Source organism: Caenimonas koreensis DSM 17982 (assembly GCF_009646335.1).
Classification (GTDB): domain Bacteria; phylum Pseudomonadota; class Gammaproteobacteria; order Burkholderiales; family Burkholderiaceae_C; genus Ramlibacter; species Ramlibacter koreensis.
The window spans coordinates 1-114,294 of sequence record NZ_WJBU01000003.1 but is presented as its reverse complement, the minus strand read 5'-3'; the positions used below and the strand labels follow the sequence as shown (position 1 = coordinate 114,294).

106 protein-coding genes and 3 tRNA genes are annotated in these 114,294 nt (G+C 64.3%); 60 read left to right on the top strand and 49 right to left on the bottom strand.

Annotation, left to right across the window (positions count from 1 at the left end):
• Positions 1-53: 53 nt before the first annotated feature.
• The 5 genes from GHT07_RS04210 to msrA are packed head-to-tail and all read right to left on the bottom strand — an operon-like array spanning position 54 to position 3,374.
• Positions 54-428, bottom strand: a complete 375-nt coding sequence (locus tag GHT07_RS04210; protein WP_153583807.1) for a hypothetical protein — start codon at positions 426-428, stop codon at positions 54-56.
• A gap of 4 nt (positions 429-432) precedes the next feature.
• Positions 433-927: a DUF3299 domain-containing protein gene (locus tag GHT07_RS04205; protein ID WP_153583806.1), complete on the bottom strand. Its 495-nt coding sequence runs from the start codon at positions 925-927 to the stop codon at positions 433-435.
• 32 nt (positions 928-959) lie between these two features.
• Complete coding sequence (locus GHT07_RS04200; protein WP_323740788.1) at positions 960-2,159, bottom strand: ABC transporter permease; 1,200 nt, start codon at positions 2,157-2,159, stop codon at positions 960-962.
• The gene (locus tag GHT07_RS04195; protein WP_395689001.1) at positions 2,156-2,827 is read right to left on the bottom strand and encodes an ATP-binding cassette domain-containing protein; all 672 of its coding nucleotides are present in this window, start codon (positions 2,825-2,827) and stop codon (positions 2,156-2,158) included. The genes GHT07_RS04200 and GHT07_RS04195 overlap by 4 nt, the downstream gene beginning before the upstream one ends.
• 7 nt (positions 2,828-2,834) lie before the next feature.
• The gene (gene msrA / locus GHT07_RS04190) at positions 2,835-3,374 is read right to left on the bottom strand and encodes a peptide-methionine (S)-S-oxide reductase MsrA (protein WP_153583805.1); all 540 of its coding nucleotides are present in this window, start codon (positions 3,372-3,374) and stop codon (positions 2,835-2,837) included.
• Between the two features lie 161 nt (positions 3,375-3,535).
• Here msrA and GHT07_RS04185 point away from each other — a divergent pair, with 161 nt between their 5' ends.
• From GHT07_RS04185 to GHT07_RS04160, 6 genes are read left to right on the top strand one after another with little or no spacing between them, the layout of a single operon-like run.
• Positions 3,536-4,273: a TetR/AcrR family transcriptional regulator gene (locus GHT07_RS04185; protein ID WP_153583804.1), complete on the top strand. Its 738-nt coding sequence runs from the start codon at positions 3,536-3,538 to the stop codon at positions 4,271-4,273.
• A complete protein-coding gene (locus GHT07_RS04180; protein WP_153583803.1) occupies positions 4,270-5,481 on the top strand; it encodes an efflux RND transporter periplasmic adaptor subunit in 1,212 nt (403 codons plus the stop codon). Before GHT07_RS04185 ends, GHT07_RS04180 begins: the two co-directional genes overlap by 4 nt.
• A 36-nt stretch (positions 5,482-5,517) precedes the next feature.
• The gene (locus tag GHT07_RS04175; RefSeq protein ID WP_153583802.1) at positions 5,518-8,745 is read left to right on the top strand and encodes an efflux RND transporter permease subunit; all 3,228 of its coding nucleotides are present in this window, start codon (positions 5,518-5,520) and stop codon (positions 8,743-8,745) included.
• Positions 8,746-8,766: 21 nt separating this feature from the next.
• The gene (locus GHT07_RS04170) at positions 8,767-9,456 is read left to right on the top strand and encodes a protein-L-isoaspartate O-methyltransferase family protein (RefSeq protein WP_153583801.1); all 690 of its coding nucleotides are present in this window, start codon (positions 8,767-8,769) and stop codon (positions 9,454-9,456) included.
• A 13-nt stretch (positions 9,457-9,469) separates the two neighbouring features.
• On the top strand, positions 9,470-9,805 hold the full coding sequence (locus GHT07_RS04165) for a rhodanese-like domain-containing protein (protein WP_153583800.1): 336 nt from the start codon (positions 9,470-9,472) through the stop codon (positions 9,803-9,805).
• A 59-nt stretch (positions 9,806-9,864) separates the two neighbouring features.
• Entirely contained in the window at positions 9,865-11,196 is a 1,332-nt protein-coding gene (locus GHT07_RS04160) for a TolC family outer membrane protein (RefSeq protein ID WP_153583799.1), read from the top strand.
• A gap of 151 nt (positions 11,197-11,347) precedes the next feature.
• Here the strand turns inward: GHT07_RS04160 and GHT07_RS04155 are convergent, their stop codons facing one another.
• From GHT07_RS04155 to GHT07_RS04130, 6 genes are all read right to left on the bottom strand, one after another.
• Positions 11,348-13,399, bottom strand: coding sequence for a M10 family metallopeptidase (locus GHT07_RS04155; RefSeq protein WP_153583798.1), 2,052 nt, complete (start codon positions 13,397-13,399; stop codon positions 11,348-11,350).
• The gene (locus tag GHT07_RS04150; RefSeq protein WP_153583797.1) at positions 13,396-14,748 is read right to left on the bottom strand and encodes a DUF1501 domain-containing protein; all 1,353 of its coding nucleotides are present in this window, start codon (positions 14,746-14,748) and stop codon (positions 13,396-13,398) included. Before GHT07_RS04150 ends, GHT07_RS04155 begins: the two co-directional genes overlap by 4 nt.
• Entirely contained in the window at positions 14,745-16,421 is a 1,677-nt protein-coding gene (locus GHT07_RS04145; protein WP_153583796.1) for a DUF1800 domain-containing protein, read from the bottom strand. The genes GHT07_RS04150 and GHT07_RS04145 overlap by 4 nt, the downstream gene beginning before the upstream one ends.
• A 436-nt stretch (positions 16,422-16,857) precedes the next feature.
• The gene (locus tag GHT07_RS04140) at positions 16,858-18,135 is read right to left on the bottom strand and encodes a 3-deoxy-D-manno-octulosonic acid transferase (RefSeq protein WP_153583834.1); all 1,278 of its coding nucleotides are present in this window, start codon (positions 18,133-18,135) and stop codon (positions 16,858-16,860) included.
• On the bottom strand, positions 18,132-19,160 hold the full coding sequence (gene waaC / locus GHT07_RS04135) for a lipopolysaccharide heptosyltransferase I (protein ID WP_153583795.1): 1,029 nt from the start codon (positions 19,158-19,160) through the stop codon (positions 18,132-18,134). Before waaC ends, GHT07_RS04140 begins: the two co-directional genes overlap by 4 nt.
• Complete coding sequence (locus tag GHT07_RS04130) at positions 19,157-20,542, bottom strand: phosphomannomutase/phosphoglucomutase (protein ID WP_153583794.1); 1,386 nt, start codon at positions 20,540-20,542, stop codon at positions 19,157-19,159. Before GHT07_RS04130 ends, waaC begins: the two co-directional genes overlap by 4 nt.
• 83 nt (positions 20,543-20,625) lie before the next feature.
• Between GHT07_RS04130 and GHT07_RS04125 the strand changes: the two genes are divergently transcribed.
• The 6 genes from GHT07_RS04125 (at position 20,626) to GHT07_RS04100 (ending at position 26,005) form a co-directional block, all read left to right on the top strand.
• The gene (locus GHT07_RS04125; protein WP_153583793.1) at positions 20,626-22,095 is read left to right on the top strand and encodes a DNA-3-methyladenine glycosylase 2 family protein; all 1,470 of its coding nucleotides are present in this window, start codon (positions 20,626-20,628) and stop codon (positions 22,093-22,095) included.
• Positions 22,096-22,125: 30 nt separating this feature from the next.
• On the top strand, positions 22,126-22,620 hold the full coding sequence (locus GHT07_RS04120) for a methylated-DNA--[protein]-cysteine S-methyltransferase (protein WP_153583792.1): 495 nt from the start codon (positions 22,126-22,128) through the stop codon (positions 22,618-22,620).
• Positions 22,617-23,516, top strand: coding sequence for a DMT family transporter (locus GHT07_RS04115; RefSeq protein WP_228488172.1), 900 nt, complete (start codon positions 22,617-22,619; stop codon positions 23,514-23,516). Before GHT07_RS04120 ends, GHT07_RS04115 begins: the two co-directional genes overlap by 4 nt.
• Positions 23,517-23,523: 7 nt before the next feature.
• A complete protein-coding gene (locus GHT07_RS04110) occupies positions 23,524-23,892 on the top strand; it encodes a hypothetical protein (protein ID WP_153583791.1) in 369 nt (122 codons plus the stop codon).
• Between the two features lie 722 nt (positions 23,893-24,614).
• The gene (locus GHT07_RS04105; protein WP_153583790.1) at positions 24,615-25,574 is read left to right on the top strand and encodes a GNAT family N-acetyltransferase; all 960 of its coding nucleotides are present in this window, start codon (positions 24,615-24,617) and stop codon (positions 25,572-25,574) included.
• Between the two features lie 29 nt (positions 25,575-25,603).
• Positions 25,604-26,005 carry a DUF1801 domain-containing protein gene (locus tag GHT07_RS04100; RefSeq protein WP_153583789.1) on the top strand — a complete coding sequence of 134 codons (402 nt, stop codon included), beginning with the start codon at positions 25,604-25,606 and terminating at the stop codon, positions 26,003-26,005.
• 13 nt (positions 26,006-26,018) lie between these two features.
• Here GHT07_RS04100 and GHT07_RS04095 read toward each other — a convergent pair whose 3' ends face one another.
• The gene (locus GHT07_RS04095) at positions 26,019-26,327 is read right to left on the bottom strand and encodes a hypothetical protein (RefSeq protein ID WP_153583788.1); all 309 of its coding nucleotides are present in this window, start codon (positions 26,325-26,327) and stop codon (positions 26,019-26,021) included.
• Positions 26,328-26,458: 131 nt separating this feature from the next.
• Between GHT07_RS04095 and GHT07_RS04090 the strand changes: the two genes are divergently transcribed.
• Entirely contained in the window at positions 26,459-27,247 is a 789-nt protein-coding gene (locus GHT07_RS04090) for a hypothetical protein (protein WP_153583787.1), read from the top strand.
• Here GHT07_RS04090 and GHT07_RS04085 read toward each other — a convergent pair whose 3' ends face one another.
• From GHT07_RS04085 to GHT07_RS04075, 3 genes are read right to left on the bottom strand one after another with little or no spacing between them, the layout of a single operon-like run.
• A complete protein-coding gene (locus GHT07_RS04085) occupies positions 27,248-27,424 on the bottom strand; it encodes a hypothetical protein (RefSeq protein WP_153583786.1) in 177 nt (58 codons plus the stop codon).
• Positions 27,425-27,437: 13 nt separating this feature from the next.
• Positions 27,438-27,590: a stereocilin gene (locus tag GHT07_RS04080; RefSeq protein ID WP_153583785.1), complete on the bottom strand. Its 153-nt coding sequence runs from the start codon at positions 27,588-27,590 to the stop codon at positions 27,438-27,440.
• Positions 27,591-27,592: 2 nt separating this feature from the next.
• Complete coding sequence (locus tag GHT07_RS04075) at positions 27,593-27,841, bottom strand: hypothetical protein (protein WP_153583784.1); 249 nt, start codon at positions 27,839-27,841, stop codon at positions 27,593-27,595.
• 106 nt (positions 27,842-27,947) lie between these two features.
• On the opposite strand from GHT07_RS04075, the gene GHT07_RS04070 reads away from it, so the two are divergent.
• The 3 genes from GHT07_RS04070 to GHT07_RS04060 all read left to right on the top strand — a co-directional run bounded on the left by GHT07_RS04070 (position 27,948) and on the right by GHT07_RS04060 (position 31,398).
• Entirely contained in the window at positions 27,948-29,993 is a 2,046-nt protein-coding gene (locus GHT07_RS04070; RefSeq protein WP_153583783.1) for a M3 family metallopeptidase, read from the top strand.
• Between the two features lie 5 nt (positions 29,994-29,998).
• Positions 29,999-30,469 (top strand): nickel-responsive transcriptional regulator NikR, encoded by a 471-nt coding sequence (gene nikR, locus GHT07_RS04065; RefSeq protein WP_153583782.1) that lies wholly within the window; start codon positions 29,999-30,001, stop codon positions 30,467-30,469.
• Between the two features lie 65 nt (positions 30,470-30,534).
• Positions 30,535-31,398, top strand: coding sequence for a hypothetical protein (locus GHT07_RS04060; RefSeq protein ID WP_153583781.1), 864 nt, complete (start codon positions 30,535-30,537; stop codon positions 31,396-31,398).
• A 15-nt stretch (positions 31,399-31,413) separates the two neighbouring features.
• On the opposite strand, the gene GHT07_RS04055 is transcribed toward GHT07_RS04060, so the two are convergent.
• The 3 genes from GHT07_RS04055 to GHT07_RS04045 all read right to left on the bottom strand — a co-directional run bounded on the left by GHT07_RS04055 (position 31,414) and on the right by GHT07_RS04045 (position 34,182).
• Entirely contained in the window at positions 31,414-31,761 is a 348-nt protein-coding gene (locus GHT07_RS04055) for an HVO_A0114 family putative DNA-binding protein (RefSeq protein WP_153583780.1), read from the bottom strand.
• Complete coding sequence (locus GHT07_RS04050; RefSeq protein WP_194792816.1) at positions 31,742-32,038, bottom strand: toxin-antitoxin system TumE family protein; 297 nt, start codon at positions 32,036-32,038, stop codon at positions 31,742-31,744. Before GHT07_RS04050 ends, GHT07_RS04055 begins: the two co-directional genes overlap by 20 nt.
• Positions 32,039-32,121: 83 nt before the next feature.
• Positions 32,122-34,182 (bottom strand): TonB-dependent receptor, encoded by a 2,061-nt coding sequence (locus GHT07_RS04045; RefSeq protein ID WP_194792815.1) that lies wholly within the window; start codon positions 34,180-34,182, stop codon positions 32,122-32,124.
• A gap of 142 nt (positions 34,183-34,324) precedes the next feature.
• Between GHT07_RS04045 and GHT07_RS04040 the strand changes: the two genes are divergently transcribed.
• From GHT07_RS04040 to GHT07_RS04030, 3 genes are read left to right on the top strand one after another with little or no spacing between them, the layout of a single operon-like run.
• Positions 34,325-35,551: an MFS transporter gene (locus GHT07_RS04040; RefSeq protein ID WP_153583778.1), complete on the top strand. Its 1,227-nt coding sequence runs from the start codon at positions 34,325-34,327 to the stop codon at positions 35,549-35,551.
• A gap of 12 nt (positions 35,552-35,563) precedes the next feature.
• On the top strand, positions 35,564-36,439 hold the full coding sequence (locus GHT07_RS04035) for an SH3 domain-containing protein (protein WP_153583777.1): 876 nt from the start codon (positions 35,564-35,566) through the stop codon (positions 36,437-36,439).
• A gap of 11 nt (positions 36,440-36,450) precedes the next feature.
• Complete coding sequence (locus GHT07_RS04030; protein ID WP_323740795.1) at positions 36,451-37,014, top strand: nucleotidyltransferase family protein; 564 nt, start codon at positions 36,451-36,453, stop codon at positions 37,012-37,014.
• Positions 37,015-37,018: 4 nt separating this feature from the next.
• Here the strand turns inward: GHT07_RS04030 and GHT07_RS04025 are convergent, their stop codons facing one another.
• On the bottom strand, positions 37,019-38,338 hold the full coding sequence (locus tag GHT07_RS04025; protein WP_153583775.1) for an MFS transporter: 1,320 nt from the start codon (positions 38,336-38,338) through the stop codon (positions 37,019-37,021).
• Positions 38,339-38,372: 34 nt separating this feature from the next.
• Positions 38,373-39,377: a MerR family transcriptional regulator gene (locus GHT07_RS04020; RefSeq protein ID WP_153583774.1), complete on the bottom strand. Its 1,005-nt coding sequence runs from the start codon at positions 39,375-39,377 to the stop codon at positions 38,373-38,375.
• Positions 39,378-39,416: 39 nt separating this feature from the next.
• Here GHT07_RS04020 and GHT07_RS04015 point away from each other — a divergent pair, with 39 nt between their 5' ends.
• Positions 39,417-43,265: a calcium-binding protein gene (locus tag GHT07_RS04015; RefSeq protein WP_194792814.1), complete on the top strand. Its 3,849-nt coding sequence runs from the start codon at positions 39,417-39,419 to the stop codon at positions 43,263-43,265.
• Positions 43,266-43,290: 25 nt separating this feature from the next.
• Here GHT07_RS04015 and selD read toward each other — a convergent pair whose 3' ends face one another.
• From selD to GHT07_RS21775, 7 genes are all read right to left on the bottom strand, one after another.
• Entirely contained in the window at positions 43,291-44,361 is a 1,071-nt protein-coding gene (gene selD, locus GHT07_RS04010) for a selenide, water dikinase SelD (RefSeq protein ID WP_153583772.1), read from the bottom strand.
• The gene (gene galE, locus GHT07_RS04005) at positions 44,358-45,368 is read right to left on the bottom strand and encodes a UDP-glucose 4-epimerase GalE (RefSeq protein ID WP_153583771.1); all 1,011 of its coding nucleotides are present in this window, start codon (positions 45,366-45,368) and stop codon (positions 44,358-44,360) included. Before galE ends, selD begins: the two co-directional genes overlap by 4 nt.
• Positions 45,365-47,710, bottom strand: a complete 2,346-nt coding sequence (locus tag GHT07_RS04000) for a xanthine dehydrogenase family protein molybdopterin-binding subunit (RefSeq protein ID WP_153583770.1) — start codon at positions 47,708-47,710, stop codon at positions 45,365-45,367. The genes galE and GHT07_RS04000 overlap by 4 nt, the downstream gene beginning before the upstream one ends.
• Entirely contained in the window at positions 47,707-48,195 is a 489-nt protein-coding gene (locus tag GHT07_RS03995; RefSeq protein ID WP_153583769.1) for a (2Fe-2S)-binding protein, read from the bottom strand. Before GHT07_RS03995 ends, GHT07_RS04000 begins: the two co-directional genes overlap by 4 nt.
• 32 nt (positions 48,196-48,227) lie before the next feature.
• A complete protein-coding gene (locus tag GHT07_RS03990; RefSeq protein ID WP_153583768.1) occupies positions 48,228-48,791 on the bottom strand; it encodes a CoxG family protein in 564 nt (187 codons plus the stop codon).
• Between the two features lie 30 nt (positions 48,792-48,821).
• Positions 48,822-49,613 carry an FAD binding domain-containing protein gene (locus GHT07_RS03985; RefSeq protein ID WP_153583767.1) on the bottom strand — a complete coding sequence of 264 codons (792 nt, stop codon included), beginning with the start codon at positions 49,611-49,613 and terminating at the stop codon, positions 48,822-48,824.
• 80 nt (positions 49,614-49,693) lie between these two features.
• Positions 49,694-51,139 (bottom strand): endo alpha-1,4 polygalactosaminidase, encoded by a 1,446-nt coding sequence (locus tag GHT07_RS21775; RefSeq protein WP_153583766.1) that lies wholly within the window; start codon positions 51,137-51,139, stop codon positions 49,694-49,696.
• 152 nt (positions 51,140-51,291) lie between these two features.
• Here GHT07_RS21775 and GHT07_RS03975 point away from each other — a divergent pair, with 152 nt between their 5' ends.
• The 12 genes from GHT07_RS03975 (at position 51,292) to GHT07_RS03920 (ending at position 62,860) form a co-directional block, all read left to right on the top strand.
• Positions 51,292-51,843, top strand: coding sequence for a DNA-3-methyladenine glycosylase I (locus GHT07_RS03975; RefSeq protein ID WP_153583765.1), 552 nt, complete (start codon positions 51,292-51,294; stop codon positions 51,841-51,843).
• A gap of 22 nt (positions 51,844-51,865) precedes the next feature.
• Entirely contained in the window at positions 51,866-53,488 is a 1,623-nt protein-coding gene (locus GHT07_RS03970; protein ID WP_153583764.1) for an alkaline phosphatase D family protein, read from the top strand.
• Between the two features lie 245 nt (positions 53,489-53,733).
• A complete protein-coding gene (gene soxC / locus GHT07_RS03965; RefSeq protein WP_153583831.1) occupies positions 53,734-55,029 on the top strand; it encodes a sulfite dehydrogenase in 1,296 nt (431 codons plus the stop codon).
• The gene (locus GHT07_RS03960) at positions 55,013-56,134 is read left to right on the top strand and encodes a c-type cytochrome (RefSeq protein WP_153583763.1); all 1,122 of its coding nucleotides are present in this window, start codon (positions 55,013-55,015) and stop codon (positions 56,132-56,134) included. Before soxC ends, GHT07_RS03960 begins: the two co-directional genes overlap by 17 nt.
• A gap of 61 nt (positions 56,135-56,195) precedes the next feature.
• Positions 56,196-56,654 (top strand): thiosulfate oxidation carrier protein SoxY, encoded by a 459-nt coding sequence (soxY, locus tag GHT07_RS03955; RefSeq protein WP_153583762.1) that lies wholly within the window; start codon positions 56,196-56,198, stop codon positions 56,652-56,654.
• A 25-nt stretch (positions 56,655-56,679) separates the two neighbouring features.
• A complete protein-coding gene (soxZ, locus tag GHT07_RS03950) occupies positions 56,680-56,991 on the top strand; it encodes a thiosulfate oxidation carrier complex protein SoxZ (protein ID WP_194792813.1) in 312 nt (103 codons plus the stop codon).
• Between the two features lie 18 nt (positions 56,992-57,009).
• On the top strand, positions 57,010-57,813 hold the full coding sequence (gene soxA, locus GHT07_RS03945; RefSeq protein ID WP_153583761.1) for a sulfur oxidation c-type cytochrome SoxA: 804 nt from the start codon (positions 57,010-57,012) through the stop codon (positions 57,811-57,813).
• Between the two features lie 19 nt (positions 57,814-57,832).
• A complete protein-coding gene (gene soxX, locus GHT07_RS03940) occupies positions 57,833-58,483 on the top strand; it encodes a sulfur oxidation c-type cytochrome SoxX (RefSeq protein ID WP_153583760.1) in 651 nt (216 codons plus the stop codon).
• Positions 58,484-58,551: 68 nt separating this feature from the next.
• Positions 58,552-60,291, top strand: coding sequence for a thiosulfohydrolase SoxB (gene soxB / locus GHT07_RS03935; protein WP_153583759.1), 1,740 nt, complete (start codon positions 58,552-58,554; stop codon positions 60,289-60,291).
• 18 nt (positions 60,292-60,309) lie between these two features.
• Entirely contained in the window at positions 60,310-61,425 is a 1,116-nt protein-coding gene (locus tag GHT07_RS03930; RefSeq protein WP_153583758.1) for a YeeE/YedE family protein, read from the top strand.
• Positions 61,426-61,444: 19 nt separating this feature from the next.
• Complete coding sequence (locus tag GHT07_RS03925) at positions 61,445-62,398, top strand: MBL fold metallo-hydrolase (protein ID WP_153583757.1); 954 nt, start codon at positions 61,445-61,447, stop codon at positions 62,396-62,398.
• Positions 62,399-62,503: 105 nt separating this feature from the next.
• Positions 62,504-62,860 carry an ArsR/SmtB family transcription factor gene (locus tag GHT07_RS03920; protein ID WP_323740787.1) on the top strand — a complete coding sequence of 119 codons (357 nt, stop codon included), beginning with the start codon at positions 62,504-62,506 and terminating at the stop codon, positions 62,858-62,860.
• 135 nt (positions 62,861-62,995) lie between these two features.
• On the opposite strand, the gene GHT07_RS03915 is transcribed toward GHT07_RS03920, so the two are convergent.
• From GHT07_RS03915 to folC, 8 genes are all read right to left on the bottom strand, one after another.
• Positions 62,996-63,072: transfer RNA gene (locus GHT07_RS03915), tRNA-Asp, on the bottom strand.
• A 91-nt stretch (positions 63,073-63,163) separates the two neighbouring features.
• A tRNA-Glu gene (locus GHT07_RS03910) sits at positions 63,164-63,239 on the bottom strand.
• 23 nt (positions 63,240-63,262) lie between these two features.
• Positions 63,263-63,338, bottom strand: a tRNA-Ala gene (locus GHT07_RS03905).
• Positions 63,339-63,403: 65 nt separating this feature from the next.
• Positions 63,404-64,816, bottom strand: coding sequence for a glutamate--tRNA ligase (gene gltX, locus GHT07_RS03900; protein WP_153583755.1), 1,413 nt, complete (start codon positions 64,814-64,816; stop codon positions 63,404-63,406).
• A gap of 5 nt (positions 64,817-64,821) precedes the next feature.
• Positions 64,822-66,330, bottom strand: coding sequence for an amidophosphoribosyltransferase (gene purF, locus GHT07_RS03895; RefSeq protein ID WP_153583754.1), 1,509 nt, complete (start codon positions 66,328-66,330; stop codon positions 64,822-64,824).
• Positions 66,331-66,352: 22 nt separating this feature from the next.
• Positions 66,353-66,841: a CvpA family protein gene (locus tag GHT07_RS03890; RefSeq protein ID WP_153583753.1), complete on the bottom strand. Its 489-nt coding sequence runs from the start codon at positions 66,839-66,841 to the stop codon at positions 66,353-66,355.
• Between the two features lie 14 nt (positions 66,842-66,855).
• Positions 66,856-67,668, bottom strand: coding sequence for an SPOR domain-containing protein (locus GHT07_RS03885; RefSeq protein ID WP_153583752.1), 813 nt, complete (start codon positions 67,666-67,668; stop codon positions 66,856-66,858).
• Entirely contained in the window at positions 67,668-68,966 is a 1,299-nt protein-coding gene (gene folC / locus GHT07_RS03880) for a bifunctional tetrahydrofolate synthase/dihydrofolate synthase (RefSeq protein WP_153583751.1), read from the bottom strand. The genes GHT07_RS03885 and folC overlap by 1 nt, the downstream gene beginning before the upstream one ends.
• Before the next feature lie 48 nt (positions 68,967-69,014).
• On the opposite strand from folC, the gene GHT07_RS03875 reads away from it, so the two are divergent.
• The 8 genes from GHT07_RS03875 to GHT07_RS03840 all read left to right on the top strand — a co-directional run bounded on the left by GHT07_RS03875 (position 69,015) and on the right by GHT07_RS03840 (position 76,901).
• Positions 69,015-69,374, top strand: a complete 360-nt coding sequence (locus tag GHT07_RS03875; RefSeq protein WP_153583750.1) for an ArsC family reductase — start codon at positions 69,015-69,017, stop codon at positions 69,372-69,374.
• A 96-nt stretch (positions 69,375-69,470) separates the two neighbouring features.
• Positions 69,471-70,181, top strand: a complete 711-nt coding sequence (locus tag GHT07_RS03870) for a glycine zipper 2TM domain-containing protein (protein WP_153583749.1) — start codon at positions 69,471-69,473, stop codon at positions 70,179-70,181.
• A gap of 184 nt (positions 70,182-70,365) precedes the next feature.
• Positions 70,366-72,366 carry a DUF1800 domain-containing protein gene (locus tag GHT07_RS03865; RefSeq protein ID WP_228488171.1) on the top strand — a complete coding sequence of 667 codons (2,001 nt, stop codon included), beginning with the start codon at positions 70,366-70,368 and terminating at the stop codon, positions 72,364-72,366.
• Between the two features lie 10 nt (positions 72,367-72,376).
• Positions 72,377-73,771, top strand: a complete 1,395-nt coding sequence (locus GHT07_RS03860) for a DUF1501 domain-containing protein (RefSeq protein ID WP_153583748.1) — start codon at positions 72,377-72,379, stop codon at positions 73,769-73,771.
• A 56-nt stretch (positions 73,772-73,827) separates the two neighbouring features.
• On the top strand, positions 73,828-74,145 hold the full coding sequence (gene ppnP, locus GHT07_RS03855; RefSeq protein ID WP_153583828.1) for a pyrimidine/purine nucleoside phosphorylase: 318 nt from the start codon (positions 73,828-73,830) through the stop codon (positions 74,143-74,145).
• Positions 74,146-74,160: 15 nt separating this feature from the next.
• Positions 74,161-75,516, top strand: a complete 1,356-nt coding sequence (argG, locus tag GHT07_RS03850; protein WP_153583747.1) for an argininosuccinate synthase — start codon at positions 74,161-74,163, stop codon at positions 75,514-75,516.
• A gap of 18 nt (positions 75,517-75,534) precedes the next feature.
• Complete coding sequence (locus tag GHT07_RS03845; protein ID WP_153583746.1) at positions 75,535-75,978, top strand: hypothetical protein; 444 nt, start codon at positions 75,535-75,537, stop codon at positions 75,976-75,978.
• Positions 75,960-76,901, top strand: coding sequence for a polysaccharide deacetylase family protein (locus GHT07_RS03840; protein ID WP_323740786.1), 942 nt, complete (start codon positions 75,960-75,962; stop codon positions 76,899-76,901). Before GHT07_RS03845 ends, GHT07_RS03840 begins: the two co-directional genes overlap by 19 nt.
• A 3-nt stretch (positions 76,902-76,904) precedes the next feature.
• Here GHT07_RS03840 and murB read toward each other — a convergent pair whose 3' ends face one another.
• Positions 76,905-77,945, bottom strand: a complete 1,041-nt coding sequence (murB, locus tag GHT07_RS03835; protein WP_153583745.1) for a UDP-N-acetylmuramate dehydrogenase — start codon at positions 77,943-77,945, stop codon at positions 76,905-76,907.
• A 42-nt stretch (positions 77,946-77,987) separates the two neighbouring features.
• Between murB and GHT07_RS03830 the strand changes: the two genes are divergently transcribed.
• From GHT07_RS03830 to GHT07_RS03815, 4 genes are read left to right on the top strand one after another with little or no spacing between them, the layout of a single operon-like run.
• Positions 77,988-78,473: a YajQ family cyclic di-GMP-binding protein gene (locus GHT07_RS03830; RefSeq protein WP_153583744.1), complete on the top strand. Its 486-nt coding sequence runs from the start codon at positions 77,988-77,990 to the stop codon at positions 78,471-78,473.
• Positions 78,473-79,126, top strand: a complete 654-nt coding sequence (locus GHT07_RS03825; protein ID WP_153583743.1) for a retropepsin-like aspartic protease family protein — start codon at positions 78,473-78,475, stop codon at positions 79,124-79,126. The genes GHT07_RS03830 and GHT07_RS03825 overlap by 1 nt, the downstream gene beginning before the upstream one ends.
• Before the next feature lie 5 nt (positions 79,127-79,131).
• A complete protein-coding gene (locus tag GHT07_RS03820) occupies positions 79,132-80,745 on the top strand; it encodes an MFS transporter (protein WP_153583742.1) in 1,614 nt (537 codons plus the stop codon).
• 53 nt (positions 80,746-80,798) lie between these two features.
• Complete coding sequence (locus GHT07_RS03815) at positions 80,799-81,398, top strand: ATP-dependent Clp protease proteolytic subunit (protein WP_153583741.1); 600 nt, start codon at positions 80,799-80,801, stop codon at positions 81,396-81,398.
• A gap of 85 nt (positions 81,399-81,483) precedes the next feature.
• Here GHT07_RS03815 and GHT07_RS03810 read toward each other — a convergent pair whose 3' ends face one another.
• From GHT07_RS03810 to GHT07_RS03800, 3 genes are all read right to left on the bottom strand, one after another.
• Positions 81,484-83,247, bottom strand: a complete 1,764-nt coding sequence (locus tag GHT07_RS03810) for an IlvD/Edd family dehydratase (RefSeq protein ID WP_153583740.1) — start codon at positions 83,245-83,247, stop codon at positions 81,484-81,486.
• An 82-nt stretch (positions 83,248-83,329) separates the two neighbouring features.
• Positions 83,330-84,277 carry a Bug family tripartite tricarboxylate transporter substrate binding protein gene (locus GHT07_RS03805; protein WP_153583739.1) on the bottom strand — a complete coding sequence of 316 codons (948 nt, stop codon included), beginning with the start codon at positions 84,275-84,277 and terminating at the stop codon, positions 83,330-83,332.
• The gene (locus GHT07_RS03800) at positions 84,274-85,185 is read right to left on the bottom strand and encodes a LysR family transcriptional regulator (protein ID WP_153583738.1); all 912 of its coding nucleotides are present in this window, start codon (positions 85,183-85,185) and stop codon (positions 84,274-84,276) included. The genes GHT07_RS03805 and GHT07_RS03800 overlap by 4 nt, the downstream gene beginning before the upstream one ends.
• Positions 85,186-85,303: 118 nt before the next feature.
• On the opposite strand from GHT07_RS03800, the gene GHT07_RS03795 reads away from it, so the two are divergent.
• Positions 85,304-86,692, top strand: a complete 1,389-nt coding sequence (locus tag GHT07_RS03795; RefSeq protein ID WP_323740794.1) for a dienelactone hydrolase family protein — start codon at positions 85,304-85,306, stop codon at positions 86,690-86,692.
• Positions 86,693-86,720: 28 nt separating this feature from the next.
• Positions 86,721-90,584 (top strand): Ig-like domain-containing protein, encoded by a 3,864-nt coding sequence (locus GHT07_RS03790; protein WP_153583737.1) that lies wholly within the window; start codon positions 86,721-86,723, stop codon positions 90,582-90,584.
• 17 nt (positions 90,585-90,601) lie between these two features.
• Here the strand turns inward: GHT07_RS03790 and GHT07_RS03785 are convergent, their stop codons facing one another.
• The 3 genes from GHT07_RS03785 to GHT07_RS03775 form a co-directional block, all read right to left on the bottom strand.
• Positions 90,602-90,898 carry a cell envelope biogenesis protein TolA gene (locus GHT07_RS03785; RefSeq protein WP_153583736.1) on the bottom strand — a complete coding sequence of 99 codons (297 nt, stop codon included), beginning with the start codon at positions 90,896-90,898 and terminating at the stop codon, positions 90,602-90,604.
• A 137-nt stretch (positions 90,899-91,035) separates the two neighbouring features.
• Positions 91,036-91,470, bottom strand: coding sequence for a helix-turn-helix transcriptional regulator (locus GHT07_RS03780; protein ID WP_153583735.1), 435 nt, complete (start codon positions 91,468-91,470; stop codon positions 91,036-91,038).
• Between the two features lie 177 nt (positions 91,471-91,647).
• Positions 91,648-92,136, bottom strand: coding sequence for a BON domain-containing protein (locus GHT07_RS03775; protein ID WP_153583734.1), 489 nt, complete (start codon positions 92,134-92,136; stop codon positions 91,648-91,650).
• A gap of 63 nt (positions 92,137-92,199) precedes the next feature.
• On the opposite strand from GHT07_RS03775, the gene GHT07_RS03770 reads away from it, so the two are divergent.
• Positions 92,200-92,589 (top strand): cupin domain-containing protein, encoded by a 390-nt coding sequence (locus GHT07_RS03770; protein ID WP_228488170.1) that lies wholly within the window; start codon positions 92,200-92,202, stop codon positions 92,587-92,589.
• Positions 92,590-92,688: 99 nt separating this feature from the next.
• Positions 92,689-93,837, top strand: a complete 1,149-nt coding sequence (locus GHT07_RS03765; protein ID WP_153583733.1) for a hypothetical protein — start codon at positions 92,689-92,691, stop codon at positions 93,835-93,837.
• A 73-nt stretch (positions 93,838-93,910) separates the two neighbouring features.
• On the opposite strand, the gene GHT07_RS03760 is transcribed toward GHT07_RS03765, so the two are convergent.
• Both GHT07_RS03760 and GHT07_RS03755 read right to left on the bottom strand, forming a co-directional pair.
• Positions 93,911-94,582 (bottom strand): OmpW/AlkL family protein, encoded by a 672-nt coding sequence (locus GHT07_RS03760; RefSeq protein ID WP_153583732.1) that lies wholly within the window; start codon positions 94,580-94,582, stop codon positions 93,911-93,913.
• A gap of 35 nt (positions 94,583-94,617) precedes the next feature.
• Positions 94,618-95,781 carry an SGNH/GDSL hydrolase family protein gene (locus GHT07_RS03755; protein ID WP_228488169.1) on the bottom strand — a complete coding sequence of 388 codons (1,164 nt, stop codon included), beginning with the start codon at positions 95,779-95,781 and terminating at the stop codon, positions 94,618-94,620.
• A 186-nt stretch (positions 95,782-95,967) separates the two neighbouring features.
• Between GHT07_RS03755 and GHT07_RS03750 the strand changes: the two genes are divergently transcribed.
• The 3 genes from GHT07_RS03750 (at position 95,968) to GHT07_RS03740 (ending at position 99,135) form a co-directional block, all read left to right on the top strand.
• Positions 95,968-96,579, top strand: a complete 612-nt coding sequence (locus GHT07_RS03750; protein WP_153583731.1) for a hypothetical protein — start codon at positions 95,968-95,970, stop codon at positions 96,577-96,579.
• A 371-nt stretch (positions 96,580-96,950) separates the two neighbouring features.
• Entirely contained in the window at positions 96,951-97,211 is a 261-nt protein-coding gene (locus GHT07_RS03745; protein ID WP_153583730.1) for a hypothetical protein, read from the top strand.
• A gap of 154 nt (positions 97,212-97,365) precedes the next feature.
• Entirely contained in the window at positions 97,366-99,135 is a 1,770-nt protein-coding gene (locus GHT07_RS03740) for a calcium-binding protein (protein WP_194792812.1), read from the top strand.
• Positions 99,136-99,146: 11 nt separating this feature from the next.
• Here GHT07_RS03740 and GHT07_RS03735 read toward each other — a convergent pair whose 3' ends face one another.
• Positions 99,147-99,971: a phytanoyl-CoA dioxygenase family protein gene (locus tag GHT07_RS03735; RefSeq protein WP_153583728.1), complete on the bottom strand. Its 825-nt coding sequence runs from the start codon at positions 99,969-99,971 to the stop codon at positions 99,147-99,149.
• A 53-nt stretch (positions 99,972-100,024) separates the two neighbouring features.
• Between GHT07_RS03735 and GHT07_RS03730 the strand changes: the two genes are divergently transcribed.
• The gene (locus tag GHT07_RS03730) at positions 100,025-100,576 is read left to right on the top strand and encodes a hypothetical protein (RefSeq protein WP_153583727.1); all 552 of its coding nucleotides are present in this window, start codon (positions 100,025-100,027) and stop codon (positions 100,574-100,576) included.
• 69 nt (positions 100,577-100,645) lie between these two features.
• Positions 100,646-101,395, top strand: coding sequence for a SpoIIAA family protein (locus GHT07_RS03725; protein WP_153583726.1), 750 nt, complete (start codon positions 100,646-100,648; stop codon positions 101,393-101,395).
• Positions 101,396-101,414: 19 nt separating this feature from the next.
• Here the strand turns inward: GHT07_RS03725 and plsY are convergent, their stop codons facing one another.
• Positions 101,415-102,050, bottom strand: coding sequence for a glycerol-3-phosphate 1-O-acyltransferase PlsY (gene plsY, locus GHT07_RS03720; RefSeq protein ID WP_323740785.1), 636 nt, complete (start codon positions 102,048-102,050; stop codon positions 101,415-101,417).
• Positions 102,051-102,087: 37 nt separating this feature from the next.
• Positions 102,088-102,579: an aminoacyl-tRNA deacylase gene (locus tag GHT07_RS03715; protein ID WP_153583724.1), complete on the bottom strand. Its 492-nt coding sequence runs from the start codon at positions 102,577-102,579 to the stop codon at positions 102,088-102,090.
• 172 nt (positions 102,580-102,751) lie between these two features.
• Between GHT07_RS03715 and GHT07_RS03710 the strand changes: the two genes are divergently transcribed.
• Complete coding sequence (locus GHT07_RS03710; protein WP_153583723.1) at positions 102,752-103,525, top strand: hypothetical protein; 774 nt, start codon at positions 102,752-102,754, stop codon at positions 103,523-103,525.
• A 35-nt stretch (positions 103,526-103,560) separates the two neighbouring features.
• Here the strand turns inward: GHT07_RS03710 and GHT07_RS03705 are convergent, their stop codons facing one another.
• A complete protein-coding gene (locus GHT07_RS03705) occupies positions 103,561-104,622 on the bottom strand; it encodes an aldo/keto reductase (RefSeq protein WP_153583722.1) in 1,062 nt (353 codons plus the stop codon).
• An 81-nt stretch (positions 104,623-104,703) separates the two neighbouring features.
• The gene (locus GHT07_RS03700) at positions 104,704-106,377 is read right to left on the bottom strand and encodes an acyl-CoA synthetase (protein WP_153583823.1); all 1,674 of its coding nucleotides are present in this window, start codon (positions 106,375-106,377) and stop codon (positions 104,704-104,706) included.
• Positions 106,378-106,439: 62 nt separating this feature from the next.
• On the opposite strand from GHT07_RS03700, the gene GHT07_RS03695 reads away from it, so the two are divergent.
• The 6 genes from GHT07_RS03695 to GHT07_RS03670 all read left to right on the top strand — a co-directional run bounded on the left by GHT07_RS03695 (position 106,440) and on the right by GHT07_RS03670 (position 114,214).
• A complete protein-coding gene (locus GHT07_RS03695; protein WP_153583721.1) occupies positions 106,440-107,366 on the top strand; it encodes an alpha/beta fold hydrolase in 927 nt (308 codons plus the stop codon).
• 116 nt (positions 107,367-107,482) lie between these two features.
• Complete coding sequence (locus tag GHT07_RS03690; RefSeq protein ID WP_194792811.1) at positions 107,483-108,379, top strand: DUF2927 domain-containing protein; 897 nt, start codon at positions 107,483-107,485, stop codon at positions 108,377-108,379.
• A 40-nt stretch (positions 108,380-108,419) separates the two neighbouring features.
• Positions 108,420-109,524, top strand: a protein-coding gene (gene prfB, locus GHT07_RS03685; RefSeq protein WP_153583719.1) for a peptide chain release factor 2 whose coding sequence is annotated in 2 segments (ribosomal slippage) — positions 108,420-108,500 and positions 108,502-109,524 — 1,104 coding nt in all. Because the reading frame shifts where the segments join, the coding sequence is not laid out codon by codon here.
• Entirely contained in the window at positions 109,521-110,267 is a 747-nt protein-coding gene (locus tag GHT07_RS03680) for an HAD family hydrolase (RefSeq protein WP_153583718.1), read from the top strand. The genes prfB and GHT07_RS03680 overlap by 4 nt, the downstream gene beginning before the upstream one ends.
• On the top strand, positions 110,260-112,941 hold the full coding sequence (pepN, locus tag GHT07_RS03675; RefSeq protein WP_153583717.1) for an aminopeptidase N: 2,682 nt from the start codon (positions 110,260-110,262) through the stop codon (positions 112,939-112,941). The genes GHT07_RS03680 and pepN overlap by 8 nt, the downstream gene beginning before the upstream one ends.
• Before the next feature lie 10 nt (positions 112,942-112,951).
• Positions 112,952-114,214: a 6-phosphofructokinase gene (locus GHT07_RS03670; RefSeq protein ID WP_153583716.1), complete on the top strand. Its 1,263-nt coding sequence runs from the start codon at positions 112,952-112,954 to the stop codon at positions 114,212-114,214.
• Positions 114,215-114,294: the final 80 nt, after the last annotated feature.

The following is a 114,294-nucleotide window of genomic DNA, read 5'->3' as shown; positions in this document are numbered from 1 at the left end:
AAACGACGACGCAGCAGCACCCTGGACGGGTGCGCGTGCGCAAGGCGTGGAGATCAACGCAAGGAAGGAGGCCCGCGTGCTTCGAATTGCGCCGCCCAGCGGGCGAGCGCCTCGCCTGTCGCGCGGGCGATCAGGGCTTCGGGATAGACGACTGCAGGCAGCAGCGCAGGCAATGCCAATGCGCACCCGCCCTGGCTGACCTGGTCGAACACGTGGCAGGTGACGTCGTCACCGTGGCCCGCGCGCAAGGCATCAGACCAGTTGCCGCCATGCGGCTGCGCTGTGGCCCTGGACAAGCTGGCAGCAGCCGCATCGCCGATGAAACCATCTTGTACAACACCGTGCGCAACCCGGTGCGCCAGCCCGAGCGTTTGCGCTGCGAGCAGCGCAAACAGCACGAACCAGAGCAACCGCTTGCGAATGAGCATCGGCTTACTTCACGCCCACGGCATCGGTGATGCGGTAGTACAGGCCATACGGGTCGTCGTCGAGCAGCGCAAACCTGCCTTCGACGGTGACGGGTTCCAGCGTGTACTTCACGGGTGTTTTCGTCTTGACTTCAACCATGCTCTCCGGCCCGCCCGGCGTGCAGAACGAGCAGGTGCTGGGCACGGAGGTGAGCAGGAAGTGCGTCTGCTTCTCGCCGGGCTCGAGCGGCATCATGAAGCCCTGCACGCGCTGCGTCTTCTGGTTGAGCGCCTGCAGCGGCTTGTCGAACGCGGGCAGCAGCCTGTTCTTCTCGGCGCGTGTCTTCACGGCTGTGAGCACTGACCAGGGCACGACATCAGCGCGCGCGGGCAGCGGCGCAAACGGGCTGTTCGGGTCATGGATGCCGGGGCCTGTTCCCATCGGCAACGGCGCTGCCGGCTGCGAGATGGCAGCGGCTGCAAAGCACAAGGCAGCGAACAGGACGAATGCGCGTTTCATGGCTGCATTCTGCATCGGTTCACGCCGCCTGTTCAACGGGCGTTGAGAAGCCGCGCAACGTCGACGCGATACGCCACAGCTGCCGGCACGAGCGCAGCGAGGGTCGCGACGAACAGCGCGGCAACAGGAATCCACCATTCGGCGGGCAACCAGTCAGCACCCGTGACCGGCAGCGAATTCTGCTGCGCGAGCAAATAGCCCGCGCCCGCCGTCAGCAGGTGGCCCGCAGCAAGACCGAGCACCGACGCCATCAACGCCAGCCACCACGCTTCACACAACAGCAGCGCAGCCACTTTACCGGGCGTCGCGCCCAGCATGCGCAGCATCGCGAGGTCGGCGCGGCGCTCGCGCACGGCACCCCACAACGCGATGAAGACGCTCAGCGCCGCAGTGAGCAACAGCACGGCACCTACGCCACGCAGCACTTCAGAGCCGACGCCCAGCAGGCGCAGCAGCCGCGTCACTTCAATGGCCGGCGATGCAGCTTGCATGCGCGTGGTGCTGTTGACCAGGCGCGGCAAGCTCACTGCCGCCATGGGGCTGCGGTATTTCACGAGGGCGATGGTCACTTCACGATCAGCGTCGTGGTCTTTGCCCGGCGCCTGCATCGCGCCGTGCTTTGTCTCATGCACTTCCCACACCGATTCGGTCGCTGTGACCACCAGCCGGTCCACCACGCAGCCGCAAGGCGACAGCACGCCTGACACGCGGTAGGTGGAATCGTCATGGTCCTGCCCGCCTGCCAGGCCGTGGCTGCCTTTGAAAGCCGCGCCCACGTCCATGCCCGTCGCGGCAGCCGCTTGCGCACCCAGCACGACTTCCATCGGCTTGGCCCATTCAGTGCCGCGAGCCAGCTTCATTGCGTAGTGACGCAAATAGTCAGGCGTCGTGCCCACGATGCGGTAGCCGCGAAATGCGTCGCCCAGGCTGAGTGGAATCACCTGCGCGACCAGCGGATTCTTCTCCAGCTTGCGCACTTCATCGAGCGCGATGTTGCCCGGAGGCACGTCGATGTGGAACACACCGGCCAGGATCAACTGCAGAGGGCTTCCCTTCGCGCCCACCACCAGGTCGATGCCCGCCAGGTCGCGCTGGAACGAGCGATCCACCTGCTCGCTCGTGAGCAACACGAACGTGATGGAGGCCAGGCCCAACGTGAGCAACAGCAGGTTGAGCAGCGCCGTGAGCGGGCGCGACCACAGGTAGCGAAACGCAAGTGCAGCCGTTTTCACGCAGCCACCTCGAGGCGATACGCGATCGCGTCCGGCATCGCAGCATGCAGCCGCTGGTCATGCGTGGCAATGACGAGCGTCGCGTTGCATTGCCGCGCGCAGTCTTGCAGCAGCGCGAGCGCCACGGCGGCTGCGTCGTCGTCGAGGGCGGCTGTCGGCTCATCGGCCAGGATCACGCGGGGCTGCATCAGCGTGGCGCGTGCCAGCGCTACGCGCTGCGCCTGCCCGCCCGAGAGCTGCGACGGCCTGCGATGCGCGAGGTGCGCCACGCCAAGGCTCGCAAGTGCCTTGTTGATGGCTGGCTGGTCGTGCGGCATACCCGCCGCAAAGAAGGCCAGCGCCAGATTGCCCGTGACGTCGAGCGAGTCGCTCAGGTGCAGCTTCTGCGGCAGGAAGCCGATGTGCCGGCCACGCCATGCGTCGCGCTGGGGCCGCGACAAAGCAGCGAGCGGTTGACCCGCCACCACCACTTCACCGGCAGTTGCCGTCAACAGCCCTGCCGCAAGCGCGAGCCAGGTGGACTTGCCCGCGCCCGACACGCCGCGCAGCAGCACCGTCGCGCCCTGCGGCGCATCGAGGTTGGGAAACGACAACGACGGCCCACCGCCGTCGTTGTTGCTGGCGCTGTGGGCGCCATAGTCGTAGCGCAGGCCGCGCGTACGGATCACGACTCGGTCAAGCCTTCACCAAGTCCGCAAACGTCTTGCGGAATTTCGCGACTTTGGGCGCAGCCACTGCCACGCAGTAACCCTGGAAGGGGTTCTTCTCGAAGTAGTCCTGGTGGTATTCCTCGGCGGCGAAGTAATGCTCCAGCGGCTTGATTTCCGTGACGATGGGGCTTGAATACACCTTGTCGGCAGTGAGCTGGGCAATGATCGCTTCGGCTTCGGCCTTTTGCTCAGGCGTCGTGTAGTAGATGCCGCTGCGGTATTGGGTGCCGGTGTCGTTGCCCTGGCGGTTCAACTGCGTCGCATCGTGCACGACGAAGAAGATCTCCAGGATCTGGCGCGTGCTGATCTGCGCGGGGTCGTACGTGAGCTTCACCACTTCGGCCGAGCCCGTGCGGCCCGTGCATACCTGCTCGTAAGAAGGCCGCGTTGTCTGGCCGTTCGAGTAGCCCGACTCCACATCCGTGATGCCTTTGACTTTGACGTACACCGCCTCGGTGCACCAGAAGCAGCCGCCGCCCAGGGCTATGGTTTGCGCATCGCTCATATTGATATGTCCTTTTGCTGTGAGGAATGTAGTCGCATCGCGGGGCCAAAACATTTCAACCCGCGCCATTTGCATTTCGTCGGCTCATCGGGCGGTTCGTCGCACGCGCATTGACTCTGGGGTGCCCGGAGGGTACATTACTAACCAGTCAGTCAGTAGCAATGTCCTCCACTTTCACCAAACTCATCCGCGGCAGCACGCCCGCTGCCGAGCTCCACGGCGGCGCCCACCACGATGCAACCGGCAAGCGCGAGCGCCGCAAGGAAGCACGCCCCGGTGAGCTGCTGGAAGCCGCCCTCGATCTCTTCGTTGAAAAAGGCTTTGCCGCTACCCGCGCTGAAGAAGTGGCCGCACGCGCCGGCGTCTCCAAAGGCACGCTTTTTCTCTACTTCCCGAGCAAGGAAGAGCTCTTCAAAGCCGTGGTGCGCGAGAACATTTCGGGCCGCTTTCGCGAATGGAACGACGAGTTCACCGCCTTCGAAGGCAGCACGGCCGACCTGGTGCGTTTTTGCATGAAGACCTGGTGGGACCGCGTGGGCGCGACGCGCGCCTCGGGCATCACCAAGCTGATCATCAGCGAGGCGCGCAACTTCCCCGACATCGCGGCCTTCTATCACGATGAAGTCATCAAGCCCGGCAACGACCTGATGCGCCGCATCCTGCAGCGCGGTGTGGACCGCGGCGAGTTCCAGGTGGCAGACATGGACTACGCCATCTTCGGCCTCACGGCACCGATGGTGTTCCTGATCATGATGAAGCACTCGCTCGGCGCCTGCGCGCCGAAAGACTTTCCGCTGGACCCCGAACGCTATATTGCCTCGCAGGCCGACCTGCTGATCAACGGCCTGCTGGTGCGCGCCGACACGCCGAAAAAATCGACCGGATCGCGCAAGTCATGACATTCAAACGCTCCCTGAAATGGATCATCCTGGCAGCCGTCGTGCTGCTCATCGGCTTTGGCGTGATGCGCGCCCTGTCTGCGCGCAAGGCGCAGCAAGAGGCGGTTGCACAAGCCAGCGCCGCCAAGGTGCAGACCGTCATTGAACTGGCGCCATCCGATGTGGTGAAGGCCGGCGTGATCGAGATCGCGCAGGGCCTGCCCGTGTCGGGATCGATCCGCGCGGTGGACTCTGCCGTGGTCAAGGCCCGCGTGGCCGGTGAGCTGCAGGGCCTGAAGGTGCGCGAAGGCGATGTCGTGAAGGCCGGCGAGGTCATTGCGCGCGTCGATCCAGCCGACTCGCTCGCCCGCGTCAAGCAGGCGCAGCAGCAGGCCGACGCCGCGAAGGCGCAGATCGATATCGCGCAGCGGCAGTGGGACAACAACAAGGCGCTGGTTGACCAGGGCTTTATTTCCAAGACAGCGCTTGACACATCGCTGAACAACTTCAACGCGGCTCAAGCAAATCACCAGGCGGCGCTCGCATCTGTTGACATGGCGCGCAAGGCGCTGGACGACACAACGCTGCGCGCGCCCATCTCGGGCGTGGTCGCACAGAGGCTCGCGCAGCCCGGCGAGCGCGTCGCCGTGGAGGCGAAGGTGGTGGAGATCGTCGATCTCTCGCGCCTGGAATTCGAAGCGACGCTCAGCGCTGCCGACTCCGTCGATGTACGTGTGGGTCAGGAAGCCACTCTGAACGTCGAAGGCAGCAACCGGCCCATCGTCGCCAAGGTCGCACGCATCAACCCGAGCGCGCAGGCAGGCAGCCGCAGCGTGCTGGCCTACCTGAACATCGTGGACCCGACCGGACTGCGCCACGGCCTGTTCGCCCAGGGCACGCTGGGCACCAAGCGCGTGTCTGCGCTGGCTGTGCCGCTCACATCGGTGAGAACCGACAAGCCTTCGCCGTATGTGCAAGTCGTCGAGGGCGACAAGGTGGTTCACAAGACCGTGCAGATGGGCGCGCGCGGCGAGTCAGGCAACGACACAATGGTCGCTGTCACAGGCGTTGCCGCGGGAAGCGTCGTGATCAAGGGCAACCTGGGGCCGCTGCGCGAAGGAACGGCAGTGAAATTTACCGGGGCCGGCATGCCCCCACCCCAACCCTCCCCCGGAGGGGGAGGGAGCAATGCAAATACGAACGCCCCGAGCAAGTCGCCGAGCCCGTAACGCGCTCAACGCCTAACGCCCAACGCCAACCCAAACATGTGGTTCACCCGCGTCAGCCTGAAAAACCCCGTCTTCGCGACGATGATCATGCTCGCCATCGTGGTGCTGGGCCTGTTCTCGCTGCAGCGGCTCAATGTCGACCAGTTCCCGAACATCGACTTCCCCGTCGTGGTCGTGCAGGCGGAGTATCCCGGCGCGGCGCCCGAGATCGTCGAGAGTGAAGTCACCAAGAAGATTGAAGAAGGCGTCAACTCGATCGCCGGCATCAACGCACTGACCTCGCGCAGCTACGAGGGCGTGTCGCTCGTCATCATCGAATTCCAGCTGCACATCGATGGCCGCAAAGCCGCTGAAGATGTGCGCGAGAAGGTCGCCAGCATCCGCCCGACCTTCCGCACTGAAGTCAAAGAGCCGCGCGTGCTGCGCTTTGACCCCGCCAGCCGCCCGATCTGGTCGGTGGCCGTGCTGCCCGACGCAAACAAGCTCTCCGCCGTGGAGCTCACCAACTGGGCCGACCAGGTGCTCAAGAAGCGGCTGGAGAACGTGCGCGGCGTGGGCTCCGTGTCGCTTGTGGGTGGCACCAAGCGCGAGATCAACATGTACCTCAACCCGGCGGCGATGGAAGCCTTCGGCATCACGGCTGACCAGGTCGTCGCTGCCGTGCGCAACGAGAACCAGGACTTGCCCGTCGGCTCGATCCGCTCGCTCGCGCAGGAGCGCGTGGTGCAGATCGACGCACGCATGCAGCGGCCGGAAGACTTCGGCAAGATCATCGTCACCCGCAAACCAGCAGCCACCGGTCAAGCCGGTGGGGGCGGCTCCCCGGTTCGCGTTGACCAGGTGGCGCGCATTTCCGACGGCGCACAGGAAGTCGACAGCCTGGCCCTTTACAGCGGCACACGCACGCTGCTGCTGTCGGTGCAGAAGTCGCAGGATGAAAACACCATCCAGGTCGTCGATGGCCTGAAGAAGACGCTCGACGAGATGAAGGCGCAGTTGCCGCCGGGTGTGCGGCTGGAGCCGGTGACTGATGGCTCGCGCGCGATTCGCGTCGCTGTCGAGAACGTGCGCCGCACGCTGATTGAAGGCGCACTGCTCACGATCCTGATCGTGTTCCTGTTCCTCAATTCATGGCGCTCGACGGTGATCACGGGGCTGACGCTGCCCATCTCGATCATCGGCACATTCCTGTTCATGAACGTCTTCGGCTTCACGGTGAACATGATCACGCTGATGGCGCTGTCGCTGTGCGTGGGCCTGCTGATCGACGACGCCATCGTCGTGCGCGAGAACATCGTGCGCCACGTGATGATGGGCAAGTCGCCCTACCAGGCGTCGCTCGACGGCACGCAGGAAATCGGCCTGGCCGTGCTGGCCACCACGTTCTCGATCGTGGCCGTGTTCCTGCCCATCGGCTTCATGGGCGGCATCATCGGCAAGTTCTTCCATGAGTTCGGCATCACCATCGTGGCGGCCGTGCTCATCTCGATGTTCGTGAGCTTCACGCTCGACCCGATGCTCTCGTCGATCTGGCATGACCCCGCCATCGAGTCGCATGGCAAGCCGCACGCGAAAAAGAGCTTCTATGACAAGACCATCGGCCGCGTGACCGGCTGGTTTGAAGACGCCACCAATTCAATGGGCGACGGCTACCAGTCGATCCTGCGCTGGTCGCTCGGCCACAAGCTGGTGACGGTGTTGATGGCCGTCGTGATCTTTGTGGTGAGCATCGTGATGGTGCCGCTGCTGGGCACCGAGTTCGTGCCAAAGGCCGACTTCTCGGAGACCTCGCTCAACTTCTACACGCCGATGGACTCGTCGATCGAAGTGACCGAAGCCAAGGCGAAGCAGGTTGAGGGAATCATCCGCGAATTCCCGGAAGTGAAATACACGCTCGCCACCATCAACACCGGCAACACGCTCGGCAAGATGTATTCGTCGATCTACGTGCGGCTGGTCGATCGCAAGGAGCGCACGCGCAGCGTGGACCAGATGTCCGCCGTATTGCGCGACAGGCTCAAACAGGTTCCCGGCATCACCGTCACGCACGTGGGCCTGCTCGACTCGGTGGGCGGCAACAAGCAGGTCGAGTTCTCGCTGCAAGGTGCGGACTTGAAGGAGCTGGAACGCCTGTCGAAGCTGGTCACCGAGAAGATTCGCAATGTGCCGGGGCTGGTCGATATTGATTCGAGCGTGAAGCCGAACAAGCCCGTGATCGACATCGCCGTCAAGCGCGATGCGGCGTCTGACCTCGGCTTGTCCGTCGCGCAGATCGCCGGGCCGCTGCGCACGCTGGTCGCCGGCCAGACGGTTGGCAACTGGCGCGCGCCCGACGACGAAACGTACGACGTGAACGTGCGCCTGTCGCCTGACGCACGCAATGCGCCGGAAGACCTCGAACGGCTGCCGTTCGCCACTGGCACCAATGCCGATGGCTCACCGCGCATCGTGCGGCTGAACCAGGTGGCCACCGTGACGCAGACGACCGGCCCCAACCAGATCAACCGGCGTGACCTCACGCGCGAAGTCGCCATCAACGGCAACGTGTTCAACCGCTCTGCCGGCGAGGTGTCTGACGACATTCGCAAGCAGCTCGACACCATCAGCTTCCCGCCCGGCTACCGCTACCAGTTCAGCGGCTCCACCAAGAACATGGCGGAGTCGTTCGGCTACGCCGTGTCGTCGCTTGCGATGGCGATCATCTTCATCTACATGATTCTGGCCAGCCAGTTCAAGAGCTTCCTGCAGCCGCTCGCGCTGATGACGGCACTGCCACTCACGCTCATTGGTGTGGTGCTGGCCCTGCTGCTGTTCCGCTCGACGCTGTCGATGTTCTCGATCATCGGCGTGGTGATGCTGATGGGGCTGGTGACCAAGAACGCGATTTTGCTGGTCGACTTCGCCATCCGCATGCGTGAAGAGGGCATGGAGCGCAGCGAAGCACTGCTGCACGCCGCACGCGTGCGCCTGCGCCCGATTCTGATGACGACGCTGGCGATGATCTTCGGCATGGTGCCGCTGGCCTTTGCGTTGACAGAAGGCTCCGAGCAGCGCGCGCCCATGGGCCAGGCCGTGATCGGCGGTGTGATCACCTCGTCGCTGCTCACACTCGTCGTGGTGCCTGTGGTGTATTGCTACCTCGATGACCTCGCCCAATGGGCGCGGCGCAAATTCACGCGCCAGGGCACGCCGGTGTCGAATGAACCGTCGGGCGGCTCGGGTGCACAGCCAGTGCCCGCCTCTAAAATTGATAGTTTGTCCTGAACCGCCTTGCTGGAAAACCACATGACCGCTCCCGCCAACCTCGAACACGCACGCTTCAACATGATCGAGCAGCAGATCCGCCCCTGGGATGTGCTCGATCTCGACATCCTCAGCCTGCTCGGCACGCTGCACCGCGAAGACTTCGTTCCTGCTGCGCACAAGGCGCTCGCGTTTGTCGACATGCAGATCCCGCTGCTCGGCTCGGGCGACGAAGCCATGCAGTCGGGCTGGTGCATGCTGGAGCCGAAGGTGGAAGCGCGCATCCTGCAGGACCTGCATGTCAAACGGACCGACAAGGTGCTTGAAGTAGGCACCGGTTCAGGCTACATGGCCGCGCTGCTGGCCGCGCGTGCGCAGCGCGTGATCTCGATGGAGATCAACCCCGACCTGGTCGCCCTGGCTCGCGCCAACCTGGAAAACGCAGGCATCACGAATGCGCAGGTGCGACAAGCCGATGGCTCGCAGGGCCTTGCGAGCGAAGGCGCCTTCGACGTGATCGTGCTGAGCGGCTCCGTGGCTGAGGTGCCCCACAACCTGCTCGCGCAGCTCAAGCTCGGCGGCCGGCTTGCGGCCATCGTCGGCAGCGAACCCATGATGCGCGCCACGTTCATCACGCGCGAGAGCGAATCCACCTACACCACGACGCAGCCCTGGGACACCGTGGCGCCGCGCCTGGCGCACTTTCCCGAACCGTCGCGCTTTTCATTCTGATTGACGCCGAACGATGATCGACCAAGTCCGCCCCGCCGATCTTGCTGCCTGGTTCCAGTCACAGGGCGGCACCGCCACCGTGCTTGACGTGCGCGAGCCGGGCGAGCTGCGCGCGGCGTCGATCACCGCTGATGGGTTCGAGTTGCGCGTCATCCCGATGATGGAAGTGCCCGCGCGGCTGGCCGAGCTCAATGCCGACGCCCCCATCGCCGTGATGTGCCACCACGGCGCGCGCAGCCAGCGCGTCGCGATGTTCCTGGCCGGCAACGGTTTTGACCGGGTCGCGAACATCGCTGGCGGTATCGACGCCTGGTCGCAACAGGTTGACGCCGGTGTTCCCCGCTACTGATGCCACTCGCTGCTGACACCCCATCCAGAACAAACAGACCCATGAGAGAAGGACGGACCATGAGATCGATGCGCCCGAATTTGAAGCTGCTGCCCTTCGCGCTGGCTGCGGCGTTCGCGCTGCCCGCCAGCGCCGAGAACCTGCAGCAGCTCTACGAAATGGCGCGTACCTACGACGCGTCCTGGCAATCGTCCAAGGCGCAGTACGACGCCAACCTGTACCGCTCAGAGCAGGCGCGTGCTGCCGTGCTGCCGACAGCCAACGCCTCTGCCGGCCTGTCGCGCTCGCAGTTCGAGAACACCTTGCCGGCGGTCGACCGCCCCATCACCACGCAGAACGCGACGATCAGCGCGTCTCAGCCGCTCTACCGTCCCGCGAACTTCGCAACATGGGAGCAGGCCAAGCGCCAGGTCGAGCTCGCACAGGCGCAGCTCAATGCCGCCAGCCAGGACCTGATCATTCGCGTGAGCCAGTCGTACTTCGACGTGCTCGCGGCGCAGGACACCCTGACTTTCGTGCGTGCGCAAAAAGCCGCCGTTGCCGAGCAGCTGTCGTCGGCCAAGCGCAACTTTGAGGTGGGCACCTCGACGATCACCGACACACGGGAAGCGCAGGCGCGGTACGACCTCGTCATCGCGCAGGAAATCCAGGCCGAGAACGACTTGCGCGTCAAACGCCTCGCGCTCGACTCGCTTGTCGGCAAGCCCGATGTGCAGCCCGCGCCTTTGCTGGTGCCGCTGAATATTCCCGGCCCGGTGCCGCCCGACGTGAATGTGTGGGTGCAGCAAGGCGAGGAGTACAGCCCGTCGATCCTGCAGGCGAAGTCCGCCGTCGAGATCGCGCAGCTCGAAACCGAAAAGGCCAAGGCCGGCCACAAGCCGACGCTCGACCTGACGGCCAGCTACAACGTCACGCGCAACCCCAGTGGCAACTCCAGCGTGCCGGCATCGACGCGTTCGAACACCGGCACCATCGGCCTCGCGTTCAACCTGCCGCTCTTCGCCGGCTTTTCCACGCAAAACCGCATTCGCGAAACCTTGTCGCTGGAAGAAAAGGCGCAGGCCGATCTTGAGAGCACGCGCCGCAACGTGGCGCAGGCCACGCGCACGGCGTACTTCGGTGTCGTGTCGGGCCAGGGCCAGGTGAAGGCGCTGGAAGCCGCCGAGGCGTCGAGCCAAAGCGCCCTCGAAGCCAACCGCCTGGGCTACCAGGTGGGCGTGCGGATCAACATCGATGTGCTCAACGCACAGAGCCAGCTCTTCCAGACCAAGCGCGATCTCGCACAGGCGCGCTACAACGTGCTGGTCGGCCAGCTCAAGCTCAAGCAGGCCAACGGTACGCTCACGCCGGATGATCTGGCGCGGTTGAATGCGTTGGTGACTGCGAAGTAATCTCGCGCTGCTGTTCGCTTGCCCGTTCGTTCGTTCGTTCGGGGTGGGCCACGGACGTCCGGTGGCCGATTCACTCCGTGTCATTCCGCCGCCCATCGATCGCAGCCCACCCCAACACGTTCACAGCCCAAACGCAAAAACAGCAAGCGCCTCAAACCTCGTACACCAGCCCGCTCTCAACAATCCCCGCATAACCAATGTGATCGAGATTGAGAGACACATCGGCCGCCAACAAAGTGAGCTGCTCCTTGGTCAGCGCGTGGCTGTCGATCATTCCGGAATACAGCGCGAGTGAACCCGCATCGGGCGCAAAGCCAACGAGGTTCGTGTAGAGCAACGTGACGACTTGCTGGTTTGAGGCGTTCGGCCCGAGCACCAGGTCCAGGCCCAGATCGATCAGCGTGTTGACCGAACCGCCGCCATCCAGGTAAGACAGCACGACGCCCCGGTAGTACGTGTTGGCAGCGATGGCCGGCAACAGGATGCCCAGCAGCTTCACGGCGAGACCTGCGTTGCCGCCATCCACGTCATACGCAATGCTCACATCCGAGAACTTGAGTCGCTCGATGCTCGACAACACATCGAAGCCGGAAGTGCCATCGTTCGCCGTCACATAGCGATAGCCGAACGACTCACTCAGCGCGTAGTCCGCGCGCGCACCCGCGAAAGCCGCCGTGTCGCGCCCGTCGCCGCCATTGATGTCGTCATTGCCAAGGCCGCCGGTGAGCGTGTTGTTGCCGGCGTTGCCGACGAGCACGTCGTCCTGGCTTGATCCGATGGCCGACTCGATCATCGTGCCCAGCGCAATGCCGAGGTTGTCCACGGCCACTTGCGCTTGCGCACTCAAGCCAACGCTGCTGCGATGGCCGGGCGTCAGGTCGAGCACCACGCCCACAGCCGATGACGACGCATCGAGCGTGTCCGTGCCGCCGTCATCGACGATCGTGCGTTCGGCTTGCGCATCCGCACCGCCAACCACGTAGGTGTTGCTCGTAGCGTTGATCGCTTTGGTGCCGTACAAGTAGCGCAGCGCGGCAACATCGAGCGGCCCCCAGTCGGCGCGGAACAGGCCGTCGCTCGACTGGGTCGATGTCATCACCGTGAGGCTGCTCACGTCATCGGTCTCGCGCCACTGCACGGACCACGCATCGCCCGCATCCACATTGCGCGGGTGCCGCAGGCCCAGCGCGTGCCCGATTTCATGCAGCAGTGCCTGCATGCCTTCGGAGCCCGCAGCCAGCGAGACCATCGACTCCACGTCCATCCACACGTCGCCCGCCGTGGCGTTGGCCGGCGATGCCGAGGGCGCGTACGACACGCCCTTCGTCGCGGCCTGCTGGCTCACGCCGAACCGCATCTGCCCGCCCGCACCGGTGTCGGCGACTTCGACGAACGAGAGGTTCGTGACGGCGCTCACGCTGGCAAGAATTTCGCGCACATGGTCACGCTCGGCGGTCGTGAATGCTCGAAAGCCCGTGGCGCCCGGCCCGGTCAATGGCGCCGATTGAACGAAGCTGAAAGACACCGTCGTCGCCGTGCCCATCGCTGCATTCGCATTCCAGCGCTGCGAAGCCGCTGCGGTCAGGCCCTGGTCGGCCATGTCGTTCGGGTCGATGAAAGACGCAATGTCGAGATACGGCGCGTCCCAGTTGACGGCGATGCGTTCCACATCCGTCAGTTCGAGATGCAGGTGCGTGTCGAACGCAGAGGTGATCGTCGCGTGACGCCCGTCCACCGACACGTCGATATTGAATTCGTCGATGGTGCCGGGGCCGTCACTGTGAAGCCAGGGCAGCACCACGTAGTCGATGCCGCCGCGCCCATCGATCGTGTCGTTGCCGCTGCCGCTGGAGAAGTGGTTGTCGGTGGCGCTGCCGTAGAGCGCGTCGTCGTTCCAGCCGCTGTAGGCGCTGTCCACGCCGATGAGCGTATCGACCGTGCCCCAGCCGTCCTGCGCCCAGCCGGCCTGCAGGTCCACCACGACACCCGCAGGTGCGTCCCAGTAGGCCACCGCCAGCTCGCGCCACCAGTCGGTGCTGGCGAGTTGCTCGATGCGGTCATTGCCCGGCCCGCCAATGGCCTGGCCCTGCCACATCTTGATGACGTCGTCGCCCTGCTCGCCGAAGTAATTCAGCCACTCGTCCTTCTCGGCCTCGCCCTGGATGTAGTTGTCGGCCCCGGCCGACCCGTGGACGTCGCTCATAGGAAGCCCAGCTTCTGCTGCGGGAAATTGGCGAGGTTCGGGAACACATCGAGCACGGACGACGGCGGCAGCCCCATCCACTGCATCACCGTGGAGCCGACCTGGTCGCTTGACGTGGTGGGCACCCAGCGCCCTTCGCCAGCACTGTCAAAGTCGTCCACGCCGCCGAGCACCAGCGAAGGAAACTGGCCATAAACCTGGCCACCCTTCACAGGCCCGCCCATCACCAGCCAGTTGTTGCCCCACGAATGGTCGCTGCCGCCGCCCGACGCCGGCTTGAGCGTGCGGCCGAAGTCCGACATGACCAGCGTCGTCACATCGCCTCCCACACCCGCGGCCACGTTCGATTGATCGAATGCCGACAACGCCGATGCCAGCTGCGCGAGCTGCGAATCCTGCGTGCTCGCAGCCGAGCCGCGCTGGCCCGTGTGCGTGTCGAACGAGCCCCATGACACCAGGAACACCTGCCGCTTGTAGCCCATCGACTTGAAAACAGGCAGCGCCGACGCAAGCGTGCGCAGGCGCACGCCCAGGTCGTTGTCCGCAAAATTGCCTGCGGGCGGTGAAGCCTGCAGCAGCGCGTTGGTGATGAGCGTCGAGTCACGCACCGCGCCGCCGAACGTGCGCGAATACTCGGCCTCGTACTCGTTGGCGAACTGCCATTGCGACATGCGATTGACCGTCTGCGTCCAGCCCTGCTGCGGCTGCGCCAGATCGGCCTGGCCCCAGTAACGCGAGCCGTAGGCGTTCATGAACGACACGGGCGACTGCTTGCCCATGACGAGTGTGCGATGGTCATCCATCGTCACGGCGCGCAGTTCGTTTTGCAAATTGGCAGGCAGCAGTTCGAGCGAACGGCCTGCCCAGCCGCTGGCATCTTCATCAAAGCCCCAGCCTTGCTGGATGGCGACCTGGTCGCTGTGCGACAGCAGGAACGGCGGCGTGGTGCGCGAATGCGCCTTCATCTGCGCGGCGGTCAGCGGCTCGACCAGCGGGCCGGCATTGGCGATGAACGCCAGCCGCTGCTGGTTGTAGAGCGCCGCCAGCGGCGACAGCGATGGATGCACGCCCAGCGTGTGGCCTGCGCTCGATCCATTCAACGCGACGAGGCTGTTCTTGGGCAGCGCCAGGTCGAGCCGGCCCGCGCTGTAGTCGTTGTAGGCGCCGTCGGTCGGCACGATCACGTTGTTGCCGTCGTTGCCGCCCATGAGGAAGACGCAGACGAGCGCCTTGTAGTCGGTGTTGGCAGCGTAGGTCGCAGAGCCCAGCGCGCCGAGCAAGCCCGCCGTCGACGCACCCGCGAGCAAGGGCGCGCTCGTGCCGAATTTGAGGAAGTCGCGGCGCTTCATTTCATGATCCCGTAAAAAGGCGTGGTCAGCGCGTATTGCGTGAGCACCAGTGCTGCCTGGTTGGCGTCGTTGCCGAATTGCTGCGTGGTCGCGAGCAGCTGCAAGTTCGTGCGCAGCGTGGGCGGCATCGCACCGCGGAACCATCGCGTGTTGATCTCGTCGATGAGCGCGCGTGGCGACTGGCTGTACGCCTGGCCGAGCGCATCGGTCTGGCAGCCCGCGCCGTTGGCCGCACCATCGGCAATGTTCCAGCCGATGCTGCCAAGCCGGCTAGTGAACTCCGCCGCGTTGACGATTTTTTGCTCCGGCGCCAGCAGGTTGCTGCCCGGCGCGCGGTCGGTCGGCAGGTAGAAGCCGAAGACACTTGCTGCATTGAATGGCCGCTGGCTGTTTGCTGCCAGCGGCCCCCATTGCGGCGACACAAGGTTCTTCGTGCAGCCCAGGCCGCGAAGCATGCCCGTGTACCAGAGCATCGGCTCGCGGAACTTGCCAAAGCGCGTGGTGTCAGCGCCCGGCACATCGCCGCGCCGCGCCTCCACATCGGTGAGGATCGCGCGGATCACCGCCTTCATGTCGCCAGCCACACCCGAGCCGTTGTTGCGAAAGACAGCGGCAACACGGCCCACGTAGGCGGGCGTCGGGTTGCTGGTGACCAGGTTCTGGATCAGCCGCTGGCTGACGAACGGGCCGATGTTCGGATGCGCCATCAAGAGCGTGACCACCGCATCGAGGTCTTGCGGCGCGCTGCGGTTGGCAGCAAATGGCGTCCCCAGAATCGTCTTGGCTTTGCGGTCATGCAGCGGCGCCCAGTCCTCCGGCACCATCGGCACCGCAGCGTTACTCCAATCGGTCGATGGCAGTGGTGTGGCGCTGGGCGCAAAACGCCAGCCCGTGAGCGCACCCGCGAGCTGCTCGACGTCTTCCTGCGAATAGGTTTCGATCGGCTTGTTCTGCGCATTGCGCTTGACGCTGCCGTCGGCATTGAGCTGCACGACACCCAGCGTGAACAGCTGCATCAGCTCGCGCGCGTAGTTCTCGTTCGGCGCGCAGCTCGGGCACTGGTCGGACGTGGGGCGGTTGGAGGCGTTGTCGAGGAACACGGCCATTGCCGGGTTGATCGTCAGTTCGCGAATGAAGGTGCCGTAGTTGCCGAAGGCGTTGCGTTGCAGCAGGTTGTAGTACTGCACCATCGCATACGGGTTGACCTTGCCGTTCACGGGAATGAACTGCAACAGCGACCACGTCACGCGCTGTCGCAGCTGGTCGTTGCCGGCCAGCGCCTTGTCAAGCAGATCGTTGGCCGGCCAGTTGTAGGCGGCGCTGGCTTGCTGCTGGTTGTTGGTGTCGTAGTCCCGCACGTAGGCCGGCGGATTCATCTGCGTGACGGGCAGCGCCATCTGCGCCGTGATCCATGCGTTCAAGCCTTGCTGTGCCAGTGCATCGACCAGCGCAGGCGTCGCGCCAAAGCTCACCTGGTCGGCCACACGGGCCGCGGCAAAGCGCGTCATGCCAGAGGCAGCCGGCGTGTTGTTGACCTGCCCGCTCGACGGAGACGGCAGCGCCGTGGATGCCGCGGGCGGCGCCGATGCGCCTGCGCCGCAGCCCGCCAGCACGCCCGCAACCAGCGCGGCAGCCAGTGCCGGCGCGGCCAGCGAATAAGACCGTTCCCTCATGCGAATCCCTCGGCTAGGGCCTGTTAACACTATTCATGGCTGCGCGAACGCGGCCAAAGCCGCGCCAATCAAGGCGCGGGACGACGGCAAGGCTTGTGCCTTGCCTAGGAGCGCAACGCGGAGTGGCGCGGCTGTGGCCACGTTCCCTCCGGGTTGTCACCAAAAGGGTCCATCCGCGTTGTTGCGAAACACGAACGGGGTTGACCCCTGTCCGTGTTTCGCGCCTAGCGGCTGAACCCTTTTGGTGGCAACGCGCAGTCATGAATAGTGTTAACAGGCCCTAGTTCCACTACGCTGAACTCTGCCGTACGGGGCCGATAAAGTCACGCGCCAAAGCAGGGCATTTGGTGACGAAGATGTGAAATGTGTTCGCGCGCGCTGCAATGCGCGAAGCGAACGCACGAGGCTCTCCAAAGGGTCACGAAAGGCTCGCTGGCTAGCGACGCATGAGCGCCAGCACGGCCTGCGCCGTCTTCAACGCGGCGCCCTGGTTGGCGGCGGCGAAGGCAAGCGCCGCGCTGGCTGATCGCTGTTGGGCAGGCACATCAGACACGAGGCGCACAGCCTCACCCATGCCCTCCTGCAGCGACGCAACGCGAAATGCCGCGCCTGCCTGCTGCGACAGCTGCGCGGCTTCGGTGAAGTTGAATGTGTGCGGCCCCATGACCACCGGGCAGCCGCAGGCCGCCGCTTCGATCAAATTCTGGCCGCCGAGCTTCTCGAAGCTGCCGCCCAGCAGCGCGCAGCGTGACATGCCGAAATAAAAGGCCATCTCGCCCAGCGAATCGCCCAGCCACACATCGGCCACAGCGGGCTGCGATGCCCACGCGCTGCGGCGCGACATCGTCAAGCCGGCCTGCCCGATCAGCGAGGCGACTTCATCGAAGCGCTGCGGATGGCGCGGCACGATGAGCCACTGCACGGCCTGCGCACCCTTCACCCACTGCGGATGCGCCTGCAGCACTCGAATCAACTCTGCCTCTTCGCCTTCGCGCGAACTCGCGAACATCACCACGGGGCGCGCTGTCATTTCGCGCCACAGGCGGCCGCGCTGCAGCAAAGACGCATCGGGCGTGGCGTCGAACTTCAGGTTGCCGAAAACGCCTTTGACGGTGGCGCCAGCCTGCGCCAGCCGCTTGGCATCGGCATCGGTCTGGGCCCACACGGCAGCCAGCGCGGCATAGGCGGGGCGCGAGAGGCTCGACAGGCGCAGCGTGCCCGCGAGTGATTTGGCGCTCAGCCTTGCATTGGCGAGCGCAAGCGCAACGCCCGCATCCCTGGCTGCAGCAACGAGGTTGGGCCACACCTCGGTCTCCATCAGCACACCGGCGCTCGGCTTGAAGTGATTGAAAAAGCGCCGCACAGCCTGTGGCGTGTCCCATGGCAGCCACGCCTGCGCGTCGCCTGCGCGAACCCAGCGCTCGCCTTCGGCACGGCCTGTCGCGGTGCCGTGCGTGAGCAGGATGCGAATGTCAGGCTGCAGGCTTCGCAGATGCTCGATGAGGATGCCTGCCGCGCGCGTTTCACCCAGCGACACCGCGTGAATCCACAACGCGCCAGCTTGCGCCGGCTGCTCATACGCCCCGAAGCGCTCACCCATGTGCTGCAGGTAACCTGGCTCCACACGGCCGCGGCGGCGCAGCTTGCTGCGCAAAAACGGCTGCACGGCCACGGCGAGCGCAGAGTAGGCCGACAGGACGAGCGAGCGCGTCATCGTGCGGCGCGCACTTGCGTCCAGGCTTGCCACACAGCATCGATCGAGGGAGCAGGCTGCGCAAAGACGCTGCGCTGCTTCGCGTGCGAAGCCGGTGGCCCTGTGCGCCACGCTGTGTCGAAGTTATAGATCTGCACATGCGGCAAATCGAGTGCGACGGCAATATGGCTCAGGCCGCTGTCGACGCCGATCACGCCTGCGCAGGCTGCAAGCCGGTCAGTGAGCGCGCCAAGGTCCATGCGCGGCCAGACTCGGGCACCCTCACTCTCACCTTGAGGCCCGCCTTGCCCCAGGGCGGATGCAATGCGCTCGCTGCGTGCCAGTTCCGCGTCGCTGCCGTGCGGCAGGCCGATGGAGAAACCCTCACCCATCAGGCGCTGGCCGAGCTTCACCCACAGCGCTTCGGGCCAGAGCTTGTCATCGCGCGACGTGCCATGCACGAAGGCTACGCAAGGCCTGCCCTGCGTGGCCTGTGCTGTGGCCTGTGCTGTGGCTTGTGGCGCGGCTTGTGCCTGCAGGCCGAATGTGACCGCAGGCGGCACGGCATAGCCCAGTGCGCGCGCGCACAGCTCGCGCGAGCGTTCCACTGCATGCACATGCGGCTCGATATGAATCGCCACATCAGCCACCCAGCGCGTGGGCGCTTCATAGCTGGAGCCTTCGGTCTGGTTCGCAAGCGCAAAGCGCTTTCCAGCGGCCGCCAGTCTCGCCGTGCGTGCGACCAGCGCCGACTTGGTCAGCCCCTGCACGTCGATCACCGCGTCATACGCCTGCTCGCGCAGCGCCTGGCGAAACGCGCGCCACTCGCTGCGCGTTTGCGCCGACAGGGGCGACTTGCGCCACCGCCGGATGTCGCACTCGATCACGCGGTGCACACCCTGGCAACGCCTGACCAGCGCGGCAAAACTGCCCTCGACCACCCAATCCACCCGCGCGCCCGGCACGCTCGCCAGCATGTCCTGCACGGCGGGCATGGCATGCACCACGTCACCGAGCGAAGACAGTTTGACGATGAGGATCTTCAATGCGCAGCCGCCTCGATCTTTGCATCGGGCTTCACGCGGCGCAGCAGCGCAAGCATGTCGCTCTCGATGCGGTGCAGGGCCTGCGCCGTATGCCCCTCGAACCGCAGGACGAGGACGGGCGTCGTGTTCGAGGCGCGTATCAGCCCGAAGCCATCGGGCCAGTCGACTCGCACACCGTCGATGGTGGAAATCTGCGCGGGCGACTCGAACCTCGCCATCGCAATCAGCTGCTCCACCAGAGCGTGCGGCTCTCCTTCAGCGCACTTGATGTTCAGCTCGGGTGTGGAAAAGCTCGTGGGCAATGCGTCGAGCAGCGCGCTCGGGTCATCCGTGCGCGACAGGATTTCGAGCATGCGTGCGCCGGCATAGGTGCCATCGTCAAAGCCGAACCAGCGCTCCTTGAAGAAGATGTGGCCGCTCATCTCGCCGCCCAGGGGCGAGTTCACCTCTTTCATCTTCGCCTTGATCAGGGAGTGACCTGTCTTGTACATGAGGGGCACGCCGCCTGCTTCGCGGATGGCGGGCGCCAGGCGCTGCGTGCACTTCACGTCGAAGATGATCGTGCCGCCGGGCACGCGCGACAGCACATCGCGCGCGAACAGCATCATCTGGCGATCCGGGTAAATATTGTTACCGCCGCGCGTGATGATGCCGAGCCGGTCCCCATCACCATCGAACGCCAGTCCCAGTTCCGCGCCGTGCCCGGCAATGGCCGCGATCAAGTCCTTCAGGTTCTCGGGCTTACTCGGGTCGGGGTGGTGGTTGGGGAAGTTGCCATCGACTTCGCTGAACAGCTCGATCACTTCGCAGCCCAGCGCACGGAAGATCGCAGGCGCCGACGCACCTGCAATGCCGTTGCCACAATCGACCACGATCTTCATCGGGCGCGCGAGCAAAACGTCCTGCAGGATCCGATCACGATACGGCGCGAGCAGGTTGACATTGCGGATGGTGCCCGTGCGCGCTGCCGGCTCGAAGCGGCGCGCCTCGATCAGGCGGCGCAGCTGCTGGATTTCTTCGCCGTAGATCGCGCGGCCTGCCAGCACCATCTTGAAGCCGTTGTAGTCGCGCGGGTTGTGGCTGCCCGTGACCTGGATGCCGCTGGTGCACAGCGTGTTGGCAGCGAAGTACACCATGGGGGTCGTCACCGCGCCGATGTCGATCACGTCAATGCCCGACTCGATGAGGCCGCGCACGAGCGCTGCACACAACAAGGGGCCACTGAGCCGGCCATCGCGGCCAACGGCCACGGTTGTCTCGCCCTCCTTGAGCGCCATCGCGCCGAAGGCGCGGCCCAGGGCATGCGCTATGTTGTCATTGAGTGTGGAAGGAACGATGCCACGTATGTCGTAGGCTTTGAAGATCGAGGGGTCGAGGTGCATCGGCAAATTGTAGGCGTGGCAGCGCAAAGGGACATGTCCGAAAACGGCGAGTCTTCACGTCAGCGCTGCGTATCATCTCTTCCATGGACACCGCCCTGCAAGACGACGCCTGCTACCTCGCGATGAAGACGCACGACGCGCGCTTTGACGGGCGGTTTTTCACAGGCGTGACTTCGACCGGCATCTATTGCCGCCCGGTGTGCCGGGTGCGGCTGCCCAAGCGCGAGAACTGCCGCTTCTTTCCGCATGCGGCGCAGGCTGAAAGCGCAGGGTTTCGCCCGTGCCTGCGATGCCGCCCCGAGCTCGCACCGCACTCGGTCACCTGGTCGATCCAGGATGCGAGTTACATCCTCGCGCACCAGGCCGCGCGCCTGCTCGACGACCCCGAAGCGTGGGGCGACGGCACGCCCAGCGCAGGCGAGCTGGCCGTGAAGATGGGCGTGAGCGACCGGCATGTACGCCGCATCTTTGAAATGCAGTTTGGCGTTTCACCTGTGCAATACCTGCAAACGCGCCGTTTGCTCACCGCCAAGCAACTGCTCGCAGACACCGGCTTGCCCATGACGCAGGTCGCGCTCATCAGCGGCTTTTCGAGCCTGCGCCGCTTCAATGCGGCGTTTGTCGAACACTATGGCCTGAACCCGACACAGCTGCGCCGCGAAGGCGCCGGCCAGCCGGCGAGCGGCATTGCAATACGCCTGGGTTATCGCCCGCCCTATGACGTGGACGCGATGCTGGCCTTCCTGCACAAGCGCGCGATGACGCACGTCGAGCTGATTTCGCCGACCGACAAGACCGTGTCTCGCACGCTGGCGGTTGAGTCCGGCGGCGAACGGTATACCGGATGGCTCACGGCGCAGTTCGACGAGCCGCGGTGCCAGGTCGTCCTGCGCGTGAGCGACTCGCTGCGGCAGGTATTGCCCATCGTGATCCACCGCGTGCGGGCCATGCTCGACCTCGACGCCGATCCGCAAGCCATCAATGCATTGCTGCACGCACGCTTTCCCGATGGCGACGGCCTTCGCGTGCCGGGCACCATGAGCGGCTACGAGCTGGCGGTGCGGGCGGTGCTCGGCCAGCAGATCACGGTGGCGGCAGCACGCACGCTGGCGCAGCGGCTGGTCGACACCTTCGGCGAGCCGATCGACACACCCATTGCGCCATTGCAGCGCCTGTTTCCCGAGCCCGCGGTTCTTGCCAAGGCATCGGGCGATGCGCTGGGCCAACTCGGCATCGTGCGGCAGCGGCAAGCTGCGATCGTGTCGATTGCGAAGGCGGTTGCGAGCCGGAAGTTGCAGTTGCATGGCGGCGCCGACGTGACCACGACGATAGAAGCATTGAAGGCGCTGCCTGGCATTGGCGACTGGACAGCGCAGTACATCGCGATGCGCGCCCTGCGCTGGCCCGATGCATTTCCCGCAGGCGACATCGCGCTGCACAAGGCGCTGGGCGTGCTCGATGCACCTAATCGCGCCAGAGCTGCCGAGGCCGCCTCGCAGGACTGGAAGCCGTGGCGCAGCTACGCCGTGATCCGCGCATGGGCGCAGCTGTAAGCGGCCCGGCCAACAAGGAGAGCCATTCCCATGAAATTCAACAACACCATCGTGCAGGCGCACTACGCAAGCCCGCTCGGCCCCATGATCGTTGCAGCGACTGACAAGGGCATTGCCGGCATCTGGTTCGAGGGCCAGCGGCACATGCCTGACGTTTCCGCCTGGCCCGTCGATGCCGGTCACCCCTTGCTCCAACGCGCGATGGAACAACTTGCCGGCTACTTCAGCGGCAGCCGAACGCACTTTGACCTGCCGCTCGACCTGCAAGCCGGCACGCCCTTCCAGCAGTCGGTGTGGCGCGCGCTGCTGGCGATTGCGCCAGGCGGCACAACCAGCTACGGATCGCTCAGCGAAGCGATAGGCAAGCCGGCCGCCGTGCGTGCCGTTGGCGCAGCGGTGGGCCGCAACCCGGTGAGCATCGTCGTGCCCTGCCATCGCGTGCTCGGCGCCGATGGCTCGCTCACGGGCTATGCGGGCGGGCTGGAGCGCAAGAGTGCGCTGCTGCGGCTGGAAGGTGCGGCTTGAAGCAGCCGTGGGTCACTGACTTCATCCTGCTGGCCGCCATCTGGGGCGCGTCGTTCCTGTTCATGCGCTGGGGCGTCGTGGAGTTCGGCGCGATTGCCGTGGCGTTCCTGCGTGTCACCGTTGCCACGGCTTTCCTGCTGCCGCTGGTGGTCCTGCGCGGGCACGGCTCGCTGCTGCGCGCGCACTGGAAGAAGATTTTCATCGTCGGCGTGATCAACTCGGGCATTCCCTTCGTCTGCTTCGCGTATGCGCTGCTGTCCATCACCACGGGCCTTTCGGCCATCCTCAATGCGACGGTGCCGCTCTTTGGCGCGCTCGTGGCGTGGGTGTGGCTGAAAGACAGGCCAACGGCCGCCCGCATCGCAGGGCTGGTCATCGGCTTCGTGGGTGTGGCGATGCTCGCCTGGGACGAGGCGTCGTTCAAGCCTGATGCGTCGGGCCTGGCGCCGGGCCTTGCTGTCATGGCCTGCCTGGTGGGAACGCTTTGCTACGGTATCGCGGCCAATGCGGCCAAGCGCTATCTCACTGGATTGCCCGCGCTGGTCACCGCCGCTGGCAGCCAGATGGGATCGACAGCCGCGCTCGCGCTGCCCGCCCTGCTCTACTGGCCCGCGAAGACACCGGGGATACATGCATGGTTGGCGACGGTGGCGCTCGGCGTGGTGTGTACCGGCATTGCGTACGTGCTGTACTTTCGAATCATCGAGCGGGCCGGGCCGGCCCGTGCCGTGAGCGTCACCTTCCTCGTGCCGGTGTTTGCCGTGTTGTATGGCGTCTTGTTCCTGCATGAAAGCGTCACGGCCTGGATGCTGGTTTGCGCCGCGGTAATCATCTGCGGCACGGCGTTGTCGGCAGGGTTGATCACGATGGCGCGGTGGCGTGGCAAGCAGCTATAACGGGTTCATGGACAAGCCTGCAGATGATTCATTGAACAGCCGTTCACGCATCGTTGACTGGTGCGCTGCGGGCGCGGTGTATGCGTGCCTGGTGGGAGCGGCCCTGTTTGTCGGCTCGCAAGACCTTGTATGGCTGTCCGGCCTGCTTGCCATTCCGATGCTGGCCGTGCTGTGGATCACGCCGGGCATGGCGCTTGTCGACAAACTGAAGCTGGCGAGCCCGATTGCCTATGCGATGCCCGCGCTTCTTTGCGTTGTCTGGGTGGTGCAGTTCCCGGACAAGACGCAAAATTTCCTGCTGGGTGGCGCCTGTGGCGTGGTGTACATGTTGTGCTTCGATATGGCTGCGAAGTTGCTGGCGGCGAAGCTGCGCTGAGTTGTTTGTTCGGGGCGCTCGCGTCAGGTGGACTCTGGCGGGGCCTCATGCTTTTGTGGTTTGCGCTTGTCGCGCAAACGTCGCTTCAAGAATTGGCTCGAAGCCGGCGCAAAAGAACTCCCTGCGAGTTTGCAAGCAAACTCTCCGGTCAAACAGCTTTTGCGAGTCAGATGACGTGTCGCGCTAAAGCGCGATCCGGCTTCGAGCCAATTCTTGAAGCCACAAAAGAAATCAGCCCCACCAGAGTCCACCTGCCGCGAGTTAACCAACTGGGGGTGTTTGACTCTAAGTCTCGGCTCGCTTCGCATTGCCTGGAATGACGGACAGTACGGTCGAGCTGGACGGTATTTGCGGCCAACCCGTCCGCGCGCTGGCTGAGGAGAGACGGAGCGGTCGGTATCTCGTCGATCAAGCAGAGCCGTTGTCTCGCGGTAGGCGGACTCTGGCGCGGCCGACTTTTGTGAGCGGCTTTGAAATTTTTCTTCGGGCCGGATCGCGCTTTAGCGCGACTCGTGCACTGACTTGCGAAAAGCTGTTTGACCGGAGAGTTTGCTTGCAAACTCGCAGGGAGTTTTTTTCGCACCGGTCCGAAGGAAAATTTCAAAGCGGAGTTTGCGCGACTAGCGCAAACCGTCACAGCAGGAGGCCGCGCCAGAGTCCGCCTGCCGCGAGCGCCCTGAACAAGAACCCTCCAAAATCCGGCAAAGCCAAACGAAAAACCGATGTACACCATTGCGCCCGCCACTGCCGCAGATGCAGCTGTCATTCACGCCATCCAGATGCGAGCCTTCCAACAGGAAGGACGCCTGAGCGAGAACATGCAAATCCCGCCGCTGGCAGAACACGTCGACGCGATCGCCCATCACATCAGCACACAGACCGTGTTGACCGCGCGCGACGGCGCGCAAATCGTGGGCTCCGCTCGTGGCCTTCTCGATGGGAACGTGTGCACGATCCGCGGCGTCAGCGTCGATCTTTCGTATCAGGGAAAAGGCATAGGCGGGCTGCTCCTCGACGCCGTTGAACGAGCGCATCCGCACGTGGCGCGCTTCGAGTTGACGACCAATACGCTGGTGCCCGGCAACGTCCAGTTCTACGAGCGCCGCGGCTATCGCGTGACCGAACTGACGCCGTACTCCGACAAGATCATCCTGGCCCAGATGGCGAGGCGCAACGATGCGGCAACAGGTCGATCCAGCTATTCGCTGCTGCGCCTGACACCTGGGCAAGTCGCCGACATAGCGGCTTCGCGCGTTCCTGCTGGCCTCACACAAGCCGTCGCGGTGGATGCACTGCCCCCGGCGCGCGTGGGCGAGCGCGCCATGCTGCGGCTTTCAAAAGGCGAGGCCGCCTTCTGGTCACAGGTGTTCCTCATCGTGCGAAATTCCGACCAGCTCGTCGCCGGCTCGTGCAGCTTCAAGGGCGAGCCGCACAACGGACGCGTCGAGATTGGCTATGGCGTCGCGCCTGCCTGCCGGCGCCAGGGCGCTGCAGGCTACGCCGTCTCATGCCTGCTCCAACTCGCTGGCGCGGCGGGAGCGACGGCCGTGCTTGCGCAAGTCGCGCCCGACAACACAGCATCCGCAAGCGTGGTACGTGGCTGCGGATTTGCCGATACTGGCATCCGCATCGACGAACAAGGCGAGACAGTGGTGCACTGGGTCGCGCACGTCGCTGCCTGAAAATCGCTGGAAGCCACCCGGAGACCGACATGCCAACTGCATCCGAACTCATCGACGAGAAAATTGCCAGCCTGGGCGACTGGCGCAGCAACACACTGGCGCGAATGCGCAAGCTCATCCAGCAGGCCGACCCTGCGGTTGTCGAAGAATGGAAATGGAAGGGCACGCCCGTCTGGTCGCACGACGGCATCATCTGCACAGGTGAGTCGTACAAAGGCAAAGTGAAGCTGACTTTTGCCAAGGGCGCTTTCATCAAGGACCCGTCCGGGCTCTTCAATTCGAGCCTCGACGGCAACATGCGGCGCGCCATCGATATCGGCGAAGGCGAAACAGTGGACGCAACGGCCTTCAAAGCCCTCGTCCGGGCCGCCATCGCCTTCAATGCATCTACAGCCGCAGCAAAGGCGAAAAAGCCGAAAACGCGTTCGTAGCGGCGCCGCTCGCTCAGTAAGTCGGCAAGTCGCGCAGGCTTCGGCCGGGCTGGTCTTCGGCCAGCGCGAGCGTCTCGCTGCTGTCGGCCAGCACGTCGACCTTGACTTCCGGCCCGCACGCGAGCCAGCCGCTTTCGTCGGCGAAAACGCTGATGACGCGGTCGCCCTCGACGAGTTTGTCGACAACGTCGTTGAGCCGGGCCGGCGCCGGAGGCAAGTCCCACTCGTGATCGACGGTATCCATCAGGCCCATCATGGCACCGACGATATGCGGACCTGCATATTGCAGGGCGGTAATGGCGTAGATGGCGTTTGCAAGCATGTGGGTGATTGTGTGGATTGCACCTTTGCGCAGAATCAGTTGACCGCCCAACAGCTCGTCAGACCACGCCTTGCGGCGATGTCCATTTGCGTCCGGCCACGCTAAACTGGATCGCTCCCGCTGCCGTGACCATGAGCCCGCTCTCGCCCCAGCCCATGACCGAGACCATGCCCGTCTCGCTGGGAAAAGCGCACGCGCGGCGCCTGCGCGAGATCTATCGCTCGGCGGGCTGGCCCACGCAGGACCCACTCGAAATCGAACTGCTGGCTGCGGGCATGGTGCACCGGGTGCACGCGCCCACCGGACACGAGTCGTTACGCGTGACAGACCTGGGCGTGAAGCTGCTCGCGGCAACCCTGGTGAACAACCGCGCCGCGTTTTCTGCGCATGAAGCATTGGTCGAGCGCGTGGCGCAAGCCATGACGCGCGCGGGCCGCATCACCTGGCGCGGCCTGAGCCTGCGCGCACAAGTGCCGCACGATGACGAGGCGAAGCCGCTGCGCTGGTGCATCGCCAGGCCCGATGTCTTTTCGATACGCAATACCTCGGTTGCGAACTACGTCGAGCCGATCGTTCATGAAGTGAAAGTGCGCCGCGCCGACCTGCTCGGCGACCTGAAGAACGAGTCCAAACGAGCCTCTTACCTCGACCTGGGCGAGTGCTGGTATGTGCTGGGCAATGACGCAAAGGGCCGCTGCATCGCCAGGCCCGAAGAGGTGCCCGCCGAATGCGGCGTGATGGTGGTCGAAGGTGAACGGCTGGTGGTCGCGCGAGCGGCCCCCAGGCGTCTTCGCAACGGGCTGCCTTTCGGTGTCTGGATGTCGCTCGCGAAGGCAACGCCGGTGGCAGGGCTCGACGAAGACGCGCAGGCCATGCTCGGTGATGCGGCGGGCGGTGAAAGCAGCGAAGACGCGCGCTGATCAAGCCGCGGGGTGATCCGGCTTGCCGGGCTCGGGCGCCGGCACGTGACCTTTTTCGGGATCACCCGGCGGGCGCAGGGGCTCGGGGTCGGGCGGCGTGGGCGGCGCAGGCGCAGGCGGGTGCGGCGCCGTGGGCAGGGGCGCACCCGGGAGTGGCGCTGCTGTCGGTCGAGACATCACCGCCACATTGTCATATCGCAGGCGGTTTGACACCAGCGTTTTCAGGCTCCGGCGGTGGCAGCTGCTTGCCGAACTCGGGCTCGACAGGCAACTGCGATGTGTTGGGCTCAGCCTCTTGATTGCCAGAGCCGGGGGCGGTCGGGTCAACCGGGTGAGTTGCCATCTTCATTCCTCCTGTTCATGCGCCAGGCGCACCACCTCGCGGCGCAAGACGGCGCTGGACTCATGGGTAAATGGCAAGTGCGGCAAACCGATCAACCGTTGCAGCTGCGCGTGGACACGATCCATGTCGGCGCCGATCATCGCGAGCGCCACTTCATGACCAGGTTCGGTGCGAGCCACTTCCAGGTATGCATTGCGATATCGCTGGTAGTCCGCCTCTGCGCGAGCGATTTCCTCTTGCAGATCATGCATTTTTGTCCCCATGGCCAAATGCTAGGCGGCGCGATTTTGTTTCGGTGTAGGACAAGCCAGACAGCCTGAGCAGGCACCCTGCGTGGCCGCTCCTTAGAATGAACCGATGACCGATGCCAACCCGCTCCTCGCACCCTGGACCACACCCTTCGGGTTGCCCCCATTCGACCAGGTGCTGCCCGCCCATTTCGAAGCCGCCTTCGACGCCGCGATGCGCGAACACCGCGCCGAACTTGACGCGATCGCCACGAATGCGCAGGAGCCGACTTTCGACAACACCATCGCCGCGTTCGATCGCGCGGGGCGCTCCTTGTTGCGCATCGACCTGCTGTTCTACAACCTGTGCGCCTCGGAAACATCGCCCGACCTGCAAGCGGTTCAGCGGCGCATGGCCGTGCCGCTGGCCGCGCATGAAAGCGCCGTGTTCATGCATGAAACTTTATTCATGCGCGTGCTAGCCCTGCACGAAAAGCGCCATCAGCTCGGCCTCACGCCAGAGCAGGCGCGCCTGCTTGAACGCCTGCACCTGCGCTTCGTTCGCGCGGGCGCATTGCTGCGCGGGCAGGCCAAGCAGCGCTACACCGAAGTGACGCAGCGCCTGGCCGAGCTGACAACGGCGTTCGGCCAGAACGTGCTGCACGACGAAGCAAGCTGGAGCCTCGTGCTACGCGATGAAGCTGACCTGGCGGGGCTTCCCGCGTTCGTGCGAGACGCCGCAAGCAACGCAGCAGTCGAACGCAAGGTCGATGGCCCCTATGCCATCACGCTGGCGCGCTCGTCGATCATGCCGTTCCTGACCTTCTCGGAGCGGCGTGACTTGCGCGAAGAAGCGTGGCGCGCATGGACCTCGCGCGGCGAGCATGCAGGCGAGCACGACAACCGGGCGCTCGTCGCTGAAATTCTGGCGTTGCGCCACGAACAGGCAAAGCTGCACGGCTGCGCCACCTATGCCGACTACGCGCTGGTGGACCGCATGGCGCGCGAGCCCGCTGCCGTCAACCGCCTGTTGAACGACGTGTGGAGCCGCGCCAAGCCAGTGGTCGAGCGCGAACGCGCGCAGCTCGTCGCCACGCAAGACGCGCTGGGCGGGCAAGGCCCGATCGAAGCGTGGGACTGGCGCTACTGGGCAGAGAAGGTGCGAGTGCAGCAGTACGCGATCGATGACGCGGAGGTCAAGCCGTACTTCGCGCTGGACGCCATGGTGGCTGCCGCGTTCGACTGCGCGACGCGCCTGTTCGGCATCCGCTTCACGCCCCGGCCGGACCTGCGGCTCTACCACCCCGATGTGAAGGCCTACGAAGTGCAGGACGCCCAGGGCGCGCAGGTCGGGCTCTTCCTGCACGACAACTTTGCCCGCCCCACCAAGCGCAGCGGCGCGTGGATGAGCAGCTACCGCAAGCAGGCGCGCAACGGCGGCACGGCGTTGCCCATCATCGTGAACAACAACAACTTCGCCAAGGGCAGCCCGACGCTGCTCAGCTTCGACGATGTGCGCACGCTGTTCCATGAGTTCGGCCACGGCCTGCACGGCTTGCTGTCTGACGTGACCTATCACCAGCTCTCGGGCACGGCAGTGCTGCGCGACTTTGTCGAACTGCCGTCGCAGCTGTTCGAACACTGGATGTCGGAGCCGGATGTCCTGCGGCGGCACGCCCGCCACGTCGAGACGGGGCAGCCCATTCCAGATGAACTGATCGAACGGCTGCAGAAGGCCAGGCGCTTCGGCCAGGGCTACGAGACCGTTCGCTACACCGCGAGCGCCATCGTTGACATGGCTGCGCACAGCCACCCCGACCCTGCCAGCATCAAAGACTGGCCTGCATTCGAAGCGCAGGTTCTGCGCGAGCGTGGCCTGCCCGACGCGACGGGCATCATGCATCGCATGGTGCACTTCCAGCACCTCTTCTCAGGCGACAGCTACGCTGCAGGCTACTACGTGTACCTCTGGGCTGAAGTGCTCGATGCGGATGCGTATGGCGCATTCAAGGAAGCCGGCGACCCCTTCGCACCCGACGTCGCGCAGCGGCTCAAACGCTGCATCTATTCATCGGGCAACAGCGTCGAGCCCGGCCAGGCATTCGAGGCGTTCCGCGGCCGGCCGCCGGTGCTCGATCCGCTGTTCGAGAAAAAGGGGCTGGCCGAACCGGCCTGAAGGCGATGCAGCGCTTCACCATCTCGCTGGACGACAAACTCGCGCAGCAGTTCGACGGGCTCATTGCCCACAGCGGCTACGACAACCGCTCGGAGGCCGTTCGCGACCTGATCCGCGAACGGCTGGACCGCAAAGATGTCGACGAGCTGGCCACGAGCCAGTGCAGCGCGATTGCGACCTACGTGTACGACCACCACGATCACACCGTGATGGAAAAGCTGCTGTCCGTGCAGCACGAGCATCACGACCTGGTGGTCACCAGCCAGCATGTACACCTTGATCACGACCATTGCCTGGAAACCGTCGTGCTGCGCGGCCCGACGAAGGCCGTGCGCGCCTGCGGCGAGCAGCTGGTGGCACTGCGCGGCGTGCACCACGGCCGCGTGCACTACATTCCGCTGGCCAGCGAAGGGCGCGGGCACAGGCACCCGCACGGCCCGGGCGCCAAGCACAAACACTTCACGCCTTCGAGCTGAAGCGCCGTTGCATCCAGCCGGCGGTTTGGCACGTAAGGCGAGGGAACTCACGATGGTTTTCGAACATGACCTCATCCAACCTGCCCCTGCTGTCCGGCTACCCGCTTGCCGTGCGCGCCGAACGCATAGACGCCGCCAACTGGCTCGATGACTTTGCAGGCGCACCAGCGCCTGTATCGGCAGCACTTGGGCTGGCCACTTATTGCGAGCGAGACCTTGTGATGGTTCGCAGCCACATTCCGTTTAGCCACTTCAACATGGTGCTGACGCTGGGCTGCCCTGCGGCCGTCGATAGCCGGGCATTCGAGGCGATCGACGCGTTCTATTCACAGGGCGGCGGCGGGCGGCATTGGGTGCTGGTCAACGACTACAGCCAACCAGCCGATCTGCGCGACCAGCTTGTCGCGCGTGGCTATGCGCCTGACGGCGCGTGGGATCGCGTCGTATTGCAAGGCGCAGCCGCCGACAAGTGGGCACCGCACGCGCACGGCTGCGAGCTCGTCACGCCAGCCAGCGCGCAGCAGTGGAGTGATTTCATCGTCCACTGTTACGGCATGCCTGAGGTGATTGGCGGCTGGCTGAATGCGCTGGTCGGCCGTCGAGGCTGGACGCACGCCATCCGGCGCGAGGGCGGCGCGGCGGGCGGCAAAATCGTGATGGCACGCAGCCTCTATTGCGATGACGAAGGCTGGGCATGGCTGGGCATCGACGCGCCGATACCAGGCGTCATGGCCCCTTGCTTTGAAGACGACCAGAGCGTCGTCGCCACGCTGCTTGCTTGCGCGGCAGCCCGTGGGGCGCGCGCGTTCGTCAGTGACATTGAAGTGCCGTCCGCCACGCGCGACAGCGAGGCGTACCGGCGATGGGGTGAACTGGGATTCTCGGCGGTGTATCGGCGCGAGTTGTATGTCAAGTCGCAACAAGGTTGAAGCGAAACCTGAAGGCTAGGCCGCTTCGAGCATGAACTCGACTTTGACGGAATCGAAAGGAAATACAACGCCTCCCTCAGCGGCACGTACAAGGACGCCTGCGTCCAGCAAGGCCACTACATCTGAATGCACGGCCTTCACATCTCGACCAACGCGTCGGGCCGCCTCGCGGATTGGCATGGCACCCGCCCCGCACATGGCTTTGAGCAATTCCCAACGCTTTGCCGTCAGGACCTGCCACAACAACTCGGGGGTAGCAAAGCCAATGCGAGCCTCACGCTCAGCGCGCCCGGACTTCATCGCCCGTGTTGCGTCTAAAAGCGTGTCCGCCAGGGTGCGAACCTCAAGAATGACCGTGTTCATGATTCCACCTCGTGATGTCAGCGTTGAAGTCAAGCATCAGCTGTTCCGGCGTTGAGAATGCGTAGTCAGTCTCCCGACCGCCGAAGTGCCGGTGATCGCCTTTGCCTCGTTCGTTGTCGTATCGCAGCACACACTCGCCACCAACAACATAGGCGAGACGATATTTGAAGGGGTGTTCCGATGGCGGAACCGGTGCGGGCACTCGCCAAATGGCGATCTCCACGAAGGCTTTGAGAGTCAGAACCAATCGACGTCGAACGAGCGGAACAGCCTTCATGTTGGACATTTTGACAACAGAAGATCACTGTTGTCAATGACTCCAACACGCTTCAGGCTCAAGAACAATGAAGTAAAGGCCAATCAAAAACTGTGCGTCAACGAAACGCGCACCGTACGCGGCTCCACCGGATGGAAGTGCCTGTCGCTCACGGGAGCGGCTTCGCCGCGCAGCTGCGAGTCATACAGGTAGTCGATATCGCTGGCTTTGCGGTTGAACACATTGAACACGTCCATTGCCACACGCGTCTTCGCGTTCACCTTGTAGCCGATGCGCAGGTTCGTGAGCACCGTGCTGGCTGATCGCACCGTGTTGTCTTCAATCAGCGGGCGCGGGCCGAAGTAGCGCAGCTGTACGCTGCCAGACCACGGGCCGTAGTCGGTCACCGTCGCGCCCAGTGACGCGACTTTTTCGATCGAGCCCGGTATGAAATTGCCGGCCGGGTCATCCTGCGAATAGCGCGAGCGTGACACCGCAAAGTCGGCATCGAACAGCAAACCGTTGCCCGCAACATAGTGGTTGTTCCACTCGATGCCGTGTCGCTTGCTTGGCCGGCTTGCTGACGTATCACCCGCATCACCCACAAACACAAGTTCGGATGCGATTCGCAAACGCCACAGCGCGAGCGAACTCTGCAAGCCAGGGATGATTTCCGTGCGCATGCCAATCTCGCTGCCGCGCGTCTTCACGAGCGGCGTGACCGGCGTGGTCGGCAGCAGGTCTTTCGGCGTGATGGTCTGCGTGGTGCCGCGCGCATCGTTGCTGTGAAAGCCTTCGCCCCAGTTGGCGAAATACTCCGTCCTGGCCCACGGCCCGACGATGAACGACAGTTTGGGTGACGCGATCGTGGCCGACGTGCTTCCCGAGTTCGCAGCGATGTTGCTGTTGATGTTGAACGTGTAGCGGTCCCAGCGGGCGCCGGCCACGGTGCGCAGCTTCGCAAGCCACTGCGTCGTGTTCTCGAAGAAAACGCCCGCACTGTTTTCCCTGACCTGGTCCTGCCGCACTGTGGCGAAGGGCACGCGTGCAGTCGTGAGGTACAGGCCGACGGGGGCTAGCCTGTCGAAGCGCGTTTGCACACCCAGCTTGTTCGCCGAGTCGAGCGGGCCGAGCTTCATGTTCCACGTCTGGCTCGCATTGGCGCCATAAACAGTGCGCCGCTCTTTTTGGTGGAACTGGTCGCCATTGACCGGGTCGTCCAGGAAGAAGGTGAAGTTGCTGAACAGGTCGAGGCCGGAGCGGATGGCAAATGCATTCGCTTCAAACAGGCCCCAGTCGTTGCGCTTGCGCAGGGCGGCAGACACGCTGTAGCGCGAGCTGCTGCCGCCATCAGAGGCGTCCACCGCGCCGAAGCGGTCGAGCACGCCGGCATTCACGGCGCGCACGGGGATCTGGTCGGTGGCGTTCCAGCGGGCGCTGTAACCCATGGCCGTGACGTTGAAGCCGTCGTCGCTCGTGCCCTGGCTGTAGCGAAGCATGCCGTTGAGCTTGCGCATCTTCTCCGGGTTGAGCCACGGCCCGTTGTTGTGGGCCACGTCGAGCGCCCAGAGCAATTGCCCGCTGCCCACCGGCATGGAATTCGCCACAAGCGTGCGGATAAATTGATGGCCACCAGCGGTGACCGACGCAATGCCTGCAGGCAGCTTGTTGACGAGCACGAGGCGCGCTGCACCGGCAGAGGCGAAGTCGCCTTCATCAGCGTAGTACGGCCCTTTTTTGTAGTCGATGCGCGAGACGAATTCGGGAATGAGGAAGTTCAGGTCCGTGTAGCCCTGGCCGTGCGCGTGCGAGCGCATGTTCACGGGCATGCCATCCACAAACGTGGCGAAGTCGGTGCCGTGGTCGAGGTTGAAGCCGCGCAGGTAGTACTGGTTGGCTTTGCCGTCGCCGCTGTGCTGGCTGACGATGAGGCCGGGCACGAATTCGAGGATCTCGCCCGTGCGCTCGGTGGGCCGGCTGGCAATCAGCGCGGCGTTGACGCTGCCCTGGCTGGCCGCATCCGAGCTGCCGACGGAATTTTCATAGTGGCCCTGCACTTGCACGGGCGCCAGCGTAGAGGGCGCCTGCTGCGCAAAGGCTGCGTACGGGCCGCAGACTGCCATGGCGGCGGCAGCGATGGCGCTGGGGGACAAAAGTGGCTTCATCAGGTGTTCCAGACGGGGCGGTGTGAACTTTTCAAATTATTTCATACGCCAGTGTGTACGTGCGGCGAGCCGAATTGGATTCACGCGTATGGATTCACCGGTGCGCGGCAAGTTCACCCGCCGATATGATCGGCCTCACTCCATGACAGCGCCCGCCGCCAGCCGCGAAAGCATTTCCGACTTCTTCGCGTACCGGCATTTCATCCGCCTGTGGGTCTCGCGCATCTTCGGCGGCGCAGCAGGCCAGATGGTGATGGTGGCCACCGCCTGGCAGATGTACGACCTGACGGGCAGCGCCTGGGACTTGGGGCTGGTCGGGCTTTACCAGTTTGCGCCGGTCGTGCTGCTCACCTTCTTCGCCGGGCATGTGGCCGACCGGTATCACCGCGCACGCGTCAGTGCCTTCGCAACAGCGCTGCAGCTCATCAACGCTGTCGTGCTGCTGGCTGCGACGTACAAGGGCTTTGTCTCGCGCGAGTTGCTGCTGGGTGTGTCAGTGATGCTCGGCGCGGCGCGCACGTTCCAGATGCCGGCCAACCAGTCGCTGGTGCCCAGCCTGGTGCCGCCGGCGATGCTGCCGCGCGCGATGGCGCTGAGTTCGGCTGGCTTCCAGGTGGCGGTGATCGGCGGGCCGGCGCTGGCCGGGCTTGTCTTTGCGGTCAGCCCCGTTTCGGTCTATGCCGTCGCGCTGCTCTGCCTGCTTGTCTCGCTGGTGCTCGTATCGCAGGTGCAGTACGACCATCGCACGGCAGGCCACTCGATGACGCTCGACTCGATGTTTGCCGGCCTGCGCTTCGTGTGGACACGCAAACAGTTGCTGGGCGCCGTGTCGCTCGACCTGATGGCCGTGCTGTTCGGCGGCGCAGTGGCACTGCTGCCGATCTACGCCAAGGACATCCTGCAGGTCGGGCCTGCCGGCCTGGGTGTGCTGCGCTCTGCGCCTGCTGTGGGCGCGCTTTGCATGTCGGTGCTGCTCGCGCACTTTCCGATCACGCGTCGCATCGGCCGCACGCTGCTGCTATCAGTTGCCGCGTATGGCGTTTGCATGCTCGCCTTCGGTATCTCGACGAATTTTTATCTGTCGCTCGCGGCGCTGGCGATCTCCGGCTCGTTCGATACGGTGAGCGTTGTGGTGCGCCAGACGCTCGTGCAGCTTGACACGCCTGACGACATGCGTGGGCGCGTGGGCGCCGTGAACTCCGTTTTCATCGGCGCGAGCAACCAGCTCGGCGAATTTGAATCGGGCGCGACGGCAGCGCTGCTCGGGCCAGTGGGCTCGGTGTTGCTGGGCGGTTGCGGCACGCTGGCCGTGGTCGCGTTGTGGTGGAAGCTTTTTCCTGCGCTGGCCCGCCGCGATTCGTTCCGCTGAGCTTTCGCGCGCGTGCGTGCCAGAGGTACGATGGTGCACGACAAGCTGGAGCACATGATGAACATCCTGAAAACCATACTCGCGGGCCTTGCCGTCGCTGCGGCGGCCGTGTTTCCGCTGGCGTCGTCGGCACAGTCGCTCGCCGTCACGGCGCCCTATCGTGTGAACGTGCATGCCGGCCCGGATGGCGTGTATCCCATCGTTGCCGTGCTGGCGCCCCGCATGGAAATCGATGTGTACGGATGCCTGGAAGGCTACAGCTGGTGCGACGTGGGGTTCGGCATCGACCGCGGCTGGATTCATTCATCCAACCTGCGTTACTACTACCAGAACCGCTACGTGCCCTTTGCCGGCGTTGCCACGATTGTGGGCATCGGCCTGACGGGATTCTTCTTCGACGACTACTGGCGCAGCTACTACCGCGAGCGCCCGTTCTATTCGGACCGCGACCGCTGGTATCACAGGCCGCCGCCGCGTTACTGGTACCACGGCCGCGAGCGTGACTATGACCGCGACCATCGCGCGGGCCGCTTCAACAATCGCGAGCACAACCAGGGCTTTGTGCCCCATCGCGGCCAGCCGCAGCAGCACAATTTCACGCAGCCCGCGCAGCCGATCCAGATTGCGCCCAACCGCCCCAACGGTGGCCAGCCTGGCCTGCATTCGCCGCAGCCACCCGGCCCCGGCGTGCAGCAGGTGCCGCAGATTGGCGTGCAACCGCAGCATCGCGGTGGCATGCAGCCGCAGTACCAGCAGCCGCAGCCCTTGCAGCAACAAGGCCAGCAGCCACAGGTGCATCAGCAGCAACAACAGCAACACCAGCAGCCGCGCGGACGCGGTGAAGGCCGCAACGAGCGCAGGCACGACGAGCGCGGCGACAAGCCCTGACGCAGCCAGCCATCGTTGTGCAACAACGCTTCATCGCTGACGTCCGCACGAACCCCGTCAACCGCGCGATCCTCGATCGCTGGGAGCAGCTCGCGCTGCCTGACGGCTGGCTGGTAGCAGGCTGCCTGTTCCAGACGGTGTGGAACCTGCACGCTGGCGCAGCGCCGCAGGCACAGATCAAGGACTACGACCTCTTCTACTTCGATGCCGCCGATCTGTCCGAGCAAGCCGAGATGCGTGTGCAGTCGCACGTTAACGGTGTGCTGCGCGACCTGGGCGTTGTAGTCGAAGCCAAGAACCAGGCGCGTGTGCACCTCTGGTATCCGGAGTACTTCGGCTTTGACTATCCGCAGCTGAAAAACTCATGCGACGGCATCGACCGCTACCTGGTGCTTTCCACCTGCGTCGGTGTGCGGCCTCACGGTGCGGACTTTGACACCTACGCGCCGTATGGCCTGGACATCCTCTATGACGGTGTGCTGTCACCCAACCCGCTGACGGACCATCGCGAGCTGTTCCTCGCGAAGGCCCGCTCTTACCAGCAGCGCTGGCCGTGGCTGCGGATCGACGGCTGAAGCCTCACGCGGCGGCCGTCATGCCCACCCTTCGCAGCGGCGACACGACAGCCGCAAGCAACGCCACCACCACCAGCAATCCGCCGCAGCCGGCAAACAGCTGAGTCAGCGTCACGACTTTGAGCACCCAGCCCGTGACGGCCGATGCAATCGGCACGAGCCCCATGAAGATGAACATGAAGAGCGCCATCGAGCGGCCCAGCATCTGCAGCGGCACGCGGCGCTGCAGCCACGTGAACACCGACACCTGCATGGACCCGCCGAGCGTGCCGATCACCAGCATCAGCACAGCGCCTTGCCATGTGGCCTGGATCAGGCCCATCGGCATGAACAGCAGGCCGATGACCACGTCGAACAGGATCATCGTCGCGCCCAGGCTGCGCAGCCGCAGGTTCGGGTTCATGCCCGAGGCAATCATGCCGATCAGCGTGCCCGCGCCGTGCGAGCCGGCCATGATGCCGAGTGCGGACGCACCCAGCTCCGGATGGCTGCTCGCCAGGACGGGAAGCGCGATTTGCAGCGGGCCTAGCACGAGGATGGCGACAGCCGTCCAGTACAGGTAGAGCGTGAGCAGCTGCGTGTCGCTGCCCACATGCTGCAGCCCCTGCTTGATCGACATCCACACCGGCATGGCGGGTGCCTTCTGTGCAGCAGGTGCGCCCTGCATAGCGGCTGTACCGGGCGCGGCGGCGATAGGGCGCAGCTGCACCTTCGACAGCGTCCAGGCCGACAGCGCGAAGCTCAGCGCGTCGAATGCAAATGCCAGTGCGAGCCCGTGCGCGCCTGACACATCGCCCTGCTTCACATCACCACCCAGCGCGACCATCAAGCCTGCCGCCAGCGGGCCGATGAACATGCTCAACTGGCGCATGCCCATCATCACGCTGTTGGCAGCCGGCAACTGCTCGGGCTGCATCACGCGCGGCATGATCGACGTGCCCGAGGGAATGCTGAAGGCGCTCGCCACGCCGATCCCCAGCGCCAGCACATAAATCATCGGCAGCGTCAACACGCCCGTGACAACGCCTGCAGCAAGCAAACCGAGCAGCACCGTGCTCACATGCTTGGTGAGCATCAGCACGCTCTTGGGCGAGTAGCGGTCAACGATGGCGCCGCCCACCAGGATGAACAGCGCGCGCGGCACGGCGATGAGCGCCAGCACGGCGCCCAGCGCAAGCGTGTCGCCCGTCATCTTCAGCACGAGCCAGGGCAGCGCGATCAGGGTGAACTGGTCACCCAGCAGCGAGATGGCGCCGCCATAGATCAGCCATTTGAAATTGCGGTCCTTGAACAGGGCCTTGCGGTCTGTGGTTTTGTTGTCCATGGAGCGGACTGTGCAGCCTCACGTTGCGTGAGGGTCAAGAAATTTTCAGCGCCTCCAGCAAATAGGCGCGCACTTCGGGCGAGATCGGCGACGCTGCCCGCGCAAGCGGCTCGTCGCGCTGCAACTCGAACAACTTGCGGCGCATATCCGCATCGCCGCTTACCAGCTGGTCGACCAGGCCCGACCAGTGGGCCGCGAGCGCACGCGCGGCCCGCCCTGTGGCCGGCTTGCCCTGCTGCATCAGCGCCTGTGCCCTGGCCTGCACGTCTCGCCACGCTTCTTCGGGCACATAGCGGATCTTGCCCAGCTCTTCCATGGTGTAGTGCCGCTTGAGAAAAGCCAGCCGCACATCCGCGGCCTTCTGCATGAACTCGAACACCTCGGTGGGTGGCCCGCCCTTGCGGCCGTGGGCTGAAGGCTCGTTTTTGTACATCTCGCCCCAGCGATGCATCAGCTCGAAGTCGCCGCCCATCCAGTGGTGCACCAGCGCCATCCAGCGCCGCGCCAGCGTTTGTGCCACGGGCGAGTCGGGCGCTGTACCGCGCTTCATCTCATGGCGCACTTCCTCAATCAACGCGGGCCACTGCACTTCGATCTTCTGCCAGTCTTGAAAAATCTTCTTGAGTTCCTGCGCGCTGAAATACTTGCCGTACGTCGCCATCAACGACAACGCGCCGAGCCAGTCGCCCATCACCGGAGGCGTGCCGCTCGTGATGTCGTCGCGAATGAGCGCGAGGCGGCCACGCAGCTCGTTGGCTTGTTCGATCTGGCGCTCCAGCGCGTTGATCTGCTGCGTGAGGATGGTCTGCGGCGCGGCCGCATCGCCATCGAGCAACTGCGCGATGTCGCTCAATGGCAGGCCCAGATGCCGCAGCGCCTGGATGCCATGCAGCCGGGCGACGTCTTGCTCTGAATAGAGCCGGTAGCCGGAGTCGGAGCGGCCCGAAGGTTTGAGCAACCCGATATCGTCGTAGTGATGCAGCGTGCGAACCGTGAGGCCGGAAGAGCGCGCGAGTTCACCGACTTTCAAGTGCTGCATGGCCGGGATTGTGAATTACATTCAGTTCGGGAGGCATACATGGCGGTTGTGAATACGGACTCCGATCAGATCAGGCACGGTACATCGGGCAACGACAGCCTCGCCGGCAGCGCGGGCGACGATTCACTGGATGGCCAGGCGGGGGCAGACACGCTCACGGGCGGCGCGGGGCGCGACTGGCTCTTCTCGGGGCCGGTGAGTCCGCTGCCCGGCTTTCCCACAGGCCTGGTCGCGGCCGTGCCACCCATCTTCGACACAGGCCTTGAGCACGACATCATCTCGGCGGGCACGAGCGACGACCATGTGTTTGCCGGCGCGGGCGACAGCGCGGATGCCGGCGACGGCGGCGAGTTGTTCGGCGACATTCTCTACATCAGCTACCGCTACGCGCCCCACGGCGTCACGGCGGACTTCAGGCCCATGGCGAGCGGCAACGCCGTCACCATCGACGGTGGCGTCATCGCGAATTTCGAGATCATCGGCTGGGTCGAGGGCAGCGAGTTCAACGACCTGATTGCGCCCGTCTCGAATGAGTACGACGCGATAGCGCCCATGTACGGCCTGGGCGGCAATGACACGATCATTGGCGCGACATTCACAGGCATGGCGTTTGGCGGCGCGGGCAATGACTTGATCGACTACTCGCTGAACGAATACGCCTTTGGCGTGCACGGCGACGAAGGCAACGACACGATCTTCGGCGGCCGTGGCAATGAGCTCTTTGGCGGTGATGGCGACGACAGCCTTGTCGGCAACACCGAGCGCGAGCGCCTGTTCGGCGAAGCGGGCAACGACGTGCTGCAAGGCGGCGCATGGGACGACACGCTCAATGGCGGCGCGGGCAACGACACGCTGTTCGGCGGCGCGGATGCCGACTTGCTGGTGGCGCAAGGCGGCGACGACGAACTGCATGGCGACCTCGGCGGATCGTCGCCCGGCACCGCGCTCACGACCAGCAGCAACGACACGCTCTACGCAGGCGGCGGCAACGACACACTGTGGGGCGACAAGGGCGACGACTCGCTTTTCGGCACTGGCGGATTCGACACCGCCGCCATGACGGGCACCGCTGCGAACTACAGCGTTGTGTATCACGCCGCCACGCGGACCTTCACGATCGAAGACAAGATCGCCGGGCGCGACGGGCAGGACACGTTGTCGGGCATCGAATACCTGCGCTTTTCCGACAAGACGGTGTCGCTGGCTGAACTCGCCGTGGGTGCGGGCGCGCTCGGCACCACGCAGGACGACTTGCTGCGCGGCAACGAGGCGAACGACTCACTGGCCGGCCTGCCGGGCAACGACATGCTGGCCGGCATGGGCGGCAACGACGTGCTCGATGGTGGCGACGGCAACGATGTGCTGCTGGGCGGCGAGGGCAGCGACACACTGGCCGCGTCGCCCGGCAACGACACGCTCGATGGCGGTGCGGGCATCGACAGTGCCGTGTTCGCAGGCCACTTCGCCGACTACACCGTGGTGTTCGACGGCACAGTATTCAAGGTGCACGCAAACGCGTCGCCGGCCTGGGAGGGCATCACCACGCTCACGGCCATCGAGTCGCTGCAGTTCGCTGATGTCACGCGTGCGGCGGGCTCATTCACGGCGAACAGCACCGTGCCGTCTGCAGGGCCTGACCGGCTGGCCGGTACTGCGGCAGCAGACACGCTCAGCGGCGGCGAGAGCGCCGACACTTTGCTGGGCGGTGCAGGCAGCGACAGCCTGTCGGGCGGCAACGGCAACGACCAGCTCACGGGCGGCGCGGGTAACGACACACTCGCGGGCGGCGCCGGCGACGACGTCGCGTTCTTTGCAGGGTCGGTGTTCGACTATTCCACCGCCGCAGCCGGCGCGGACACATGGCTGGTGACGTACCTTGGCTCAGGTGGCGATGGCGCGGACCGGGTCAGCGGCGTCGAGCAGTTCCGCTTTGCCGACGCCACGCTCGCGCCCGCTGAATTTCTGGCGGCGCCCGGCACACCAACGCCCGGCGACGACTGGCTCGTGCGCGGCGTGGTCAACGACAGCATCGACGCACTTGCCGGCAACGACGTGGTGAGCGGTGGTGATGGCGACGACTCGCTGGCCGGTGGCGCGGGCGCTGACGTGATCCGCGGCGGCTGGGGCCGCGACCAGCTCTTTACCGGCAGCGCCACCTTCATCCTCGTGGCGCCCGCAGGCATTGACCGCCCGCTGCCCGCACTCGACTCAGGCATCGAACACGACGCGATCGACGGCGGCGCGAGCGACGACATCCTGTTTGCCGGCTACGGCGACGACGTGTCGGGCGGCGCAGGCATGGACAAGCTCTTCGTGAGTTTTGCGGGCGCACCTGTGGGCGTGCATGCCGACTTCCGCGAGATCCTGACGCAAGGCTCCACGGTGATCGCCGGTGGCAACTACGAGTCGGTCGAGGCGGTGTCGTGGGTCGAAGGCAGTGCGCATGACGACTTCATCGCAGCGATCAGCAACGCCAACGCGCAGCTGGTGTTCTACAACGACATCTACGGCCGCGATGGCAACGACACGCTCATCGGCGCGTATCACACGCAGGTGATGGCCGGCGGCGATGGCAACGACGTGATCTACGGCACAGGCTCGGCCTACCTCTCGCACGCGACGGGCGACGCGGGCAACGACACGCTCTTCGGTGGCGGCGGCCTGAGCATCATGGAGGGCAACGACGGCGACGACCTGTTCGTCGGCTCCTCCGATGCGATCGACATTGCCTACGGCGGTGAGGGCAACGACATCCTGGACAGCGGCCCCCGCGACGACACGATGCACGGCGACGGCGGCAACGACTCGATTTACGGCGGCGGTGATGCAGACGTGCTTGAAGGCGGCGACGGCAACGACTTGCTGGTGGGGGACTACAGCTACCTGCCCAACTGGAACGGCCTGATTGGCGGCACCAACAACGACACACTGCGCGGCGGCGCAGGCGACGACACGCTGTCAGGCGACCTGGAGAACGACCTGCTCGACGGCGGCACAGGCACCGACACCGCATTCTTCTACGGCAAGTTCACCCACTACGACGTCGTGTACGACCCGCAGACGCAACGCGTCACCGTGACCGACCACGTGGCCGGCCGCGACGGCACCGACACGCTCGTCAGCATCGAAACCCTGTCGTTCGAAGACGGCAGCTACCCGGTGAGTACCTTCATGCCGCCCCCCATCGACGGCGGGCCCGGCAACGACAGCCTGACAGGCACGGCCAACGCGGACCACATTCGCAGCTTCGCGGGCAACGACACCATAAGCGGCGGCAACGGCAACGACTGGCTCGAAGCCGGCGACGGCAACGACCGCCTCACCGGCGACGATGGCGACGACACGCTCGACGGCGGCGCCGGCGTGGACACCGCCGTGTGGACGCTGCCCGCGCACTTCTACACGCTCGCCATGGGCGACGGATTCATGACGGCAACATCACCCGGCAACTCGCCGATGGTCGATACGCTGTATGGCATCGAGCGCCTGCAGTTCTATGACCACGGCATTGCGTTCGACATGGACGGCCATGCCGGTCTGACCGCTCGCATCCTGAATGCAAGCCTGGGCAGGGACGCGGGCGTGTTGAACTGGGGATACGCAGGTACAGGACTGCGCGTGTTCGACAACGGCTGGAGCGAGCTGGAAGTGTGCGACGCAGTCGTGGGGCTGGTGTTTGGTGGCGTGACCCACGCGGAGTTTGTCGCCATCGTCTGCGGCCACATTCACTACGACCCGACGCAGCCTGACAAGGACTACATCGTGGGCCTGCTGCAATCAGGCGCCGTGACGCGCGGGCAATTGCTGATGATCGCGGCTGACTCCGAGTTGAACGCCCTGGCTGTGAACCTCACCGGGCTTGCGGCCAGCGGGCTGTCGTACGAGTAACGCGGGGGCGTGCAGGTCGCAGCGTTCAGCGCACGACCAGCCGCGAGCCCCCTGCCGCGTCGATCGCGCGGCCGACCACGGCTGCATCTGCAAAGCCATGGCGACGAAAGATCGCCATCACTTCAGCGACTGACTGCTCGGTGCACGACACCAGCAGGCCACCACTGGTCTGCGGGTCAGTCAGCAACGCCTGGTCTGTATCGGCGAATGTGAGGGGCAGGTCAACCTGCGCACCGTAACCCGCCCAGTTGCGCGCAGACGCGCCGGTGATGAAGCCCTGCCCCGCCAACTCGCGCACGCCTTGCAGGAAGGGCACGAGCTTCCAGTCGATTTCCACAGAAAGCTTCGCGCCGCGCGCCAGTTCGAGCGCATGGCCCGCAAGGCCAAACCCGGTGACATCGGTGAGCGCATGCACGCCTTCGAGCGCGGCGAGTTCGGGGCCTGGTGTGTTCAGCCGTGTGGTGGTGTCGATCATGCGGGCATAGCCGGCAGCATCGAGCTTGTCTTTTTTCAGCGCGGCGGACAGCACGCCCACACCCAGCGGCTTGCCGAGCACGAGCACGTCGCCTGCTTGCGCATCGGCATTGCGCTTGACGCGGTCAGGGTGCACCAGGCCGAGCGCGACGAGTCCGTAGATGGCCTCGACCGAGTCAATCGTGTGCCCGCCTGCCACTGGAATGCCTGCAGCGCGGCACACCGATTCGCCGCCTTCAAGAATGCGGCCGATCGTCGTGGTGCTGAGCACATTGATCGGCATGCCCACGAGCGCCAGCGCCATGATCGGCGTGCCGCCCATCGCATAGACATCCGATATCGCGTTGGTGGCGGCGATGCGCCCGAAGTCGAACGGGTCGTCGACGATGGGCATGAAGAAATCGGTGGTGGCAATCAGCGCCTGCTGGTCGTTGAGTTTGTAGACCGCTGCGTCGTCGGCCGTCTCGATACCCACCATCAGCTCGGGCGGCATCGGCATGCGCGCGGTGCCTTTGAGAATTTCAGACAGCACACCCGGTGCAATCTTGCAGCCGCACCCGCCTCCGTGCGAGAGTGATGTGAGGCCAGGTTCAGCGTTAACCGGGTTCAGTGGCGCGTTCATGGCGCGATTGTGTCCTTGCCGCTTTGCCATCGCCAGGTATCAATGCACATTTCCTCAAGACTTCTGCTCGCGCGCCAGCCCAGCACGGCCTGTGCGAGCGAAGGGTCGGCGTAGCACTGCGCGATATCGCCTGGGCGGCGCGGTGCGATCGTGTACGCAATCTTGCGGCCGCTTGCCTGCTCGAAAGCACGCACGACTTCGAGCACGCTGTGGCCGCGGCCCGTGCCGAGGTTCAAGGTCAGGTTGCGCCCTTGCTGCAGCAGCGCGCCGAGTGCCGCCACATGCCCTTGGGCCAGGTCGCTCACGTGGATGTAGTCGCGCACGCCAGTGCCATCGGGCGTGGGGTAGTCGTCGCCGAAGATCTGCAAGGCGGCGCGCTGGCCCGTGGCCACCTGCGCGATGTAGGGCATCAGGTTGTTGGGCACGCCCTTCGGGTCTTCGCCGATGAGGCCACTCGGATGCGCACCCACAGGGTTGAAGTAGCGCAGCACAGCAACCCTCCAGTCGGGCCTCGCCGTTGCCTGCGCTGCAAGCATCTGCTCGATCACCAGCTTCGAGTGGCCGTACGGGTTGGTGTGCGAGAGCGCAAAGTCCTCACGAATGGGCACGCTTGCCGCCTCGCCATAGACCGTCGCGCTGCTCGAAAAGACAAACACGCCGCACCCCACCGACTCCATGGCCTGCATCAGGCTGACGGTGCCAGCCACGTTATTGCGGTAGTACTTCAGCGGATGGGCAACGCTTTCACCGACAGCCTTCGCCCCGGCCAGATGCACGACGGCACCGATGGCGTGTTTGCGCAGCACAACCTCGACAAATTCTGTGTCAAGCACATCACCGCGTTCGCAAGTCACGGCCTGCTTCGTGATCGCCTGCAAACGCCCGAGCACCGCGGGCTGGCTGTTCGAGAAGTTGTCGAGAATGACCGGCGTGTGCCCCGCTTCGACGAGCGCGATGCATGCGTGGCTGCCGATGTAGCCCGCACCGCCCGTCAACAGGACGTTCATGCCAGCGGCGCAGGCGGGTATTCGCCCTGCAATGCGCGCCACACCTGCTCGGCCACGAGCGGCATCTGCATCCGCTCGGCGGCGCGGCCCTGCCCTGCGCTGGCCACGGCGTCGATCACCGCCGTCACCACTGTGGGCGTCGCGCCGATCGTGCCCAACTCGCCCACGCCCTTCACACCCAGCGGGTTGGTCTTGCAGGGCACGCTGGTGTCGAAGTGCGTCTTGAACGCGCGGAAGATGTCAGCGCGCGGCATCGCGTAGTCCATGAAGCTCGCCGTGAGCAGCTGGCCCGACTCGTTGTCGTACACCACGCGCTCGCACAGAGCCTGGCCGATGCCCTGCATCGCGCCGCCATCGACCTGGCCTTGCACGATGGCCGGGCTCACCACGCGGCCAATGTCGCTGACCGAGGCGTACGCCACGATCTCGACCACGCCCGTGAGCGGATCGACTTCCACTTCTGCCACATGGCAGGCATTCGGCCAGCTTGGCGCGCTTGCACTGGCCGATGCTTCCACGGAGATGCGCGCATCGCCTTGCTTGCCTGCAAGCTCGAACAGGCCAATGCCCACGTCAGTGCCCTTCACGCTGAAGCGGCCTGCGCTGTATTCGATGTCCGCAGCGGGTGCTTCGAGCGCGTTGGCCGCCAGCGTCTTTGCGTGGTCAACTGTTTTCTCGGACGCAGCCTGCACAGCCGAGCCACCGGTGAAGAGCGAACGCGAACCCGCGCTGCCGAAACCATTGGCGCGATCAGTGTCGCCCTGCTTCACGCGGATGCGGTCGATCGACACGCCAAACACATCAACGGCGAGTTGCGCATAGCTGGTCGCAATGCCCTGCCCCATCGCCTGCGTTGCCGACGTGAGTTCGATAAAGCCGTCGGGCAACACGTTCACGGTGACGGACTCGGTGAGCACATTGCCGCCCGTCCATTCAAGAAAGGTGGAGACGCCGCGGCCACGCAGCTTGCCGCGCTTGGTTGATTCCGCCTTGCGCGCGTCGAAGCCTTTCCAGTCGGCCAGCGCCAGCGTCTGGTCCATGATCTTTTCAAACTCGCCGACGTCGTATTCCTGCGCCATCGGATTTTTGTACGGCATCTGCTCGGGGCGGATCATGTTGCGGCGGCGGACCTCGGACGGGTCCATCTTCATCTCGCGCGCGGCCGCATCCATCAGGCGCTCGGTGATGTAGATCGCCTCGGGCCGGCCTGCGCCGCGATACGCGCCCACGGGCATCGTGTTCGTCATCACTGCCGTGAATTGCAGGTCGATCACCTGGATGTCGTAGATGCTCGTCGTGACCCACGGCCCGATCAGCAGCGGGATCACTGTGCCTGTGACCGACGCATACGCGCCAACGTTCGCAACGCCGCGCACGCGCAGTGCAAGCACCTTGCCGTTCGCATCCAGCGCCATCTCGGCGTGCGACACCGCGTCGCGGCCGTGTGTGGAAGCCTGGAATTCTTCGATGCGCTGTGAGCACCACTTCACGGGCCGCTTCAGCGCGCGGGCTGCGAAGGCGCAGAACACGTCCTCGGGATAAGCGCCGGTCTTCATGCCGAAGCCACCACCCACATCGCCGACAAGCACGCGGACTTTGTCCGGGCCGATGCCCAGCGCGTTGCCCACGCCGTCGCGCACGGATGTCGGCATCTGGCTCGACAGGCGGATCACCACACGGTCAGTGCCCTCTTCGGGATAGGCCAGCACCACGCGCGGCTCGATCGATGTTGGCGCGAGGCGCTGGTTCACGATATCAACCGAGACGCGCACGGCCGCCTTGTCGAATGCCGCATTCGCCGCCGCTGCATCGCCATGGCGCATGGCTGATGCGATGTTGTCGGGCGCTTCCGGGCAGAGCACGGGCGCGCCGGGCTTCATGGCGAGCACGCCGTCGACCACGCTGGGCAGCTCTTCGTAGTCGATCATCAAGGCTTCGGCTGCGTTGATAGCGGCCTCGCGCGTGTCGGCGACCACAGCGGCAACCGCTTCGCCCACATAACGCACGCGTTCATGCGCGAGCACACGGCGCATCGCCGTGGCTCCCGGCTTGCCATCAGGCCTGGGGAAAGGCAGCGGCGCGCTCAGCGGCTTGACGCCGGCGGCAACCAGGTCAGCACCCTTGTACACACCGGCAACGCCGGGCACGGCCAGTGCAGCGCTCGTGTCGATTGACAGGATTTTTGCGTGCGCGTATTGCGAGCGCACGAAGGCAACATGCGACTGGTTCGGCAGTGTCACGTCGTCAGTGAACTGGCCGCGACCGGTGACAAGTGCCGGGTCTTCAATGCGGCGAACGGTCTTGCCGCTGCCAAAGCGCACGGCTTGGGCGGGGGCGTTCATTGCACACCTGCCTTGGCGCCGTTGGCCATCACATCAGCGGCTTGCTGCACGGCGGCAACGATGTTCACGTAACCGGTGCAGCGGCAGATGTTGCCGTCCAGCGCATGCACGATGTCTGCTTCAGACGGCTTGGGGTTCGTTGCCAGCAGGCCGGCAGCGGCCATCATCATGCCGGGGGTGCAAAAGCCGCATTGCAGGCCGTGGCACGCCATGAAAGCCTCCTGCAGGGGATGCATCTGGTCGCCCTTCGCAAGCCCTTCGACAGTGGTGACTGAGCGCCCCTGCACCTGCAGCGCGAGGATGCTGCAGCTTTTGACCGAGCGGCCATCGATGAGCACGGTGCATGCGCCGCATTGGGCCGTGTCGCAACCGGTGTGGGTGCCTGTGAGCGCGAGCGGGCCGCGCAGCAGGTCCACCAGGAGTGTTGTCGGCGCGATGTCGGATTCAACCGGCTTGCCATTGACTGTCAACTTGAGCATCGTCATTTGGAGTGTTTCCTCATTCGTCGGCGAGCGCTTCAGCGCATCGCGAAATACAGGGCTGCGAGCACCACGGCAGCGCCTGCAATCCAGACCCACGCCGGTATGCCGGCGCTGGCGGGTGCAGCGCTTGCGGGCGCGGCTTCACTGGCACCCGCTGTTGCGGGCCGCAGGTGTTCCTCGAACGCGCTGAAAAACTGCTCGGTGAGTTTTTGCGCGGTAGCGTCCACCAGCCGCGAGCCGATCTGCGCCATCTTGCCGCCCACTTGCGCCTTGGCAGCAAACGTCAGGCGCGTGCTGTCGCCTTCTGCTGCCAGGCTCACATCGGCAGAGCCTTTGCCGAAGCCGGCTGCCCCGCCTTGCCCGTCGAAGTTGATCGTGTAGGCGCGCGGCGCCTCGACGTTGGTCATCTCCAGCCGGCCCTTGAAGCGGGCGCTGACGGGGCCGATCTTCACGGCCACCACGGATTCAAACGTGTTGTCGCCGGTGCGCGTGACCGACTCGCATCCGGGGATGCAGGCCTTCAGTGTCTCGGGGTCGTTGAGTGCGTCCCAGGTGCGTTGCACGCTGGCGGGAATGAGGCGTTCGCCTTGCAGGTCCATCTTGATTCGCCTTGAGTGGTTCGAGTGTTGTTATGCGATGGCTTTTGCGACAGCGCGTTGCGCCATCACGGTGACCATGGCCGCGCGATACGCGGCGGTGCCGTGCATGTCGGTGTTGAGGTTGTCCGCAGCGATGGTGATGCCGTTGAGCGCATCGGGCGTGAACTGTTTGCCGAGGGCGGCTTCCAGCTCCTTCGCGCGGAACACGAACGGCCCCGCGCCGGTAACGGCGACTCGCACGCCACCCGCCCCCTCACTCACGAACACGCCGACCAGCGCGAAGTGCGAGGCGGGCTGGCGGTACTTCATGTAGGCCGCGCGTTTGGGAATGGGAAAGCTCACCGACACGACGAGCTCGCCTGCGTCCAGCGCTGTTTCATACAGGCCGGTAAAGAAGCTCGCGGCTGCAATCTGCCGCTTGTTCGTGTGGACGGTGGCGTCGAGTGCGAGCAAGGCAGACGGGTAGCAGGCAGCAGGGTCAGAGTTGGCGATGGAGCCGCCCAGCGTGCCCATGTTGCGCACCGACGGATCGCCGATGTTGCCGGCCAGCTCGGCCAGCGCAGGGATCGCGCGGCGCACATCGCCCGACGCTGCCACTGCAGCATGGGTGGTCATGGCGCCGATGGTCACCTGCTGGGCGTCGACTGTGATGCCTGCAAGGTCGGCAATGCCGCCCAGGTCAACCATTCGCTCGGTGGCAGAAAGCCGCAGGCGCATCGCCTGCACAAGGCTCTGGCCGCCGGCGAGAAAGCGCGCGTCGCCCTGCGCGGCAGCCAGCGCCGCCTCACGGCTCGCAGGCCGCTGGTAATCGAATGTATACATCGTGGAAGCCCTTGAACGCTAGACCGGACTCACGTTTGTACAACAGTTCCCGAAAGTGCGCGTTGCCTGCCGCGCTGTCCTCAGTCACAACTCCATCGCCTGGAATCGTCCAGCTCCAGCGGCAACACAAGTGTTCGCAAATTCGCCGCGCGACTCGATGCGCAAAGCTTTGCGCGTTCGGCAGGCTGCTTCACCCACTTGCTTGCGTATTCGGCATTGAACACGGGCTTGCCCTTCGACGTGAACACGCTGTAGCCGCCGCACTCGTCGTACTGGTGGCATTGCTCGTTGACGGCAAAGTCGAAGTCGGGCTCGAGATCGGCGAGCAGATCCACCGTGTTCTTCAGCGCCACGGCTAGGCCGCGCGCGCGCGCCTGGCGGGCAATGAACCGGTTGAAGTCGAGCTGCGTGACGGACGTGAGTGGAAAGCCCGGCTTGTTCAGGTAGCCGTCCATGTTGTCGGGCTCGACGCCGTCGCATCCCTTGGCGACCGCCAGGTCAAGCCGCGACTGCATGATCGCCCGCACATTGGCCGAGCGCGTGTCGAGCCAGCGCTCGCCGGGCCAGCCATCCAGATTGGCGCCCATGTCGCTCGCGTTGAACCGGGCAAAGTCGGGCCGGAAATTCTCCGAGCTGCCCGCCGAGAAATAGCACACCACACGGCGGCCGTTGGCCTTGAGCGAATTGATCGTGGACTGCGGCGCCTCGAACAGGTCGATGTCGTAGACGAGCACGTCGTAGCCCGTGTTGATCGTGCCCGTGAGTTGCCACTGCCAGGTATCGGCAACGCGCGGCGTCCAGGCGGCAGCGGGTGCGGGCGTGGGCGCAGGTGTCGGCGCTGGTGTCGGAGCAGGCGTGGGCGCGGGGGTTGGTGCGGGAGTTGGTGCGGGAGTTGGTGCGGGTGTGCCGGCGACCAGTTCGAAGAGTTGCGCAAGCCGCTTGGCGCTGGTGTCGCAGGCCTGCTGGGTCGCCGTGGTGCCGCGCGCTTCGAGGCACAACGCCGAGTGCTGCGCGACGAGTTGCACCCGCCCGCCGGCCACGGCGCGAAAGTCGAACTGCTGTTCTGCACCCGGGCCGCAAGCCGCCAGAACGAGCTTGGTACTGGCGGAGGTCTTCGCGTTTTTCACGCCGGCACACAGGGACGACCCCGACAGGCGCAGGCGCGCGATGCTGCTTGCGGGCGCGACGGGAAGCACGTCGAACAACTCGTTGGGCTGGTCACACGTCGTGTGACCGATCGTGGCACCCGCAACGGGCGAGCCCGACACGACGAAGCAGTGATCCTGCGACTGCTCCTGGATGCGCGCCGTGGTGGCAGCAACCGCCGGCGACGGCGCGGCTGCCAGGACCGGGCGTGCTTCCTGCGCAAGCGGCCGCGCGTCCTGCGCGAGGGGCCGCGCATCCTGCGCGAGTGGACTGCTGGCGTCTTCCGGCTCGCCGCCGCCACAGGCAGACAGCATCAGTGCCACTGATGCGGCAACAGCGTTCAGGGGCCAACGCCGTGCCGGCGCGCTTGTTCGTGACATAGGGCGAGTCCTTCATGAAATTGAACCGGTCGAGCGATCCAACTCCATCGCTGTGGCGGCGATGGTTCAGTGGCAAACTGAACGAAGACTGACAAAACATGTCTCGTTACAGCTGACACTTCTGCCCTGTGATCATGGTCACAATCGCTCGCATGACAACCATCCAACGCTGCGCCTGGGCAGGCAATGACCCGCTGATGCAGGCCTATCACGACGAGGAATGGGGCGTGCCGCAGCACGACTCGCGCATGCTCTGGGAAATGCTGATGCTCGAAGGCTTCCAGGCCGGGCTCGCGTGGATCACGGTGCTGAAAAAGCGCGAGGCCTTTCGCAAGGCATTCGCCGGGTTTGAGCCGAAGAAAGTGGCGCGCTTCGGCGAAGCAGACATCGAACGCCTGATGGCCAACCCCGGCATCATCCGCGCGCGCGCCAAGATCGAGGCAACGATTCGCGGCGCGCAGATCTACTGCGAGATGGAGCGAGCCGGCGAGAGCTTTGATGACTTCTGCTGGTCATTCACAGGTGGCAAAGTCATCAAGAGTGACGGCGGCAAAGTGCCCGCATCGACACCGCTGTCGGAAACGATTTCCAAAGAGCTGAAGCGGCGCGGCTTCAAGTTTGTCGGCCCGACGATCGTCTACGCATGGATGCAGGCCGTGGGAATCGTGAACGATCATTCCGCCGGGTGCGTGCGGCGACACTGACTGCCAACAAGGAGGCATCTCCATGGATTCCGACACGCCATCCCGATTCGCGCGGCGTTCTGCGCTGCGCCTGATCGGCGCAGGTGGACTCGCACTGGGCGGTGGCATGGGTGGCGGCTTGCGCGCGGTGCTGGCGCAAGGGCAGGCACCCGCGCTTGTCACGCCTGACAAGGCGCGGCCCCAGATGCCCTATGGCGTGATGAGCGGCGACGTGACGGGCAACCGCGCCGTCGTCTGGAGTCGCGCAGATCGCTCTGCGCGCATGGTGGTCGATTTGTCCACTACGCAGGGCATGGGCGATGCGCGCCGCATCATCGGGCCCGCCGCGCTCGAATCGAGCGACTTCACCGCGCACCTGGACGTGGGCGATCTCGCACCGGGGCAAACCTACTTCTACCGCGTGCAGTTCCAGGACCTGGCCGACCCGAAGATCTACAGCGTTCCATTGATCGGTCGCTTTCGTACGCCGCCCATCAAAGCACGCGACCTGGTGTTTGCTTTTTCCGGCGACGAGGCCGGTCAGGGCTGGGGCATCAATGAGGCGTGGGGTGGCTACCGCGTGTATGAGTCGATGCGCAAGTTCAACCCTGACTTCTTCATCCACTCAGGCGACCAGATTTACGCGGACGGCCCCTTGCAGCCGGAAGTGCGCCTCGACGACGGCAGCGTGTGGAAGAACCTTGTGACGCCAGCCAAGAGCAAGGTTGCTGAAACGCTGGACGAGTTTCGCGGCAACTTTGCGTACAACCTGCTCGATGAGAACAAGCGCCGCTTCTGCGCGGAAGTGCCGATGCTCGTGCAGTGGGACGATCACGAAATACGCAACAACTGGTTTCCCGACCAGCAGTTCGGCCCGCAAGACACGCGCTACCAGGAGCGCAGCGCTTCACTGCTTGCGGCACGCGCCAACCGCGCCATGTTCGAGTACAACGCGATGCGCCCTGACCCCGTCGATCCGGAGAGGGTCTATCGCGCATTCCGCATGGGGCCGCTGGCCGACGTGTTCATGCTCGACGAGCGCAGCTATCGCGGGCCGAACACGGCCAACCGCCAGGGTGCAGGCGATCGCAATGCAGACTTCCTGGGGCCGGGGCAAACGCGCTGGCTCAAGCAATCGCTGCTCGCATCGCGCGCTACCTGGAAGGTGATCGCGAGCGACATGCCGCTGTCGATCGTCGTGCGCGACTTGAACGCTGATGTGCCCAAGGGCACGTTCGAAGCGTGGGCGAATGCAGACGATGGCCCGCCATCAGGCCGCGAGCTGGAGGTGGCGGACCTGCTGGGCTTTATCAAGCAGCACAACATCAACAACGTGGTGTGGGTCACGGCCGATGTGCACTATGCGTCAGCCACGCACTACCGGCCGGACAACGCGCGCTTCACCAACTTCAAGCCGTTCTGGGAGTTTGTGGGCGGCCCGCTCAATGCCGGCACCTTCGGCCCTGGCGAGATCGACAGGACATTCGGGCCTGAAGTGAAGTTTGTGGGCCTGCCGCCGGGCATGAAGCAGAACCGCCCACCGAGTGATGGGCTGCAGTTCTTTGGCATTGGGCGCATCGACGCGCGCAGCCGCAGCCTCACGGTGTCGCTGCACGGCGGAGATGGGCAGACGCTCTTTGAAGTCGAACTGCCTGCAATGAGCTGAGGTGGGCGGGGCTGGCGGCGCCCTTGCGCCTCGACCGCAAGGGTATTCCCTACACATGGCTCAGTCTGTCGTCGTTAATATCCGTTTAGGCGAATATTAAGATAAACAAGTCTCACGCATCCGGGCTTGAGACTCTCATTCGGATCGACGTGCCAGGAGCCACAGTGAGTTCTCAAGAGCATCGTGCCGGGCGGCTCGTCAAAGCGCCTGAAAACTTCATCGACGCTGAGGGCGTGCGCACTGTCATGAGTGAAGCGATGGCGGGGCGCCGCGATTTCATTCGTGGTGCGTTTGCGGCGGCCATGGCGGGTGTGGCCGCGCCCGCGGCTCTGGCGCGGGCCAACCCGGTCGCAGCCGGTGGCGGCGACCCGAACATCCTGGAGCTGCCCGAGCACAGCAAGGGGCTGGGCCAACCGGTTGCCACAGACGGCTATGGCAGGCCTTCAAAGTACGAGTCCAATGTCCAGCGGCGCACCAGCCCCGGCTTGACCCAGACCACGCAGGCTTCGGTTTCGTTTGCGCCGCTGCAAAGCCTGTTCGGCATCGTGACACCCAGCGGCCTGCACTTCGAGCGCCACCATCAGGGCTGGTGGGACATCGACCCATCGAAGCACCGGCTGATGATCAACGGCAGCGACGACAAGATGCTGAAGAAGCCGCTGGTCTTCACCATGGATGAAATCATGCGGCTGCCTTCGGTGAGCCGCTTCCACTTCATCGAGTGCGGCGCCAACACGGGCATGGAATGGGGCAACGTGGCGGTGCCGACCTGCCAGTACAGCCACGGCATGCTCAGCTGCAGTGAGTTCACCGGCGTGCCGCTGAAGATCCTGCTCGACATGGCCGGCGTTGACTACAAGCGTGGCCGCTATGTGCTTGCCGAGGGCGCTGACGGCTCGAGCATGACGCGCACCGTGCCCATGGAGCTGATCGAAAGCGGGCAAGTGCTTGTCGCCTATGGGCAAAACGGCGAGATGCTGCGGCCTGAACAAGGCTACCCGCTGCGGCTGGTGGTGCCGGGCGTGCAAGGCGTGAGCTGGGTGAAGTACCTGCGCCGCATCGAGGTGGGCGACCAGCCCTACGGCACCAAGGACGAAGCCATTCACTACATCGACTTGCAGCCCGGCGGCCTGCACCGCCAGTACACGAGCACGCAGGAATGCAAGAGCGTGGTGACGACTCCCTCGGGTGGCCAGGTGCTGCTGGACAAGGGCTTCTACCAAATCAGCGGCCTGGCCTGGTCGGGACGCGGCAAAGTCAAACGCGTGGATGTGTCAGTGGATGGCGGGCGCAACTGGAAGACCGCACGCCTGCAAGAGCCGGTGATGAGCAAGTGCCTGACGCGCTTTTCGCTGGACTGGGTCTGGGACGGCAAGCCGGCCCTGCTGCAAAGCCGCGCGACGGATGAGACAAACTATGTGCAGCCCAGCTACAGGCAGCTGCGCGCCGTGCGCGGATCGCGCTCGATTTATCACAACAATTCGATCCAGACGTGGCTCGTGCAGGAAAGCGGCGAGGTCAAGAATGTCCAGCTGTCGTGAAACCTTCAGCCGGGTAGCCGCTGCGGTGGTGGTGGCGCTCGCCGGCCACAGCGCGATGGCGCAGACTGCTTTCGCCGGCATCGGTCGCGTTGCGACGCCGCAGGAAGTAGCGGCGTGGGACATCGACGTGCGGCCCGACTTCAAGGGATTGCCCAAGGGCTCAGGTTCTGTCGCGAAGGGGCAGGAAGTGTGGGAGGGCAAGTGCGCGTCGTGCCACGGCGTCTTCGGCGAGAGCAATGAGGTGTTCTCACCGCTGGTTGGCGGGACGACGAAAGACGACGTCAAGACAGGGCGTGTCGCGCGCCTGAATGACAGCAGCTTTCCCGGCCGCACGACGCTGATGAAGGTGGCGACAGTTTCAACACTGTGGGACTACATCAACCGCGCGATGCCGTGGAACGCGCCGAAGTCGCTCTCGCATGAAGAGGTGTATGCCGTCACTGCTTATCTGCTCAATATGGGCGGCGTGATTGCGGACGGCTTCACGCTGTCTGACGCGAACATTGCCGACGTGCAAAAGCTGCTGCCCAACCGCAACGGCATGACGACCAACCACGGCTTGTGGCCCGGCAAGGGCATGGGCAACGGCAGCAAGCCCGATGTGCACGCGTTGGCCTGCATGAAGGACTGCATTGCCGAGCCCAAGGTTGCTTCATTCATGCCGGACTTTGCACGCAACAACCACGGCGACTTGTCGCAGCAGCAACGCGGTGTAGGCCCGCAGCGCGGTGCAGACACGACGCGGCCACCGGCAGCAACGCCAGCAGCCGCTGCTGCCGCTGTAGCCGCTGTTGCAGCAGGCCCCGCGCCTGCTGCGGCCACAGCCAGGCCCGCTGGCGACAACGCAAGCGCGGCGGCGCTGGCTCTGGCGCAGAGGTACACCTGTACGGCCTGCCACGGCACAGACAAGAAGATCGTCGGGCCGGGCTTCAGGGAAATCGCTGCCAAGTACGCCAGCCGTAGCGATGCAGAGACTTACCTCGCGGCCAAGATCAAGTCGGGCGGGCAAGGTATCTGGGGGCCTATTCCAATGCCTGCGCAAACCTTGCCCGAAGCAGACGCAAAAACAATCGCGCAGTGGCTGGCCGCCGGCGCAAAAAAGTAGGGTTCGCCCGCTGCAGGCGGCGACCCGGATTCATTACCGTATATGCATGAAGGAGACAGTGATGCTGAACCGCAGAGAAATGCTTTCCCACTCGGCCAAGGTCGCCGCGCTGATGGCCACCGCCGGGCTGCTGCCGCAGGCGGCGCACGCGGCGTACAACACGCGCGCATTCGAGGTCAAGTCCATGGCTGAGCTGATGAAGACGCTCGGCGCTGGTACGCCTGCCGAGAGCAAAGACGTGACCATTACCGGGCCCGACATTGCAGAGAACGGCGCTGTCGTGCCGATCGGTGTGTCCACCGCCCTGCCCGGTGTGAAGAAGCTGCTGGTGCTGGTCGAAAAGAACCCCAGTGTGCTGTCGGCGATTTTCGATGTGACGGACGCGATCGACGCGAACATCTCCACCCGCGTGAAGATGGGCCAGTCGTCCAACGTCTATGCCGTGGCCATGATGGCTGACGGCAAGGTCCTGTTCGCGCAGAAAGAAGTCAAGGTCACGCTCGGCGGCTGCGGCGGCTGAGCCACTCACACTAGGAGAATCAAAAATGGCAGATCCGATGCGCATTCGCGCCCAAGTTGCAGGCGACAAAGCCACCGTCCGCGTGCTGATGGCCCATGAAATGGAAACCGGCCAGCGCAAGGACGCGGCGGGCAAGACGATTCCCGCGTGGTTCATCCAGGAAGTCAGCGCGCAGCTCAATGGCAAGCCCGTGCTCACCGCTGAGTGGGGGCCTTCGGTGTCGAAGAACCCGTTCCTGCAATTCAATGTCAAGGGCGCCAAGGCCGGCGACAAGATTGCCGTGACATGGAAAGACAACCGGGGCGACACACGCACCGACGAAGCCACCGTGTCCTGACACGCAGAAAGCGCAGACATGAAGCAATCCACCATGATCGCCGTGGCTCTCGCACTGGCGGCATCTGTCAGTGCAACGGCGCAGCAGAAGTCGGCAGCCGATGGCATCGCCGAGTACCGAAAGATGCTGGAAGACGGCAACCCCGCGGAGCTGTTCGAGGCGAAGGGCGAGGACTTGTGGAAGACGGCGCGCGGGCCGAAAAAAGCCAGCCTGCAACGCTGCGACCTGGGCCTGGGCCCGGGCGTAGTCAAAGGCGCGTGGGTGCAGTTGCCGCGCTGGTTTGCCGACACGCAGCGCGTGCAAGACCTGGAGTCGCGCCTTCTGACCTGCATGGAGAATCTGCAGGGTTTCAATGCCGCCGAGATCGCCAGCACCGGCTTCGACAAGGGTGAGCAAGCCACGATGGCAGCGCTGGCCGCATGGATCTCCAGCGAATCGCGCGGCCTGAAGATGGCGCTGCCCCAGGCCCATGTTGAAGAAAAGCGCTTCTATGAACTGGGCAAGCGCGCATTCTTCTATCGCGGCGGGCCGATGGACTTTTCATGCGCCAGCTGCCACGGCGAGCCAGGCAAGCGCATCCGCCTGCAAGACCTTCCGGACCTGACCAAGAACCCGGGCGACGGCATCGGCTTTGCCGCATGGCCGGCCTACCGCGTGTCCAGCGGCGAGATGTGGAGCATGCAGCGCAGGCTGAACGACTGCTACCGCCAGCAGCGCTTTCCGTACCCCGGCTTTGCGTCCGACGTGACGATTGCGCTGGGCGTGTACATGGGCTTCAACGCCCGGGGCGCGCAATCCATCGCACCTGCGCTCAAGCGCTGATTGGCAACGAGACCGCACCATGCAACGCAAACACACACTCATCCTCACAGGCGCATTGCTCGCCACCGGCCTCATCGCCGGTTGCGCCAGCCTGCCGTCGCCCGCCGAGCTCGACGCACAGGCGGCGGTGATGATCAAGTCGTCATTTCGCGACCAGGGCATCGCCAAAGTCGACCGCCTGAACCAGGACCTCGGCCAGGCCGCGTGCTCCAGCGACAAGCCGCCTGCGGACGACATGGCCAGGCGCGTCGAGGCCGAGGCGATGGCCACCATACGGCCACCCGCAGACGGCAAGTACCTGGGCGACTGGCGTGAAGGCGAGAAGCTCGCGCAAAACGGCCGCGGCATGACGTGGACGGACGCAAGCGCGGCACCGGCTGCCAATGGCGCCCAGTGCTACAACTGCCACCAGATCGGCAAGGAAGAAATCAGCTTCGGCACCATCGGCCCCAGCCTGTACAACTACGGCAAGCTGCGTGGCGTGAAGGATGTGGCTGACCCGGCATCTGCACCCATCGTGCAGTACACCTGGGGCAAGCTGTGGAACAGCAAGGCCTACTCGGCGTGTTCGAACATGCCGCGCTTTGGCCACGCCAAGCTGCTGGACGAGCAGCAACTCAAGCACCTCATGGCGCTGCTGCTCGACCCGAAGTCGCCGGTCAACCAGTAAGGCATTCACACCAGGCCCGCTGCCGAGCGGGCCTGTTTTCATCTGTGTATATCATTGATTACTGAATCATGAATCTTTCCAAGCGCGACTTCCTGCAGGTGATGGCTTCTGCCTCTGCCGCCGGCATGGCCCTGGGGCGCTATGCAGATGCCGACGCGGCGACCGCGCAGCAAGGTCTGTACGACCTGCCGGCCTTCGGCAATGTCTCGCTGCTGCACATGACCGACTGCCACGCGCAGCTCAAGCCCATCTACTTTCGCGAACCCAGCGTCAACCTGGGCCTGGGCACGATGCAGGGCCGACTGCCGCATCTGGTGGGTGAGCAACTGCTCAAAGCCGTTGGCGTGCGGCCCGGCACAGCGATGGCGCATGCATTCACTTACCTCGACTTCGACAAGGCATCGCGCCGCTACGGCAAGGTGGGCGGCTTCGCGCACCTGGCAACGCTGGTGAAGATGCTCAAGGCGAGCCGACCCGGTGCGCTGCTGCTCGATGGCGGCGACACGTGGCAAGGCTCCGCCACTTCGCTGTGGACCAACGCGCAGGACATGGTCGATGCCTGCAAGCTGCTCGGCGTGGATGTGATGACTGGCCACTGGGAATTCACGTACGGCATGGACCGCGTGAAGGAAATCATCGACAAGGATTTCAAAGGCAAGATTGACTTCGTCGCGCAGAACGTCAAGACCAACGACTTCGGCGATCCGGTGTTCAAGCCTTACACGATGCGCGAGATCAATGGCGTGCCAGTGGCGATCATCGGCCAGGCCTTTCCGTACACGCCCATCGCCAACCCGCGCTATCTGGTTGCTGACTGGGCCTTCGGCATCCAGGACGACAACATGCAAAAAGTTGTCGATGAAGCGCGCGGCAAGGGCGCTGTGCTGGTCGTCGTGCTGTCGCACAACGGCATGGATGTTGATTTGAAGATGGCCGGCCGCGTGCGCGGCATCGACGCGATCTTCGGCGGCCACACGCACGATGGCGTGCCGGTAGCGGTGCCCGTGAAAAACGCAGGCGGCACCACGCTCGTGACGAACGCTGGCAGCAACAGCAAGTTCCTCGGCGTGATGGATTTCGATGTGAAGGCGGGCAAGCTGGTGGACTACCGCTATCGGCTGCTGCCGGTCTTTGCCAATCAATTGCGCCCTGATGCGCAGATGGACGCGCTGATCACCAAGGTGCGTGCGCCCTATGAGGCCAGGCTCAACGAGAAGCTGGCCGTGACGGATGGCCTGCTGTACAGGCGCGGCAATTTCAACGGCAGCTGGGACCAGCTGATCTGCGACGCGATGATGGATGTGCAGGGCGCCGAGATCGCGTTCTCACCGGGCTTTCGCTGGGGCACGTCGCTGCTGCCAGGCGACACGATCACGCGCGAGCTGATGATGGACCAGCTCGCCATCACCTACCCCTACGCGACAGTCAACGAAGTAACTGGCGAGACCATCAAGACCATTCTGGAAGACGTGGCCGACAACCTCTTCAACCCCGACCCGTACTACCAGCAAGGTGGTGACATGGTGCGCGTCGGCGGCCTCAGCTACGCGCTGAACCCCGGTGAAAAAATGGGCGCCCGCATCTCCGACATGCGGCTGAAGGGCCAGCCCATCGAGGCCGGCAAGAAATACAAGGTGGCTGGCTGGGCACCTGTCGCGGAGGAAGCCAAGTCAGTGCCCGGCGTCAAGCCCGTGTGGGAGCATGTGGAGACGTGGCTGAAGTCGCAGGGCGGTCGCGTCAAGGCGCGCCGCATCAACACGCCCACGCTGGCGGGAGTCCAGGGCAACCCGGGCATCGCAAAGGGCTGAGCCACATCCGGAATTTGCATGCTGCTCGAATTGGTGATTGAACATCTGGGCGAGAACGGCACGCTGGCCACTGGCGCGGTGGTCATCGGCCTGGTGTTCGGCTTCATGGCCCAGCGGTCGCGCTTCTGTTTGCGTTCTGCCGTGATCGAATTCGCGCGCAACCAGATGGGCGGCAAGCTCACCGTGTGGCTCTTCGCATTCGCAACAGCGGTGGGCGCTACTCAAGCGCTCGCATGGGCGGGCCTGTTCGACGCGAGCAATGCGCGGCAGATCGCCGCGCGCGGAAGCATGTCGGGCGCTGCCATTGGCGGGGCACTGTTCGGCATCGGCATGATCCTGGCGCGGGGCTGTTCGAGCCGCCTGCTAGTGTTGGCAGCGCAGGGCAATCTGCGTTCGCTGCTGTCAGGCCTGATCTTCGCGGTCACGGCGCAGTCGGCGCTCACGGGCGCACTGTCGCCGGTGCGCGCTGTCATCTCGGAGTGGTGGACGATCGATGGCGGCGGTGCGCGCGACCTCATCGCACGCACGGGCATCGGGCATGGCGGTGCCTTTGCATTCGCCGCCCTGTGGATGGTCGCCGCTATCGTGTGGGCACGCCGCCAGCGCGTGCCGCCGTGGGGCTGGGCGGGTGCGATTGGCGTGGGGCTGTCGATTGCTGCTGCGTGGTGGCTCACGTACGCGGTCTCGACAGTCGCTTTCGATACGCACCCGATCCAGTCACTGAGCTTCACCGGGCCATCGGCGGAGGTGCTCAGCCGCGTCCTGTTCGTCACCGACAAGCCTGTCACGTTCGACCTTGGCCTGATCCCGGGCGTCTTCCTCGGCTCCTTCCTGGCCGCCGCGCTGTTCGGCGAGCTCAAGCTGGAGGGCTTTGAGGGCGGGCCCAGCATGCGCCGCTATATCGCAGGCGCCATGTGCATGGGCTTCGGCGGCATGCTCGCAGGGGGCTGCGCAGTGGGTGCAGGCTTATCGGGCGCTGCGGTGTTCACAGCAACCTCATGGGTGACACTCAGCGCCATATGGGCAGCTGCGGCCATCACCGATCGCCTCATCGATCAACGTCCCGCCGGGCCTCTCGACCAGGCCGTGCCCGGCGCTGCATCGTCCAGCGGCAAGGCCAGCGTGACCGCCTGAATTGGCGCTATAAGAATTCATGACAACTCACATCCTCAAACGGCTGGCCTGGGTGGCGGTCACTTGCACTGGGCTGCTATTTGCAGCGGCGGCTGCCGTTGCCCAGCCCCTGAAGGCGCAGCAGGTTGCCGACAACGCGTGGCTCGTCCAGGGACAGGCCGCGCTGGGATCGACAGCGAACCGCAACTTCATCTCCAATGCCGGCTTCATCGTCACACCCCAGGGCGTGGTGGTCATCGACGCGCTGGGCTCGCCGGCGCTGGCTGAAGAACTGGTGGCTGCCGTGCGTCAGGTCACGACGCAGCCGATTCGCTACGTTGTCGTGACCCACTATCACGCTGACCATATCTACGGCCTTCAGGTGCTCAAAGACCTGGGGGCCACGGTGATTGCCCAACGCGCAGGCCAGGAGTACCTGAGCTCGGAGACGGCCCAGCTGCGCCTGGCTGCCAGCCGCGTGGAACTCGCTCCGTGGATCGACGCACGCACGCGCCTGGTGCCGGCCGACAAGTGGCTGGACGCTGACACGGTGCTCGAGTTGGGCGGCGAGAAGATTCATATCCGGCATGTGGGGCCTGCGCACACACCGGAAGACCTGGTCGTGTACGCCGAGCGCGCTGGCGTGCTGTTCGCGGGCGACGTGGTCTTTCGCGGTCGCGTCCCCTACGTCGGCCAGGCTGATAGCCGCGCGTGGATAGACGCTCTCTCGGGGCTGATCGCGCTGCGCCCTCGCATCATCGTGCCGGGACACGGCCCAATGTCCACCGACCCGGTGGCCGACCTTGAGCTGACGCGTGACTACCTGGTGTTCCTGCGCAAGAGCATGGGTGAGGCTGCGGCCAACCTCGAGCCCTTCGAGGACGCCTACGCGCGCGCCGACTGGTCGCGGTTCGCCGGGCTACCCCTCTTTCGCGCGGCCAACCGGATCAACGCCTTCAACACCTACCTGCTGATGGAGCAGCAGGCCAAGTGAAGGCCTGCCGTCGTCGCGGCAGTATGGAGCTGAGGGGGAGCACGGGCTGCGATTATCGGCATGTGCTGATAGAGTGATGGCTTGGCAACCTCTTACGGGAAACACGTGGCAGACATCAGCGAAGAAGATCTGGTCTTCGAATCGGCAGCCGAGCTGTTCGGGTTGCTGTCAACGCCAGTGCGGCTGAAGATCATCAGTGCCGTGTGCAACGGGGAACGCAATGTGTCCGAGTTGCTCGAGCAGATCGACACCACCCAGCCCAATATGTCGCAGCACCTTGCAACGCTCTACCGCGCCGGTGTGCTGGGGCGCCGCCGGGAAGGCACTCAGATTTACTACAAGCTGCAAAGTGAGCGCGTGGCCACGCTGTGTCGGGCCGTATGCACACAAGTGGCCGTGGAATTGGACGGCGACGATGCCCTGGCGCCCGCAGACCGCCTGCTTCGGCCCGTGCATCGCTGAGGCAGCAGCAGCCGAATCGGGCAAGTCACTGCCGTGCACGAACGCGGCTTGCAGCGGCAGAAGTTGCCGGGAAGGTTTTTTCTTGGAAGCCAGAAACGAAACACGGGCCGCGAAGGCCCGTGTTTGCTTGAAGACTGGCGGAGTGGACGGGACTCGAACCCGCGACCCCCGGCGTGACAGGCCGGTATTCTAACCAACTGAACTACCACTCCTGGTAGATTGCTTTCACCCTTGCGGGCCAAGTGCAACCGGCTTGTGCCGCTTCACTGAGGCGCAGCCGCTTGGCGACTGCTGCAGTGAAACTGGCGACCCTACGGGGATTCGAACCCCGGTACTTACCGTGAAAGGGTAATGTCCTAGGCCTCTAGACGATAGGGTCAAAAACCTTGCTCAATTTTCGGTTGGTGGAGGTAAACGGGATCGAACCGATGACCTCTTGCATGCCATGCAAGCGCTCTCCCAGCTGAGCTATACCCCCAAATCGACAAGCTGCTTGTTACGGCACCCTGCTGATTTCCGAGCCTCGAATTATATCCCGATTTTTCAGCCCGCTGAGTTGAGCCTTTGCAAAACGACCTGCCTGTCGCAAAGCGACAGCACGGCATCGAGTGACGGCGTCTGCGACGTGCCCATCACCAGCACGCGAACAGGCATAGCCAATTGCGGCATCTTGATGCCCGAAGCACGCAAGACTTCCTTGATGCATTCAGAGATCGCTGCCTTCTCCCACTCGCAGGTTTCGAGCATCTTCGCGAGCATGCCCAGCGCTGGTCGCACGGCATCGGTCACGTGCTTGGCCACTTCCGCCGGGTCAGGCGTCACGGGGTGATAGAACTTCTCGATCCAGTCGGCCAGCACCAGCAGCGTCTCGCACCGGTCTTTCACAAGCGCAGAGATGCGCGCCAGATGCTCCGCATCACGGCCTTCGACGACGCCGGGGCGAATGGCCCTGAGCAGTTCCACCAGCTTTGCGTCGTCGGTCTGCTTGATGTGCTGCGCGTTGACCCAGCGCAGCTTCGTGTCGTCGAACTGCGCGGCGCTCTTGCCCAGGTGATCGAGGTTGAACCACTCGATGAACTGCTCGCGGCTGAACACTTCATCATCGCCATGCGACCAGCCCAGGCGGGCCAGGTAGTTCACGACACCATCAGCAAGAAAGCCCTCTTCACGATACTGCGTCACGGGCTTGGCACCATGGCGCTTGCTCATTTTCTCGACGCGCTTCGTGCCGTCCGGGTCAATCACTTCCTGCAGCACCGTGGGCAGGTGCGCATACACGGGCGGCTCCTTGCCGAGCGCACGGAAGATGTTGATCTGGCGCGGCGTGTTGTTCACGTGGTCGTCACCGCGGATCACGTGGGTGATGTCCATGTCGATATCGTCCACCACCACGCAGAAGTTGTAGGTGGGCGTGCCATCGGGCCGCGCGATCACCAGGTCATCGAGTTCATCGTTGCTGATTTCGATGCGGCCTTTGACCTTGTCTTCCCACACCACCGCGCCGCCGACCGGGTTCCTGAACCGCAGCACGGGTTGCACGCCTGGCGGCACGGACGGCAATGTCTTGCCGGGCTCGGGCCGCCACGTGCCGTCGTAACGGGGCTTCTGCTTGGCTGCCATCTGCTTTTCGCGCAGCGCATCGAGTTCGGCCACGCTCATGTAGCACGGATAGACGAGGCCCTGCGCCTTCATCTGCTCCAGCACTTCCTTGTAGCGCGGCATGCGCTGCATCTGGTAGAACGGACCTTCGTCATGCGTGAGGCCGAGCCAGGCCATGCCTTCCAGGATGACGTCAACGGCCTCCTGAGACGAGCGCTCGACATCCGTGTCTTCGATGCGAAGGATGAACACCCCCTTCTCGGCGCGGGCGAATGCCCACGGATACAAGGCCGAGCGGATGTTGCCGAGGTGGATGAAGCCGGTGGGCGATGGGGCAAAGCGGGTGCGAACTGTCATGCGTCTCAGGCGTCCTGCGCGTTGGGAAGCGCCAGGCGCGACGTGTCTTCTTCGAGTGCATCTTCCTGGCCGATCCGCGCTTCATTGATGCGCGCGATGTCGTCAGCGTTGATGTCGCCAGTCACGTACACGCCGTCGAAGCACGACGCATCGAAGCCATCGAGCTTGGAATTGAGCGAGCCGATCGCGCGCTTCATGCCTTCGACGTCCTGGTAGATCAGTGCGTCGCAGCCGATGATTTCGCGGATCTGCTCGACGGTGCGGTCGTGCGCCACAAGCTCTTCAGCGGTCGGCATGTCGATGCCATACACATTGGGGTAACGCACCGGCGGCGCGGCGCTGGCGAGGTACACCTTGCGTGCGCCCGCGTCGCGCGCCATCTGCACGATTTCGCGGCTGGTGGTGCCTCGCACGATGGAGTCATCCACGAGCAGCACATTGCGCCCCTTGAACTCGCTGGCGATCACGTTGAGCTTCTGGCGCACGGACTTCTTGCGCACGCCCTGCCCCGGCATGATGAAGGTGCGGCCCACGTAGCGGTTCTTCACGAAACCTTCTCGGTACGGAATGCCCAGCAGATGCGCGAGCTGCGTCGCGCTCGGCCGGCTCGACTCGGGGATGGGGATGATCACATCGATGTCATTGGGCGGCACGGTGGACACCACGCGCTTGGCGAGCGTCTCGCCCAGGTTCAGACGCGCCTGATAGACCGAAATGCCATCAAGCACGGAGTCGGGCCGCGCGAGGTACACGAACTCGAAAATGCACGGGAAGAGCTTCGGGTTCTCGGCGCATTGGCGCGAATGCACCTTGCCGTCCAGATCGATGAAGACTGCCTCGCCCGGCGCCACGTGCCGCTCGAACACGTGGCCCGTGCCTTCGAGCGATACCGTTTCACTCGCGACCATCACGGCGCCGTCTGCACCGCGCCCCATCGACAGCGGCCGGATGCCAAACGGGTCGCGGAACGCGAGCACGCCATGGCCCGCGATGAGCGCGATCACTGCGTAGGAGCCGCGCACGCGCTTGTGGACTTGCGCCACCGCATCGAACACGGCTTCGGGCGTCAAATGCTGGCCGCGGGTGGATTTGTCGAGCTCGTGCGCAAAAACATTGAGCAGCACTTCCGAGTCGCTCTCGGTGTTGATATGGCGGTGGTCCGTGTTGAACAGCTCCGCCTTCAGCACTTGCGCGTTGGTGAGGTTGCCGTTGTGCACAAGCACGATGCCGTAAGGGGCGTTGACGTAGAACGGCTGCGCTTCTTCTTCGCTGTAGGCGTTGCCCGCCGTCGGGTAGCGCACCTGGCCCAGACCCGCATTGCCCGGCAGCGCGCGCATGTTGCGCGTGCGAAAGACGTCGCGCACCATGCCCTTGGCCTTGTGCATGAAGAACTTGCGCTCCTGCTGGGTGACGATACCCGCTGCGTCCTGCCCGCGGTGCTGCAGCAGCAGCAAGGCGTCATAGATCAGCTGATTCACTGGGGCGCTGGAGACAACGCCGACGATTCCACACATACGTTTTCTTCCTGGCCGGGCCTTACCCCGGCAGATATTGCCCGAACCGCTCGGGCAACACCGGCTTCAAACCCTTCAGCGCCGCGTTCGAAATACCCGCGCCCGCCGACTCCGTCCACCACATGTCACGGCGCATCGGCGTGAGGTTGACCACCACCGCCAGTGCCAGCAACAACACCACACCGCGCACCAGGCCGAATGCCGCACCCAGCGTGCGATCCACGGGCCTCAGGCCGACGGCCTCGATCATCTTCTTGACCAGCCAGGCCAGCAGCGCCCCGGCAAACACAGCCAGGATGAACACCACACCAAAACCCGCCGCGTACCGCACAGGTTGCGACCAGCTCGTCATTGGCAGCCAGTTGGCGACTTCAGGCGCCAACCATTGCGCCAGCACGAACGCCGCGACCCAGCTCAACACCGACAGTACTTCGTACACAAAACCGCGCAACGCGCCGATCAGCAGTGACACCAGCAGCACTGCCACAAAAACCCAGTCGAGCGCCGCCATTGCCTGCACACAACCTACAAGGTGAGGATGGCTGCCGGTAAATCCAGCCCCTTGATCTTCTCGGCGGCTCGCACGGCTTCGTCGCGGGTGGCAAAGGGCCCGACCCGCACGCGAATGCGCTTGCCGTCTTTCGTCTCGGCGACGTTCGTATACGTTTTCAGGCCGGCTTTCTCGACCTTGCGCCGCGTCTCCTGCGCGAGCGCGGCATCGGCGAATGCACCAACCTGCACGACAAAGCGGCCGCTCTCTGCGGCGGCGGGAACGGCGGCAGCTGGTGTCTTGCCTTCCAGCAGCGCGCGCGCCTTGGCGCCGTCGTCCACCTTGGGCGCCGGTTTGGGCTCAGCGGCTTTAGCATCAGGCTTGGACTCTGGCTTGGGCTCGGCCTTGACGGGCGGCTTGGCTTCCGGCTTCGGCTCAGGTTTGGCTTCGGTTTTGGCCTCGACCTTCGCCGGTGGCGGCTCGACCTTGGCGACCTGCACGGGTGTGGAGGCAGGTGCCGGCGAAGGCGCAGCTGCAACAGCTGCTGGCGGCGCCTGCACCACAGCGGCAGGCACTGACGCGGCCGACGCAGCAACCACTGCCGGCTGCACCGGGGCAGGCAGCGGCTTGACCTTGTTGCGATCCGGAATTTCGATGGGAATGTCCACGGCGATGGGCCGCGGCTGCGTGTCGAACAGCAGCGGAAAGCCGACGACGCCGATCAATACGAGAACCGCCGCGCCAATGAGCCGGTGCCTTGCGCGCTTGCGCATGGCCTCGACGCTTTCGGCTGGGCGTTGTGTGGCTTGCGAATCGTCGCCACCTTTGCGGAACTTGAAAAAGGCCATCAGCTCGCGAGATGTTTGGCGTGAAGGCGAGGCACTCCGTCCCCGAGCACGCCTCCTACCGTGTAGAACGATCCGAACACGGCGATTCTATCAGCGGGGTCCGCGGCGGCGACCGCTGCATCGAGCGCCTGCATTGGCGATGTGTGAGTGGATGCATCGACATCGGTGCGCGTTTCCTGCTGGCGCCAGGTTGCGTACAGGTCGGCGGCTTTCGCGGCCCGCGCCGTGGGCAAGTCCGTGAAGTACCAGCGGTCGATGATAGGCCCGAGCTTCTTGAGCATCGGTGCCAGGTCCTTGTCGGCCATCGCACCGAAAACGGCGTGCGTCGTCGGAAAGAAACCCATCGCGTCGAGGTTGGCGGCAAGCGCTGCAATCGAGTGCGGGTTATGGGCAACGTCGAGCACGAGCGTCGGCTGGCCCGGCACGATCTGGAAGCGGCCGGGCAGCTCGACCATGGCCAGCCCGTTGCGCACAGCCTGCGCCGTGACCGGGATCTTCGATCGCAACGCTTCCAGCGCAGCCAGCACGCCCGAGGCATTGATCAACTGGTTGGCGCCACGCAGCGCCGGGTACGCAAGCCCCGCGTAGCGCCGGCCCCGCCCGGCCCACGACCATTGCTGCTTGTCGCCCGAAAAGTTGAAGTCGCGTCCCATCAGCCAGACGTCGGCACCGATTTCAGTGCCATAGTCGATGATGCTTTGCGTCGGCACCGGGTCGCTCACGACCACCGGCCGTCCCGTACGCATGATGCCGGCCTTCTCGCGGCCGATGGTCTCGCGGTCGTTTCCGAGAAACTCCATGTGGTCGAGATCGATGCTCGTGATCACGGCGCAATCGCTGTCAATGATGTTCACCGCATCGAGCCGACCACCCAGGCCCACTTCCAGAATGGCGACATCGAGCTTCGAAGACGCCATCAGGCAAAGGATCGCGAGCGTCGTGAATTCAAAGTAGGTCAGCGTCACACCCTCGCGCGCCGCTTCGACGCGCTCGAAAAATGGCACGAGTGCATCGGCGCCAACAATCTCACCATGAATACGGCAGCGCTCTTCGAAGTGCACAAGGTGAGGCGATGTGTACACGCCCGTGCGGTAACCCGCCTGCAGCGCAATCGCCTCCAGCATGGCGCAGGTCGAGCCCTTGCCATTGGTGCCGGCCACGGTGATCACGGGGCAGGTAAAGGCGAGCCCCATCCGCGTGGCAACAGCCCGGACACGGTCCAGGCCGAGCTCGATGGTTTTGGGATGCAGGCTGTCGCAATGTGCCAGCCAGTCGTGAAGCGTTTTCATGGCCTGCATTGTCCCAGCACACAGCCCGCCGCGAGCCGGGCCACTTAAGATTGCCCCATGAACCCCACCCTGTATGGCATTGCGAATTGCGACACCGTCAAGAAGGCACGCGCCTGGCTGACCGAGCAAGGCGTCGAACACACCTTCCACGACTTCAAGAAGCAGGGCGTGCCCGAAGACCATCTCGATGCATGGATCCAGGCCGTCGGCTGGGAAAAACTTGTCAATCGCAAAGGCACGATGTGGCGCAAGCTGGAACCTTCCGTGCAGGAGCAAGTCAGGGATTCGATGACAGCCAGGAAGTTGATGCTGGCGACCCCCAGCGTGATCAAGCGGCCGGTGGTCGAGTGGGACAAAAAGCACACGACCGTGGGTTTCGACACAGCAGTCTGGCAAACGTTGCTGCCAGGCCGCTGATGGATACCGCTTTGCCCAGGCTTTACTCAACAGAAACCACCTGGCACAGGTGTTTGCCTAAAATTGATTCATTCACGAGCAACTGAAGGAGCATCGATGAAAACAGCAGTAGTCGTTTCAACGATGGGCGCATTGGCCGCCATCTCGGGCGTCGCACAGGCACAGGCACAGGAAGTCGGCCGCGTCCTCTCGGCAACGCCGGTCATTCAACAAGTGCAGGTGCCGCGCCAGGTCTGCACCGTGCAGCCTGTGCAGCAGGTGCAGCAACAACCGTCAGGTGGCGGGGCATTGGTCGGCGCGATCGTCGGCGGCTTGCTCGGCAACCAGATCGGTCACGGCGGCGGACGTGCAGCAGCCACTGCGGTTGGCCTGGTGGGTGGTGCGGCCATCGGCAACAACATCGAGCAGAACAACCAGAACGGCCAATACGTACAAGGCCAGCAGTGCACCACGCAAGTGACGTACGAAAACCGCACGGTTTCCTACAACGTCACCTACGAATACGCAGGCAAGCAATACACGGTACAGATGCCGTATGACCCGGGTCCGACGATCCGGCTGCAAGTCTCGCCGATCAGCTCCAACAACATCGGGCCCTCGTCCGCGGTCACCTCTGAAGCAGGCGTGACGTACGGGCCGCAAGCTGTGATGGTTTCGCCGGCAGTGGTGTCCACGGCCACGGTGGGCTACCCCGTCTATTACCGCCCCGCCTATTACAGCCCCGCTTACTACAACCCGTATCCGGTGAGCCTGTCGATTGGCCTGGGCTATTACGGCGGCGGGTACGGCCACCGCCACTGGCGCTGATTGCGGGCGCCAAGGCAATCGCGCCCCCCGCTTCGAAACGCCGCGCACTGCGCGGCTTTTTTTTTGTTGCACCCGAACTGCTGTGTAAGCCGCGGCAAGATACTTTTACTCAGCACTTACCTCTGGTTCACCGCCGAGACAGCATCAGCCCGTTCCAATGGTGACTCGTTGTTCAGGGGTTGCCATGGAAGAATTGATCGCGCAGCAAGACCTTTCGCAGCTGCGGACATCGCTCGAAGGCGCAGGCGCCGTGCCGACGGGGGCTGTGGCAGCGGCGGCACTTGCCGCGATGGCCCTCTCCGCTTGTGGTGGCGGCTCGCCGGCACCGCCGGCGCCCATGCTCGACCTCGCCAGCGCCAAGCGCGACACCAGCCTGTTTCGCGCCAGCCCACTGGCCGCAGCGCAGTCGAATTCCACGGCAGCGTTCGACGCGACAGCCCTGATGAACTGGGCCGAGAACGCGTACCCCGGCTACTTCCCGAGCCACCAGCCCGACCTGGTCTACGCGCCCTACATCTATCGCTACTACCCCGAGAACGGCACCTACCTCGGCGTTGCGGGCAACGATGTGTATGTGATCGGCCCGATCACCAACGATGTGCTCCTGTGGGTCGGCACGCTTGCGAGCTTCAGCTGCTCGGCCCATCCGGCCAGCTGTGCAGCGGGCCCTGCGACGGCTTTGGATGCAGCACGCTTTCTGGCGCAGGCAACCCACGGGGCTTCAAAAGCCGACATCGCTGCCATGCAAGCGACAACCTATGCCGCGTGGGTTGACACGCAAATCGCGATGCCGCGCAGCCAGACACATTACGACTGGCTGGTTGAACACGGCTTCAGCGCCGAAGACTTCCGCAACAGCACCCAGGGGCTGGACAACACCATCTGGCACAAGCTCATCACTGCGCCCGACTCGCTGCGCCAGCGCGTGACGCTCGCGCTGTCTGAAATCCTGGTGGTCTCCGTCAGCGGCGTGAACACGGCGTGGCGCCAGTTCGCGGTGGCGAACTACCTCGACATCCTCGAAGCCAACGCTTTCGGCAACTACCGCACGCTGCTCGACCAGGTGAGCCTGAGCACGGCGATGGGCTACTACCTCACGTTTCGCGGCAACACGAAGGCGAACGTCAACACCGGCAGCCAGCCGGATGAGAATTACGCGCGTGAGTTGATGCAGCTGTTCACCGTGGGCCTGCTCAAGCTCAACAGCGACGGCACACCCAGCGGCGGCGAGACCTACGTGCCCGCGGATGTGAGTGGCCTGGCGCGCGTGTTCACCGGCTGGGACGTCGATACGTCGGGCTATGTGTCGCCCTTCCCGCCCGACATCCACAAGCGGCCCATGACGCAAGTGCCCAACCGCTACGAGACGGGCGCGAAGACATTCCTCGGTGTGACGATCGCCTCGGGCACGTCAGCGCGCGACAGCCTCACCCTTGCACTCGACACGCTCTTCAATCACCCCAACCTGCCGCCGTTTGTCTCACGCCAGTTGATCCAGCGCCTGGTCACGAGCAACCCCAGCCCGACTTACGTGGCGCGCGTCGCAGCCGTGTTCACCAACAATGGCGCCGGCGTGCGCGGCGATCTCGCAGCAGTGGTCAAGGCGATCCTGCTGGATACCGAAGCGCGCGACCCCGCGAATGCATCCAGCGCCGAATTCGGCAAGCTGCGCGAGCCCGTCGTGCGCTTTCTCAACTGGGCGCGCGGCTTCGGCGCGACGTCACCGGGCGACTTGTGGGCGATTGGCGATGTGTCCGACCCTGGCGCGCGCCTGGGCCAAAGCCCGATGCGTTCGCCATCAGTCTTCAACTTCTTCCGTCCCGGCTACGTGCCGCCGACCAGCTCCATCGCCGCGCAAGGCCTTGTCGCGCCCGAATTCCAGATCACGACCGAATCGTCTGTCGCGGGCTACATCAACTACATGCAACGCGCAGTCAATGGTGTGGGTATCGGCGATGTGCGCGCGGACTACACGGCGCTGGTGGCGCTGGCCACCGATTCGGCGGCGCTGCTCGCAGAAATCAACCTCGTGCTCGCGGCGGGACAAGTGCCAGCCGCCCGCCTGGCGACTCTGAAAACCGCGCTCGACACGATCAACCCGACAACGGACGCCGGCAAGCTCAATCGTGTGAAAGCGGCGCTGACGCTGGTGCTCGCTGCGCCTGAATACATCGCACAGAAGTGAGGACCACACGATGAAAAATCACTTCCCCCACATCCTTCCCGACAACGCGTCGCGCCGGGCCTTTCTCAAGCGAAGCGCCGCCTTGTCGGTTGCCGCCTCGGCCACACCATGGGCGATGAGCCTCGCAGCGATGGGCGAAGCCGCTGCGGCCACGGCCACCGACTACAAGGCGCTTGTCTGCGTGTTTCTCTACGGCGGCAACGACTACGCCAGCACACTCGTCGCGTATGACCAGCCAAGCTACGACGCCTACGCGAGCTTTCGCCCCAACCTGGCGATCAGCCGCACGTCGCTGGCCGGCACGGTGCTCAACCCGACGGTGCCACTGGCGAGCGGCCGGCAGTTCGCCCTCGCACCGGGCCTGGCACCGCTGGTGCCGATCTTCGACGCGCAACAGATGGCCGTGCTGCTGAACATCGGCACCCTCGTCGAGCCGACCACCAAGGCGCAATACACAGCCAAGTCAGTGCAACTGCCGCCCAAGCTGTTCTCGCACAACGACCAGCAGTCGTTCTGGCAATCGTCATCGCCCGAAGGCGCGGCTTCGGGCTGGGGCGGCCGCATGGGCGACCTCTACGCATCGGGCAACGGCAACGCAACATTCACGTGTATCAGCGCGGCGGGCAACGCGGTATATCTCGCTGGCAATACGGCCGTGCAATATCAAGTGACGACCAACGGCTCGGTGCCCGTCAACGGCATCCAGTCCGCATTGTTCGGATCGACCGCTTGCTCGGCAGCACTGGCCGACCTCATGACGCAGCCGCGTGCCCACTTGCTCGAAAATGAATATGCACGCGTGGCCAAGCGCTCCATCGATGCGAACGGCCAGCTCACCAGCGCACTGGCAGGCGTCACGCTCGCCACGCAATTCCCCACGCCCAACAGCCTCGCGGACCAGCTGAAGATCGTGGCGCGGATGATCGGCGCGCGCAGTGCGCTCGGCGCAAAACGGCAAGTGTTCTTCGTGTCACTGGGCGGCTTCGACACCCACGATGGCCTCGTCACCCAGCACCCCACGCTGATGACGAACCTGGGCAACGCACTCGCATCGTTCCAGCAGGCCATGCAAGAACTCGGCGTTGCCGACGCGGTGACCACCTTCACGGGCTCCGACTTCGGCCGCACGCTCGTGGGCAACAACGATGGCTCCGATCATGGCTGGGGCAACATGCAGTTTGTGCTGGGCGGCGCGGTGAAGGGCAAGTCGTTCGTCGGCACAGCGCCCGTGCTTGCCAACAACGGCCCGGACGACGTGGGCCAGGGGCGCCTGCTGCCTTCCACATCGGTGGACCAGTTCGCGGGCACGCTTGCCACCTGGTTCGGTGTTTCACAGACCGACCAGGACATGGTGCTGCCCCACCTGTCTCACTTCACGACGCGCAATCTGGGCTTCATGGCCTGACGGGTAAAATTGGCGGTTTCCAGCAGGGGCGCGCAATGCGCCCGTTTCTTCCGCACATGACATCCGCAAAAATCGACGGCGCCTCGATCGCCACCCAGGCCAATGTGTATTTCGACGGCAAGTGCGTCAGCCACAGCGTGACGCTGGCAGACGGCACGAAGAAATCGGTCGGCGTGATCCTTCCTTCGCAACTCACTTTCAACACAGGCGCTCCCGAAATCATGGAATGCGTCGCCGGCTCTTGTGAATACAAGCTGGCGGGCGAATCGCAGTGGCACACGAGCGGCCCCGGCGAGAAGTTCTCGATCGGCGCGAACACCAGCTTCGACATCCGGGTGGCGCAGGCCTACCACTACATCTGCCACTTCGGCTAAAGCGCAACCTAAGCCATGAGCACCATCCTCGAACACCTGCCCGCCGGCCAGAAAGTCGGCATCGCTTTTTCAGGCGGCCTGGACACCTCCGCTGCCCTGCACTGGATGCGCAAGAAGGGCGCAGTGCCCTACGCCTACACCGCCAACCTCGGCCAGCCCGACGAGCCTGACTACGAAGAGATTCCGCGCAAGGCCATGCAATACGGCGCCGAACAAGCGCGCCTGATCGACTGCCGCCTGCAGCTCGCGCATGAAGGCATCGCCGCCATGCAGGCCGGCGCATTCCATATCTCCACGGCGGGCGTCACGTACTTCAACACCACGCCGCTGGGCCGCGCCGTCACGGGCACCATGCTCGTGGCCGCGATGAAGGAAGACGACGTGAACATCTGGGGCGATGGCTCCACGTTCAAGGGCAATGACATCGAGCGCTTCTACCGCTACGGCCTGCTCACCAACCCTTCGCTGAAGATCTACAAGCCGTGGCTTGACCAGGCCTTCATCGACGAACTCGGTGGCCGCGCTGAAATGTCCGCGTTCATGACGCAAGCAGGCTTTGCGTACAAGATGTCCGCCGAGAAGGCGTACTCGACCGATTCGAACATGCTCGGCGCCACGCACGAGGCGAAGGATCTCGAAAGCCTGGCCACCGGCATGAAGATCGTGAATCCGATCATGGGCGTTGCATTCTGGAGGGACGACGTCGTCGTCAAGGCAGAGACCGTCACGGTGCGCTTCGAAGAAGGCCAGCCCGTCGCGTTGAACGGCAAGACATTCGACAGCCCCATCGACCTGATCCTCGAAGCCAATGCCATCGGCGGTCGCCACGGCCTGGGCATGAGCGACCAGATCGAAAACCGCATCATCGAAGCGAAGAGCCGCGGCATCTATGAAGCGCCGGGCCTCGCGCTGCTGTTCATCGCTTACGAGCGCCTGGTCACCGGCATCCACAACGAAGACACGATCGAGCAGTACCGCGACAACGGCCGCAAGCTCGGCCGCCTGCTCTATCAAGGCCGCTGGTTCGACCCGCAAGCCATCATGCTGCGCGAAACGGCGCAACGCTGGGTCGCACGCGCCATCACCGGTGAAGTGACGATCGAGCTGCGCCGCGGCAACGACTATTCGCTGCTGAACACCGAGTCGCTCAACCTCACCTACGCGCCCGAGCGCCTGTCGATGGAAAAGGTCGAGAACGCGCCCTTCTCGCCGAAGGACCGCATCGGCCAGCTCACGATGCGCAACCTGGACATCACCGACACGCGCGCCAAGCTGGGCGTGTACAGCCGCGCGGGCCTGCTGATCATGGGCAAGGACTCGCAGCTGCCCAACCTGGGGCACGACGGCAAAGACGGCAAGACCGGCGAGTAAACCGCGCGCCGCATAACGATGGAAATCCTCGCAGAGCTCCTGTTTGGCCTGCTGGGTTTCCTGTTTGAATTTTTCGGCGAGCTGCTGATCCAGCTGATCTTCCAGACGCTGTTCGAGCTGGGCGCCCACGCGTTCCAGCGCAAGGCGCCTTCCAGCCGCCGGGCACCCGTCAGCGCGCCGGTTGCAGCGCTGATGTACTTTGCCATTGGCGGCGGCATCGGCGTGCTGAGCGTGCTGCTGGTGCCGGGCACCGTGATCCCCACCTTCTTCGGCCGCATCGCCAACCTCTTGCTCATGCCGTTTGCCTCTGGTGCCTTCATGGCGCTGATAGGTGCGTGGCGGCGCCAGCGCGGCGAGGAAATCGTGCGCATCGACCGCTTCTGGTACGGCTTTCTCTTCGCTCTTGGCATGGGGCTGGTGCGCTTCGTCAATGCGCAGGGCTGGTGGGACCGGATCCTCTGATGCTGCCTGCGATGAATGTGCGTAGGGCTGTCATTGCACTGGCGCTGCTGCTTGCCGGCAGCGCAGGGGCGCAGTCGCTGAGCTTGACGTTCGACGACGGCCTCAACCCCGACAAAGAGCCGCAGGCCCGCGCGTGGAATTCGCAACTGCTCGAACACCTGCGTCGCGCTGACATCAAGGCGATGGTTTTCCCAGCGCTGGCTCGCACCGGCGATGGCGCGGGCCGCGCACTGATCGCTGACTGGGCCGCTGCAGGCCATGCCGTGGGCAACCACACCTCGCGCCATCGCAGCCTGGGGTCGCAGAAGGTGGCGCTCGAGGCGTTCATCGAAGACGTGCAGGAGGCCGACGCAGCCTTCAACGCATTGCCGACCTGGCAGCGGCGCCTGCGTTTCCCGTTCCTGAAAGAAGGCGACACGGTCGACAAGCGCGACGGCATGCGCGCGTGGATGTATGACCACGGTTACGAAAGCGCGCCCGTATCAATCGACACCAGCGACTGGTATTACAACGACGTATTCCTCACGCTCTCGAAGGCAGGTGGACAAGACGCAAAGCTGGAGGTGCTTCGCGCCCACTACATCCGCCACCTGCTTGACCGCGCCGCCTACTACGACAAGCTCGCGCTGCAGGTGACGGGCAAGCGCCCCATGCACGTGATGCTGCTGCACGTGAATGCGATCAACGCAACATGGTTGCCGCAAGTCGTCGAGGCATTCAAAGGCCAGGGCTGGGCGATCATCTCGCCGCGCAAGGCTTTCACTGATCCGCTGTACGCCACGCCACCTGACACGCTCCCCGCTGGCGAAAGCATCGTCTGGGCACTGGCAAAGGCCACAGGTGTGACGGGCCTGCGCTACCCCGCAGAAGACGGCGACTACGAGGCGCCTGCGCTTCGTGCGCTGGGCCTGCCGGCCGACTGAGCGTCAGACCACCACCGGCTCCGGCTCCAGCCGGATGCCAAAGCGCTCGTACACGCTCGTCTGGATCGCCTTCGCGAGCGTGACGACTTCGCCGCCCGTCGCGCCACCGCGATTGACCAGCACCAGCGCCTGCTTCTCGTAAACGCCTGCATTGCCCACCGACTTGCCCTTCCAGCCGCAGGCATCGATCAGCCAGCCGGCCGCCAGCTTCACGGAGCCATCGGGCATCGGGTAATGAACGATGTTCGGCTCGCGGGCGATGATGTCCTGGCACTGGTCGTTGGTGACCGTGGGGTTCTTGAAGAAGCTGCCCGCATTGCCGACCACCCGCGGGTCGGGCAACTTGGCGCTGCGCACAGCGCACACCCAGTCGTAAATCTGGCGCGGCGTGGGGTTGGTGATGCCCGTCTCGTGCATCTTGCGTTCGATGTCGGCATAGCCCAGCACGGCCTTCCACGGCTTGGGCAGCCTAAAGCGCACGCGCAGGATGAGCGCCCGCCCCGCCAGCCCGAAATCACCCTCTTCCCGGGCGACGTGCTTGAACACCGAGTCGCGATAGCCAAAGCCGCATTGCGCGGCTTCCAGCGTGAACAGCTTGCCGGTGACGAGATCGATCGCGTCGAGTGACTCGAACCGATCCTGCAGTTCCACGCCATACGCGCCGACGTTCTGCACCGGCGACGCGCCAACGGTGCCGGGGATCAGCGCCATGTTCTCCAGCCCGGGAAAGCCGTTATCGAGCGTCCAGGTGACGAAGTCGTGCCAGTTTTCGCCGGCGCCGGCCTCGACGATCCATGCCTTGGCAGTTTCATCGACCAGGCGTTTGCACGGCACCTCGACTTTGAGCACCAATGGCCTCACATCGCCCGTGATCACGATGTTGCTGCCGCCGCCCAGCACGAACTTGGGCACGTCGCGCTGGTCTGGCTGGGCCAGCACCTGCTGCACATCTGCTTCGCTTCGCACCCGCACCAGCGCCCTGGCTTTGGCCACAATGCCGAAGCTGTTGTGCGCCTGCAGGGGTACGTTTTGCTCCACGATCATGGGACAATTGTCGCATCTGACGTAGAGCGAAAAGGGGGGGCGATGCCTTCATTTGACACAGTGTGCGAGCCCAACATGGTCGAGGTAAAAAACGCAGTAGAAAACGCCTCCAAGGAAATCGCCACACGCTTCGACTTCAAGGGCACCTCCGCCGCGCTCGAACTCAAGGACAAGGAAATCACCCTCTTCGGCGACGCAGATTTCCAGCTCAGCCAGGTCGAAGACGTGCTGCTCGCCAAGCTCACCAAGCGCAGCGTCGATGTGCGCTTTCTCGACAAGGGCGACGTTCAGAAAATCGGCGGCGACAAGGTCAAGCAGGTCTTCAAGGTGCGCAACGGCATCGAGACGGAGCAGTCCAAGAAAATCCAGCGCCTCATCAAGGACAGCAAGCTGAAAGTCCAGGCGGCCATCCAGGGCGACGCGGTCCGCGTCAGCGGCGCCAAGCGCGATGACCTGCAGGCCGCCATGGCCCTCATCCGCAAAGAGATCACTGACGTGCCGCTGTCCTTCGACAACTTCAGGGATTGATGAAAGCGCTCCTCACAGCCGTCGTGCTGGCTGCTGCGTGCACGTGCGCCATCGCTCAGGAAGTCGCGCTCACGGGCATGCTCGGCGGCAAGGCGCTGCTGATCATCAACGGCGCAGCGCCGCGGGTGGTGGCGCCCGGCGAATCGCGCGATGGTGTCAAAGTGGTCTCCACCTCCGGTGAGCAGGCCGTCCTCGAAATCAACGGCAAGAAGCACACCCTGCGCGTGGGCGATGCGCCAGCGAGCGTGGGCTCGGGCAACGGCGCGGCAGCCGGTGGGAGCGGCACACGGGTGGTGCTGCCCGTCGGCAGTGGCGGCCACTACTTCAGCGCGGGCAGCATCAACGGCCGCTCCGTCAATTTCATGGTGGATACGGGCGCGACGTTCATTGCCATGAGTGCGTCCGACGCGCAGCGCCTGGGCATTGACTACCTCAAGAGCACGCAGCGCGGCCAGATCAGCACGGCCAACGGTCCCATGACCGTCTCGCTCGTGAAGCTGAACTCGGTCCGGCTGGGCGACGTGGAGGTGTTCAATGTCGATGCTGTCGTCGGCCCGCAGGCCATGCCCTTCATCCTGCTGGGCAACAGCTTTCTCTCGCGCTTCCAGATGACGCAGGGCAGCGGCCAGATGGTGCTCGAGCGAAGGTACTGACCTGAATGCCTGACTCGCCTCAGCCCGCAAGCAGCGCCGCGCGCAAGGCAGAAGAGTCGCACTCAGCATTCGCGCCACTCGCCAGCCCCATCTTCCGCAGGCTGTGGCTGACGTGGCTGGCCGCAAACACGACGATGTGGATGAACGACGTGGCCGGCGCCTGGCTGATGTCGTCGCTGTCGCCCACGCCGCTTTGGGTGGCGCTCGTGCAGTCCGCTTCAACGCTGCCGGTGTTCCTGCTGGGCCTGCCCAGCGGCGCGCTGGCCGACATCCTCGACCGCAGGCGCTTTTTGATGATGACGCAGTTCTGGGTGGCTGGTGTCGCCACCATCATCTGCATCACCGTTGTCATGGGCTGGATGACGCCACCGCTGCTGCTGGCGCTCGCGTTTTGCAACGGGGTCGGGCTGGCCATGCGCTGGCCGGTGTTTGCGGCGATCGTGCCCGAGCTCGTGCCGCGCGTGCAGCTCGCGTCGGCACTGGCGCTCAACGGCGTGTCGATGAACGCGTCGCGCATCATCGGGCCGCTCGTCGCAGGCGCGCTGATCGCAAGCTTTGGCACGGCCTGGGTGTTTGCGCTCAACGCCTGCCTGTCCATCACCGCCGGCATTGTCGTGATGCGCTGGAAGCGCGAGCACATCGAAAGCCCGCTGGGCCGTGAACGCCTTGCCAGCGCGATGCGTGTGGGCGTGCAGTTCGTTTGGCAGTCGGGGCGCATGCGCGCCGTGCTTGTACGCATCGCACTCTTCTTCCTGCACTCGACTGCGCTGCTTGCATTGCTGCCACTCGTGGCGCGCAGCTTGCCGGGCGGACAAGCCGGCACGTTCACCGTGCTGCTGGCGTCGATGGGTGCTGGCGCTGTGTTTGCCGCCCTGCAGATGCAGCGCGTGCGCCGCCTGCTGCCCTTGCAGTCGCTGATATTCGCGGGCACTGCCATGCAGGCCGCGGCCACGGTCGTCGTGGCTTTCGCGCCCAACATCTACGTGGCGGTGCCCGGCATGTTCTTCGGTGGCATGGCGTGGATTTCGGTGGCGAATTCGCTCACCGTGGCGGCGCAGATGGCGCTGCCCGACTGGGTGCGCGCGCGCGGCATGTCGATCTACCAGATGGCGCTGATGGGCTCGACGGCTGCGGGCGCCGCGCTGTGGGGCCAGGTCGCGAACAGCGTGGGCATTCACGACGCACTGCTGGCAGCGGCCATCTCAGGCGTGGTGCTGATGTTCATCGCGCAGCGCCTCGTGGTGGACCGCGGCATTGAAGAAGATTTGTCGCCGTCTCGCGTGCTGAAGGCACCGCATGCTGACACACCGCCGCGCGCCGGCCGCATCCTGGTGAGCATCGAATACCGTATCGATCCAGCCCGTGCCGTGGAGTTCATGGCGCTGATGGAAGAGTCGCGGCGCGGGCGCATCGGGCAAGGCGCGACCGACTGGCAGGTGATGCAAGACCTGTACGACCCGAGCCTTGTGGTCGAGCAATACTCCGACCCGTCCTGGACGGAACACCTGCGCCGCTTCGACCGCGTCACCGCTGCGGATGTGCGCCTGCGCGACCGGCGCCTGGCCTTCCATGTCGGCGAAGATCCACCGGTGGTGCGGCGATTCGTGGTCGAGCGCTAGGGACTATTGGCTCGCTGCATACTGTGGCCTGTGAGAACCCAGAAAAAACTTTTATGAACTACCTCAACAACGAACACGACGAACCGTCTGCCAACACCGCTGAGCCGCGCAACGCCTTTCTTGAAGAAAAGGCCTTCAAGTCGCGCACGGTGCTGGTGTTCGGTGCCATTACCGACCAGACCGCCGCTGACATCACGCGCCGCCTCATCGCGCTGGACGCCGAGTCAGACAAGCCCATCGACATGCTGGTGAGCTCACCCGGCGGCCACCTTGAGTCGGGCGAAGCGGTGCACGACATCATCCGGTTCATCAATTCGCCGGTGAACATGATCGGCACGGGCTGGGTCGGCAGCGCGGCCACGCACATCTACCTGGCCGTGCCGAAGGAGCGTCGCTTTTGCCTGCCGCACACGCGCTTTTTGATTCACCAGCCAAGCGGCGGCGCAGGCGGCCAGGCGACTGACATCGCCATCCAGGCCGAAGAAATCATCAAGGCACGTGAACGCATTGCCGGCACCATCGCACGCGAGACGGGCAAGCCGCTCGCTCAAGTGCTGGAAGACATCGAGCGTGACCGCTGGCTGAGCCCGCAAGAGGCGATCACTTACGGCCTGGTCGGCCGGATCATCGAGCGCAAGACGGACCTGAAGTAGGCAGTAGGGCGGGGGCTTGCCCAGCGAGCCCCGCCCTGCGCTCGATGATGGGGGTCATGGTTGTTCCGGGCATCGCCAGCCAGTGTCAGGCAGGCGGAACTGACGGCACTTTCGCAACCATCTTCGCCGCACGCAGGAAGTCGAAGTCCACACCCTGGTCAGCCTGTGTCACCGTTTCGAGGAACAGCTTGCGATAGCCGCGCTGCGCCGTCGGCGCGACAACAGGTTGCGCGCTCTTGCGCCTGACCAGTTCATCGACTGAAACGAGCAACGCCAGCTCTCGTTTTTCCACCGACAGCCTGATTCGATCACCGTTGCGCACATACGCGAGCGGCCCGCCAACGGCCGACTCAGGCGTCACATGCAGCACGATCGTGCCGAACGCGGTGCCGCTCATGCGGCCATCCGAGATGCGGACGATGTCTTTCACACCCTGCCGCGCGAGTTTGCGCGGGATGGGGATGTAGCCCGCCTCGGGCATGCCCGGCGCGCCTTTCGGGCCGATGTTCTTGAGCACCAGCACGTCGTCGGCCGTCACATCGAGATCGTCGCTGTCGATACGATTCGCGAGATCTTCGAGCCCTTCGAAAACAACAGCGCGGCCTTCGTGTTCCATGAGTTTCGCATCGGCCGCCGACTGTTTGATGATCGCGCCGCCGGGCGCGAGGTTGCCCTGCAGCACGGCGATGCCGCCTTGCGGATAGATGGGGTGGGCGCGCGTGCGAATCACATCCTGTTTGAACGATGGCCGCGCTGCATCGATCTCTTCGCCGAGCGTGCGGCCCGTCACGGTGAGCGCGTCCAGATGAAGCAGCGGCTTCAGTTCGCGCAGCAACGCCGTCATGCCGCCTGCGGCGTGGAAGTGCTCCATGTAGTGCTGGCCGGACGGCTTCAGGTCCACCAGCACCGGCGTCTCGCGGCCCATGCGGTCGAGCGATTTCAGGTCCACCTCGAAACCCATGCGGCCTGCAATCGCCGTGAGGTGGACGATGCCATTGGTGGAGCCGCCAATCGCCAGCAGCACACGCATCGCGTTCTCGAAAGCCTTCGCTGTCAGCACCTTGTCGATCGTCAGGCGCGACTTCGCCATCTGCACGGCGACACTGCCGGTGTGCTCGGCGACACGCATGCGGTCTGCCGTCACAGCAGGCGGCGACGCGCCACCGGGCACTGTCATACCAAGTGCTTCAGCCACGCACGCCATCGTGCTTGCCGTTCCCATGACCGAGCAGGTGCCAACGCTCGCGACAAGCTGGTTGTTCACATCGGCGATCTCGGTCTCGTCGATTTCCTCTGCGCGGAACTTGCCCCAATAGCGGCGGCAGTCGGTGCACGCGCCCACGGTTTCACCGCGATGCGATCCGGTGAGCATCGAGCCGGTGATGAGTTGAATCGCCGGCAAACCCGCAGAGGCAGCGCCCATCAATTGCGCAGGCACCGTCTTGTCGCAACCGCCGATGAGCACCACGGCATCCATCGGCTGCGCGCGCAACATTTCTTCGGTGTCCATCGACATCAGGTTGCGCAGGTACATGCTGGTGGGCTGCGCAAAGCTCTCGCCGATCGAGATGGTCGGGAACTTCACCGGCAGGCCGCCCGCGAGCATCACGCCGCGCTGCACGGCTTCGATGAGCTGTGGCATGTTGCCGTGGCAGGGGTTGTAGCCGCTGCCGGTATCGGCAATACCGATCACGGGCCTGTCGAGCGCGGCGTCGGTGTAGCCAGCGCCCTTGATGAACGCTTTGCGCAGGAAGAGCGAGAAGCCGGCGTCACCGTAGTGCGTGACGCCCTTGCGCATGCCGGCGGGCGCGTCCGCGGCGTCGTCTTTGTGTGTATCTTGCTCTGCCATGGCTCAGTGTAGACCGGCGGCCTGTCATGGACGTTCAGGAGTGTGAGGCGTGTTAACAGCGCGAGTCGTCGATAGGGCCTGCTCAACGCACCCGCATCGCGGCAACCAGGCGCGCGTTCGCCTCGGACTGCCGCGCGATCTCGCTGGCGAAGTCGGCGGCGCTGCCGTCGGCCGGCAGGTTGCCGCCGCTGGCCAGCAACTGGCGAAAGACCGGCTGCCTGAGCACTTGCGCACATGCGGCGTTGAGGTGGGCCACGACGGCGGCCGGCGTCGCGGGCGGCGCGAAAACACCAAAGAGCGAACTGAGGTTGGCAGCGGGACACCCCAGCTCGGCGAAGGTTGGCACATCGGCTAGCACTTGCGAGCGCGCCGGTGCGCCGACGGCCAGCGCATGCAACTTGCCAGCGCGAACGTAGTCGATCTGCAGCGGGGCCAGATTGGTAGACAACAGCTCGAAGCGGCCAGCCAGCGCGTCCTGCAGCTGGGGCGCACCGCCCGTGTAAGGCACATGCACCACATCCAGCTTGTACTGCCGGTTGACCTGTTCCAGTGCGAGGTGGCCGATGGTGCCGACGCCCGACGTCGCCCATCGCAACTGGCCGGGGGTCGCCCGCGCATCGCGGATCGTGTCTGCGAAGCTGCGCGCGGCCATGGCGCTTGTTGCCACCAGCAGAAGCGGCGTGTGCATCACGCCGCTCACGGGCGCAACGTTCGGCGCCACGCTTGCTCCTGCATTGCCAAAATGCGGCGACAAGGCGACAGGGCTGATCGCACAGAAACCCAGCGTGTTGCCGTCAGGCGCTGCGTTGGCAATCAGCGATAGCGCCAGGCTGCCGCCTGCGCCCGGCCTGTTTTCAACGATCACCGGTCGCGAGAGTATTGGATCGAGCTGGCGCGCCAGCACCCGCGCCACCGAATCGCTGATGCCGCCCGGCGGATAGGCGACGACGATGCGCAGCGCCTGCGCCCCACCGACGTGCATGGCACCCAGTGCGCATGCCGAGCCGACCAGTAGATGACGGCGCTTCATGGCTCGACGGCGCGCCGGGCCGACTGGCGCACGAGTTCGATGAACGAGCGAAGCGGGCCGTGATAGTCCGCTTCACGGAACGCAAGTGTCAGCGGCGCATCGAGGCTGCGCGCGCTTTTGAGCAGCCGGTATCCGATGGCCTGGGGATGCACGCCTTGCATCGATGCAGGCACCACCGTCACCCCTTCGCCTGCCGCCACAAGGCTGAGCGCTGTCGTCATGCGGCCCACCTCATGCACGACCTGTGGCGTGAAGCCCTGCTGTTCGCACAGCGACAGGAGGTTGGCATACAGGCCGGGCGCGCCGGACTGCCGCACAAGGATGAATCGCTCGTCGCGCAGTTGTTCGAGCTTGAGCGAGCGCTGCGCACCCGCCAGCAGCGCATGCCCATCAGGCAGCGCGGCGAGCACCGGCTCGCGCAGCAGCGTCTCGAACACCACGCCTGGCGGCTTGGCAACCGGCACCCGCAGGAAGGCGCAATGCAGCTTGCGCGTTGCCAGCGCTTCAGTCAGGCCTGCAGCGTGGTCCTCGCCGATCTGCAACGCGATGTGCGGGTAGGCCTGGCGGCACTCGCGCAGCACGCGCGGCGTGAAGATGTGTGCAGCAGCTGAGCTGGTAAAACCGATGGTGAGCACGCCCGCGTGGCCGGCCGCCACGGCACGCATACGGGTTTTTACAGCGTCTGCCTCTTCGAGCAGGCGGCGGCTGTCGGCCAACAGCATCTCGCCGCTGCCCGTGAGCGTGACGCCCTTGGGATGCCTGTCGAAGAGTTGGGTGCCCAGGCTCTTTTCGAGTGCGCGGATCTGCTGGCTGAGCGGCGGCTGCTGCATGCCCAGCCGGGCAGCGGCACGGGTGATATGGCCTGCTTCCGCCACAGCCACGAAGTAGCGCAGGTGCTTCAGTTCCATATCGAATTCGTCTGCAGATCGGCTTTTTATTCTATTTGAATTAATGCAGTTGCCACCGCATAGTTGCCCCTACACCGGGCCATCCAAAGCCCGGGGACCGCTGGAGACAAGTCTCGTGATCTCACACCTTTGCGGGCGCAAGCTCGCCCTGCCGCTACTTGCCATCACTGTCACCGCTGCCACGCTGCTCGCCGGCTGCGCCAACACATCCGGCACGGCGCAGCCCGCCGCCGCACTCGCAGCCACGGCCGAGGCTGCGCCACAGGCTACCCCCTGTCCGGCGCAGGTGCCTGCAGGCACACGCTGCCTCTCCGGCCAGGATTCGGCAGGCGCCTTCTACCTCATCGCGATCCCCGCGCAGTGGAACGGCACGCTCGTGCTGCACGCGCATGGCGGGCCCGCGCTTGGCGCGCCGCGCATGGAGCGAAGCGTGGAAGACCTCGAGCGCTGGGCCATCGTCGTCAAGGCGGGCTATGCCTGGGCAGGCTCCACGTTTCGACAGGGCGGTGTTGCTGTGCGCGCTGCGGCGCAAGACACGGAACGGCTTCGCCGCATCTTCCTGCAGCACGTCGCGCAACCGCAGTTGACCATCCTGCATGGCCAGTCGTGGGGCGCGAGCGTCGCGGCCGTGGGCGCGTCGATGTTCACCGACGATGGAAGGGGCAAGCGGCCCTATGACGGTGTGCTGCTCACCAGTGGCGTGCTCGCCGGCGGCAGCACGGCCTACGACTTCCGAATTGACCTGCGCGTGATCTACCAGTCGCTCTGCGGCAACCACCCGCGCGCCAGCGAGCCGCAATACCCGCTGTCCATCGGCTTGCCTGCGGGCGCCCGGATGACCAGCGCCGACCTCAACGCGCGTATCAACGAGTGCCTGGGCCTGGGCAAGCCGCAAGCCCAGCGCACGCCGGAGGAGCTTCGAAAAATCAAGACGATCGTCGATGTGGTGAAGATCCCGGCGAGCTCCATCGCGAGTCATATGGCGTGGGCCACGTTCCACTTCCAGGATGTCGTGCAGATGCGCACGGCCGGGGCCAGCCCTTTCGGCAACATGGGCGTGCGCTACAGCGGCTCTTCCGACGACGCAGCGCTCAATGCATCTGTCGCCCGGTACGCGGCTGATCCGCGGGCCGTTGCGACCTTTGCGGCCGACACCGACCCCGATGGCCGCATTCCGGTGCCCGTGCTCACGGTGCATGGCATCGATGACCCCACCGCATTCGTCGAGATGGACGACTCGTTCCTGCGAACGATGCAAAAGGCAGGCACGGCAGACCACCTCGTGCAAACCTTCACTGCCGACAACACGCACAGCTACCTCAGCGACGCGGCGTATCCAACGCTGCTCGCAGCCCTGTCTGCATGGACACGCGGCGCGCCGAAACCGACGCCCGCGCAAATTGCACAGCAGTGCCTGCCGTTCGAGCCGGTGTACGGCAAGGGCTGCCGGTTCAAGCCCGACTACCAGCCCCCGCCGCTCGCATCGCGCGTGCCGCCCCGCCACTGAACACGCCCATACCTTCCGGAGCATTGCCATGAAGCGCAAGGTCAGAATTGCAGAGAACACGTCCGTCTCGAAAGTCATCTACGCGCCGCCCGCCGGCAGCGATCCGCATGCGCACTACACGCTCGCCGGTGATGACGCAGACTTCTTCAACATTTCGACAGATGGCATCGTCACGCTGAAAGTCGCTGCCGACTACGAGATCCGCAAGACCTACAGCTTCGAGGTGATCGCTACGGTCGGGCTGGCCGAGACGACGACTGTCGTGAAGTTGTCGGTCGCCAACCTTGACGACACGGCGCCGGTGTTCTCCTCCGCAGCAACGGGCATGGTGACCGAGAACGCGTCCCTCGCAACGGTGATCTACCGCGCTGCGGCTGTCGACCCCGATCACCCGCGCGACCGCCTGACCTTCTCGCTGGGCGGCGCCGACGCGGCGCTGCTGAAGATTTCCGCCAACGGCGAAGTCAGGCTGCTGGCGCCGGCCGACCATGAATCCAAGTCCAGCTACAGCTTCACCGTGATTGCCGACGACGGCGAGCAGACCACGACGAAGGCTGTCGTCGTGACCGTGAACAACGTCAACGACGCGCCGCCGGTGTTCACGTCCGGCGCCAGTGGCAGCGTCGCGGAGAACGCCGCCATTGCCACGCCGGTCTACACGGCCTCCACCACAGATGCCGACGGCCTGGGCGCGCCGACGTACAGCCTGGGCGGCGCCGACGCATCGCTGCTTGCGATTTCGGCAGACGGCGTCGTCACGCTGAAGGCTTCGGCGAACTACGAGGCCAAGACCTCCTACAGCTTCAACGTGATTGCGAACGACGGCATTCACATCGCGACGAAGGCCGTGGTGGTCAACGTGCTCAACGAAGCGCCGCAGGTCGCCAGCGTGGCACTCACATCTGCATCGGGCGCGGTCGATGGCCTGCTCAATGCGGGCGATACGGTCAGCGTGACGGTGACCATGACAGAAGCGACTACGGTCACCGGCACACCGCAGATCGCGCTGAACATCGGCGGTGCGACGGTCTACGCCAACTACACGTCGGGCAGCGGCAGTACGGCGCTGGTGTTCAGCTACACCATCCAGGCTGGGCAAACCGACCTCGATGGCATCAGCGTCGATGCGAACAGCCTGTCGCCGAACGGCGGCACGATGAGCGAGCCTGCGGCTGCAGCCGTGCTCACACACGCTGGCGCCGCCAGTAACGCATCGTTCAAGGTCGACACGACAGCGCCTTCGCTTGCCATCACCAGTTCAGCCGGGTTGCTGCAAAGCGGCCAGAGCGCGACCATCACGTTCACCTTCAGCGAAGACCCCGGCACGAGCTTCGCCGACGGCGACATCGCCGTCACCGGCGGCACCCTGGGCGCGATCAGCGGATCCGGGCTGACGCGCTCGGCCACCTTCACGGCAGCCGCCAGCGCGAACCTGAGCACAGGCGCACACATCACCGTGATGCCGGGCAACTTCGCCGACGCTGCAGGCAACACAGGCACCGGGATCATTGCACCGGGCGTGTCGATCGACACGGTGTTCAACCAGGTCCTGCTCGTGGGCAACAGCGCCACGTTTGGCCGGGTCGATCCGGTCATGTCGTACAACACCTATGACCCCGTGACGAACCCGGGTGGCGTGCACGACCTCACCTCGCCCGACCAGGGCGGCACATTCACCAACCTGACTGGCTCGAACCTGTACGAGCCGCACAACTGGGGCGGCGTGGCCGGCCTCATCGACATGTTTGCGCAGGAGCTGGGGCTGAGCTATGACGTCTCGCTTTCCACGCGCAACGCAGCCACCTTGCGCGGCCACTATGCCAACACGTCACCCGCCGGCTGGGACTTGCGCGGCAACATTTCCAGCGAAAAGTGGGACATCGTCGTGCTGCAGGACCAGACCGACGAGCCGCTGCCTGGCGGCTCGGGCTCGATCACGTTTGCGCCCGGCAGCTCCACAGCAACACTCATCGTCACGCCGACAGGCGACGCGCTGGCCGAATACGACGAAACGCTGGCCCTCAGACTGGCGTCGTCGACCACCTACCGCGTCGGCACGAGCAGCGCCGTCACGACGACCATCCTCAACGACGACCCGACGCCTCCCGCAGTCAACTCGGCGCTGCCCACTGTCTCGCTGGTAGCCACACAGGGCTCGGTGGCCGAAGACGGCAGCAACAACCTCGTCTATACCTTCACACGCACAGGTGCGACGACGAGTGACATGACCGTCACGTTCACCGTCTTTCGCGACGGGGCAACAGCGCCCTCCGTCTCGACGACGATCTCGGCGAGCCAGGACCTCGAGATGTACAACACGACGACCGGCGCGTTCTCCAGCACGGGCGGCGGCACCACGTCGCCCTATCGCTTCACGAATGGCAACGGCTTCCTGACAAGCAGCGACACGGGCGTGAACACAACGACGGGTAGCGTCTCGTTCACGTCCAACACAGGCACGATCGTGATCAAGGCGGGCCAGACTTCCGCAAGCCTCACGCTCGACCCGCACGTGGACACCAATGTGGAGAACGACGAGTCCATCAGGGTCACACTGACGCATCCCGCTTCCGGCCAGGACTACAACCTGGGCACCGCCGGCGCGGTGACCGCAACCATCGTCAACGATGATTTTCCAGTGGGCACCGACACCAGCCTGCCCAACGTCACGCTGGCGGTGACCACCGCCACCTCGACGTACGAGAGCGCGGGCCAGAGCCTGATCTACACGTTCACGCGATCGGGCAGCACGGCGAGCGCACTCACCGTGAACTTCACGCAAGACGGCACCGCGACGTACTTCTCCACGGATGCGTCGAAGTCGGACTTCAGCCTGTCATCGGCCGGCTCCACCGGCTACTCGCTCAAGACCACGTCAGGCGCGAATGCCGACACTGCAGCATTTGAGCAGTACGCGACGCTGATCGAAAACTACATCCACACCGGCGCGGCCGACACGACCACCATTCCCGGCACGACAATCGCCGCCAACGCAAATGCCGACGCTGCCACCGACGTGTACCTTTATTCGACGTGGGCGCGGCCCGACATGATTGCTGGCGCCTACGACATGATCACGGAGAAAGTGTTGCAGCCCAACGGCGCATACACGGGCGGCACAGTGACGCAGTCCACCACGCAGGCCACGGCGTACTACCTCACGCTCGAGCAGATGTCTGCGGACCTCGCGAGTGCGTACAACCACCTTGCAACGGTCAACGCCGACTTTGCCGGCGTGGCGCCGGTGAGCACCGCCTTCATGAATGCCGTCTCGCAGGGCCTGGCCATTCGCGACCCCTACACCGAGACGGACACAGCGAGCGTCTCCACCGGAAAGATCAACCTCTGGTTCGACGACAACCTGCACGCGAGCAAGTACGGCTCGTACCTCGCGGGGCTGACGCTGTTTGAAACGATCACCGGGCTGGATGCGCGAGCGCTGGGTGCCAGCGACCAGGTGGCGGCAGACCTGGGCATCGATGCGGCAACGGCAGTCGCGCTGCAGGGCGTTGCATCCGCGACGCTCGGCTTCAATTCGCTCTATCACTTCACGGCGCCCGGCGTCGTGACGGACCTCGGCAACACGATGGCATCTGCCACCCTGGCAGCGGCGGGTGCCTTCACGTTTGTCGATCCGGCCTACACCGCCCACAGCGTGAGTGTGTCGCCGCAGGACGGCAACCTGGGAACGCTACAGGCAGTGGTTCGCTCGGACGGGCACGCAGGCCAGGTGAACTGGCTCTACACAGCAGACAACGCCGTGGTCGACCCACTGCTGCAAGCGGGCGAGCAGCGAATGGACTGGTTCACGGTGCTGCTCGATGACGGTCACGGCCACACCAGCAGCGAGATCATCGGCATCTCGCTGCAGGGTGAGCTTCTGGTCGTCTAGCCCCGTGGGCCGCGAGCTTACTTCGCGGTCGCGGCCTTGATGTCGGCTTCGGCCTTCTTGTGGGCTGCCTTGGCTTGCGCCTTGCAGGCCTTTTCTTCCTTGTACTTCAGGGGCTTGCAGGCCTTCTTGGCGGCCTTGTAGTCGGCATCGGCCTTCTTTTCGGCAGCCTTGGCTTCGGCCTTGGTCATCGTGCTCATCGGGGCCGTCGTGGCCATGGGCGCAGAGGCGGGGCTCATCGGTGCACCCGTGTGCGAAGCGGCGAAGGAAGCGGTGCCGGCGAAGGCGACGAAGAGTGCAATCAGAGTCTTGTTCATGAGGGAAGTCCTTTCAATGGCTCGCCAGGGTATCCGGCTGCTACAGAGACAACGGATTGGACCCCGACTGGCGTGTAGGACGGCATCGACACTTGAACTGATCCATGCGGATCAGACTCGGTGGCACACGCAGGCAATCAGCCCGCGAGCGCTTCCAGACGCGCAGTCGCCTCACGCTTGCCCATGGCGCGCAGCTCGGCGATTTTGGCCAGGTGCTTGACGCGCGGGCGGGCCTTGCCCTGCTCCCACTTGTAGACCGACTGGCCGGTCGCACCGATCAGAAGGCCCACAGCGGCAGCAGACAAGTCAAGACGCCGGCGAGCTTCGGCAAAACCTTTGGCGCTGAAGCGAAGCTTCTTTTCCGTGGGTTCTGCGCTGACAGCCGCCACCTTCGACGTGACGCGGCGCAGCTTCCTGGATTGCTGCTCCAGCTCGCGCACTTGCCGCTTGAGTGCGGCAATGTCGCTGCGGTACTGGCTCACGGCCTTTTTCATCGACGACGTCTCGGCGCGGACTTCCTTGCGGGCCACACGCGCGATTTCTTCTTTGAGGAGTGATGCAATATTTGGCATAGGCTTGCATTGTGCGCCAAACGCAAGTGAAGCCTATTTGTGTATTTCAGCTTTGCGCACGAGTGCAGGCCAGCCAACCAATGTATCCAGCGCCCGGTTTTCGCTCCTGAAATCAGTCCTGGCACACCAGATCAGCAGCGCCGTGAAAACCAGTGAGACAACGCATGTGGTGCCTTGTCATGGTTTCGGGGTGATGACCTTGTATTTCGGTGTTGCCTGGGTGCCGACCATCAAGTAGTTGATCACGCCCATCACATCGTCGATCAGGTTCACGGAGCGCTCGATCTCCTGCGACTGCTGCTCGGATTGCACACAACCCATCAAAGTCACAAGACGCCGCTCGCCCTGGGCCCAGATGCTGGTGTTGGCATAGCGGTCGTCCTGCGTGAGGTAGATTTTCACGCGAGGAATGATTTCCTTGTCGTAGAGATACGAATCAGGCAACCGGCATCGCCCCGCCCGAAAGCAGCTGCCGCCATGCTGCGACCGCACATGCGCTGCCGCCGGAAGCTCGGCCTGCGTCATACCTGGCGGCTGCGGCACAGGGCAGTTCGCCACACCGGCCGTCACCTGCAAAAATGGATCGTCGAAGTAGTTTTGCGTGTCTTGCGCAAGGGCCGATTCCGCGCCCAGGCAACAGAACAATACATACACCCAACGCTTCATAGCAAACTCCTGAGACCGGTGGCATGAAGTTTAGAGCCCGACGTGCTGCTATAAACATTTGCCATGACCGACTTCACCACTTTGCAATTGCCTGTGCTGCCTACTGTCGTCGCGCCCGACGGCTCGCAGGTTCGAGTACTGCCCGCACTTGCTGGCGCAGGCATGGCGCACTTCAGGCTGTTGCCCGGACAGGTGGCCAAGGCAGTCACGCACCGCACGGTCGAAGAGATCTGGTACATCGTCGAAGGCAGCGGCCAGATGTGGCGCAGGCAAGGCGAGCGCGAAGAAATCGTGGCGCTCGAGACCGGTGTGAGTTTGACGATTCCACTCGGCACGCACTTCCAGTTTCGCGCATCGGCCAACTCAGCTTTGTCCGCTGTCGCCATCACGATGCCGCCCTGGCCGGGCGAAGGTGAAGCCTTGTTCGTCGAAGGACCGTGGCACGCGACCTGAGCCCGCCCGCGTTTCGTCCCACCGAATCAACGGTTCATCGCACGGCGTCTGGCTCAAGCACCAGCGCACTCGTATCGTGGTCGCATGGAGGCCACACCCATGTCCACACGCACCCGGCTTGTCTTGCCGCTGGCACTGCTTGCAACGTCCTTGCACGCGCTGGCACAACCTGCTTTGAAACTCAGCCCCGACTCGCCGCAATGGGAGCTGGAAGGCAACGCGAAAGTCACGCAGTACCTTGGCCGCAAGTGCCTGATGCTCGATGGTGCGGCGGCCGCGATCAAGGCATTCGAGCTGGGCGACGGCGTGATCGATGTGGATGTGGCAACGCCTGCCCGCCGCGGGTTTTTCGGCATCCAGTTCCGCCTCGACGGCGACGGTGCCAATGGCGAATGGGTCTACCTGCGGCAGCACAAGTCAGGCTTGCCCGATGCGTTGCAATACACGCCGGTTCTGGGCGGCGGCCTGAACTGGCAGCTCTATAGCGGCAAGGGCTTCACGGGCGCTGTCGATGTTCCGCAAAACGAGTGGTTCCACTTGCGCCTGGAGATCAAAGGCGCGCAGGCGAACCTGTTTGTCGACAATATGAGGCAGCCTGCGCTCGTGATGGACGACCTCAAGAGTGGGCTGGCAAAAGGCCAGGTTGCGCTGGCCTCGCTCACTGGCGACGTGTGCTTTACGAACTTCGAAGTGCGTAGCACGCCTGCAGCACCGTGGCAGCGCAACTGGCCCGCCACGCCGCAGGGCACCCTCACGAAATGGCGCATCTCTGCATCGCTCGATGCGCTCGCGCGCAACCTCGAGCGGCCGATGAGCCTGCAGGAAAAAGAGCAAATGCAGTGGCAGGACGTGCAGGCCGAAGCACCCGGCATCGTCGCGCTGCAACGCTATCGCGAAGCACCGCATCCGCCCGTGAGCTTTGCGAACGATCCGTCGAAACGGCTCGAGCCGCAAAAAGGGATGCGGGTGATCTATGCGCAAACGCAGATCGAGTCGGACCGCAAGCAAACGAAAAAACTGTATCTCGGCTACAGCGACGATGTGACCGTGTTTCTCAACGGCAGGATTCTCTATCGTGGCCGCAGCGCGCAGTCCTTCCGTGATCCGGGCTTTCTCGGAATCATGGATGCGGAGAACGACGCGATCTATCTACCGCTGGATGCAGGCAGAAACGAGCTCGTGCTGGCCGTGAGTGAACTCGGTGGCGGCTGGGGATTCATCGCGCGGCTGGCGGATATGGATCCATAACAGCAGCCCTTGCCGTGGCCGCCCCAAAAAAAAAAGCGCCCCGAAGGGCGCTTGGCTGCATGCGTAGAACGCGTCAGCGGAACCTCATGCCGATGCCAATCGACATCGAGATCGGGTCGAGCTTGGTATCGATCGTCTGGCCTGTGGAGAGGTGCGACGTCGTCTTCAGCCACGTCTTGGAGATCATCGTATCGACGAACAACTTGTCGTTGACGTTGAACACAACGCCAAGCTGAACCGTCGGTGCCCACTTCGAGTCAACGGTGAACGTCGTCGGCGAGCCACCCGTCAACGACGAAAGCACGCCTGTGCTGCGCGAGTGATAGAACTTCGCGTAGGTGATACCAGCGCCGACATAGGGGCGCAGCTGCGCATTCGGCGCCATGAAGCGGTACTGGCCCAGCAGCGTGAAAGGCAGTGCCTTCACGTCACCGAGTTTGCCCACACCGGCAATGGCACCATCGCCCGAGAGCGTGTGCTTGAACGGCATGGCCAGCGGCAGGTCAACCGCCCAGTTGTCGGTCAGCATGTAGGTGATGCCGCCGCCGAGCTGCGTGCTGTCGTTGATGTCCACCTTGGTGCCGGGCAGGCTGGGGGCCGTGAGGTTGCCGCTCGTCACGTCAGGGCTGATGTTCGTTGCGCCGATGCGCGCCAGCCAGCTGCCGGCCGTCTGGGCCTGCGTGCTGAAGGCTGATGCCAGCAGCGCTGCCGCGGCGATCAACTGAAGCTTCTTGGTTTTGCTCATGATCGATGTTCCTTGTTGGTTCTCTGTTCAGGCGGTCAGAGCCAGCCGGCCTTGGCCATCTGGACGGCGACGAACTGCGCGAGCAGCTGGTTGCCGTATGGCGACGGGTGCACCGAGTCAGCGTACAGGTAGGCGCTCACGTCACCAGCGATCGTGCTGGCTGCCGTGCAACCGAGCGACGAGCCTTGCAGCGGGTTCGCTGGCGATGTCGTGCTGCAGGCAGGCGTCGTGACGTTGCTCAGCGAGTATTGCGCCGGGTTGGCGGTCTGGTCGCGGCCTTGCGTGTAGGCATCGACCATCACCACACCTGCCACGCCCGACAGGCCCGCAGCGAGCTGGCCGTTGAACGTCGTGACCATCTGGTTGACGAGGCCGCGCGTCTGCGCGTCCGTTGACATGGCAAAGGGCGTCTGGCTGACATCAGGCAGGTTCACCACGACGACGTACTTCGCGCCCTTGGCGATGATCTGCGTCTTGATGAGGCCGGCGAGTTCCGCGCCGGCTGCGCCCATGCTGGTCACAGCTGCGGTAGCAGCAGCCTGGACAGCGGCAGGACCCCCTGCAGCCACGGCAGCCTGCACCGAAGACGACCAGCCAGCCGCGATGGCGGCGCCGACCGCAGCCGCACCGCCGCCACCCGCAGCGCCCACGCCGCCGACGTTCATGAAAATGTCGTTGCCGCCGGCCATGACCGTGACGAGTTCTGTGCCGCTGTAAGCGCCGCCGTGGCGCGCCAGGTGCGACGCCATCTGCTGCGTGAGCGGTGTTGCCGTCATGCCGAGCGTCTGCTGGTTGAACGGCGCCGCCTGCAGTGTGGCGCTGTTGGGTGCGAAGATGCCGCTCACGCGCGAGCTGCCTTGCGCATAGCTGGAGCACGATGTGTTCTGCACCACCGGCGCGCCGACGAGGCCGGGAATGTTGGGCAACAGGCCCGTCTGTGCCGGGCAGGGCGCCGCGACCTTGATGTCGGCTGCGATCCACTCCGTCCAGTTCCGGGCCGTCGGGCCGTTCACCGTGAACTTGCCGCCGCCCAGTGCAGCGACGGTGCCCACCTTGTAGGTGCCCACGTCGCTCAGGCTGTCGCCAAAGTTCACCATGGAAGTGAATGCCACGGCCGGCGCCTGGTTGCCCGGGCCAGAGCCGCCGCCGCAAGCGGCCAGCACGACTGCAGCGGCAACCGCTGCGAGTTTTGTCCTCATCAATCTCATCCGATGTCTCCTGAATAAAATAGAACGACCGTTCGTTTTCGCCCTATGCATGGTATGCCTGCCAACCCTGATTGCACACGGGGTATCCACCGAGCCGGTCAGCATCAACCGCCGGGATCGAGGGTCGAATTCCGGCGGCTTGTTCCGCAGATGAACGAAGCTTTATCATTGACGTCCATGCAATCAGGCCCCCGAGACGTCGCGCAAATCAGGCTGGACAACGCGCTGGCACTATTTGAAGAGTTCCTGCGCAGCACCGTCAAAGACCCCGATGTAGCCACGCTGCGCGGCCTGGAGCGGCGCTTTGCCGAACGCCTTCAGATCCAGCCGAGCTACTGGAGCCAGATCAAAAGCCGTTCACGCCAGATCGGCGAGCGGCTCGCCCGCCAGTTCGAGCAGCTGTCGCACAAGCCGTACGGCTGGATGGATACGCCTCACGATGGTTCGGCTGCCGATGCAGCGCTTTCCGTCTCACAGCCCGCCGCCACAGCGGCCCCAGCCGAGAGCTCGCTGCCCATTGATGACGACGAGCGGTTCATCGTCGGGCTGGTGCTCACTTACTACCGCCGCCATCCGCAACGCGCACGGGCGCGGCTGATGGACTTGCTCGGTGAAGTGCTGATGACGCCAGGCGCCAAGCCATCACCGTCCATCACGGCGACAAACACGCCCCCCAAGCCCGGCACGCCCGCACCGTCCAGGGCAAGCGTGCCGATGCCACAGGACGATCCGCTTGCCCTGTGGCAACGGGTACAAACAGGCGTCGCGCCGCTCAAGCGCAAACGCTAGGGCCTGTCGCGCCCGCGATACAGCCCGCCAGGGCGGTGATTCATTTCACTTGGCATTTGATAATCAATTGTTTATCATTTGCGCAAGTCGGCTGATTTTTGCCGATGAGGCCCTTCCCCCAACCCACGCCCGCCTTGATGTCCATCGTTACGTTGTCCCACCTGTTCGCCATGCGCCGCTCTGACCGAGCAGGCGCGCAGCGCAATTCACGTGGCAACGCTCGCGACGCAGCGCGTGCATTCGACCTCCGGGGTGCCGGTCCGCCTGGCTGCTGAAGCATTCTTTCAGCAGCGACATGCGGCCCGGTGGTTTCACAACCCCGGGCCGTTTTGCTTTGGTTCCCGCAAGTTACCGATAACAAGGAGAAAAATATGACGAAGACGATGCCGTGGGCTGGATCCGATGTGGCCCGCCCCTTGAGCGCAACCTTGCTGCACCTTCTTGCAGCGCTCCTGCGCACTGCCAGCGACGTGCTCACGGCACTGGCCACCACGAGCGAAAAGAAGGCCGCCGCCCCCGCTGCAGGCCCCGTGGAAATCCACGCCATCTACCGTGACGCAGGCGCCCCCGAAGGCGCGCTCTATGTCAACGGCGAGCTGGTGGGGTTCATCTCCGGCGTCACGCGCCTGTAACCCCTGATGTCCGCGCTTGCCCGCTGCCGGCCCTGTTGCCGGCGGCGGGCAAGGACAGCGGCTTCACCCCGCGTTTACCTTCGTCAGGCAGAATCGCCCCGCCCCGGCGCATAGCCGGCCGCGAACATCGATTGGCAGTAGCAAGGAGCGCATCTTGGCATTTCTCCCCGGCACCGACGGCAACGACAACCTCAGCGGCACATCGCTTGCTGACACCATCTTCGGCTTTGCCGGCTTCGACACCCTGTCAGGGTCCGGCGGCGACGACTCGATTGATGGCGGCGAAGACGACGACGTGATCTACGGCGGCGCCGGCAACGACACGCTCCTGGGCGCGAATGGCGACGACTCGATAGGTGGGGACGCCGGTGACGACACGATCAGCGGCGGCGCCGGCAACGACCTGGCGCTCTACGACATAGCGCCTTCACCCGTCAACGTCAGCCTCATGACGAACACCGCCAGCGGCGGCGACGGCAACGACACGCTGATCAGCATCGAAGGCGCAATCGGCTCTGCCTTCAACGACACCCTCACCGGAAACAACGACAACAACACACTCGTCGGCGCCCAGGGCGACGACCTGCTCACGGGCCTGGACGGCGATGACTACCTCGAAGGCGACGGTGGCGCCGACACACTGCTTGGCGGCAATGGCAACGACTTCCTCTATGGCTACTCGGGCAATGACAGCCTCGACGGTAGCGCGGGCTTGGACACGGCGCTCTATGACCTCGCAGCCAGCCAGTTCACCATCACACAGCAAGGCAACAACCTGGTCGTGACCCACGCCACCAACGGCGTGGACACGCTGTCGGGCGTCGAACACCTGACGTTCTCTGATTACGTGACGGCCACCAACCGCTTCTTCGTCACCACCTCTCAGGGCAACGGCCTGGCCGCAGTGGAAACAGTCGCTTCCCTGTTCGGCACGGCAGCCCTGGCCGACGGCGCGCTCTTCGGCCAGACCCTCGCACTCCTCGAAGGCGGCCTGACGGTCGAAGAGGCTGTTGGCGCTGCGGTGTCTTCAGATCGTTTTGCGACCGCAGCCGGCTCGCATTCGAACAGCGACTTCGTGAATTTCGTCTATCACAACGTCGCAGGCTTTTTCCCGGATGCCGGCACGCATGACCTGCTCACCCACCTGCTCGACACCGGCTACTACACGCAAGCGCAACTCGGCGCGCTGGCCGCGGGCATCCGCGGCGGCTCCGGCTTCATCCAGGAGGTGACTCCGCAAAACCTGTCGATCATCGCCGGCACTGAAGGCGTGGACGCAGCCCTCACCGGCACGGCCGCGGCCAACTACATCGTGGCGCGCGGCGGCAATGACGTGATCTCCGGCGGCGCAGGCAGCGACGTGATCAACGGCGGCACCGGCATCGACCGCGCGCTTTACACAGGTGCAAAGTCGGCCTACACCGTGACGGTGAGCGACGCCGGCCTGAGCGTCAAGGAGAACGCAACTGTCGACAAGGACACACTCGAATCCGTCGAGCGTCTGACGTTCTCCAATACATCGGTGGCCTATGACATCGATGGCAATGCGGGCATCGCGGCCAAGGTGGTCACGGCCATGTTCGGCCTGGCAGGTTTGCAGGACAAGGGCGTGGTGGGCACGTATCTCGCCATGCTCGATTCGGGCATGAGCTACGAAGCTGTGGCAAGTGCGGCGGCCGCATCAACCCTCTTTGCGAACCAGGCAGGCGGACATAGCAACGCACAGTTTGTTGACCACGTGTTCTTCAATCTCGTGGGCTTCCACCCGAGCGCAGAAGTGGCCCAGCAATACATCGACATTCTGAACACGCCCGGCTACTCGCAGGGCTATCTCGGCATGCTCGCCGCGGACACGTCGTACAACCTCGCCAACGTCAACCTCACGGGCCTGGCGCAGGCGGGCCTGGAATACACGCTGTCCTGAACGCTTGCGGCTCAGGTGTCGCGGTGATGACCGATGTCGAAATCGTTGCCGCCGCAACGGTCCACGCCGCGAAGCAGCCACAGCGGGCGATTCGCGAATTTCACGGCCACACCGGTCTTGCCGTCCACAGGTTTGAGCGACCGGTCGAAGAGCGACGTCGATGGCATGTAGCGCAGCGCAACACCCGTGCGGCGGCGCGTCGATGTGTTGGCCCTGGCCCCATGGATCAGGTACACGTCATGCAGCGACATCTCGCCGGCTTCCAGTTCGACATCGGCGGCGGCCGCTTCATCGAAAGTGCCCGCAGCCATGCGCTGATTCAACGTGAGGTCGGTGCGGTCTTCATGCAGGTGGTCGTAGAGCTTGCGCGGCAGGTGCGAGCCAGGAATCACGCGCAGGCATCCGTTGTCGGCCTTCGAATCTTCAAGAGCCACCCACACCGTACAAGTGGCAAGCGGGCGAATCGGCCAGTAGTGGCCGTCCTGGTGCCAGGGCGTTTCAAAACCTTCGATGGGCGGCTTGCAGAACACATGGCAGCCCCACAGGATCACGTCGTCACCGATCACGCCGGACACGAGTTCGACGATGGCCGCATCGCGCGCCAGTTCGAGGAATGCTGCGCTGCCGCGCACGCCTTCGCCGTTGTCGCCGTCACGGCCTCTGCCTTCGACGTGGGCAGAGACGAGCTTTTCAGGACGCACACCGGGGTTGCGCGCAATCAGATCGTCAAGCGCGGTGCGCATGTGCGCTACCTGCACTGGCGGCAGGCGAAATGCGGGCTTGACCCAGCCTTCATCGGCAAAGCGGCGCACTTCATCAGGAGACAATCGGGCCATGACGAAAGATTGTGCCTGCCACCGACATCCACGTCTTCAACAGGAACCCTGAGATGAAACACCCGCAACTTGTGACCCAGCTCGTGCGAGCAGCGCTCTGCACAACACTCGCACTGCTCGCTGCCTTGCCTGCCCACGCCCAGTACGGCGGCGCGGGCGCAGGCTCCGGAACCCCCGGCGGGCCGCGCCGCGGCGGCGATGACGGCTCGATCACCAGCCGCATCGAGCGCAACCGGGACGCAGTCCGCGCCGAGCCGCTTGAGCAGCGCCTGGACGACCTGCGGCGGCGCCTGGGCCTTGCGCCTGAACAAGTGCGTGCGTGGGACGATCTTCGCGCCGCGCTGCTGGAGTTCACGCCGGTGCGCCCGCGCGCTGTCTCCGCGTCGGAGATCTTCGGTGGCCCACAGGTCGCCCAGCAGCAGCTCACCGCGGCCAGCAACATCTACACACAAACCGAGCGCCTGGCGGATGCGGTCAAGGCGCTGTACAGCAAACTGTCGCCTGGCCAGCAGCGCACCGCTGATGAATATGTGCCCCAGTTCATCAGCGATGTGATGTCGGCCAACCTGCAGGCGTGGCCTCGACCGCCGGTAGCGCCGAACTGATCCTGCGGGCGTGGAAGAAAAACGACAGGCGCGCGCTGCTTCCAACGCCGGAGCGCTACAGTTGGCTCGATGCATGAAATCGCCATCGACACAGGGCCGTCGTCACTGCCGATTCCTTCGGCGATGCATGCACGTGTTGCACGCGGCAAAGACCACCTCGAAGTCGCACTGACGGGATATGTCGGCCTGCCGGAGCTGCTTGAACTCATACGCCGTGTCGGCGTGATCAGCCGGGAGCACGGCGACCGCCGCGTCCTGTTCGACCTGCTCAAGCTCGAAGGCGACGTGCACGTGGCCGGCCAGATGCAGCTGGGGCAGCAGGTTGCCACCTGCCTGGCCCATCTGTCGCATGTCGCGTCCGTGGTGCGCACGGACAAGATCACCCGAACCAGCGAAAGCGTGGCGCGCTCCAAGGGAGCGCACATGAAGGTGTTCGACACCCGGGAGCACGCCATTGCGTGGTTGCGCAGCGGCCTGCCCTCAGACCTGCGCCATGAAACCGAAGGGCTCGACGTGGCGCGTGCCGCGATCTGGGCGTCGGTGCGGCACATGTTCCCCCATCACTCGCAGGCGATCCAGCTGCCGACCGGCACCTTGGCCATTTCATGGGCGATCCGCAGTGATGAAAGCTCGGACTACGAGATGGCGACACCCATCACCGTGCGCCTGGAGCCGGAGCTTGCCGAGCGCCTGATCGCCGCCGACGATGCAGAACGCGAACGCATGGCGCTGGCGCTGGAATCGTCGTTCCGTGAAGGGCTGATCGGCTACGACCCCTACACCGCGGTGCCGCGCGCGCGCGTGATCGTGCTCGGCTGACGACGCGCAGGCGGGCGGCTCAGGCGCCCTTCTTGCTGGCGCCCAGCCTCGATTCCTTGCCTTTGAGCAGGCGCGCGATGTTCTCGCGGTGCCGGTACCACAGCATCATCGCCATCACGGCCAGTGCCAGCGCGACGCGCGCATCGGCATACCAGGCGGCGCGGTCGCCGAGCAGGTAGTACACCGGCGCAAACACAGCTGCGACCAGCGATGCGAGCGACGAGTAACGGAAGAACACGGCAATGATGATCCACGTCAGGCCCGTCGCCAGCCCCAGCCACACGTTGATGCCGAACACGACGCCGATGAACGTCGCAACGCCTTTGCCTCCCTTGAAGTGAAAGAACACGGGCCACAGGTGGCCGACAAATGCGGCCAGCCCCACTGCTGCCATCGTGCCTTCTTCCATGCCGTAAGGCGCGCCAAAAAACTTCACGAGCAACACGGGCACCATGCCCTTGAGCGCGTCGAGCAGCAGCGTGATCGCCGCAGCGGGCTTGCTGCCTGAACGCAGCACGTTGGTGGCACCGGGGTTCTTGCTGCCAAACGTGCGCGGGTCCGACAGGCCCATCACACGGCTGACGAGCACCGCAAAGGCGAGTGAGCCCACCAGGTAGGCGGCGAGGATGGCGAAGAGGGGATAGAGCTGTTGCACGCGAGGAGGCTCCGGCAGGAGTCGCTACATGGAGCCGCTATTCTGCCAGCGCGCAGTTCACAGCCTGTGCGTCGAGCAGGCGTTGGGCCACCAGCGGATCGAGGCCCACGAGATAGCCGCGCCTGCCGCCGTTGATCAGGATGCGCGGCAACGCGAGGATCGTCTCTTCGACGTACACCGGCATCGCCTTGCGCGTGCCGAACGGCGAAGTGCCTCCCACGAGGTAGCCGCTGTGCCGGTTGGCGACTTCGGGCTTGCACGGCTCCACCGACTTCACGCCGATCTGCCGCGCGAGATTCTTTGTCGACACAGTGCGATTGCCGTGCATCAACACGAGCAGCGGCTTCGCCTTTTCGTCTTCCATCACGAGCGTCTTCACGACCATGAACGGATCGAATCCCAACACCTGCGCGCTGTGTTGCGCGCCGCCGTGTTCGAGGTATTCATACGGATGCTCGGTGAATGCGACACCGTTCGCCTTGAGGAAGGCTGTGGCTGGTGTTTCGCTGACGTGGTCTTTCTTTGCCATGACTTTCATTTTGTCATCGGCCGCTACCAAAGGGGCAGTGTTGAAAGTGAACGCCGCCAAACGGTTCGTTGCGCAGGAATCCACGCCCTTTTCGGTGCCGCATTGGAACCTAAAGCACGCGCGTGCCACGAAGTTGCTCAGAGCCCCCTAGAGCAAACCACGGAACCAACTCATGGAGCCTATCGCAAGCAACAAACAACAAGTCCCGATTTCCCCGCAGGAAGTCACTAACGCGATCACGTCTGCAACCGTTCTGCCAAAGGACCTGGCAAAAATAGCAGCGGATTACTTGCGTCAAAGGCCACCCGCGCATCTGCTTGGCAGCTATGAGACGACGCCACACCTCAACTACCAAACAACCGCGCGACATCTTGCGTGGAACGAATCTGATCGGCCTCCCGCCTTCATTGAGGACACAGATGGCGACTTGATTCCAGTCAAGATCCATTCGATGGACGGATTTGACATCACCGTCGAGATCTTGGCCGACGGCCAACTCTATAGCTTCGACGCGACAAATGGCGAATTCCTGTTGGGTCAAGACTTCAGTGAATGGGATCAGACCGATGGACCATGCCAGGCGGATACCAAAGGGCTAGAAGCCCGAGTCGCCGCGAACGAGTCACTCATGGGCACCTCACCCCACCCGGCTGAGTCGGATCTCGCTCGCATATCAGCGCTTATGGCTCTGCGCGAAGACCAACGCCCCGCGATCGTAGTAATCAACAACGCCGGCGAGCGCCAACAAGCGCATATGCGTGATGCGCGTGCAGACCATGTCCTGGTAGAGGTCACCGAAGGACCGAAGTCGGGCATGCACGTGTTTGACATCGCCCGTCGCCAGCTCAACTTCGAAGTCAGCGAATCCGATCCGGTCGCGTACCACCGCTTTTTACAAATGATGAGCGAGCCGCATGGGCGCCCTGATCCGCAGCAGGTCGTTTGAATTGACCCATGTGCGGGGTGCGATTTGCGGGCCGCTCAATGCGCCGGATCGCGATCCGTCTTGCGAATCGCGTCGATCTGCGCGAGCACTTCGGGCGACAGCGTGGTGCCCCATGCATCGACGTCCTCGTCGAGCTGCGCAATGCTCGTCACACCGATGATGGTGCTCGCCACTTGCCACTTCGTGTAGCAGAACGCCAGCGCCATCTGCGTCGGCGTCATGCCGTTGGCGCGTGCCAGTGCGTTGTACTTGCGCGCAGCCACCAGCGCCTCCTCACGGCCCCAGCGGCCCTTGCGCACGCTCTCGAACTTGCCCAGACGCGCCAGCTTGGGCGCATCCGGGCCCTCAGCACCCGACTCGTCATACTTGCCCGTGAGCAAACCAAAGCCCAATGGCGAATACGCGAGCAGCGACACGTTGAGCCGCTTCATCGTCTCATCCAGACCATTTTCAAGATGGCGGCTGATCAGGCAATACACGTTCTGCACGGTCGCCACGCGCGGCAAGTTGTGTTGCTCGGCCAGGCGGATGAATTCATGCACGCCATAAGGCGTCTCATTCGACAAGCCGATGTAGCGGACTTTGCCTGCCTTCACGAGCTGGTCGAATGCTTCGAGCTGCTCATGAATCGACGTGACGGTGCGCTCCTTCGTTGGGTCGTAGTACAGCTGGCCGAACGCGGGCACATTGCGCTCGGGCCAGTGAATTTGATAGAGATCGATCACGTCGGTCTTCAGGCGCTTGAGCGAGTTGTTGCACGACGCGATGATGTCGGCCGCCGTCATGCCTTCGCCTGCACGCACCCACGGCATGCCGCGCGACGGGCCGGCAACTTTGGTCGCGAGCACCAGCTTGTTGCGTGCACCTGGATTTTTCTCGAACCAGTTGCCGATGATTGTTTCCGTCGCGCCGTAGGTTTCCTGCCGTGTCGGCACCGAATACATCTCTGCGGTGTCGATGAAGTTGATGCCGCGCTCAAGCGACCTGTTGAGAATGGCGTGCGACGTGGGTTCATCGACCTGCTCGCCGAACGTCATGGTGCCAAGGCAGATCGGCGTGACCTGCAGGCTGCTGGTGCCGAGTTGGATTTTTTGCATGGAAGATGAACCGCAAGCGTTGGAGTGGATGCGCAGAATAATCGAATTCCCCCCCGCATCACGCATCACGCGCCAGAAGGCCTACGCGGCCCTCGCCTTCGCTTCCTCGCGCAGGCGCAATTCCTTGCGCTGAACTTTGCCCGTGGTGGTCATCGGCAGCGCGTCGATGAACTCGATCTCTTTCGGATATTCGTAGGGTGCGAGCTTGCCCTTCACGTGCGCCTGCAGTTGCGCGACGAGTTCATCGTTGCCGGCAAATCCCGGCGCGAGCACCACAAAAGCTTTCACCACCGCGCCGCGCTCCTTGTCCGGCTTGGGCACAACGGCGGCATTGATCACTGCCGGATGCTTGACCAGGCAGTTCTCGATTTCGCTGGGCCCGATTCGATAGCCCGCCGCCTTGAACACGTCATCTGCACGGCCTTGGTACCAGAGGTAGCCATCGGCATCACGCGTGGCGAGATCGCCCGTGCGGCACCAGTCGCCGGTGAACTTGTTGCGCGTGGCGGTGTCGTTCTTCCAGTAGCCGAGAAAAAAGATCGGGTCGGGGTCGCCATGCACGTCGAAGCGGTTCAACGCCACATCGCCAGGCACACCCACCTCACACTCATTGCCTTCATCGTCGATCACCGCCACGCGGTGCCCCGGATAGGGCCGACCCATGCTGCCGGGCCGCGCGGGCCAGCCAATGCCGCGTGATGTGTCGCCATTCATCGCGCAATTGCCGACGATGTAGTTGATCTCGGTCTGGCCGAACATTTCATTGACGGTGATGCCGAGCTGTTCCTGGCAATAGGCAAACACGGCATCGCCCACTGCTTCACCCGCACTCATCATCGCTTGCAACTGCAAGCGGAAGTGCTCGCGCGGGCGTGGGTAGGCCTTCATCATCGCCTTGAGTGCCGTCGGGAACAGGAACGTGTGCGTCACGCCATGCTCCTGCATGAGCGTGAAAGCCAGCTCCGGGCTGAAGCGGCCGTTGTACGCAACGATGGGCCTGCCGAAGTACAGCGAAGGCAGCAGCGCATCCATCAAGCCGCCCGTCCACGCCCAGTCCGCAGGCGACCAGAACACGGCATCGCTGTTGGGCGAATGCGCAAAGCCGAACCAGTTCTGGCTGCACACGAAGCCCGGCAAATTGCCGATGATGGCGCGATGCGCCAGGTACGCTCCCTTGGGCGGGCCGGTCGTGCCGCTCGTGTATATCAGCACGGCGCCTTCGTCTGCCTTCGTCTTCACGGCTTCGAACCGGGTGGGCTGTCCGGCCAACGCAGCTTCGTAAGGCACATCGGCCTTCGCACCAGCATCGCCCACACCGATCAACGTGCGCAAGTGCGCACAGCGCCCCCGCACTTCCTGCAGGTTCACCACCGACTGCTCGTCGCAGATCGCCACCACCGCTTCGCTGTCTTGCAAACGATATTCAAGCGCCTCAGGCCCGAACAGGATCGACAGCGGCATCGCCACTGCACCCATCTGGAAAATCGCCATGTAGGCAATCGCTGTTTCAAAGCGCTGCGGCATCACCACCGCCACGCGGTCCCCGCGCTGGACCCCCAGCGTCACCAGCAAGTGGCTCAGTGCATTGGCGCGCACCTGCAGTTCCAGATAGGAGAGAAATTCAGTGCCTGCCGCCGTGCCATGCGCGCGAATCGCCGTGCGCTCGATCGCATCGGGCTGGCTCGCCCAGCGCGCGCAGCAGGCTTGCGCGATGTTGAAGTACTCAGGCACCTTCCAGCCGAAGGCTGCATGCATCTGCGCATAGTTGTCGCTGGTTTGACTCACGCGATGACCCCCGGCTACTTATGATCAGCCGAATGTACCAAGCGAAGAACATTGCACGCAGCGAGTTTGTCCCCATCCGCAATCTGAAGTACCACGTGCGCGTGTGGGGCGAGCCGGCGCCCGGCAAGGTGCCACTCGTGATGGTGCATGGCTGGATGGACGTGGCGGCCTCCTGGCAGTTCGTCGTGGACGCGTTCAAGCATGACCACTACGTGATCGCACCCGACTGGCGCGGCTACGGCCTCACAGAAGGCGCACCCGTGGACAACTACTGGATCCCCGACTACCTGGCCGACCTCGACTTCCTGCTCGACCACTACTCGCCCGACGCGCCCGTGAATCTCGTGGGCCACAGCCTGGGCGGCAATGTCGTGATGCTCTACACCGGCTCGCGCCCCGCTCGCGTGCGCAGGCTCGTGAACCTCGAAGGCTTTGGCATGGCCGCCACCCGGCCTTCGCAGGCGCCCAAGCGCTACGCGAAGTGGATGGACGAGCTCAAGGCATTCCATCGCGGCGAGATGGCGCTCAAGCCCTATGACAGCGCCGCCGGCGTTGCAGCAAGGCTCATGAAAACCAACAAGCGCCTCACGCAAGACAAGGCCGACTGGCTCGCGCAGGAATGGGCCGCACCCGACGGTGAAGGCAAGTGGCGCATCCTGGGCGATGCAGCCCACAAGATCACCAACGCGCAGCTCTTCCGCGTCGATGAAGTGCTGGAGATCTACAAGTCGATCACCGCCCCGACGCTCGCGGTGGAAAGCAGTGAAAACAGCCTGGACACGTGGTGGCAGGGCAAGTACTCGCTGGCCGAGTACCACGAACGGCTGAAGTCAGTCCCGAGTGTGAGGATCGCACGCGTCGAAGACGCCGGCCACATGCTGCACCACGACCAGCCCCGGCAAGTCGCAGCGCTTATTGAAGAGTTCGCTGCTGAAGCATTCGAGACAAATTCACGCTGAGCCTGCTGCCGCTTGTAGGAGAAGTAACAGCGCTTGTCGTAGGAGAGCTCCTACCCCACACTCCTTTTCACCACAAGTGTTCGGGGTGACGGATGCGCAGAAGTTGTTGGGGACTGTTGCTGGGCTTGTTGCTGCCCCTGGGGGCGTTTGCCGACGAGTTCGACCAGGGCATGGGTTCGCTATGGGAGGTGCTCTGGCACCAAAGCGGCACACCGACGCGCATCGTGCGCTGGGAAAACGATGTGCGTGTGCGCATCCACGGTGTCAACGCAGCAGCCTACAAGGCCCGCACCATGGAGGCGTTGCACGCCGTGACGGACCAGGCCCGCGTGCGGCTTGTTGACGTGAGCGAGCTGCCCGCTGCCGAGCAACAGGCGAACCTCAACATTGAAGTCGTTCCCGACACGGCCCTGCAGGACAACCAGCCCTGCGTGACGCTGCTCAACTTCAAAACCGAGACCCGCATTGAGAGCGCCACCGTCCAGATGCGCAACAAGGACGCATGGCGTTGCGCCTATCACGAGGCCATGCATGTCATGGGCGTGCGCGGCCATCCCTCGGGGCTGACGGTGCTCAGCTATTCCGCCGGCAGGATGGACGGGCTTCTTGCGCTCGACAAGGTCATGCTGCGCGCCTGGTATTCACCTCGCATGCGCCCGGGGATGACGCCCTTTGAAGCGCTGCCCGTGCTGGCCGATGAACTGATCGCCACGCAGGCCAACAAGGCGCTGGCCCTGAAAGCGCGCGACCGGTTCTTCACCACGACAGTGGCGCAGATGCAGGCTTACGCCAATGGCCAGGGCGACGTGCCGGCCGTGGTGAAACGCTCCGGCAAATCGACCGCGGACGGCATCCACTTCGGCCGCAGCGAGATGAGCTACTTCCTGGGCGTCGCCTACCTCCAGGGGGCAACGGCCCCGCGCGACACGATGCTGGCGGTGCGCTGGCTGGAGCGCGCTTCGGCCATGGGCAATCGCGGCGCGCAGGCCCAGCTGGGAGCGGTGGGTCAGTAAGGCATGCGAAAATCGTCCTCTTTCCCGGGACACCAAAAAAATGGAAGCAGAACGCATCAACCAGATCGGCGCCAAGCTCGCCGACCTCGCCACCCGCACGCAAGATCTCCGGGGGTATCTTTGACTTCGATGCCAAATCGGAACGCCTGAGAACCGTCAACGCATCGCTCGAAGACCCGCAGGTCTGGAACGACCCCAAGAAAGCCCAGGAACTGGGCCGCGAGAAAAAGCAGCTGGAGGGCGTCGTCGTGATGCTCACCAACCTGACCAGTGAGCTCGCCGACAACCTCGAGTTGTTCGAGATGAGCAAGGAAGAAGGCGACGAGGCAGGCCTTGCCACCATCGAAGCCGAAGGCGACAAGCTCGAGAAGGATGTGAAAGACCTCGAGTTCCGCCGCATGTTCAACAAGCCCGCCGATCCGCTCAATGCCTTCCTGGACATCCAGGCCGGCGCAGGCGGCACCGAGGCGTGCGACTGGGCTTCGATGCTGCTGCGCCAGTACCTGAAATACGCCGAGCGCAAGGGCTTCAAGACCACGGTCGAAGACGAATCGCCCGGCGACACGGCAGGCATCAAGAGCGCGACGATCAAACTTGAAGGCGACTACGCCTACGGCCTGCTGCGCACCGAAACCGGCGTGCACCGCCTGGTGCGCAAGTCGCCCTTCGATTCTTCGGGTGGCCGCCACACGAGCTTTGCGAGTGTGTTCGTCTATCCGGAAATCGATGATTCGATCGAGATCGACATCAACCCGGCGGACGTGCGCGTTGACACCTATCGCGCCTCCGGCGCGGGCGGCCAGCACATCAACAAGACCGACTCAGCGGTGCGCCTGACGCACATCCCCACGAACATCGTCGTGCAGTGCCAGGACAGCCGCAGCCAGCACAGCAACCGTGACGTCGCGTGGAAGCGCCTGCGCTCTCGCCTGTATGACCACGAGATGCGCAAGAAGATGGAAGAGCAGCAAAAGCTCGAAGACACCAAGACCGATGTGGGCTGGGGTCACCAGATTCGCAGCTACGTGCTGGACAACAGCCGCATCAAGGACTTGCGCACGGGCGTTGAAATCTCCGCGACGCAGAAAGTGCTCGATGGCGACCTCGACCAGTTCATCGAGGCCTCGCTGAAGCAAGGCGTATGAAAAAGAGTGCCTTGAGCGCCGCCGGGCCGCCCCAAGGCGCGAGCGCCCCCTCGGGGGGCGGGGAGGTCACGCAGTGGCCGACCGTGGGGGCCTTCATCTTCGACATGGACGGCACGATGATCGACTCCATGCCTTTTCATGCGAAGAGCTGGTTCGAGTTCACGCGCCGCCACGGCATCGAGATGGAGCCGGCCGAACTCCTGCGCCGCACCACGGGCCGCACCGGCGTCGAGTGCATGCATGAAGTGTTCGGGCGCGAGATGGACATCGACGAGGCGATGGCGCTGATCAGCGAGAAGGAAGCGATCTATCGCGAGCTGTTCACACCCGTGTTTGCTGAAGTGGCTGGCTTCAGGCGCTTCGCGGGCGAGGCCATGACGCGCGGGCTGAAGGTTGGCGTGGGCACTGCCGGCGACAAGCACAACATCGCCTTCGCCTTCTCGCACCTGAAGATGCGGCCATCGCCCGACGCCGTCGTCGGCGGCGACGAAGGGCTGCCTGGCAAACCCGAGCCGGCCATCTTCCTGGAAGCCGCACGCCGCATGGGCGTTGCAGCGCAAGAATGCATCGTGTTTGAAGACGCACCGTTCGGCATCGAAGCCGCACGGCGCGCAGGCATGCGGGCTGTTGCCGTATGCACGAGTCACCGGCCGCATGACCTGGCTGGTCCGCACGTAGTGGCGCAAGTGCGCGACTACGACGAGTTGATAAAACACAATTTTCTGGAGAGCCTTTATGCGTGAAGGACAAACAAGCGTGATCCACCGGTCCGACTACCAGGAGCCCGCCTTCTGGATCGACAGCGTCGATCTCTGCTTCGACCTCGACCCCGCCAAGACGCGCGTCCTCAACAAGATGAAGATGCGGCGCAACCCGCACGTGGTGCCGCAGGCGCTGCGGCTCGATGGCGAGGAGCTGAACCTGTCGCGCGTGCTGGTCAACGGGCAAGGCACGTCGTTCAAGATGGAAGACAGCCAGCTCGTGCTGGAAAACCTGCCCGCCGGCAACGACGTGTTCGAGCTGGAAATCTTCACCACCTGTGCGCCTGCCAAGAACACCAAGCTCTCTGGCCTGTACACCAGCGGCGACTCGTTCTACACACAGTGCGAAGCCGAGGGCTTTCGCCGCATCACCTACTTCCTCGACCGTCCTGATGTGATGGCGAGCTACACGGTGCTGCTGCGCGCCGACAAATCGAAGTACCCGGTGCTCTTGTCCAACGGCAACCTGGTCGAGCAAGGCACGCTCGACGATGGCCGCCACTTCGCGAAATGGGTCGATCCGTTCAAAAAGCCGAGCTACCTCTTCGCTCTCGTGGCAGGCCAGCTGGTTGCACGCGAGCAGCGCATCACGTCGCGTGCGGGCAAGGAGCACTTGCTGCAGGTGTACGTGCGCCCCGGCGATCTCGACAAGACCGAGCATGCGATGAATTCGCTGATGGCCTCTGTTGCCTGGGACGAAGCACGCTTTGGCCTGTCGCTCGACCTGGAGCGCTTCATGATCGTCGCCACCAGCGACTTCAACATGGGCGCGATGGAAAACAAGGGCCTGAACATCTTCAACTCGAAGTACGTCCTCGCGAACCAGGCCACGGCCACGGACACTGATTTCGGCAACATCGAATCCGTCGTGGGCCATGAGTACTTCCACAACTGGACGGGCAATCGCATCACCTGCCGCGACTGGTTCCAGCTCTCGCTCAAGGAAGGCCTCACCGTCTTTCGCGACCAGGAGTTCAGCATGGACCTGGCAAGCGAAGCGTCGGCGCGCGCTGTTAAACGCATTGAAGACGTGCGTGTGCTGCGCACCGCGCAGTTCCCGGAAGACGCAGGCCCGATGGCGCATCCGATCCGCCCCGACCAGTATCTGGAGATCAACAATTTCTACACCGTGACGGTGTACGAAAAAGGTGCCGAAGTCGTTCGCATGCAGCAAACCATGGTCGCCTCGGGACCATCCGATCCTTTGGGCCGCGAGGGTTTTCGCAAGGGCATGGACCTGTACTTCCAGCGTCATGACGGCAGCGCCGTGACGTGCGACGACTTCACGCAGGCGATTGCCGATGCCAACCCCGATTCGAAGCTCGCGCAACTGCTGCCGCAGTTCAAGCGCTGGTATTCGCAGGCGGGCACGCCGCGCGTGAAAGCCGTGGGCAGCTTCGACGGCGCGTCGGGCACCTACAGCCTCACGCTCTCGCAAAGCTGCGCGCCCACGCCGGGCCAGGCCGTGAAAGAACCGTTCGTCATCCCGATCTCACTCGGCCTGATCAGCGCCGACGGCAGCGAGGTTGCCAGCAGCATGCACGTGCTCACGCAGGAATCTGAAACGCTGACCTTCACGGGACTGCAAGCGGAGCCCGTGCCGTCGATCCTTCGCGGGTTCAGCGCGCCGGTGATTCTCGACTTTGCGTACACCGACGAGCAACTGCTCGCGCTGCTCGAACACGACACCGATCCGTTCAACCGCTGGGAAGCAGGCCAGCGCCTCGCGCTCAATCGGATGATGGCATTCATCAGCCAGGACGCGCTTGCAGTCGCCGACATGAAGCTCGACGCGCGCTACATCGAAGCAATGCGCTCGGTGCTGCGCCACCCGAAGCTCGACGCTGCATTCAAGGAGCTCGCTCTCACGCTCCCGTCGGAGACGTATGTCGCCGAGCAACTCGACGTTGTCGATCCGCAGCGCATCCACGCTGTGCGCGAAGCACTGCGCGCGCAACTTGCCACCGCCTTGCACGCTGACTGGGAATGGGCCTTCGAGGCGCATCACGAGAACGGCGCCTACAAGCCCGACTCGCTGTCGTCTGGCCGGCGCGCGCTGACGGGCCTTGCGCTTGCGATGCTGTGCATTGCCGCGCGCACGAGCGGCGACACGGTGTGGCCGGGCAAGGCGCTGCAGCGCTTCAAGGATGCCGGCAACATGACCGACCGCTTCAATGCGCTGGCCGCGCTCGTCACGAGCGGCAGCGACCTGGCCGCGCAAGCGCTGCAACGCTTCCACGCCATGTTCAAGGACGAGGCACTGGTCATCGACAAGTGGTTTGCGCTGCAAGCCGGCGCGACCGACCGTGGCGGCAACATCCTGCCCATCGTCAAGCAGTTGATGACGCACCCTGACTTCAGCATGCGCAACCCCAACCGTGCGCGCAGCGTGATCTTCAGCTACTGCAGCGCCAACCCGGGCGCCTTCCACCGCGCCGACGCCGCGGGCTACGTGTTCTGGTCCGACAAGGTGATCGAGCTCGACGCCATCAACCCACAAGTCGCAGCACGCCTCGCCCGCGCGCTCGACCGCTGGAAGAAGCTTGCCGAGCCAATGCGCAGTGCCGCACGCGAAGCAATTGCGCGAGTGGCTGCCAAGCCTGACCTGAGCAACGACACGCGTGAAGTCGTCACGCGCGCCCTGAGTGAAGACTGAGAGACCCAACATGGCCACCAAAAAGAGGAACGCCTTTTACGCACAGTCCGGCGGTGTGACCGCCGTGATCAACGCATCTGCCTGCGGCGTGATTGAAACGGCGCGCGCGAACAAAGCCAAAATCGGCAAGGTGTACGCCGGCCGCAACGGCATCATCGGCGCTCTGACCGAAGACCTGATCGACACGAGCAAGGAGTCCGCGTCGGCTATCGCAGCGCTGCGCTCCACGCCGTCAGGCGCTTTCGGCTCGTGCCGCTTCAAGCTGAAGTCGCTCGAAGCGAACAAGCGCGAGTACGAGCGCTTGATCGAAGTGTTCAAGGCGCATGACATCGGCTACTTCTTCTACAACGGCGGCGGCGACTCGGCCGACACTTGCTACAAGGTGAGCCAGTTGTCTGAAGCGATGGGCTACCCCATCCAGGCCATCCACGTGCCCAAGACGGTGGACAACGACTTGCCGATCACCGACTGCTGCCCCGGCTTTGGCTCCGTTGCGAAGTACGTGGCGGTGTCCGCGCTCGAAGCATCGTTCGACGTCCGCTCGATGGCCAAGACATCGACAAAGGTGTTCGTCATGGAAGTGATGGGCCGCCATGCAGGCTGGATCGCGGCAGCGGGTGGCTTGATCGAAGACCACGGCATTCCCGTCATCGTGCTGTTCCCCGAGGTCGTGTTCGACGAGAAGAAGTTCCTCGCACGCGCGAAGACACTGGTTGAAAAGCACGGCTACGTCACCGTGGTGGTGAGCGAAGGCTGCCACTACGCCGACGGCAAGTTCCTGGCAGAGCAAGGCACGCGCGACGCATTCGGTCATGCGCAGCTCGGCGGTGCGGCGCCTGTTGTGGCCAACATGATCAAGCAGGCGCACGGCTACAAGTTCCATTGGGCTGTGGCCGACTACCTGCAGCGCGCAGCGCGGCACATCGCCAGCAAGACTGACGTGAAGCAGGCTTACGAACTAGGCCAGGCCGCCGTCAAGCTCGCGTTGAAGGGCCACAACGCCGTGATGCCAACGGTCGATCGCATCAGCGACAAGCCGTACAAATACAAGATCGGCATGGCGCAGTTGTCCAAGGTCGCCAACGTCGAAAAATTCATGCCGCGCGACTTCATCACGCCCGATGGTTTCGGTATCACGCCCAAGTGCAAGCGTTATCTCTTGCCACTGATTCAGGGTGAGGACTATCCGCGCTTCAAGGACGGGGTGCCGGTTTACGTGACGTTGAAAAACGTTCCTGTTGCAAAGAAGCTTCCTGCGTTTGAGTTGAAGTAACGCTGGCTTTTTTGTTCGTTGCGTTCGGGGGTGGGCCGCGGCCTTCATTGTTCGGGGTGGGCCGCGGCCGTGCGGGGGGC

Coding starts and splice junctions, on each gene's coding strand:
- GHT07_RS03975 (WP_153583765.1), top strand. CDS start 51,292: ATGACAACCATCCAACGCTGCGCCTGGGCAGGCAATGACCCGCTGATG.
- GHT07_RS03860 (WP_153583748.1), top strand. CDS start 72,377: ATGAAAAATCACTTCCCCCACATCCTTCCCGACAACGCGTCGCGCCGG.
- GHT07_RS03780 (WP_153583735.1), bottom strand. CDS start 91,470: ATGCCAAATATTGCATCACTCCTCAAAGAAGAAATCGCGCGTGTGGCC.
- GHT07_RS03700 (WP_153583823.1), bottom strand. CDS start 106,377: ATGCATGCAGCCTTCGGCTGGAAGGTGCCTGAGTACTTCAACATCGCG.
- GHT07_RS03890 (WP_153583753.1), bottom strand. CDS start 66,841: ATGGCGGCGCTCGACTGGGTTTTTGTGGCAGTGCTGCTGGTGTCACTG.
- GHT07_RS04180 (WP_153583803.1), top strand. CDS start 4,270: ATGACATTCAAACGCTCCCTGAAATGGATCATCCTGGCAGCCGTCGTG.
- GHT07_RS04000 (WP_153583770.1), bottom strand. CDS start 47,710: ATGAACGCCCCCGCCCAAGCCGTGCGCTTTGGCAGCGGCAAGACCGTT.
- GHT07_RS04110 (WP_153583791.1), top strand. CDS start 23,524: ATGGACAAGCCTGCAGATGATTCATTGAACAGCCGTTCACGCATCGTT.
- GHT07_RS03750 (WP_153583731.1), top strand. CDS start 95,968: ATGCAATCAGGCCCCCGAGACGTCGCGCAAATCAGGCTGGACAACGCG.
- GHT07_RS04015 (WP_194792814.1), top strand. CDS start 39,417: ATGGCGGTTGTGAATACGGACTCCGATCAGATCAGGCACGGTACATCG.
- soxC (WP_153583831.1), top strand. CDS start 53,734: ATGAGTGAAGCGATGGCGGGGCGCCGCGATTTCATTCGTGGTGCGTTT.
- folC (WP_153583751.1), bottom strand. CDS start 68,966: ATGCAGGCCATGAAAACGCTTCACGACTGGCTGGCACATTGCGACAGC.
- GHT07_RS03680 (WP_153583718.1), top strand. CDS start 109,521: ATGAAAAAGAGTGCCTTGAGCGCCGCCGGGCCGCCCCAAGGCGCGAGC.
- soxY (WP_153583762.1), top strand. CDS start 56,196: ATGCTGAACCGCAGAGAAATGCTTTCCCACTCGGCCAAGGTCGCCGCG.
- GHT07_RS03805 (WP_153583739.1), bottom strand. CDS start 84,277: ATGAAGCGCCGTCATCTACTGGTCGGCTCGGCATGCGCACTGGGTGCC.
- GHT07_RS04095 (WP_153583788.1), bottom strand. CDS start 26,327: ATGCTTGCAAACGCCATCTACGCCATTACCGCCCTGCAATATGCAGGT.
- GHT07_RS03735 (WP_153583728.1), bottom strand. CDS start 99,971: ATGGCCCGATTGTCTCCTGATGAAGTGCGCCGCTTTGCCGATGAAGGC.
- murB (WP_153583745.1), bottom strand. CDS start 77,945: ATGATCGTGGAGCAAAACGTACCCCTGCAGGCGCACAACAGCTTCGGC.
- GHT07_RS03970 (WP_153583764.1), top strand. CDS start 51,866: ATGGATTCCGACACGCCATCCCGATTCGCGCGGCGTTCTGCGCTGCGC.
- GHT07_RS03830 (WP_153583744.1), top strand. CDS start 77,988: ATGCCTTCATTTGACACAGTGTGCGAGCCCAACATGGTCGAGGTAAAA.
- GHT07_RS04085 (WP_153583786.1), bottom strand. CDS start 27,424: ATGTCTCGACCGACAGCAGCGCCACTCCCGGGTGCGCCCCTGCCCACG.
- purF (WP_153583754.1), bottom strand. CDS start 66,330: ATGTGTGGAATCGTCGGCGTTGTCTCCAGCGCCCCAGTGAATCAGCTG.
- GHT07_RS03925 (WP_153583757.1), top strand. CDS start 61,445: ATGACAACTCACATCCTCAAACGGCTGGCCTGGGTGGCGGTCACTTGC.
- GHT07_RS03695 (WP_153583721.1), top strand. CDS start 106,440: ATGTACCAAGCGAAGAACATTGCACGCAGCGAGTTTGTCCCCATCCGC.
- GHT07_RS03725 (WP_153583726.1), top strand. CDS start 100,646: ATGCATGAAATCGCCATCGACACAGGGCCGTCGTCACTGCCGATTCCT.
- GHT07_RS03710 (WP_153583723.1), top strand. CDS start 102,752: ATGGAGCCTATCGCAAGCAACAAACAACAAGTCCCGATTTCCCCGCAG.
- pepN (WP_153583717.1), top strand. CDS start 110,260: ATGCGTGAAGGACAAACAAGCGTGATCCACCGGTCCGACTACCAGGAG.
- GHT07_RS03985 (WP_153583767.1), bottom strand. CDS start 49,613: ATGTATACATTCGATTACCAGCGGCCTGCGAGCCGTGAGGCGGCGCTG.
- GHT07_RS04105 (WP_153583790.1), top strand. CDS start 24,615: ATGTACACCATTGCGCCCGCCACTGCCGCAGATGCAGCTGTCATTCAC.
- GHT07_RS04175 (WP_153583802.1), top strand. CDS start 5,518: ATGTGGTTCACCCGCGTCAGCCTGAAAAACCCCGTCTTCGCGACGATG.
- GHT07_RS04125 (WP_153583793.1), top strand. CDS start 20,626: ATGGACACCGCCCTGCAAGACGACGCCTGCTACCTCGCGATGAAGACG.
- GHT07_RS03960 (WP_153583763.1), top strand. CDS start 55,013: ATGTCCAGCTGTCGTGAAACCTTCAGCCGGGTAGCCGCTGCGGTGGTG.
- GHT07_RS03775 (WP_153583734.1), bottom strand. CDS start 92,136: ATGAAGCGTTGGGTGTATGTATTGTTCTGTTGCCTGGGCGCGGAATCG.
- GHT07_RS04160 (WP_153583799.1), top strand. CDS start 9,865: ATGAGATCGATGCGCCCGAATTTGAAGCTGCTGCCCTTCGCGCTGGCT.
- GHT07_RS04170 (WP_153583801.1), top strand. CDS start 8,767: ATGACCGCTCCCGCCAACCTCGAACACGCACGCTTCAACATGATCGAG.
- GHT07_RS04100 (WP_153583789.1), top strand. CDS start 25,604: ATGCCAACTGCATCCGAACTCATCGACGAGAAAATTGCCAGCCTGGGC.
- GHT07_RS04070 (WP_153583783.1), top strand. CDS start 27,948: ATGACCGATGCCAACCCGCTCCTCGCACCCTGGACCACACCCTTCGGG.
- GHT07_RS04020 (WP_153583774.1), bottom strand. CDS start 39,377: ATGCAGCACTTGAAAGTCGGTGAACTCGCGCGCTCTTCCGGCCTCACG.
- GHT07_RS03755 (WP_228488169.1), bottom strand. CDS start 95,781: ATGAGGACAAAACTCGCAGCGGTTGCCGCTGCAGTCGTGCTGGCCGCT.
- GHT07_RS04040 (WP_153583778.1), top strand. CDS start 34,325: ATGACAGCGCCCGCCGCCAGCCGCGAAAGCATTTCCGACTTCTTCGCG.
- GHT07_RS04055 (WP_153583780.1), bottom strand. CDS start 31,761: ATGAACACGGTCATTCTTGAGGTTCGCACCCTGGCGGACACGCTTTTA.
- GHT07_RS03705 (WP_153583722.1), bottom strand. CDS start 104,622: ATGCAAAAAATCCAACTCGGCACCAGCAGCCTGCAGGTCACGCCGATC.
- GHT07_RS04060 (WP_153583781.1), top strand. CDS start 30,535: ATGACCTCATCCAACCTGCCCCTGCTGTCCGGCTACCCGCTTGCCGTG.
- GHT07_RS04045 (WP_194792815.1), bottom strand. CDS start 34,182: ATGAAGCCACTTTTGTCCCCCAGCGCCATCGCTGCCGCCGCCATGGCA.
- GHT07_RS03745 (WP_153583730.1), top strand. CDS start 96,951: ATGACGAAGACGATGCCGTGGGCTGGATCCGATGTGGCCCGCCCCTTG.
- galE (WP_153583771.1), bottom strand. CDS start 45,368: ATGAACGTCCTGTTGACGGGCGGTGCGGGCTACATCGGCAGCCACGCA.
- GHT07_RS04210 (WP_153583807.1), bottom strand. CDS start 428: ATGCTCATTCGCAAGCGGTTGCTCTGGTTCGTGCTGTTTGCGCTGCTC.
- ppnP (WP_153583828.1), top strand. CDS start 73,828: ATGACATCCGCAAAAATCGACGGCGCCTCGATCGCCACCCAGGCCAAT.
- GHT07_RS04155 (WP_153583798.1), bottom strand. CDS start 13,399: ATGAGCGACGTCCACGGGTCGGCCGGGGCCGACAACTACATCCAGGGC.
- GHT07_RS04075 (WP_153583784.1), bottom strand. CDS start 27,841: ATGCATGATCTGCAAGAGGAAATCGCTCGCGCAGAGGCGGACTACCAG.
- GHT07_RS03825 (WP_153583743.1), top strand. CDS start 78,473: ATGAAAGCGCTCCTCACAGCCGTCGTGCTGGCTGCTGCGTGCACGTGC.
- soxZ (WP_194792813.1), top strand. CDS start 56,680: ATGGCAGATCCGATGCGCATTCGCGCCCAAGTTGCAGGCGACAAAGCC.
- GHT07_RS03730 (WP_153583727.1), top strand. CDS start 100,025: ATGAAACACCCGCAACTTGTGACCCAGCTCGTGCGAGCAGCGCTCTGC.
- selD (WP_153583772.1), bottom strand. CDS start 44,361: ATGAACGCGCCACTGAACCCGGTTAACGCTGAACCTGGCCTCACATCA.
- GHT07_RS03790 (WP_153583737.1), top strand. CDS start 86,721: ATGAAGCGCAAGGTCAGAATTGCAGAGAACACGTCCGTCTCGAAAGTC.
- GHT07_RS04185 (WP_153583804.1), top strand. CDS start 3,536: ATGTCCTCCACTTTCACCAAACTCATCCGCGGCAGCACGCCCGCTGCC.
- GHT07_RS04205 (WP_153583806.1), bottom strand. CDS start 927: ATGAAACGCGCATTCGTCCTGTTCGCTGCCTTGTGCTTTGCAGCCGCT.
- GHT07_RS04145 (WP_153583796.1), bottom strand. CDS start 16,421: ATGAGGGAACGGTCTTATTCGCTGGCCGCGCCGGCACTGGCTGCCGCG.
- GHT07_RS03820 (WP_153583742.1), top strand. CDS start 79,132: ATGCCTGACTCGCCTCAGCCCGCAAGCAGCGCCGCGCGCAAGGCAGAA.
- GHT07_RS21775 (WP_153583766.1), bottom strand. CDS start 51,139: ATGTCACGAACAAGCGCGCCGGCACGGCGTTGGCCCCTGAACGCTGTT.
- msrA (WP_153583805.1), bottom strand. CDS start 3,374: ATGAGCGATGCGCAAACCATAGCCCTGGGCGGCGGCTGCTTCTGGTGC.
- GHT07_RS03715 (WP_153583724.1), bottom strand. CDS start 102,579: ATGGCAAAGAAAGACCACGTCAGCGAAACACCAGCCACAGCCTTCCTC.
- GHT07_RS03845 (WP_153583746.1), top strand. CDS start 75,535: ATGGAAATCCTCGCAGAGCTCCTGTTTGGCCTGCTGGGTTTCCTGTTT.
- GHT07_RS04080 (WP_153583785.1), bottom strand. CDS start 27,590: ATGGCAACTCACCCGGTTGACCCGACCGCCCCCGGCTCTGGCAATCAA.
- GHT07_RS04130 (WP_153583794.1), bottom strand. CDS start 20,542: ATGCACCTCGACCCCTCGATCTTCAAAGCCTACGACATACGTGGCATC.
- GHT07_RS04165 (WP_153583800.1), top strand. CDS start 9,470: ATGATCGACCAAGTCCGCCCCGCCGATCTTGCTGCCTGGTTCCAGTCA.
- GHT07_RS03810 (WP_153583740.1), bottom strand. CDS start 83,247: ATGGCAGAGCAAGATACACACAAAGACGACGCCGCGGACGCGCCCGCC.
- gltX (WP_153583755.1), bottom strand. CDS start 64,816: ATGACAGTTCGCACCCGCTTTGCCCCATCGCCCACCGGCTTCATCCAC.
- GHT07_RS03765 (WP_153583733.1), top strand. CDS start 92,689: ATGTCCACACGCACCCGGCTTGTCTTGCCGCTGGCACTGCTTGCAACG.
- GHT07_RS04050 (WP_194792816.1), bottom strand. CDS start 32,038: ATGAAGGCTGTTCCGCTCGTTCGACGTCGATTGGTTCTGACTCTCAAA.
- soxX (WP_153583760.1), top strand. CDS start 57,833: ATGCAACGCAAACACACACTCATCCTCACAGGCGCATTGCTCGCCACC.
- soxB (WP_153583759.1), top strand. CDS start 58,552: ATGAATCTTTCCAAGCGCGACTTCCTGCAGGTGATGGCTTCTGCCTCT.
- GHT07_RS03875 (WP_153583750.1), top strand. CDS start 69,015: ATGAACCCCACCCTGTATGGCATTGCGAATTGCGACACCGTCAAGAAG.
- GHT07_RS04025 (WP_153583775.1), bottom strand. CDS start 38,338: ATGGACAACAAAACCACAGACCGCAAGGCCCTGTTCAAGGACCGCAAT.
- GHT07_RS03995 (WP_153583769.1), bottom strand. CDS start 48,195: ATGACGATGCTCAAGTTGACAGTCAATGGCAAGCCGGTTGAATCCGAC.
- soxA (WP_153583761.1), top strand. CDS start 57,010: ATGAAGCAATCCACCATGATCGCCGTGGCTCTCGCACTGGCGGCATCT.
- GHT07_RS03670 (WP_153583716.1), top strand. CDS start 112,952: ATGGCCACCAAAAAGAGGAACGCCTTTTACGCACAGTCCGGCGGTGTG.
- GHT07_RS04150 (WP_153583797.1), bottom strand. CDS start 14,748: ATGAAGCGCCGCGACTTCCTCAAATTCGGCACGAGCGCGCCCTTGCTC.
- GHT07_RS03930 (WP_153583758.1), top strand. CDS start 60,310: ATGCTGCTCGAATTGGTGATTGAACATCTGGGCGAGAACGGCACGCTG.
- nikR (WP_153583782.1), top strand. CDS start 29,999: ATGCAGCGCTTCACCATCTCGCTGGACGACAAACTCGCGCAGCAGTTC.
- GHT07_RS03870 (WP_153583749.1), top strand. CDS start 69,471: ATGAAAACAGCAGTAGTCGTTTCAACGATGGGCGCATTGGCCGCCATC.
- GHT07_RS03865 (WP_228488171.1), top strand. CDS start 70,366: ATGGAAGAATTGATCGCGCAGCAAGACCTTTCGCAGCTGCGGACATCG.
- GHT07_RS03800 (WP_153583738.1), bottom strand. CDS start 85,185: ATGGAACTGAAGCACCTGCGCTACTTCGTGGCTGTGGCGGAAGCAGGC.
- GHT07_RS03785 (WP_153583736.1), bottom strand. CDS start 90,898: ATGAACAAGACTCTGATTGCACTCTTCGTCGCCTTCGCCGGCACCGCT.
- GHT07_RS04120 (WP_153583792.1), top strand. CDS start 22,126: ATGAAATTCAACAACACCATCGTGCAGGCGCACTACGCAAGCCCGCTC.
- GHT07_RS04090 (WP_153583787.1), top strand. CDS start 26,459: ATGAGCCCGCTCTCGCCCCAGCCCATGACCGAGACCATGCCCGTCTCG.
- GHT07_RS03990 (WP_153583768.1), bottom strand. CDS start 48,791: ATGGACCTGCAAGGCGAACGCCTCATTCCCGCCAGCGTGCAACGCACC.
- argG (WP_153583747.1), top strand. CDS start 74,161: ATGAGCACCATCCTCGAACACCTGCCCGCCGGCCAGAAAGTCGGCATC.
- GHT07_RS04140 (WP_153583834.1), bottom strand. CDS start 18,135: ATGACGCGCTCGCTCGTCCTGTCGGCCTACTCTGCGCTCGCCGTGGCC.
- GHT07_RS03815 (WP_153583741.1), top strand. CDS start 80,799: ATGAACTACCTCAACAACGAACACGACGAACCGTCTGCCAACACCGCT.
- GHT07_RS03770 (WP_228488170.1), top strand. CDS start 92,200: ATGACCGACTTCACCACTTTGCAATTGCCTGTGCTGCCTACTGTCGTC.
- GHT07_RS03760 (WP_153583732.1), bottom strand. CDS start 94,582: ATGAGCAAAACCAAGAAGCTTCAGTTGATCGCCGCGGCAGCGCTGCTG.
- GHT07_RS03885 (WP_153583752.1), bottom strand. CDS start 67,668: ATGGCCTTTTTCAAGTTCCGCAAAGGTGGCGACGATTCGCAAGCCACA.